92 protein-coding genes and 2 pseudogenes (1 of these 94 running past the window's edge) are annotated in these 85,398 nt (G+C 62.0%); 51 read left to right on the plus strand and 43 right to left on the minus strand.

All coding sequences use genetic code 11. From position 1 onward, the window contains the following. On the minus strand, positions 1–823 hold the 5' portion of the coding sequence (locus tag FQP90_RS07095; protein ID WP_144649018.1) for a sensor histidine kinase. Its footprint begins 395 nt before the window's first position; only the first 823 of its 1,218 coding nucleotides appear in the window; it begins with the start codon at positions 821–823; its stop codon lies beyond the left edge, outside the window. A 145-nt stretch (positions 824–968) separates the two neighbouring features. Between FQP90_RS07095 and FQP90_RS07100 the strand changes: the two genes are divergently transcribed. After that, complete coding sequence (locus FQP90_RS07100) at positions 969–1,442, plus strand: hypothetical protein (RefSeq protein ID WP_144649019.1); 474 nt, start codon at positions 969–971, stop codon at positions 1,440–1,442. A gap of 174 nt (positions 1,443–1,616) precedes the next feature. Beyond that, a complete protein-coding gene (locus FQP90_RS23255; RefSeq protein ID WP_167510416.1) occupies positions 1,617–1,778 on the plus strand; it encodes a hypothetical protein in 162 nt (53 codons plus the stop codon). A 45-nt stretch (positions 1,779–1,823) separates the two neighbouring features. Here FQP90_RS23255 and FQP90_RS07105 read toward each other — a convergent pair whose 3' ends face one another. Beyond that, positions 1,824–2,531: a TetR/AcrR family transcriptional regulator gene (locus tag FQP90_RS07105; RefSeq protein WP_144649020.1), complete on the minus strand. Its 708-nt coding sequence runs from the start codon at positions 2,529–2,531 to the stop codon at positions 1,824–1,826. Between the two features lie 55 nt (positions 2,532–2,586). Between FQP90_RS07105 and FQP90_RS07110 the strand changes: the two genes are divergently transcribed. The 3 genes from FQP90_RS07110 to FQP90_RS07120 all read left to right on the plus strand — a co-directional run bounded on the left by FQP90_RS07110 (position 2,587) and on the right by FQP90_RS07120 (position 6,538). Then, positions 2,587–4,014 carry a flavin monoamine oxidase family protein gene (locus tag FQP90_RS07110; protein ID WP_144649021.1) on the plus strand — a complete coding sequence of 476 codons (1,428 nt, stop codon included), beginning with the start codon at positions 2,587–2,589 and terminating at the stop codon, positions 4,012–4,014. 83 nt (positions 4,015–4,097) lie between these two features. After that, positions 4,098–5,003, plus strand: a complete 906-nt coding sequence (locus FQP90_RS07115) for a universal stress protein (protein ID WP_144649022.1) — start codon at positions 4,098–4,100, stop codon at positions 5,001–5,003. Between the two features lie 23 nt (positions 5,004–5,026). Further along, entirely contained in the window at positions 5,027–6,538 is a 1,512-nt protein-coding gene (locus tag FQP90_RS07120) for an APC family permease (protein WP_144649023.1), read from the plus strand. 58 nt (positions 6,539–6,596) lie between these two features. On the opposite strand, the gene FQP90_RS07125 is transcribed toward FQP90_RS07120, so the two are convergent. Next, positions 6,597–7,160 (minus strand): hypothetical protein, encoded by a 564-nt coding sequence (locus FQP90_RS07125; protein ID WP_144649024.1) that lies wholly within the window; start codon positions 7,158–7,160, stop codon positions 6,597–6,599. 105 nt (positions 7,161–7,265) lie between these two features. Here FQP90_RS07125 and FQP90_RS07130 point away from each other — a divergent pair, with 105 nt between their 5' ends. Continuing rightward, a complete protein-coding gene (locus tag FQP90_RS07130; protein WP_144649025.1) occupies positions 7,266–7,649 on the plus strand; it encodes a VOC family protein in 384 nt (127 codons plus the stop codon). Between the two features lie 72 nt (positions 7,650–7,721). On the opposite strand, the gene FQP90_RS07135 is transcribed toward FQP90_RS07130, so the two are convergent. Further along, positions 7,722–8,171, minus strand: a complete 450-nt coding sequence (locus FQP90_RS07135) for a DUF5997 family protein (protein ID WP_144649026.1) — start codon at positions 8,169–8,171, stop codon at positions 7,722–7,724. A gap of 33 nt (positions 8,172–8,204) precedes the next feature. On the opposite strand from FQP90_RS07135, the gene FQP90_RS07140 reads away from it, so the two are divergent. Beyond that, the gene (locus FQP90_RS07140) at positions 8,205–8,930 is read left to right on the plus strand and encodes a LysR family substrate-binding domain-containing protein (protein WP_144649027.1); all 726 of its coding nucleotides are present in this window, start codon (positions 8,205–8,207) and stop codon (positions 8,928–8,930) included. Here FQP90_RS07140 and FQP90_RS07145 read toward each other — a convergent pair whose 3' ends face one another. Next, positions 8,931–9,629 carry a GntR family transcriptional regulator gene (locus FQP90_RS07145; RefSeq protein WP_144649028.1) on the minus strand — a complete coding sequence of 233 codons (699 nt, stop codon included), beginning with the start codon at positions 9,627–9,629 and terminating at the stop codon, positions 8,931–8,933. A gap of 109 nt (positions 9,630–9,738) precedes the next feature. Between FQP90_RS07145 and FQP90_RS07150 the strand changes: the two genes are divergently transcribed. From FQP90_RS07150 to FQP90_RS07165, 4 genes are read left to right on the plus strand one after another with little or no spacing between them, the layout of a single operon-like run. Beyond that, complete coding sequence (locus FQP90_RS07150) at positions 9,739–10,497, plus strand: LamB/YcsF family protein (RefSeq protein ID WP_144649029.1); 759 nt, start codon at positions 9,739–9,741, stop codon at positions 10,495–10,497. A gap of 46 nt (positions 10,498–10,543) precedes the next feature. Continuing rightward, positions 10,544–11,893 carry an MFS transporter gene (locus FQP90_RS07155; protein ID WP_144649030.1) on the plus strand — a complete coding sequence of 450 codons (1,350 nt, stop codon included), beginning with the start codon at positions 10,544–10,546 and terminating at the stop codon, positions 11,891–11,893. A gap of 6 nt (positions 11,894–11,899) precedes the next feature. Continuing rightward, complete coding sequence (locus tag FQP90_RS07160) at positions 11,900–13,543, plus strand: 5-oxoprolinase/urea amidolyase family protein (protein ID WP_144649031.1); 1,644 nt, start codon at positions 11,900–11,902, stop codon at positions 13,541–13,543. Positions 13,544–13,550: 7 nt separating this feature from the next. Continuing rightward, on the plus strand, positions 13,551–15,308 hold the full coding sequence (locus FQP90_RS07165; protein WP_144649032.1) for an acetyl/propionyl/methylcrotonyl-CoA carboxylase subunit alpha: 1,758 nt from the start codon (positions 13,551–13,553) through the stop codon (positions 15,306–15,308). A 69-nt stretch (positions 15,309–15,377) separates the two neighbouring features. On the opposite strand, the gene FQP90_RS07170 is transcribed toward FQP90_RS07165, so the two are convergent. Next, positions 15,378–16,625 (minus strand): D-arabinono-1,4-lactone oxidase, encoded by a 1,248-nt coding sequence (locus FQP90_RS07170; protein WP_144649033.1) that lies wholly within the window; start codon positions 16,623–16,625, stop codon positions 15,378–15,380. Between the two features lie 129 nt (positions 16,626–16,754). Here FQP90_RS07170 and FQP90_RS07175 point away from each other — a divergent pair, with 129 nt between their 5' ends. After that, positions 16,755–17,762, plus strand: a complete 1,008-nt coding sequence (locus tag FQP90_RS07175; RefSeq protein WP_144649034.1) for a LacI family DNA-binding transcriptional regulator — start codon at positions 16,755–16,757, stop codon at positions 17,760–17,762. Here FQP90_RS07175 and FQP90_RS07180 read toward each other — a convergent pair. The 3 genes from FQP90_RS07180 to FQP90_RS07190 form a co-directional block, all read right to left on the minus strand. Continuing rightward, positions 17,759–18,754 (minus strand): bile acid:sodium symporter family protein, encoded by a 996-nt coding sequence (locus FQP90_RS07180; RefSeq protein WP_144649035.1) that lies wholly within the window; start codon positions 18,752–18,754, stop codon positions 17,759–17,761. The two genes, FQP90_RS07175 and FQP90_RS07180, sit on opposite strands and share 4 nt — an antisense overlap. An 84-nt stretch (positions 18,755–18,838) precedes the next feature. Next, on the minus strand, positions 18,839–20,335 hold the full coding sequence (locus tag FQP90_RS07185; RefSeq protein ID WP_144649036.1) for a SulP family inorganic anion transporter: 1,497 nt from the start codon (positions 20,333–20,335) through the stop codon (positions 18,839–18,841). A gap of 22 nt (positions 20,336–20,357) precedes the next feature. After that, the gene (locus tag FQP90_RS07190; RefSeq protein WP_144649037.1) at positions 20,358–21,464 is read right to left on the minus strand and encodes a GTP pyrophosphokinase; all 1,107 of its coding nucleotides are present in this window, start codon (positions 21,462–21,464) and stop codon (positions 20,358–20,360) included. Positions 21,465–21,574: 110 nt separating this feature from the next. Here FQP90_RS07190 and FQP90_RS07195 point away from each other — a divergent pair, with 110 nt between their 5' ends. Together FQP90_RS07195 and FQP90_RS07200 are read left to right on the plus strand one after the other, a co-directional pair. Then, a complete protein-coding gene (locus FQP90_RS07195; RefSeq protein ID WP_144649038.1) occupies positions 21,575–22,396 on the plus strand; it encodes an alpha/beta hydrolase fold domain-containing protein in 822 nt (273 codons plus the stop codon). A 39-nt stretch (positions 22,397–22,435) separates the two neighbouring features. After that, entirely contained in the window at positions 22,436–23,371 is a 936-nt protein-coding gene (locus tag FQP90_RS07200) for a carbohydrate kinase family protein (RefSeq protein ID WP_144649039.1), read from the plus strand. Between the two features lie 37 nt (positions 23,372–23,408). On the opposite strand, the gene FQP90_RS07205 is transcribed toward FQP90_RS07200, so the two are convergent. Further along, positions 23,409–24,470: a glutathione S-transferase family protein gene (locus FQP90_RS07205; protein ID WP_144649040.1), complete on the minus strand. Its 1,062-nt coding sequence runs from the start codon at positions 24,468–24,470 to the stop codon at positions 23,409–23,411. An 84-nt stretch (positions 24,471–24,554) separates the two neighbouring features. On the opposite strand from FQP90_RS07205, the gene FQP90_RS07210 reads away from it, so the two are divergent. Further along, complete coding sequence (locus FQP90_RS07210; protein ID WP_208759963.1) at positions 24,555–25,364, plus strand: HAD family hydrolase; 810 nt, start codon at positions 24,555–24,557, stop codon at positions 25,362–25,364. 5 nt (positions 25,365–25,369) lie between these two features. On the opposite strand, the gene FQP90_RS07215 is transcribed toward FQP90_RS07210, so the two are convergent. Further along, on the minus strand, positions 25,370–26,212 hold the full coding sequence (locus FQP90_RS07215) for a methyltransferase family protein (protein ID WP_144649119.1): 843 nt from the start codon (positions 26,210–26,212) through the stop codon (positions 25,370–25,372). A gap of 77 nt (positions 26,213–26,289) precedes the next feature. Next, entirely contained in the window at positions 26,290–27,156 is an 867-nt protein-coding gene (locus FQP90_RS07220; protein ID WP_144649042.1) for an NAD-dependent epimerase/dehydratase family protein, read from the minus strand. A gap of 136 nt (positions 27,157–27,292) precedes the next feature. Between FQP90_RS07220 and FQP90_RS07225 the strand changes: the two genes are divergently transcribed. Further along, positions 27,293–27,541, plus strand: coding sequence for a hypothetical protein (locus FQP90_RS07225; protein ID WP_144649043.1), 249 nt, complete (start codon positions 27,293–27,295; stop codon positions 27,539–27,541). A gap of 38 nt (positions 27,542–27,579) precedes the next feature. Next, positions 27,580–28,359, plus strand: coding sequence for a glycerophosphodiester phosphodiesterase (locus tag FQP90_RS07230; protein WP_208759956.1), 780 nt, complete (start codon positions 27,580–27,582; stop codon positions 28,357–28,359). Between the two features lie 61 nt (positions 28,360–28,420). On the opposite strand, the gene FQP90_RS07235 is transcribed toward FQP90_RS07230, so the two are convergent. Then, on the minus strand, positions 28,421–30,229 hold the full coding sequence (locus FQP90_RS07235; protein ID WP_144649121.1) for a glycoside hydrolase family 2 protein: 1,809 nt from the start codon (positions 30,227–30,229) through the stop codon (positions 28,421–28,423). Positions 30,230–30,302: 73 nt separating this feature from the next. Between FQP90_RS07235 and FQP90_RS07240 the strand changes: the two genes are divergently transcribed. The 3 genes from FQP90_RS07240 to FQP90_RS07250 are packed head-to-tail and all read left to right on the plus strand — an operon-like array spanning position 30,303 to position 33,814. Continuing rightward, a complete protein-coding gene (locus FQP90_RS07240; RefSeq protein ID WP_144649044.1) occupies positions 30,303–31,265 on the plus strand; it encodes a D-2-hydroxyacid dehydrogenase family protein in 963 nt (320 codons plus the stop codon). Positions 31,266–31,314: 49 nt separating this feature from the next. Then, positions 31,315–32,457 (plus strand): glycerate kinase, encoded by a 1,143-nt coding sequence (locus FQP90_RS07245; protein ID WP_144649045.1) that lies wholly within the window; start codon positions 31,315–31,317, stop codon positions 32,455–32,457. Positions 32,458–32,515: 58 nt separating this feature from the next. Beyond that, entirely contained in the window at positions 32,516–33,814 is a 1,299-nt protein-coding gene (locus FQP90_RS07250; RefSeq protein WP_144649122.1) for a GNAT family N-acetyltransferase, read from the plus strand. A 25-nt stretch (positions 33,815–33,839) separates the two neighbouring features. On the opposite strand, the gene FQP90_RS07255 is transcribed toward FQP90_RS07250, so the two are convergent. Next, entirely contained in the window at positions 33,840–34,076 is a 237-nt protein-coding gene (locus tag FQP90_RS07255; RefSeq protein WP_144649046.1) for a DUF2630 family protein, read from the minus strand. Between the two features lie 92 nt (positions 34,077–34,168). Here FQP90_RS07255 and FQP90_RS07260 point away from each other — a divergent pair, with 92 nt between their 5' ends. Together FQP90_RS07260 and FQP90_RS07265 are read left to right on the plus strand one after the other, a co-directional pair. Beyond that, entirely contained in the window at positions 34,169–34,612 is a 444-nt protein-coding gene (locus FQP90_RS07260; protein ID WP_144649047.1) for a YdeI/OmpD-associated family protein, read from the plus strand. Positions 34,613–34,714: 102 nt separating this feature from the next. Continuing rightward, complete coding sequence (locus tag FQP90_RS07265; protein ID WP_306439380.1) at positions 34,715–35,164, plus strand: hypothetical protein; 450 nt, start codon at positions 34,715–34,717, stop codon at positions 35,162–35,164. Here the strand turns inward: FQP90_RS07265 and FQP90_RS07270 are convergent. Together FQP90_RS07270 and FQP90_RS07275 are read right to left on the minus strand one after the other, a co-directional pair. Further along, entirely contained in the window at positions 35,144–36,265 is a 1,122-nt protein-coding gene (locus FQP90_RS07270) for a VanZ family protein (protein ID WP_144649048.1), read from the minus strand. The genes FQP90_RS07265 and FQP90_RS07270 overlap by 21 nt on opposite strands. Before the next feature lie 343 nt (positions 36,266–36,608). Continuing rightward, a complete protein-coding gene (locus tag FQP90_RS07275) occupies positions 36,609–37,868 on the minus strand; it encodes an MFS transporter (protein ID WP_244296564.1) in 1,260 nt (419 codons plus the stop codon). A gap of 56 nt (positions 37,869–37,924) precedes the next feature. On the opposite strand from FQP90_RS07275, the gene FQP90_RS07280 reads away from it, so the two are divergent. Then, the gene (locus tag FQP90_RS07280) at positions 37,925–38,878 is read left to right on the plus strand and encodes an ArsR/SmtB family transcription factor (protein WP_144649050.1); all 954 of its coding nucleotides are present in this window, start codon (positions 37,925–37,927) and stop codon (positions 38,876–38,878) included. 47 nt (positions 38,879–38,925) lie between these two features. Here FQP90_RS07280 and FQP90_RS07285 read toward each other — a convergent pair whose 3' ends face one another. Together FQP90_RS07285 and FQP90_RS07290 are read right to left on the minus strand one after the other, a co-directional pair. Then, a complete protein-coding gene (locus FQP90_RS07285; RefSeq protein WP_144649051.1) occupies positions 38,926–39,477 on the minus strand; it encodes a dihydrofolate reductase family protein in 552 nt (183 codons plus the stop codon). Positions 39,478–39,489: 12 nt separating this feature from the next. Continuing rightward, the gene (locus FQP90_RS07290; RefSeq protein WP_144649052.1) at positions 39,490–39,816 is read right to left on the minus strand and encodes a hypothetical protein; all 327 of its coding nucleotides are present in this window, start codon (positions 39,814–39,816) and stop codon (positions 39,490–39,492) included. A 493-nt stretch (positions 39,817–40,309) separates the two neighbouring features. Here FQP90_RS07290 and FQP90_RS07295 point away from each other — a divergent pair, with 493 nt between their 5' ends. The 3 genes from FQP90_RS07295 to FQP90_RS07305 all read left to right on the plus strand — a co-directional run bounded on the left by FQP90_RS07295 (position 40,310) and on the right by FQP90_RS07305 (position 42,712). Then, positions 40,310–40,987 (plus strand): 8-oxoguanine DNA glycosylase OGG fold protein, encoded by a 678-nt coding sequence (locus FQP90_RS07295; protein WP_144649053.1) that lies wholly within the window; start codon positions 40,310–40,312, stop codon positions 40,985–40,987. A gap of 143 nt (positions 40,988–41,130) precedes the next feature. After that, positions 41,131–41,691: a uracil-DNA glycosylase family protein gene (locus FQP90_RS07300; RefSeq protein WP_144649054.1), complete on the plus strand. Its 561-nt coding sequence runs from the start codon at positions 41,131–41,133 to the stop codon at positions 41,689–41,691. A gap of 148 nt (positions 41,692–41,839) precedes the next feature. Beyond that, positions 41,840–42,712 carry a hypothetical protein gene (locus FQP90_RS07305; RefSeq protein ID WP_144649055.1) on the plus strand — a complete coding sequence of 291 codons (873 nt, stop codon included), beginning with the start codon at positions 41,840–41,842 and terminating at the stop codon, positions 42,710–42,712. A gap of 172 nt (positions 42,713–42,884) precedes the next feature. Here FQP90_RS07305 and FQP90_RS07310 read toward each other — a convergent pair whose 3' ends face one another. Next, the gene (locus FQP90_RS07310; protein WP_144649056.1) at positions 42,885–43,400 is read right to left on the minus strand and encodes a hypothetical protein; all 516 of its coding nucleotides are present in this window, start codon (positions 43,398–43,400) and stop codon (positions 42,885–42,887) included. A gap of 294 nt (positions 43,401–43,694) precedes the next feature. Between FQP90_RS07310 and FQP90_RS07315 the strand changes: the two genes are divergently transcribed. The 5 genes from FQP90_RS07315 to FQP90_RS07335 all read left to right on the plus strand — a co-directional run bounded on the left by FQP90_RS07315 (position 43,695) and on the right by FQP90_RS07335 (position 46,975). Continuing rightward, positions 43,695–44,276 (plus strand): hypothetical protein, encoded by a 582-nt coding sequence (locus FQP90_RS07315; protein WP_144649057.1) that lies wholly within the window; start codon positions 43,695–43,697, stop codon positions 44,274–44,276. Next, complete coding sequence (locus FQP90_RS07320) at positions 44,264–44,746, plus strand: hypothetical protein (protein WP_144649058.1); 483 nt, start codon at positions 44,264–44,266, stop codon at positions 44,744–44,746. Before FQP90_RS07315 ends, FQP90_RS07320 begins: the two co-directional genes overlap by 13 nt. Before the next feature lie 88 nt (positions 44,747–44,834). Next, positions 44,835–45,320 (plus strand): DUF6578 domain-containing protein, encoded by a 486-nt coding sequence (locus tag FQP90_RS07325; RefSeq protein ID WP_144649059.1) that lies wholly within the window; start codon positions 44,835–44,837, stop codon positions 45,318–45,320. A gap of 134 nt (positions 45,321–45,454) precedes the next feature. Beyond that, positions 45,455–46,078, plus strand: a complete 624-nt coding sequence (locus tag FQP90_RS07330) for an ankyrin repeat domain-containing protein (RefSeq protein ID WP_167510427.1) — start codon at positions 45,455–45,457, stop codon at positions 46,076–46,078. A gap of 195 nt (positions 46,079–46,273) precedes the next feature. Further along, entirely contained in the window at positions 46,274–46,975 is a 702-nt protein-coding gene (locus FQP90_RS07335) for a tetratricopeptide repeat protein (protein ID WP_144649061.1), read from the plus strand. Between the two features lie 171 nt (positions 46,976–47,146). On the opposite strand, the gene FQP90_RS07340 is transcribed toward FQP90_RS07335, so the two are convergent. Both FQP90_RS07340 and FQP90_RS07345 read right to left on the minus strand, forming a co-directional pair. Further along, positions 47,147–47,599: a DUF3806 domain-containing protein gene (locus tag FQP90_RS07340; RefSeq protein ID WP_144649062.1), complete on the minus strand. Its 453-nt coding sequence runs from the start codon at positions 47,597–47,599 to the stop codon at positions 47,147–47,149. Positions 47,600–47,848: 249 nt separating this feature from the next. Continuing rightward, positions 47,849–48,592 carry a DUF3885 domain-containing protein gene (locus FQP90_RS07345; RefSeq protein ID WP_144649063.1) on the minus strand — a complete coding sequence of 248 codons (744 nt, stop codon included), beginning with the start codon at positions 48,590–48,592 and terminating at the stop codon, positions 47,849–47,851. Positions 48,593–48,884: 292 nt separating this feature from the next. On the opposite strand from FQP90_RS07345, the gene FQP90_RS07350 reads away from it, so the two are divergent. Further along, entirely contained in the window at positions 48,885–49,220 is a 336-nt protein-coding gene (locus FQP90_RS07350) for a hypothetical protein (RefSeq protein ID WP_244296568.1), read from the plus strand. Between the two features lie 115 nt (positions 49,221–49,335). Here the strand turns inward: FQP90_RS07350 and FQP90_RS07355 are convergent, their stop codons facing one another. The 3 genes from FQP90_RS07355 to FQP90_RS07365 form a co-directional block, all read right to left on the minus strand. Further along, a complete protein-coding gene (locus tag FQP90_RS07355; RefSeq protein ID WP_144649065.1) occupies positions 49,336–50,118 on the minus strand; it encodes a hypothetical protein in 783 nt (260 codons plus the stop codon). Positions 50,119–50,827: 709 nt separating this feature from the next. Beyond that, positions 50,828–51,370: a GNAT family N-acetyltransferase gene (locus FQP90_RS07360; protein WP_144649066.1), complete on the minus strand. Its 543-nt coding sequence runs from the start codon at positions 51,368–51,370 to the stop codon at positions 50,828–50,830. Positions 51,371–51,647: 277 nt separating this feature from the next. After that, the gene (locus FQP90_RS07365; protein ID WP_144649067.1) at positions 51,648–52,256 is read right to left on the minus strand and encodes a TetR/AcrR family transcriptional regulator; all 609 of its coding nucleotides are present in this window, start codon (positions 52,254–52,256) and stop codon (positions 51,648–51,650) included. 207 nt (positions 52,257–52,463) lie between these two features. Here FQP90_RS07365 and FQP90_RS07370 point away from each other — a divergent pair, with 207 nt between their 5' ends. The 5 genes and pseudogenes from FQP90_RS07370 (at position 52,464) to FQP90_RS07385 (ending at position 55,944) form a co-directional block, all read left to right on the plus strand. Beyond that, complete coding sequence (locus tag FQP90_RS07370) at positions 52,464–53,393, plus strand: NmrA family NAD(P)-binding protein (RefSeq protein ID WP_167510428.1); 930 nt, start codon at positions 52,464–52,466, stop codon at positions 53,391–53,393. A gap of 86 nt (positions 53,394–53,479) precedes the next feature. Continuing rightward, positions 53,480–53,737, plus strand: a pseudogene (locus FQP90_RS23985) (alcohol dehydrogenase catalytic domain-containing protein); the annotation flags it as partial. Between the two features lie 18 nt (positions 53,738–53,755). Next, positions 53,756–54,337, plus strand: a complete 582-nt coding sequence (locus FQP90_RS07375; protein WP_439898638.1) for a zinc-binding dehydrogenase — start codon at positions 53,756–53,758, stop codon at positions 54,335–54,337. A 560-nt stretch (positions 54,338–54,897) separates the two neighbouring features. Then, on the plus strand, positions 54,898–55,455 hold the full coding sequence (locus FQP90_RS07380) for a suppressor of fused domain protein (RefSeq protein WP_144649069.1): 558 nt from the start codon (positions 54,898–54,900) through the stop codon (positions 55,453–55,455). 159 nt (positions 55,456–55,614) lie between these two features. After that, positions 55,615–55,944: a hypothetical protein gene (locus tag FQP90_RS07385; protein ID WP_144649070.1), complete on the plus strand. Its 330-nt coding sequence runs from the start codon at positions 55,615–55,617 to the stop codon at positions 55,942–55,944. A 337-nt stretch (positions 55,945–56,281) separates the two neighbouring features. Here FQP90_RS07385 and FQP90_RS07390 read toward each other — a convergent pair whose 3' ends face one another. The 3 genes from FQP90_RS07390 to FQP90_RS07400 all read right to left on the minus strand — a co-directional run bounded on the left by FQP90_RS07390 (position 56,282) and on the right by FQP90_RS07400 (position 58,769). Next, positions 56,282–56,473, minus strand: a complete 192-nt coding sequence (locus FQP90_RS07390) for a hypothetical protein (protein WP_144649071.1) — start codon at positions 56,471–56,473, stop codon at positions 56,282–56,284. 239 nt (positions 56,474–56,712) lie between these two features. Then, positions 56,713–56,967 (minus strand): DUF7660 family protein, encoded by a 255-nt coding sequence (locus FQP90_RS23990; RefSeq protein ID WP_439898637.1) that lies wholly within the window; start codon positions 56,965–56,967, stop codon positions 56,713–56,715. Between the two features lie 1,235 nt (positions 56,968–58,202). Beyond that, entirely contained in the window at positions 58,203–58,769 is a 567-nt protein-coding gene (locus FQP90_RS07400; RefSeq protein WP_144649072.1) for a type 1 glutamine amidotransferase domain-containing protein, read from the minus strand. A 195-nt stretch (positions 58,770–58,964) separates the two neighbouring features. On the opposite strand from FQP90_RS07400, the gene FQP90_RS07405 reads away from it, so the two are divergent. The 4 genes and pseudogenes from FQP90_RS07405 (at position 58,965) to FQP90_RS23605 (ending at position 60,603) form a co-directional block, all read left to right on the plus strand. Next, positions 58,965–59,456: a DUF2975 domain-containing protein gene (locus FQP90_RS07405; RefSeq protein WP_144649073.1), complete on the plus strand. Its 492-nt coding sequence runs from the start codon at positions 58,965–58,967 to the stop codon at positions 59,454–59,456. Beyond that, entirely contained in the window at positions 59,456–59,731 is a 276-nt protein-coding gene (locus FQP90_RS07410) for a helix-turn-helix domain-containing protein (RefSeq protein WP_144649074.1), read from the plus strand. The genes FQP90_RS07405 and FQP90_RS07410 overlap by 1 nt, the downstream gene beginning before the upstream one ends. Then, positions 59,655–60,347: pseudogene (locus FQP90_RS23865) on the plus strand (alpha/beta fold hydrolase); the annotation flags it as partial. The gene FQP90_RS07410 and the pseudogene FQP90_RS23865, both read left to right, overlap by 77 nt. A gap of 97 nt (positions 60,348–60,444) precedes the next feature. Beyond that, positions 60,445–60,603: a hypothetical protein gene (locus tag FQP90_RS23605; protein ID WP_244296570.1), complete on the plus strand. Its 159-nt coding sequence runs from the start codon at positions 60,445–60,447 to the stop codon at positions 60,601–60,603. Positions 60,604–60,623: 20 nt separating this feature from the next. Here the strand turns inward: FQP90_RS23605 and FQP90_RS07425 are convergent, their stop codons facing one another. The 10 genes from FQP90_RS07425 to FQP90_RS07470 all read right to left on the minus strand — a co-directional run bounded on the left by FQP90_RS07425 (position 60,624) and on the right by FQP90_RS07470 (position 69,265). Then, positions 60,624–61,421 (minus strand): hypothetical protein, encoded by a 798-nt coding sequence (locus FQP90_RS07425; protein ID WP_144649076.1) that lies wholly within the window; start codon positions 61,419–61,421, stop codon positions 60,624–60,626. Beyond that, complete coding sequence (locus tag FQP90_RS07430) at positions 61,418–62,134, minus strand: ABC transporter ATP-binding protein (RefSeq protein WP_144649077.1); 717 nt, start codon at positions 62,132–62,134, stop codon at positions 61,418–61,420. Before FQP90_RS07430 ends, FQP90_RS07425 begins: the two co-directional genes overlap by 4 nt. Before the next feature lie 29 nt (positions 62,135–62,163). Beyond that, positions 62,164–62,985 (minus strand): hypothetical protein, encoded by an 822-nt coding sequence (locus FQP90_RS07435; protein ID WP_144649078.1) that lies wholly within the window; start codon positions 62,983–62,985, stop codon positions 62,164–62,166. 64 nt (positions 62,986–63,049) lie between these two features. Next, the gene (locus tag FQP90_RS07440; RefSeq protein WP_144649079.1) at positions 63,050–63,703 is read right to left on the minus strand and encodes a response regulator transcription factor; all 654 of its coding nucleotides are present in this window, start codon (positions 63,701–63,703) and stop codon (positions 63,050–63,052) included. Then, the gene (locus tag FQP90_RS07445) at positions 63,700–64,854 is read right to left on the minus strand and encodes a sensor histidine kinase (RefSeq protein ID WP_144649080.1); all 1,155 of its coding nucleotides are present in this window, start codon (positions 64,852–64,854) and stop codon (positions 63,700–63,702) included. The genes FQP90_RS07440 and FQP90_RS07445 overlap by 4 nt, the downstream gene beginning before the upstream one ends. Next, positions 64,817–66,637, minus strand: coding sequence for an ABC transporter ATP-binding protein (locus tag FQP90_RS07450; protein WP_144649081.1), 1,821 nt, complete (start codon positions 66,635–66,637; stop codon positions 64,817–64,819). The genes FQP90_RS07445 and FQP90_RS07450 overlap by 38 nt, the downstream gene beginning before the upstream one ends. Beyond that, positions 66,634–67,065, minus strand: coding sequence for a lasso peptide biosynthesis B2 protein (locus FQP90_RS07455; protein ID WP_144649082.1), 432 nt, complete (start codon positions 67,063–67,065; stop codon positions 66,634–66,636). The genes FQP90_RS07450 and FQP90_RS07455 overlap by 4 nt, the downstream gene beginning before the upstream one ends. Further along, a complete protein-coding gene (locus FQP90_RS07460; RefSeq protein ID WP_167510430.1) occupies positions 67,062–67,364 on the minus strand; it encodes a PqqD family protein in 303 nt (100 codons plus the stop codon). Before FQP90_RS07460 ends, FQP90_RS07455 begins: the two co-directional genes overlap by 4 nt. After that, the gene (locus FQP90_RS07465) at positions 67,361–69,025 is read right to left on the minus strand and encodes an asparagine synthase-related protein (protein WP_144649084.1); all 1,665 of its coding nucleotides are present in this window, start codon (positions 69,023–69,025) and stop codon (positions 67,361–67,363) included. Before FQP90_RS07465 ends, FQP90_RS07460 begins: the two co-directional genes overlap by 4 nt. A 102-nt stretch (positions 69,026–69,127) precedes the next feature. Then, positions 69,128–69,265 (minus strand): lasso RiPP family leader peptide-containing protein, encoded by a 138-nt coding sequence (locus FQP90_RS07470; protein ID WP_139183437.1) that lies wholly within the window; start codon positions 69,263–69,265, stop codon positions 69,128–69,130. A gap of 295 nt (positions 69,266–69,560) precedes the next feature. Here FQP90_RS07470 and FQP90_RS07475 point away from each other — a divergent pair, with 295 nt between their 5' ends. After that, positions 69,561–70,172 carry a recombinase family protein gene (locus tag FQP90_RS07475; protein ID WP_280115951.1) on the plus strand — a complete coding sequence of 204 codons (612 nt, stop codon included), beginning with the start codon at positions 69,561–69,563 and terminating at the stop codon, positions 70,170–70,172. Here the strand turns inward: FQP90_RS07475 and FQP90_RS07480 are convergent. Next, positions 70,169–71,017 carry a MurR/RpiR family transcriptional regulator gene (locus tag FQP90_RS07480; RefSeq protein ID WP_144649085.1) on the minus strand — a complete coding sequence of 283 codons (849 nt, stop codon included), beginning with the start codon at positions 71,015–71,017 and terminating at the stop codon, positions 70,169–70,171. The two genes, FQP90_RS07475 and FQP90_RS07480, sit on opposite strands and share 4 nt — an antisense overlap. 149 nt (positions 71,018–71,166) lie before the next feature. Between FQP90_RS07480 and FQP90_RS07485 the strand changes: the two genes are divergently transcribed. Genes FQP90_RS07485 through FQP90_RS07510 form a run of 6 tightly spaced genes read left to right on the plus strand, consistent with a single transcriptional unit; the run spans position 71,167 to position 77,449 of the window. Beyond that, positions 71,167–72,354, plus strand: coding sequence for a C45 family autoproteolytic acyltransferase/hydolase (locus FQP90_RS07485; RefSeq protein WP_208759958.1), 1,188 nt, complete (start codon positions 71,167–71,169; stop codon positions 72,352–72,354). Beyond that, positions 72,351–74,003, plus strand: a complete 1,653-nt coding sequence (locus tag FQP90_RS07490; RefSeq protein WP_208759959.1) for an ABC transporter substrate-binding protein — start codon at positions 72,351–72,353, stop codon at positions 74,001–74,003. Before FQP90_RS07485 ends, FQP90_RS07490 begins: the two co-directional genes overlap by 4 nt. Positions 74,004–74,007: 4 nt before the next feature. Beyond that, on the plus strand, positions 74,008–74,958 hold the full coding sequence (locus FQP90_RS07495; protein ID WP_144649087.1) for an ABC transporter permease: 951 nt from the start codon (positions 74,008–74,010) through the stop codon (positions 74,956–74,958). Beyond that, positions 74,955–75,818 carry an ABC transporter permease gene (locus FQP90_RS07500; RefSeq protein ID WP_144649088.1) on the plus strand — a complete coding sequence of 288 codons (864 nt, stop codon included), beginning with the start codon at positions 74,955–74,957 and terminating at the stop codon, positions 75,816–75,818. The genes FQP90_RS07495 and FQP90_RS07500 overlap by 4 nt, the downstream gene beginning before the upstream one ends. Positions 75,819–75,821: 3 nt before the next feature. Then, positions 75,822–76,631 carry an ABC transporter ATP-binding protein gene (locus FQP90_RS07505; protein ID WP_144649089.1) on the plus strand — a complete coding sequence of 270 codons (810 nt, stop codon included), beginning with the start codon at positions 75,822–75,824 and terminating at the stop codon, positions 76,629–76,631. Beyond that, complete coding sequence (locus FQP90_RS07510) at positions 76,628–77,449, plus strand: ABC transporter ATP-binding protein (protein ID WP_144649090.1); 822 nt, start codon at positions 76,628–76,630, stop codon at positions 77,447–77,449. Before FQP90_RS07505 ends, FQP90_RS07510 begins: the two co-directional genes overlap by 4 nt. Positions 77,450–77,521: 72 nt before the next feature. Here FQP90_RS07510 and FQP90_RS07515 read toward each other — a convergent pair whose 3' ends face one another. The 3 genes from FQP90_RS07515 to FQP90_RS07525 all read right to left on the minus strand — a co-directional run bounded on the left by FQP90_RS07515 (position 77,522) and on the right by FQP90_RS07525 (position 79,850). Next, complete coding sequence (locus FQP90_RS07515) at positions 77,522–77,827, minus strand: hypothetical protein (RefSeq protein ID WP_144649091.1); 306 nt, start codon at positions 77,825–77,827, stop codon at positions 77,522–77,524. After that, entirely contained in the window at positions 77,814–78,320 is a 507-nt protein-coding gene (locus tag FQP90_RS07520) for a DUF2089 family protein (protein ID WP_208759960.1), read from the minus strand. The genes FQP90_RS07515 and FQP90_RS07520 overlap by 14 nt, the downstream gene beginning before the upstream one ends. Positions 78,321–78,494: 174 nt before the next feature. Continuing rightward, positions 78,495–79,850, minus strand: coding sequence for a uracil-xanthine permease family protein (locus FQP90_RS07525; protein ID WP_144649092.1), 1,356 nt, complete (start codon positions 79,848–79,850; stop codon positions 78,495–78,497). Positions 79,851–80,095: 245 nt separating this feature from the next. Here FQP90_RS07525 and FQP90_RS07530 point away from each other — a divergent pair, with 245 nt between their 5' ends. Both FQP90_RS07530 and FQP90_RS07535 read left to right on the plus strand, forming a co-directional pair. Continuing rightward, positions 80,096–80,701 carry a malonic semialdehyde reductase gene (locus FQP90_RS07530; protein WP_144649093.1) on the plus strand — a complete coding sequence of 202 codons (606 nt, stop codon included), beginning with the start codon at positions 80,096–80,098 and terminating at the stop codon, positions 80,699–80,701. A 437-nt stretch (positions 80,702–81,138) separates the two neighbouring features. Next, on the plus strand, positions 81,139–81,639 hold the full coding sequence (locus FQP90_RS07535; protein ID WP_144649094.1) for a 2'-5' RNA ligase family protein: 501 nt from the start codon (positions 81,139–81,141) through the stop codon (positions 81,637–81,639). 103 nt (positions 81,640–81,742) lie between these two features. On the opposite strand, the gene pgm is transcribed toward FQP90_RS07535, so the two are convergent. Then, the gene (gene pgm / locus FQP90_RS07540) at positions 81,743–83,404 is read right to left on the minus strand and encodes a phosphoglucomutase (alpha-D-glucose-1,6-bisphosphate-dependent) (RefSeq protein WP_244296574.1); all 1,662 of its coding nucleotides are present in this window, start codon (positions 83,402–83,404) and stop codon (positions 81,743–81,745) included. A 201-nt stretch (positions 83,405–83,605) separates the two neighbouring features. Beyond that, a complete protein-coding gene (locus FQP90_RS07545; RefSeq protein WP_144649096.1) occupies positions 83,606–84,361 on the minus strand; it encodes an SDR family NAD(P)-dependent oxidoreductase in 756 nt (251 codons plus the stop codon). 220 nt (positions 84,362–84,581) lie between these two features. Here FQP90_RS07545 and FQP90_RS07550 point away from each other — a divergent pair, with 220 nt between their 5' ends. Next, a complete protein-coding gene (locus FQP90_RS07550) occupies positions 84,582–85,226 on the plus strand; it encodes a DUF4190 domain-containing protein (RefSeq protein ID WP_144649097.1) in 645 nt (214 codons plus the stop codon). Positions 85,227–85,398 lie beyond the last annotated feature (172 nt).

Consider the following 85,398-nt stretch of genomic DNA (forward strand, 5'->3'; position numbering starts at 1 on the left):
AGCCGGAAACCAGGGAACGCGTTTCCTCGAGTGCCTGTTTGGCGATCAGCCGCGAATCGTGGATGTGACCGCGGGCGGCCTCGGCGTCGATGGTTAGGAGACGTTCGGCAAGCTCAGATTTCAAGGCAATCACCTGAAGGTGGTGCCCCTGGATGTCGTGCAGGTCGGCGGCAAAGCGGAGCCGCTCCTGGGCAACGGCCAATTCCCCTGCCATGAGCCGGTGCCTGTCCAATTCCACCACTATGCGCCACCACCATAGGCTGCTGAGCAGGACCACGGGCATGGTTGCCGCATAGCTGATGAGCATGCGAAGACCTGGCTCTTCCGGGAAGGCATAGCTCTGGCCATGCAGGATCAGGTAGGTGATCGGATGCAGGAGAGTCAGTGCGAGGCCCGCGGCCAGGACGGCCAGCCGTTGGCGGTTGGGAAGCAAGCAAGCGATCAGGCAGGCGGCCAGCCATAACGGCAGGCTCCACATGAGGACATGGGCGTTGGTAAACAGGCCCACTATCCAAACCGCAGCAGAGGGGATAACCAGTGCCAATGTCCAGGCAATGGGTGGAAAGCCTCCGCTGAGCCCTGCCCGCAGGAACCAGCAGTAGCGAATCTGGGTGGCCACCGCACAGACCAAGCTGATGAGAAGAAGCCCCGCAACGGCGTCGAACCGGGCTTTTGCCGGTTCCAGCGCCAGGACAACCAGCATGAAGTCGAGGACCACGAGGATAAACACCATGCAACCCAAGGTGTACGTCCAAGTAGTGTGCACGCTCCGACCCGGGCGGGTAGTGGGCTGCAATACCTCGGGGGCGGTGGCTGCGGACATGACGCCCAGTGTAGGGCAATGACATTTGTCATGGTTCCGCTGGTGAATCGGCTCATGAAGCAGTGACAGGAGCTCACTACACGGACCGCTTGGCTCGCTGAAGGATTGGATTGTCAACATCACCCATCCATGAAGAGAGCCCCTGATGATTGAGTCCTTGCAAGATTTCACTTCCTCCCTGCCGTCAATGCTGACGTGGCTGGGGGTGTTGCTGATCGCCGCCATCCCGTTTGTTGATTCCTACTTCGGTGCTGTGGTGGGAGTGTTGGCCGGCGTGCATCCCGCGGTGGCCATAGCTGCGGCAGTTGTGGGAAATGTCCTCTCGCTGCTCGTCTTCGTTTTTGCCGCGCACCGTGTGCGCAGCAAAGTGGCGGCTGGCAGGCCCTCCAAGGAGATCACCCCGCGCCGCGCCAAATTGCGCGCCACCTTCGATAAGTTCGGCGTGGCGGGTGTAAGCCTGATCGGTCCAACAATCCTGCCCAGCCAGATCACGTCGGTTGCCATGATCTCCTTCGGGGCCTCCAAGAACGCGGTCATTCTTTGGCAGATCATTTCAATAGTCATCTGGGGAACAGCGTTCGGGGTCCTGGCTACATTGGGTGTTTCACTTGTCCGCTAGGACTGCTGGCCCGGTGGTCGTCGGCGACCACCGGGCTGGTGCAGGATCGTTGAGCTTCGGCCAACCCCCGTCAGTAGGTGAGCGCTATCCGAACACCCGCGTGCCTCCCGGCATCGCGGGCATGGAGGTGGCTCCGCCGCTAATGTCCATGTCATTGGCGGTACTATCTGCCCCTTGGAATCGCATTTCCTGGCGGTGATGGCCGTGAAGTTCTGCCAACCGTTCCCCGCAGCCCGTGAAATCAGAACCACCCAGCTTGGTACCGGCGTCATCGCAGACAACCCGCTATCAATGGCATCGGGTCAAGGTGGTCCGGAAATCACCGCGATGACTTAGGTCCGCCATCTCAGCCTCTGACAGGGACCATTGGATCAGGGACACCTACCCCCGTAGCGCCCCGAACCCCGTGATCAGCGCCTCCAGACCCAAACTGAAGGCAACGTCGGTGGGCCGTGCATGCCGTTCCAGGGCCAAACGGTCTACGGCAGCCGTGAAGTTGGGGACCTGCTCAGCGAGGTTGCCGGCGTCGAAAATGTCCTCAGGTGCGGTGACGTCGTAAGCGGCACCAAACACAAACGCTTCCAAGGCAACGATCGCCGAGATGATTTTCTCTTCCGGGAAGCCGGCGTCGCGGAAGCCGGCGGTCACGGCCTCGTACATGGCCAGGGTCTTCGGCGCATTTGCCACTGGAAGTACTGCAATCACGGGGATCAGCGGCGTATGCTCCGAGAATACGTCCCGGTAGGACCACGCCCAGCGACGCACGGCAGCATCCCACGGCTCCACCCCGAAGGCGGAGACATCCACCATCGCCGCCAAATGGTCCTCCACCAGCAGCAACACGTCATCCTTGGAGGCCACGTGGTTGTACAGGGCAGACGGTGCGACGCCGAGGGAGCGGGCCAAGGCCGCCATGGTGAGTCCGTCGTAGCCTTTGTTGCTGATCAACTCGAGGGCCGCCGTCGTGATGCCGTCCTGGTCCAGAATCGCCGCCGTCGGTCGTCCGGCACGGCGGCGCGCGGGAAGAGCGGAAGGAGCGGGCGTGGGTGCGGGCATCGGAGGCCTTTCTGCTGCCTGTGTCCCCAGCATTATTCCATCGGGCCTTCACAGCTGCGGACTACGACGCTACTATGGATATAAATGAATGGCATTCATTTATTGGTCAGCCACCACGGACGGCCACGGAGAGGACATCATGCAGAATCTTGATCGCGACGTTGTGATCGTCGGTGCCGGGCCGTCAGGGCTGACGGCGGCACGTGAGTTGAAGAAGGCCGGACTCAGCGTCGCAGTGCTCGAAGCACGCGACCGCGTGGGCGGCCGCACCTGGACCGACACCATCGACGGCGCCATGTTGGAGATCGGCGGCCAGTGGGTTTCCCCCGACCAGACGGCACTGATGGAGCTTCTGGACGAGCTCGGCCTCAAAATGTACTCGCGCTACCGCGAAGGCGAATCCGTCTACATCGGCGCAGATGGAAAGCGCACGCAGTACACCGGTGACACCTTCCCGGTGAACCAGACCACCAAGGCCGAGATGGACAAGCTCGTAGCCATCCTGGATGAGCTTGCTGCGGAGATCGGCCCCACCGAGCCCTGGGCACACCCCAAGGCACGTGAGTTGGACACCATCTCCTTCCACCACTGGCTTCGCCAGAACTCCAGCGACCAGGAAGCCTGCAACAACATCGGCCTCTTCATCGCCGGTGGCATGCTCACCAAGCCCGCCCACGCCTTCTCCGCACTGCAGGCAGTCCTCATGGCCGCCTCTGCTGGGTCCTTCAGCCACCTGACTGACGAAGACTTCATCCTGGACAAGCGCGTGATCGGCGGTATGCAGCAGGTTTCGCTGCTGCAGGCAGCTGAGCTGGGTGCCGACGTCGTCCTTAACAGCCCGGTTCGCACCATCAAGTGGGACGACAACAACGTGACCGTCGTGTCCGAGCAGGCAACCGTCAACGCCCGCTTCGTGATCATGGCCGTCCCGCCGAACCTGTACTCGCGCGTTTCGTTCGACCCGCCGCTGCCGCGCCGCCAGCACCAGATGCACCAGCACCAGTCCCTGGGCCTGGTCATCAAGGTCCACGCTGTCTACGACACGCCGTTCTGGCGCGAAGAAGGACTCTCCGGCACCGGTTTCAGCGCAGGCGCGCTGGTCCAGGAGGTCTACGACAACACCAACCACGGCGATTCCCGCGGCACCTTGGTGGGCTTCGTGTCCGACGAAAAGGCCGACGCCGTGTTCGAGCTCAGCGCCGAAGACCGCAAGAAGGCCATCCTGGAATCGATCGCCGGCTTCCTGGGAGACAAGGCCCTCACGCCCGAGGTCTACTACGAGTCCGACTGGGGCTCCGAAGAGTGGACCCGCGGCGCGTACGCTTCCAGCTATGACCTCGGTGGCCTGCACCGCTATGGCAAGGACCAGCACGCGAACGTTGGGCCGATCTACTGGTCCTCGTCCGACCTTGCAGCCGAGGGTTACCAGCACGTGGATGGCGCGGTCCGCATGGGCCAGGCAACCGCCGCCCACATTGTCGAAGCCAACAAGCTGAGCGCGTTGCCCGTCGCCTAAGGTATTCCGCACCACACCGGCAGGCCGGGGGAGCATCATCCCCGGCCTGCCGGCTCCACTGTTTAAGCACCGAAAGGACCACCATGCGCTACGTAGTGGGCTACACCGCCAACGCCAGGGGGCACGACGCCGTCCACCTTGCCGTCGCGCTGGCCCGGAACCACGATGTCAGCCTGGACCTGGTCCTGGTGATCCCCGAAGACTCCCCGTTCAACGCTGTCTACCCACCCGAAGCCGGGTACAACGACATCCTTAACGAGCAGGCGCAGCGCTGGCTGGATGAGGGCCTGGCCCTGGTTCCGGACGACGTCACCGCCCGCGCCCACATCCGCCGCGGTGACTCCGAAGCCCAAACGTTGATCGATGCGGCCGTGGAATTCGACGCTGCGGCATTGGTCATCGGCGCCACCAACAGCGGCCTCTTTAAGCGCTTCACCATTGGATCCGTGGCAAGTTCGCTGCTCCACTCGTCACCCGTTCCAGTCGCGTTGGCACCGCACGGGTACCACCGCACCGAGCCGATTACCCGCTTGAGCTGCGGTTTTGGGACGCGCCCGGGCGCTGACCAACTGCTCGACGTCGCTGTGGAGTCCGCGCGCGACCGGGGCCTTCCGCTGCGGCTCGTCTCCCTGTTGGCGCTCGACGGCGGTAACTCGCCTGGGTTGGCCGACGCCGCCTGGGTGCATGCCGCCGACCGGCTTGCCGCCGTCGGAGGTTCCACTGAGGGGGACCGCTCCGGTGAAGCGGGCGGTTCCGGTGAGGTGGACGGCTCCGTGCCCGAACCCGAGATCGTCGTCGCCCAGGGCCGCACCATCGAGGAAGCCGTTGACCGACTCGACTGGGAAGACGGCGAAATCCTGCTGATCGGCTCCAGCCGCCTGGCCCAGCAGCGGGCCACTTTCCTGGGCACCACCGCCAACCGGATTCTGCGTGCCCTCCCCGTTCCCATGACCGTGGTACCCCGCGACTACACGCGACAAAGCTCCTAGCAATCGCCTGAGAGGCAAAACCCATGTCAACTGCACCAAAGACGGTCCAGTCGAAAGAGACGTCCCTGAGTGAAAAGGGACTGAAAGCCGGATCGGTGGGCCTGATCGGCGCCGTCGTGATCGGCGTTTCCTGCATCGCTCCCGCCTATACGCTGACCGCCGCCTTGGGCCCCACCGTGTCCGAAGTCGGCGTGCACCTGCCAGCCATCTTCCTGGTGGGCTTCATCCCCATGTTGCTTGTGGCACTCGGCTACCGCGAACTGAATAACGCAATGCCCGACGCCGGGACTTCCTTCACGTGGGCCACCCGCGCCTTTGGTCCGTGGATCGGGTGGATGGGTGGCTGGGGATTGATCGCGGCCACCATTATTGTGTTGTCCAACCTGGCGGCTGTGGCGGTGGACTTCTTCTACCTGATGCTCGCGCAGATTTTCAGTAACCCGGAATTGGGTGAGCTCAGCAAGATCTTGCCGTTGAACATCGCCACCACGCTGGTCTTCATAGCCCTGGCTTGTTGGATTTCCTACCGCGGAATGGAGACCACCAAGGGCGTCCAGTATGTGCTGGTGGCCTTCCAATTGCTGGTTCTAGGCTGGTTCGCGGTCTCAGCCTTTGCTCATGTAGCGAATGGAACGGCCTTCGATGCCACCACGATTTCGCCGGACTGGTTCAACCCCTTCGCCGTGGATTCGTTCTCGTCATTCGCCGCGGGTGTGTCACTCTCGATCTTCATTTACTGGGGGTGGGACGTCACCCTGACCATGAACGAGGAAACCAAGAATCCGGAGAAGACCCCGGGCCGCGCTGCGACCATCACCGTGCTGGTCATCGTGATCATCTACATGACCGTCGCGTTGGCCACCCTGTCCTTCGCTGGCGTCGGCGAGACCGGTTTGGGTGCCGGCAACCCGGAGAACCAGTCCAGCATTTTCGCTGTCCTGGCCGGGCCGGTGATGGGTCCGTTTGCGATCCTCATGTCGCTGGCCATCCTGAGCAGCTCCGCCGCGTCCCTGCAGTCCACCTTCGTGTCGCCCGCCCGGACCATGCTGGCCATGGGCCACTACCGGGCCATCTCGCCCAGGTTCGGCAAGATCAGCCCCACGTACAAGTCGCCCAGCTTTGCGACCATCGCCGCCGCCATCGCTGCCGCAGGCTTCTACGTGATAACCCGGACGGTGTCCGAAAATGCGCTGTGGGACACCATCACTGCGCTGGGCATGATGATCTGCTTCTACTACGGCATCACCGCGCTGGCCTGTGTCTGGTTCTTCCGGGCCGAGGCCTTCCGGGGAGCCAGGGGATTCTTCTTCAAGTTCCTGGCACCGCTCGTTGGTGGCGTGATTCTGCTGGTCATGTTCGTGAAGACCGCCATGGACTCAATGGATCCGGAGTACGGGTCCGGCTCGTCTGTTGGAGGCGTGGGCCTGGTGTTCATCCTGGGCATGGGCGTGATCCTGCTGGGTGTGGTGGTCATGCTGGTGATGTACCGGCTGCGGCCCGAGTTCTTCAAGGGCAAGGTTCTGACCCGGGCCTAGTTCCTGCGCCGAGATGCCATTTGATGACGATGTTGCTCGCTGGGATTGGTATTAAATGCTATCTCGGCGCGGGTAGGGCGGCGGTTGGAACGCCTGCTGCCCGCTCGGCTGCGGCGAGGGCCTCGGCGAGGCGTTCGACGGCGGCGCGATAGTCGGTGCCGGCTGTCACCTTGCAGTATTCGGCCTCTCGCATGGCCCGGCTGAGCGCAGCAGTTTCCACAGTCCTCACATCCGTCATGGCCGGGAAGTCGATGGTCTGTGCCGGATCGAGTTCATAGCGGCGCCACTGTTCAAGGATGCTGCTGTGGCGGGCGGCATCGTCCGTAAAACCTGCACGACGCCGGGGCTCGGCTGCGTGGATCCGCTCCACCTTGCGGACGCTCGCCAAGGTCCCTGCAACGGTGGCGCCGCCGACGAAAACCATGATGAGCCCGGCCGGAGGCCAATGCACGGCGGGCACCAGGATGGCGGGAAGAATCACCACCGAGCCCCCGAAAACGTCCCAAAACAGCCCGTCCGGCTCGGGGCCACGGCCGTAGGTCAGTTTCCTGTGCAGGACAAACGTGGTTGCTGCGGTTGCGAGAACCAGAGCTACACCCCACAGGAGCATCATGGCGGGCATCGGACCACCTCCAGGCGACATCACGCTGCTTTGAATTCAGTATGCGCCAGTGCTTGCGCGGACGCGAGGGGTGGTCTGTCGCACCCTCGGCGTAGCCTAGGCAGCATGAGACTGAAAATGTGCAGCATCCACGTTAAGGACCCCGCAGCAGCTCACGCGTTCTATACGGAGACGCTGGGCTTCGAAACCCTGATGGCCATGCCGGAGTACAACCTGTTCATCATCAAGGACCCCGGGGCGGACAACAACAGCTCCCCCGGGCTGCTGCTGGAACCGAGCGACAACCCGATCGCTTCGAATTACATGAACGCCCTGCATGAGTCCGGCTTGGCAGCCATCACCTTCGGTGTTCCTGATGTTCAGGCCGAGTATGAGCGCCTGCTTGCTGCCGGCGTGAAATTCCAAGGTGAACCTTCTGAAGATCCCTCCGGCGTCAGCGCAGTCTTCGACGACGGTTGCGGCAACTTCGTCCAGCTTCACCAGGACTGACCCACTTAAACAGCTGTGGCCTTAAACAGCTATGGCCGGGACGCAAGGGTCCCGGCCACAGCTCAGTGAAAGCTACGCGTGGTCGCGCTTGGAAGTCTTGGGGGCATCGCGCTTTGCGGCTGCGTTGTCCTTCGCTTCCTTCGTTGCGGCCTTCTTGGCTGCTTCGTCCTTGACTCGCTGGGCCTCTGAACGCACAGCAGCGTGTGTAGCGCGCTCGGTGACCAACCACTGCGGCGGAGCCTGCAGCAGCTCGGTGATTTGCGCCGTCGTAAGTGCTTCCTCAACGCCGCCGCGGGCGAGGCCGCTGATGGAGACGTTCAGCTTCTGCGCGACTACCGGGCGCGGGTGCGGGCCGTTGCGACGCAGTTCGGCAAGCCACTCCGGCGGGTTGGCCTGGAGTTCGGCGAATTCGTCGCGGGAGATGGACGAATCCTGGAACTCCTGGGGTGTCGCGGGCAGGTAGATGCCGAGTTTCTTGGCAACTGTTGCCGGCTTCATGGACTGGGAGTTCGAGGACGTCATGCTTCAAGGGTATCTGGCCGGTACTGTGAGTGTGTGCCAGCCGCTGAAGAATCCACCGAAACAACCGAGCCCTTGCCCGGCCTCCGCTTCGCCTATGTGGCGGGTGTGACCCCTGGGAAATGGATCCGCCGGTGGGAAGAGCGGATGCCCGACTATCCGTTGCACGCGTTCATGTCCGACGACGGCGCGCAGCTTGCGGTGCTGCGTGACGGTTCCGCGGACCTCAGCTTTGTTCGGTTGCCCGTGGACCGTGAAGGCTTGAACGTCATTCCCCTCTACGAAGAGCAGCCCGTGGTGGTTGCGCCCAAGGGCCACGAGATCTCGGTGTTCGAGGAAGTGGCCCTCGAGGATCTCTCCGAGGAGAACTTCCTGGATGTTGACGAGATGGGCGGGCCGGACATGGCCCTCCAGGTGGTGGCATCGGGCGCTGGGTTGGCAATCTTGCCTATGTCTGTTGCGCGGCACCTGAACGTCAAGGACACCGTCATGCGGCGGCTGACCGGCGCTCCCACCACCCAGATCGGTTTGGCGTGGCCCGTGGGAACGGACAGCCCGGTGATTGAGGAATTCATCGGGATTGTGCGGGGGCGCACGGCGCAAAGCTCACGCCAGCCATCCGCCCAGCAGGAGAAACCCAAGAAAGCCCCCAAACCTGACCGCCGTGGTGGCGGCCCCAAGAAGCCCGCGGTCGCACAGCGCTACGCCCCGAACCCGGACAAGGGACGCGGCAAGGGCTCGCGCAAGAAGGGCAAACGGTAGCTACGCACCGTGAATCGCGGTTTGTTGCTGTTCTGAACGGTTGAGATAGGCCAGCAGCAGGTCCCCGGCGCGTTCCAATTCGCCGGCTTCCAGTGCCGAGCAGATCTGCTCGTTTTCCGTGAGCCAGTCGCTGTAGAAGTGGGCGTTCATGGTGGCCTTGTGGAAGTACAGCCGCATCTCCGCCAGGACTTGCGCCATGATCGTGTCCAGCCTGCCGCTTTCCGCGAGGGCAACGATCGCGCCGTGGAAATGCTGGTTGGCGCTGCCAAGTCCCTCATTGTCGTTGGCGGCCGCGGCGCGTTTACCCTCTTCGACGGCGGCCCTGACGGCGGCAATGCGCTCAGGTGACCCACCGGCGCGGATGGAACTGACCTCGATGGCCCGGCGCACTGTGTAGACATCATGGATGTCGCCCGCTTCCAAGGTGGCGACGTAGACGCCCCTGTTGGGTTGACGGATGAGCAACCTCTCGCCGGCAAGTTCGGCGAACGCTTCGCGGACCGTGTTCCGGGAGACGCCCAGGTCCTCGGCAATGGTGGCCTCGGTGAGTTTGGCACCCGGGACCAGGAAGCCTTCGGCCAGTTGGTAGCGCAGTTCCTCGGCAACACGCTCAGCCACGGACGGCACCCTCAGGCGCATCCGCGCCCGTGCACCATCAAAGCCAGCGGGTTCGCTTGATTCCTGATCTGCACTGGCCATGACACCAAAAGTACACGATTGCCGAAGATTCGGATCGCTGGATTGTTGAACAATCCAGCGGATTGGTGCATGCTGGATGTAACGCACATCACGAGGCAGGGATCACATCATGGCAATCATCGATCTGAACAGCGACGTCGGAGAGTCATTCGGGCGCTGGACACTCGGCGATGACGCCGCCATGTTCGAGTCCGTCTCCAGCGCCAACGTTGCGTGTGGATTCCACGCTGGCGACCCCAGCGTCATCCGAAGCACCTGTGCGAAGGCGGTCCAGGCCGGCGTCGTGATTGGCGCCCACGTTGGCTACCGCGACCTCGCGGGATTCGGCCGCCGCTTCATGGACATCGATCCCGTGGAACTGGCCGACGACGTCGTATATCAGATCGGTGCGCTGCAAGCGCTGGCGGCCACCACGGGATCACGGGTTCAATACGTGAAGCCCCACGGCGGCCTTTACAACGCAATCGTGAAGCACACCGCCCAGGCCCGTGCCGTCGTCGACGCCGTGAAATCGGTTGACCCCAACCTTCCGATCCTCGGCCTCCCCGGCTCCAAAGTCCTGCGTCTCGCTGAGGAAGCCGGCCTTCGGGGCGTATCCGAAGCGTTCGCTGACCGAGCCTACAACCCGGACGGAACGCTCGTTTCGCGGTCCCAGCCGGGCGCTGTACTGCATGACCCCGCCGAAGTGGCCGAACACGTCCTTCGGATGGCTACCGAACAATCCGTCAGGACCATTGACGGTTCCATCCTGAAAATCCGCGCAGAAAGCATCTGCGTACATGGTGACTCACCCGGAGCCGTGGCAATGGCCACCGCGGTGAAGTCCGCTCTGGGCGACGCCGGCGTCAGCATCGGCTCGTTCCTCTAGCCCACCCGGGCTCCCCGCACCATCCCTCATCCCCCCGGAGGACATCATGACCAGCACCAACAATGCAGCCAAGGCAGTGACAAGGAAGCCACCGCCCGGCGCCATCAAGGCGTACGTCGCCAGCCTCACCGGCACGTCGCTGGAGTACTACGACTTCGCCATCTACTCGGTGGCCTCGGCCCTCGTGTTTCCCAAGATCTTCTTCCCGGGCAATGACGAGTTCGTCGCGTTGCTGCTCTCCTTCTCAGCCTTCGCGGTCGGTTACCTGGCCCGACCCATTGGTGGCGTCATCTTCGGGCGCCTCGGTGACAAGATCGGCCGCAAGTACGTACTGGTGTTCACGCTTGTTCTGATCGGCGTTGCCACGGTGCTCATCGGAGCGCTGCCCGACTACTCCGTAATAGGCGTCGCGGCACCCACAATCCTCGTGTTGCTGCGTTTGGCGCAGGGCATTGGCGTTGGCGGCGAATGGGGCGGTGCCGTATTGCTGTCTAGTGAATTCGGAGACCCCAACAAGCGCGGTTTCTGGTCTTCCGCTGCCCAGATCGGCCCGCCCGCAGGTAACCTCATGGCCAATGGCGTCCTCGCCATCCTCGCCGCTTCCCTCAGCGACGAAGCGTTCCTCTCCTGGGGCTGGCGCGTAGCGTTCCTGGCTTCGGCCCTCTTGGTGGTCTTCGGCCTGATCATCCGTCTCAAGCTCGAAGAAACCCCGGTGTTCAAGGCCATCCAGGCCCATGGCGACCGCCCCAAGGCTCCCATCAAGGAAGTCTTCACCACGCAGCCCAAGGCCTTGGTTGCCGCTGCGCTCTCCCGAGTGTGCCCCGACATCCTCTACGCGCTGTTCACGGTGTTCGTTGCCGTATACGCCACCAAGGAACTGGGCATGACCACGGGCAACGTGCTGTCCGCGATCCTTATTGGTTCAGCCTTCCAGCTCTTCCTGATCCCGCTGGCTGGTGCACTGACGGACCGCTTCAACCGGCGTTGGGTATATGGCATCGCCGCCGCCGCAACGGCTGCCTACATCCCGTTGTTCTTCCTGATGATCCAGGGCAAGTCGGTAGCCATGCTGACCATCGGAACCGTGATCGGCCTGGCGCTGCACGCCTTCATGTACGGTCCCCAGGCCGCGTTCATCACCGAGCAGTTCCCGGCCCGCCTCCGCTACGCAGGCAGTTCGCTGGCCTACACCCTGGCTGGTGTGATTGGCGGAGCTGTTGCGCCCATCATCTTTACCGCCCTCTATGGCGCGGCTGATGGCGGCTGGTACCTGATCGCCGTTTACATCCTCGTCGCGGCTGTTGTCACGATTGTGGGCATGCTCCTGGGCCGTGACCCCAAGCCGGAAGAAGACGTCCGTCTGATGCAGGGTGCGCACGCTCAGCCGGCGGCGTAGCTAACAATGGAAACCGTGATGCAAACGACCACCGCCAAAAGGGTTCGCTCCGTCAGGCCTGTCGGGACCCGCGCGGTCCTGGCAGAGCTGGACGGACTGCAGGATGTCCTCGCCCTGCAGGACATGCTCTACAAGTCTCCGCTTCCTGGCCAAGTGGACGTGCTTGCCGCAGCAGAAACCGTCATGGTGGTGGGGGAGTCCGCAGCGGCAACCCGAGCGATCGGTGCCCGGCTCATGGAGTTGGAACTGTTTGCCCCGGAGGTCACCGACTCCGGGCTGGTGGTCATCGACACCGTGTACGACGGCGACGACCTCGCCGATGTCGCGGAGCTGACCGGACTGAGCGTGGAGGGTGTGATTGCCGCGCACACCGGCCAGATCTGGACCGTTGCCTTCGCTGGCTTCGCACCCGGGTTCGGCTACATGGTGGGCGAGAATGAAGCACTCACGGTTCCTCGCCGATCTTCCCCGCGAACAGCAGTGCCCGCCGGATCCGTGGCCCTCGGTGGACAGTACTCCGCCGTCTACCCGCGTCGTTCGCCGGGTGGTTGGCAGTTGATTGGCCGGACCGGTGCACGGATGTGGGATCTGGACCGATCACAGCCGGCCCTTGTGAGGCCCGGTGATCGTGTGCAGTACCGGGCAGTCCGGGAGGTCATCACCGCACCGGCCCATGATTCCGAAGCCGAAGCAGACCACCACACGGGCCCTGGATTGCGGATTCTCAACCCTGGCGCGCAGAGCCTTATCCAAGACCTCGGCCGGCGAGGGTTCGGCCCGCTTGGCGTCTCGGCCGCCGGGGCTTTGGACCGGGCGTCCCTCCGGCGCGCGAATCGTTTGGTCGGCAACACCCCTTCGGCCGCCGCCATTGAGTCCGTCAACGGCGGGCTGACCGTAGAGGCCGTTGGAGACCAGGTAATTGCCGTCGCCGGTGCGCCGACCACGCTGACTGTCCAGTCGCCGTCGAACGTTGAATCCGACGACGACGGGTCCCGGCCCGGTGCGCAGCGGACCGTCCCGATGGCCGCGCCTTTCGCGCTGCTCGACGGCGAAATCCTCACCTTGGGTGCGCCCGAGTCCGGGTTCAGGAACTATGTGGCGATCCGGGGCGGAGTGGATGTCCCGGAGGTGCTGGGCAGCCGCTCGGCGGACACGATGTCCGGCATCGGACCGGCTCCTCTGGTCATCAGGCAGGTCCTTGCGGCGGGTGAGGCCACGGCGTCCACGGCTGTTGGCAGTCCCGAATTGCAGCCTGAGTTCCCCAGCATGGGCGTAACGGTGCTGGACGTTGTTCCTGGACCGCGTGCCGACTGGTTCGACCAGGAGGCATTGGATTCCTTGTGTGACCAGGACTGGCTGGTCACACCGCAGTCCAACCGCGTGGGCATGCGACTGGACGGCGTTCCGCTGAAGCGAACCCGCGAAGGCGAACTCCCCAGCGAGGGCACCATGGCCGGGGCCCTCCAGATCCCGCCGGCTGGACTGCCCGTCCTCTTCCTTGCGGATCACCCCATCACCGGCGGGTATCCCGTGATCGGCGTGGTGCGCGATGAGCATTTGGACCGTGCCGCGCAGGTCCCCATCGGCGGGCGGATCAGATTCCGGTTCGTCCACGATTCCCCAGACTTCACCAAGACCCCAGAGAAGTGAGTATTTGATGCGCAAGGTCCTGATTGCGAACCGCGGCGAAATCGCCGTCCGCGTCGCCCGAGCCTGCGATGACGCCGGCATTTCGTCTGTGGCTGTTTACGCAAATATCGACGCAGACGCGATGCACGTTGGCGCCGCCGATGAAGCGTACAGCTTGGACGGAAACAGTCCCGCTGACACGTACCTGAACATCGGGAAGCTGCTGGGCATCGCGGCACAGTCCGGCGCGGACGCCGTCCACCCCGGCTATGGCTTCCTCTCCGAGAATGCGGACTTCGCGCAGGCAGTGCTCGACGCCGGGCTTGAGTGGATTGGTCCCTCGCCGGAGTCGATCCGGCAGTTGGGCAACAAGATCACCGCCCGCGAGATCGCTGTCCGGGCGGGAGCTCCATTGGTTGCAGGCAGCGATGGGCCGGTGTCCTCCGCCGCGGAAGCACGGGCGTTTGCCGAGGAACACGGACTTCCGATGGCCATCAAAGCTGCCTTCGGCGGAGGTGGCCGCGGGCTCAAGGTTGTCCGCGAGCTTGCTGAAGTGGAGGAAGCCTTTGACTCCGCAGTCCGCGAGGCCGTGGCCGCCTTCGGACGTGGCGAGTGCTTCCTGGAGCAATACCTGGACCGGCCGCGGCACGTGGAAGCGCAGATCATCGCAGACAAGCTGGGCAACGTCATTGTGGTGGGTACCCGCGACTGTTCACTCCAGCGTCGCCACCAAAAGCTCGTGGAAGAGGCACCCGCGCCCTTCCTCAGCGAAACGCAGCGGCAGAAGATCTACGACGGTTCCAAGGCAATCGTCCGTGAAGCTGGCTACTACGGAGCCGGGACGGTGGAGTTCCTGGTTTCCGCGGACGGAGCAGTGGCGTTCCTTGAGGTCAACACGCGACTTCAGGTGGAGCACCCGATCACCGAGGAGACCGCCGGGATCGACCTTGTGCAGGAGCAGTTCCGCATCGCTGCCGGGTTGCCCCTGAGCATTTCGGATGACCCGGCCCCTCGCGGACATTCCTTCGAGTTCCGCATCAACGCCGAGGACGTGGGCCGTGGCTTCCTGCCTTCCCCGGGGACGGTGGCACTCTTTGAAGCCCCCACCGGTCCCGGCATCCGCGTGGACAGCGGCGTGCGGTCGGGTTCGTTTGTGGCACCACAGTTCGATTCCTTGCTTGCCAAGCTGATCGTCACTGGGGCTGACCGGCAGCAAGCCCTACGCCGCGCGCGCAGGGCCCTTGCGGAAATCACGATCACCGGCCTCGCCACGGTACTGCCCTTCCACCGCGCGGTTCTGGAGTCCGAGGATTTCACTTCCGTGGCCGGAATGCGCGTTCACACCCGGTGGATCGAAACCGACTTTGCGGATCAGATCCCCGTGGACCCTGAGTACAACGTGGTCGCCCCGGAAGGAGGGCGCCGCACCATCACGATCGATGTTGACGGCAAGCGGCTGGCGGTGGGACTTCCGGCTGATCTGTTGGATGGCTGGGCGCGCTCCGGTCAGGGCATCCCTGCCTTTACCGCGCCGGCCGATACGCCGGGTTCTGTAAGCACTGACTCGCCCGCCGAATCCGCCCTCGTTTCCAGCATGGCCGGCACCGTGGTGAAGTGGCTCGTGGAGCCCGGGGCCAACGTGGCGGCGGGGGACCCGTTGGTGGTCCTGGAAGCCATGAAGATGGAAACCCAAGTTCCGGCACACCGCACAGGAACCCTCTCCGAAGTACTCTCGGCACCCGGCGGGGCCGTCACCGTTGGAGCAGTTCTGGCCCACATCGAGTAGTGCCGCTGTTCCGTTGCCAAGCCGCTGTTCCGTGGCTGCCCGGCGACGGAACAGCGGGCCGACAACGGGCTACGACGTAACCGTCACACCCAGCACGCTGTCCAGCAAGGCGTTACGGAACTTGCCCGTGGGATCGTTGGCCTGAACCAAGGACCGGAAGTCCTCGAACCGAGGGTAGAGCGCGGCGAAGTCGTACTCGCTGGGCGTGAAGAGCTTGCCCCAGTGGGGACGTGCGCCGAAGGGCCTCAACGCTGCTTCGAGCTCGGGGAGGACCGCTTCCACCTCGGGCTGGAGCGGCTTCCACGTGAAGTGGAGCGCAACGCTCTGCTGCCGGTAGAACGGGCTGAGCCAGAACTCATCCTCGGCCACTGTGCGGACCTCGGAGATGAACAAGAGCGGTGCCAGCTTGTCGGCCAGCCCGCGAACCGCCTGCAGGGCAGCGGGTGCCTGGTCCAGCGGCAGCAGGAACTCGCTCTGCAGTTCTTCTCCGTTGCTCGGCGTGAACTCATGCCGGAAGTGGGGCAGCCGGTCCAGCCACTTACCCGCAACGTCCAGCTGCTCGGTGCAGTTCTCGGCGGACATGTCAGGCAAGGGATGCAGGGCCGACGTCGCTGCGGTTGCTCCAAAGAGGTCAGGGAGCGGCGCTTCAGTATCCAGCGCTTTCAGCCAAACCTGCGGGATGGTGTCGCCGGTGTAATTGGTGAAGAAGCTGACGCTGTAGGCGCTCGACGCGATGGTCTGGAAGTTCGCCAGCGCCCCCTCCCAGGTGAGGTTGGTGAGCACGCGCTGCCGGACGTCGAAGCTCGGACGGACAGCCAGCTCAAGTCCCGTGACGATGCCAAGGGCGCCCACGCCCACCACGCTGGCGAGGAATTCGTCGTCGTCCGCTGTGAGCGTCACCAGCTCGCCGGAGGCGCGCACCAAGTCGACACCTACGACGGCGGCAGCCAGGGAGGGATTGTTGACTCCACTGCCGTGGGTGCCGGTTTGGATGGCGCCCGCGACGGAGATATGGGGGAGCGAAGCGAGGTTGTGGATGGCGTATCCCTGCTCCTCCAGCGCTCGGCCGAGGGCTCCATAGCTGATGCCACCGCTGACCTTGACGGTGCTCTTGTCCTTGTTGAGGACTACTTCCTGGGGTAGCGCGTCCAGCAGGATGTGGGTACCGTCCGTGTCGGCAACCGTGTTGAAGGAGTGCCGGGAACCGAGCGCCTTGATCCGCGACGCGTTGGCTACGAGTTCCTGCAGCTCCTCCACCGACGTGGGGCTGTGGACTTCCGCGGACGAGTACTCAAGGTTTCCTGCCCAGTTCTTCATCGAATGATCTTCCCACTTGGATACGTAATGGCTCCCGTAATTGTTAACGTTCACAACTAATTGCGTCAAGGGCTGTCCACGCCATAACGGCTAGAGTTCAAGAAACCCGCTGTCAATCAGGAGTCGCACGTGAGCAAGGGATCCAAGCCCACCATCCGGGACGTAGCGAAGGCCGCGGAGGTCTCCCTGACCACCGTTTCCTACGTGCTCTCCGGTCGGCACGGCGGGACCACCCGGATCAGCCAGCCGACGCAGGACAGGGTCTTGGCCGCGGTGAAGGAACTGGGCTATGTGCCCAATCAGGCCGCGCGGGGGATGCGGAGGGGCAAAACGGATGTGGTGGCGGTAGCCATCGGAAACCTTGAATGGCCCTGGGACCGCGCCCTCGCCACCGCCGCAGCAGCGATCCTCCCGCAGCATGGCTACCAACCCGTGATCCTGCTGGGCGACGACTGGCGGAAGTTCATGATGTCAGGCGGGGCGGACGGCGTGATCATCGGGTACTTCCCTGAAGCAAAGTCACAGGATGAAACTGTCACGGAGCTCGCCCGACGCGGCGTTGCCCAAGTGGTGATCTCCGGAACCATGAAGCCGGCGGGCTTCGATGTCCTTGCTCCAGAAGCTGACGCTGGGCTCAAGGAGTGCATGGACTTCCTCACCGCGTCCCACCGCAGAATCGCCTGCATCCGGAGGGCAGACCCGGCGGGACGGCCCAAGAGTCGCTTCGCCGCCTACGCAGCCGGATTGGAGAAGGCGGGCATTCCGCTCGACGAGACCTTTGTCAGGACGTCGCAGCACCGCCCGGCCATCGCCTATCAGTCCGCCCTTGAGCTGCTCCAACTGCCGGACCGGCCCACTGCCATCCTCTGCACGGACGACATGGAGGCGCTGCAGACCATCCGTGCCGCCTATCGCCTGGGCCTCCGCGTACCCGAAGATGTGCAGATTGTTGGCGTCGGGAACTCTACCGAGGGCCAGGATTACGATCCCGCCCTGACCACGGTTGGGCCCGAACCCATCTTCGAACAGGTGGTCCGTATGCTGTTGGATCGTTTGGCAGGCACCACTCCGGTGGAGGGCGTCAGGGTTGCCTCGCCGTGGAAGTTGCACCGGCGCGGCACCACTCTGAGTAACTAGTCCTTCAACGGGCGGCGAGCAAGCCAAGCCGCCACAATGGCGCCCGAGATGTTGTGCCACAGCGAGAACACTGCCGACGGCAGCGCTGCCAGCGGGCTGAAGTGCGCGGTGGCCAGTGTCGCTGCCAGGCCGGAGTTCTGCATGCCAACCTCGAAAGCGAGGGCGCGGCGAGCCTTGTCATCCAGGCGACCGAGCTTGCCGGCCAGGTAGCCGAGGCCCAGGCCGAAGCCGTTGTGGAGGACCACTGCCAGGAACACGATGCCGCCGGCGGCCACGATCTTGCTGGCGCTGCCCGCCACGACAATCGCAACAATCAGCGAAATCACGACGGCGGATGCCCACGGAAGTGCCGGGAGCACCTTCGCGACGAGCTTCGAGAGGAACAGTCGGGCCAGAAGGCCTGCGATGACCGGCAGCAGGACGGTTTTCACGATGTCCATGACCATGGCACCGGCATCGATGTGCAGGAACGAGCCGGCCAGGAAGAGCGTCAGTGCAGGAGTCACGATGGGGGCGATCAGTGTGGAAACGGAGGCAACGGCGACGGACAGGGCTACGTCGCCCTTGGCCAGGAATGCCATGACGTTGGACGCCGTACCGGAAGGAGCACAGCCCACCAGGATGAGGCCGACAGCCAGTTCGGGAGGGAGTTGGAGTAGGACGGCTATGAGCCAGCCGGCGCCGGGCATGATCACGTAATGCGCCACGATGCCCAGCGCTACGGCCCACGGTCGACGGGCCACCGAGGCAAAGTCCGGCGGAGTCAGCGTCAGGCCCATGCAGAACATGATGACGCCCAGCAGGTAAGGAACCGAGACGCCCAGGGGTTTGAACAGGTCCGGTATGAGGAAGCCGAGGACGCCGGCAACCACCACAAGAAGCGGGAACACCGTGACGGCAACCCGCGCGATCTTGGCCTCGGCGGCGAGGGCGGCGTTGACGGGCGCAGCGGATTCATCGGTTTTCGGTGGGGTATTGGTTGCCTCAAGCATTCATCCATGCTCACACTTGCCCCGCAGCGGGAACGAATTCTTTACTTGCAGGGAGACGTATATGTCAGATGACCGCTGTTTGCGTCAGGAGTTGAGTTTCCCTGCCAAACGCTCGCGCATGCGGATGCTGGCTTCGTTGAGCCCGATGAACTCCACCTCGCGCCCGTGGTTACGGTACTTCTCGGTAACGGAATCCAGCACGGCCACCGTTGACGCGTCCCAAATATGCGAGCCGTGCAGGTCGATGATCACTCGATCTATGCCTTCCGAGGAATCCTTTGCGTAGTCGAACTGCGTGTACAGATCGTTGGATGACGCAAAGAAAAGTTCGCCATCCACCGTGTAGGTGGCAACCCTTTCACCGTTGAGGTCCAGTTCGGTCCGCTCAACGGTAGCGAAGTGGGCCACGCGCCGCGCGAACAGCACCATGGCGGTCACAACTCCGACGCCGACACCCACCGCCAGGTTGTGCGTGGCCACCACGGCCGCAACAGTAACCACCATGACGGCGGTCTCCGACTTGGGCAGGCGCTTGAGCGTGGAAGGCCGGATGGAGTGCCAGTCGAAGGTGATCAGTGAAACGAAGATCATCACTGCCACCAAGGCAGCCATCGGAATCATGCCCACTACATCGCCCAGGACCACAACAAGGATCAGCAGGAAGACGCCGGCCAAGAATGTCGAGAGCCGGCTGCGGGCACCCGAACCCTTCACGTTGATCATGGTTTGGCCAATGACCGCGCAACCGCCCAAACCGCCCAGGAAACCGGTGACAATGTTGGCCGCCCCTTGACCCCAGGAGACCCGCGTCTTGTTGGAGCGCGTGTCCGTGATGTCATCCACGAGCTTGGCGGTCATCAGCGACTCCAGCAGGCCCACCAGCGCCATGGACAAGGCGAACGGCGCAATGATCTGGAAGGTCTCCAGGGTCAGCGGAACGTTGGGCAGGAAGAACCCGGGCAAGCTGTCCGGGAGTTCGCCCTTGTCGCTGACGGTGGGAACGTCCACATTGCCCAGCACGGTCACCAACGTGATGACCACGATCGCTACCAGCGGTGCAGGAATGGCAGTGGTCAGGCGTGGCAGCCCAAACACGATCACCAAGCCCACCACCACAATCGGATACACCATCCACGGCACGTTGAAGAGCTCTGGCATCTGAGACATGAACACCAGGATGGCCAGCGCGTTCACGAAGCCGATCATGACGGACCGTGGGATGAACCGCATCAGCTTGGTCACGCCAAGGACCGCAAGGATGATCTGGAAGACGCCCGCCAGAATGATGGTGGCAATCAGGTAGTCGAGCCCGTGTTCCTTCATGACGGGAGCGATCACCAATGCCACCGCGCCGGTGGCCGCGGAGATCATGGCAGGACGGCCGCCCACCAGCGCGGTGACCACGCCCATGGTGAACGATGCGAACAAGCCGATGCGTGGATCCACGCCCGCAATCACGGAAAAGGCAATGGCTTCCGGGATCAGCGCCAAAGCCACCACGAGCCCTGCGAGGGACTCCGTCAGCAGACGGCGGGGCGAGCGGAACGTCGCCCGCAGAGACATGAGTTGCTCGGGAGTCATGGGTCCTTACAGGGCAGATTTCTTACAGTGCAGTCTGGCGGTAACGCTCAATCTGCTTAAGACGCCGCTGGAGGCTGTCGCGCCGCGGGTGCGGGACGACGTCGGGCGCCTCAGCGGTGAGATCAATGTGTTCGGTTCCGTACTGCCACAGCAGGAGGTCGTCCAAGAGGCGGTCGGGGCCGGGGGAGTAGCGGTGGTCCAGGGCCTTGCGGACCTCGGTGATCCGGTTGGCGCTGAGCAGCCCGGCCAGTTCCACGGTCTTGGTGAGTCCGTGGGCGGCAAGGAGTTCGGCAGCCCATCCCCAGTCGTCATCAACTTTACGGTCAACGTGGGGCAGGAGCGTACGCCAGACGTCACGGACCCGGTTGGGTGTCAGCGGCGATCCGCCCTCCCCTTCGAGGTCCCAGTAGCTTCGGACTTCCTCGTAGCGCTCGTGAAGATCGGCGAACGCGCTCTCCACGGTTTCCAGCATGGCTGCCGTGGCTGTGAATTGACGGTCGAAATGCGGCGTCCATGCACGCGGGTCCTCGGCCTTGAAACGGATGTCGTGCTCGATCTCGCTCCATGCGTGCGCGAACACAGTACGGATCTGGCATTCAAAAAAGTAACTGCCGTTGGCGGGCATGTCCGGATTGAAGACGTGCTGGTACTCCTTGACGGCCTCATTCTGGATGGTGCGCAGGATGAGGTGCCTGCTGGAGTACCCGTACGTTCCGGACTCGATGGAACCGATGTCCTTCTCGCGGTCCCCACGGCAGTCGAAGAGCTGGCGTTGGCGCTTGATGATGTTGGCCACCGCAGCGTTTTCGGCGGGCAGCTTGGTGATCACGCGGATGCCCACCATGTCGTTCAACGTGCGGAATGGGTCCGGGAACTTGAGGACGCGCGGGCCCCCCGGCTCCAAAGGATCATCGGTGCGGGAAATTTTCTCGCGGAAAGACTCCACCGTTTTAGTCCGGCCGGTAACAAACAGTGGGGTGACCTCGGCGTCGTTCAACATGTCCCGCAGGGTGAGCAGGACGTCCCGCGTAACCCGCTTCAGGGCAGGGCGAACACGCTCGTAGAGTGCCACGTTCGCATCCACTGCATCGCGCTGATCCTGGTCCAGGCTGTCCCAATTGCTTGCCATGCCCCCAGCTTACGGGGCGGGTCCGACACTGAACCGAGCCACTCGCCGTCGGGGTGCCTCTAGCCAAACATCCGAACCGTCACGATAGGCTCAGTACAAAGGAGGGCGCAATGTTGCGGCACAAGTACAGCTACGGCGAACACCCCAGTCAGTGGGGCGAACTCTTCATACCTGAACCAAGCAACGGAAACCATCGCGGCGCATCAGCTGTGGCCGGTGGAATCGCCGTTGTGATCCATGGCGGCTACTGGCGTTCGCAGTACGGCGCGGAGCTCGGTGAGCCCCTGGCGCGCGACCTTGCCGCGCATGGCATTACCGCTTGGAACCTGGAATACCGGCGGGCCGGTAACGGCGGTGGTTGGCCCCATACCTTTGAGGACATCCTGGCCGGCATCGACCATCTGTCCGAAATCGCCGGCGAGCACGACCTCCAGCTCGGCAAGGTGGTGGCCCTCGGCCACTCCGCCGGCGGCCATTTGGCTGTCTGGGCTGCGGGCCGGCAGCGGCTCTCGGACATCGGAACGCCCGACGCCGACCGTCAACTCCAGCGCAGCCCTGAAGATAGCGCTGTGCACCTGACGGGCGTCGTCAGCCAGTCCGGCCTTCTGAACCTCGCCGCCGCGGAGAAACTGAACCTCAGCAACGGCGCAGTCTGCAATTTGATGGGCGGGGACTCCCATAGATACCCCAAACGGCATAAATACGCCGATCCCATGAGTTTGCTGCCGCTCGACGTCCCCGTATATGCCGTGCACGCCACGGATGACGAGGACGTTCCTGCGAGCCAGTCCGAAGCGTACGTGGCGGCGGCAACGGCAGCAGGCAGCGCGGCGCAGTTGCTGCGTGTTCCGGGAGACCACTTTGACCTGATCGATCCCAAAGCTGTGGCTTACAAGAAGTGCCGCGAACTGGTGCAACGCCTGCTCTCGTAATCTGTGGTCCGCCGGGACCGCCTCTGGCAGAGTGGTCCCATGCTGACAGTCATTGGTGAGGCCCTGGTCGACGTCGTTCAACGCCCCTCGGGAATTGAGGCGCACGTAGGCGGGAGCCCACTCAACGTTGCCGTGGGCCTCGCCAGGCTGGACCACCCGGTGCAGTTCATCGGGCGCTACGGCCGCGACGCCTACGGAGATTCCGTGGCCGCGCACCTGCGCTCGAGTTCGGTGATGGTGCCGCTTCCGCCGGATGAGAAGCCAACCAGCGTAGCCACTGCGCAGATTGACGACGACGGCGCCGCCACCTACGCCTTCGATCTCACCTGGGAACTCCCCGGCCTCGCCGGTAGGTTGCCGCTGATGCTGCAGGGCGCCACCTTGCTGCATACAGGTTCCATTGCCACCGCCTTGGAGCCCGGCGCCGCTGAGGTGCTCGCCGCCGTCGAGCATGCCCACCCGAGCAGCACCATCAGCTTCGATCCCAACTGCCGCCCCAGCATCATCACGGACGTTGAGTACGCGCGAACGCAGGCCGAGCGCTTTGTGGTCCTGTCCGACGTCGTGAAGGCTTCCGACGAGGACCTCGAGTGGCTGTATCCGGACGTTGATCCCACGGAATCCGCGCGCCGGTGGCTGTCCCTGGGCGGCGAGGAAGGACCGGCCCTGGTGGTGGTGACCCGTGGTTCACGCGGGCCGTGGGGCGTCACAAGGACAGGCGAAACCCAGGTTCCGGCGCCTTCCGTGAACGTCGTGGACACCGTGGGCGCTGGTGATTCGTTCATGGCGGGGCTGCTGTCCGCGATTGTGGATCACGGGCTGGATGGTGCGCAAAACCGCGAAGCGCTGCGCGCCATGCCCCCTGAAACGCTGGCTGCGATCATGGAGCATGCCAGCCGCGCCGCAGCCGTGACCGTTTCACGCGCCGGCGCCAACCCGCCCACGCGTGCCGAGCTGAACCACGGGGCTGTGTAAGTCTTCGGGGCTCCGTGAAATTCCAGGAGCAGGGCGCTTAGGCGGCCCCGTGCACGGCGGCCACTTCTTCGCCGGCCTTGACCGGGCCCGGGGGAGTGCCCTTCCCGAACGGGCTTCCGCCCAGCGATTCCCGCCCGTGAGCGGTGAGCCATCCGGATGGATCAGGGCCCGCCGGAACGATCTTCGTGGGATTAATGTCCTCGTGCACGATGTAGTAATGCTGTTTGATTTGCACGAAGTCGATGGTGTCCCCGAACCCCGGCGTCTGGAACAGGTCCCGTGCATAGGCCCACAACGCCGGCATTTCGCTGAGCTTGTTCCGGTTGCATTTGAAGTGTCCGTGATACACGGCGTCGAAGCGCGCCAACGTGGTGAAGAGCCGGACGTCAGCCTCGGTGATGGAGTTACCTACCAGGTATCGCTGGCCGGTGAGCCGTTCCTCCAACCAGTCCATGGCGTTCCACAACCGGGCGTAGGCGGCATCGTAGGCTTCTTGTGACCCGGCGAAGCCGCATCGGTAGACGCCGTTGTTGACCTCGGTAAAGACGCGTTTGTTGACCTGGTCGATTTCCTCACGGAGGTGCTCCGGGTACAGCTGGGGTGCGCCGGTGCGGTGGAACTCCGTCCACTCCGTGGAGAAGTCCAGCGTGATCTGCGGGTAGTTGTTGGTCACTACCTCGCCGCTGGGGATATCGACAATGGCCGGGACAGTGATTCCGCGGGGGTAATCCGGGAAACGGCGGAAGAACGCCTCCTGTAGCCGCTCGATGCCCAGCACGGGATCCTTGCCGCCGGGATCAAGGTCGAAAGTCCAAGAGCGGGCATCGTGGGTGGGGCCAGGTTGGCCAAGGCTGATGACATCCTCGAGTCCCAGAAGCCGGCGCACAATCACTGTCCGATTGGCCCACGGGCACGCCCGCGCCGCAATCAGCCGGTACCGCCCGGGCTCTACGGGCCAACCCGGCTCGCCGTTTGGTCCCGGAGTACCGTCGCGGGTGATGCGGTCCTCGATGTAGTTGGTGTCGCGGGTGAACTCACCGCCGGTGACGTACGCTCCGCGGGTGCTGTGTTCTTCGACTGCGCTGGTCTTCTCACTCATTGCCCCAGCCTATGCTCTGGGTTTTGGAAATGTGGAGGCTATTCCGGGCGCAAACGCCTGTTCGCTCCAACGTAGACTGGCATGATGCGGCTCGTAGCAAGCGATATTGACGGCACTATCCTCGGTCACGACGGAAAAATCAGTGATCGGACCATCAAGGCATTCCAGGCATGCCGCGACGCAGGCGTGGAACTCGTCTTCGTCACCGGCCGTCCGCCACGCTGGTTGTACCCACTCCAGGAACAGCTCGGGCACAGCGGAATCGTGATCTGTTCCAACGGCGCCGTGGTGTGGGACCTCGAAACGGAGAAGGCACTTTCCTCGTGCGTCCTGGATGCGGAGTCAGTCTTTGAGGCCCGCCGTATCATCAAATCCCTCCGGCCGGATGCCCTGTTCGCCGTCGAGACGTTGACGGGCTTCCAGCTGGAACCGGGCTTCATCGAAAACGAAACCAGCGAGCTGCTCGCGGAGTTCACCCCCAAACCGCTGATCGAGACGCTCACAGCGGATGACGCCGTCGTGAAGTTCCTGGCAATTACCCGCAAAGGTACGCCGGACGAGTTCCTGGCCGAGGTACAGCCGGCTGTTGCCCACCTCGTGTCCACCACGCACTCCGCCCCGCGGACGGCGATGCTGGAGATGTCCGTTCCGGGCATCAACAAAGCCGTCACCCTCGCCAAGTACGCAGAATCACTGGGGATCGAAGCCGCCGATGTGGTGGCGTTCGGGGACATGCCCAATGACATCGAAATGCTCCGTTGGGCTGGCCACGGCTACGCCATGGCCAGCGGACACCCGGAGGCCATCCTCGCCGCCGGCCAGCAGGCACCGCACTTCGACGACGACGGCGTGGCCCAGATTCTCGAGGCAAAGCTGACGGAGCAGCGGGTCTAGCGTCGTCAGACGCGGGGAATCCAGCAGCGCACCGTATCGCGGTATTGCTGGAACTCGGTTCCAAACCGTTTTTCCAAGTCTGCTTCTTCCAGTGGCCGGACGGCATAATTCCACAGCAGCGAACCGATCATCGCGTACGCGACCACGAGCCATGACCCCAGGATGAGGCCCACTCCTACGCCTTGGGTGATGCCGGCGACAGCCATCGGATTGCGAACCCAGCGATACGGGCCGGCGACAACCAACCGGTTGGGCATGGCGGATGGCAGGGGCGTTCCACTGCCCCGGGACGCCATGGTCACCGCCGAAGCGACCCCAAGAACGCTGGCCAGCACCAGAAGCGTGGCGCCCGCCGTGGCAGCGAACGGCGGAACAGGCAGGGACACCAGCCATCGAATTTCCAGCCACGATATGAGCAGTGGGACAGCGACGAGGAAGAAACCCCAGAACAGGATCATCTGCCCGATGGTCGCGCTCACGTGTGTAGTTGCCGGACGGTTCGCGGCAGCGGAGCGGAATGCGAAGGGCCCACGGACGATCCATTCCGTGGGAACCCGACCCAGCAGGACGAAGCAGAGCGCAAGGCCTGAGCAAGCGGCGGCGGCAATCATCATCAGGACGCCCAAGCCCGCTTCGGTAGTGATCGTGGCGTAGAGGGCCAGCGCGGCGGCTACCAAGGCCGTCCATCCTGAAGCCACCACAGCAGCGGCCTTCACACCAAGGGCCGCCAGGGCCGAACCCAGCACGAACAGCGGAACGTCGAGGGCGGCCACAGCGATGGGGTCGAGGCTTCCGAGGGTGGCTGTGCGGACCGCGGGCGATAAGAAGACGGCAATCCACCAAGCCATCCCGGAGATCGCCTGTGTTGCGAAGTAGGCCCGTCCCCAACGGTGCAACTGCGTCCCCGCAGGTGGGGCCGCAGGTGTCACGGGTGCCGCACGCCCTGGCCGGACAGCAGGGCGCGATACCCCTCTTTGTAGGTGGGGAAAGTGAGTTCAAAGCCCGTCGCCCTCAAGCGGGAATTCGAGCAGCGTTTGTCACCGGGGCCAGCGTCGGACGCGCCGCCAGGTGCCGCCGTCGGGGGTTCCGGGCAACCCATCTCAGAGGCGAGGAACCGCATGACTTCGCCCATTTCGGCAGCGTGATCGTCAACGCCCACGTACACCGGATCCGGGACCTGATCCATGGTGGTGAGGTGGACGATCATGGCCGCAGCATCGTCCCTGTGGACACGGTTCGTGTGCCGGGGCTGGGCCGGAATGACGGCTTGGCCCGTTCTGACTTGGTCGATCAGGCGGGTGCGTCCGGGTCCGTAGATCCCGCCGAGCCGGAGGGAGATTGGCTGCGTACCCGTTCTGCGAGTCCGGGCGAACAGCAGCTCCTCGGCCTCCACCAACACCTTGCCGCTGAACCGAGTGGGCTCCGTTGGCGTCGACTCGTCCACAACGGCCCCACCGGAGTCCTTGTACACGGCCGTGGACGAAACGAAGAGGACCCGACGCGGCTCTATGGACTGCCGCTCCAGCGCGTCCAGCACGTTCTTCACGCCGTTCAGGTACGCCGCGCGATAGGCCTCTTCAGTGGAGGCATCGGCAGCGACGGCCACCACCACAATGTCCACATCCGCGGGTAACTCCGGGAGCTCCACGGCGAGGTCCGCGTAGACGCCACGGATTTCCGGAGGCAGCTTTTCGGGGGAACGGCGCAAGCCCACAACCTGGTGGCCTGCCGCAGCGAAGCGAAGCCCGGCTTCCGTTCCAAGGTCGCCGCATCCGGCAATCAACACAGTCATGTCCCTAGTCTGGCAGTTCCAGACTGTCACCGACTTCCCAGACTCCATACAACCGGCGTTCACATTGCAACCGTAGGCTTCCAGCCAAGGGACCCGTTCGCATCGTGTCTTACAAGTCGGATTTGCAGGGGTAATCATGGCCAAGCGCAGGATCAACGATTTCAACACCGCTCCTTTGCGGCGCATCGAACCGGATCACCACTGGCGTTCGCTGCGCCAAGGCGACAGGGTCAGCGTCACGCTCACGCCGGGGTACGAATCGGCTGGCGTAGTTGACGCCGTCACCGGCGATGCCACCGCCGTTTGGGTGGAGCTCGACGGCGGTCGCGGCCGGACGCTGGTTCATGTCAGCGACGGCGTGGCGATAGTCCCGCACGAGGCCTGACGCCCTTCATTGGGGTGCTGGTCCGCTACGCTACGGGTGTGACGCTGCCCTATTTCCTCCGCAAGGACGGTTCAGTGGGTCCTTTGGCCTTCGCGCACCGTGGTTTCTCTTTGGATGGCCTGGAGAATTCCATGGGTGCCTTCAGGGCTGCGGCGGAACTCGGGACCGTGCACCTTGAAACGGACGTCCACACCACGTCGGACGGCGTGCTACTGGTCTTCCACGACTCCTCCTTGGACCGCGTGACGGATTCCGTGGGCAAGATCGCGGAGCTGACAGCCGCCGAGGTGGCCACGGCCCGCATCGGCGGGGTGGAACCTGTTCCGACCTTCGATGAGCTGGTTTCAGCGCTGCCGGACGCCCGGCTGAACCTGGATATCAAGGACTGGAATTCGGTGGGCTCGATGGCCGAGGCCATTGAGCGGCACGGGATCCATGATCGCGTCCTGGTCACCAGCTTCTCGGACAGGCGCCGCCGGGCAGTCCTGTCCAAGCTGTCTCGTCGCGTGGCTTCCTCAGCCGGCAGTTCGCTCACTGCGTTCTTTGTTCTTCTTGGTCCCCTGCTTCCGGTTCCATGGGCGCGAAGGCTGCTTGCCGGCGTCGACGTTTTCCAAGTTCCCGTGCGCTACGGCAGGTTCCGTGTGGTGACCCCGGGATTCATCCGCCGTGCCCATCGCCTGAACAGGCAGGTGCATGTATGGACCATCAACGATCCTGCCGAAATGGAGCGTCTGCTGGATCTGGGCGTGGACGGAATCGTGTCCGACCGCTTGGACCTCCTCAAGGAGGTCCTGATCCGTCGAGGCCAGTGGGTCTAGGTAGTCCGCTGAGCTCCCGCGACATGGCATTTGATGATAGTTCCAAGCACTCACATTGGCATTAAGTGTCATCCCGGCGGAGCTGGCAGGCCCGGATCCTCTCGAGGTCGAACTTGGGGCTGCGATCGAACGTGAAGATGCCGTTCTTCTCCTGGAAGACATCCGTCAGCTGCGTGTAGCAGTACCCAAACATGTCCGGATTATCCAGCAGGACGCCACAGAGTCCCTCGAAGCGGGCGTAGAACTCCTCTTCGCTGCTGACGCGCTGGCCGTAGCCCCAGGAACTTTCGACGTCGGTGCCGGCCGCCTCTGCTGCCTGGCGGGCTTCAGTCTCGTTCCACCAAATGCCGCCGAATTCGGAGACGAAGTACGGCTGGCCGCCGTAGGGCACTGAGTACTCCTCGCCGTCGTCCTTGCGGTTGATGTACGGCTTTCCCTCGGCCAGTCCCTGCTGCTCGATGCGGAAACGCTCGGGGTCCTGCTCGTAGGAGTGGGAGTCGTAGATGTCGGTCTCACGAATCCTATGGGCATAACCGGAAGCGTCTATGACTGGCCGGGTGGGGTCAGCGAGCTTGGTGGCGAGGAACATCGCCTGGGTGACGTCGTCCAGTACGGTGATGTGGTCGTGCAGGACCTGGTGGGTTTCGTTGAGGGGACACCAGCCGATGATGGACGGGTGGTTGACGTCGCGCTGCAGTACCTCCAACCATTGGGCCACGAAACTCGCCGTGGGTTTCTGGTTGTGGCCTATGGTGCCGCCACCGGATACTCCCCAATCGCCGAACTCGCCCCACACCAGGTACCCGAGCCGGTCCGCGTGATAAAGAAAGCGCTCCTCGAAGACCTTTTGGTGCAGGCGGGCGCCGTTGAACCCGGCAGCCATGGAGAGCTCAATGTCCTTGATCAACGCGGCCTCATCGGGCGAGGTCATCAAGGACTCCGGCCAGTAGCCCTGGTCCAGGACCAGCCGCTGGAACACGGCCTTGCCGTTGATGCGGACCACCTTGCCGTCCAAGGCCACTGATCGCACGGCTGCGTAACTGCTGACGCGGTCCACAACGTGGCCGGAACCGTCACGCACAGTGACTTCGAGGTCATAGAGGAAGGGATCCTCAATGGACCAGGGGCGGAGAGTCTCGGCCGGGATGTTGAGCTGGAGTGATGGGGTGAGGTCCAGATCGGCACGCGCCGACGCTTGGATCCTTTCAGCGTCCCCGGTGAGGACCGCAGAAACCGTGTGCCCGGTCCGGTTCCGGCTGATAGGCACTTCCAGTGTGATGCTGGAGGCTGCCAGATTGGGGGTCATGCGGAGGCGCTTGATGTAGACCTCGGGTATGGCCTCCATCCACACCGTCTGCCAGATCCCAGTGGTGCGTGTGTACTGGCAATGAGTGTTGTTGTACCAGGTTGCCTGCTTGCCGCGGGCCTGCATCTCATGCCGCGAGTCCCGCGCCCGGACCACGATCACAGCGTCCGCTCCAGGTTCCACCACTCCGCCCAAATCCGCGGTAAACGGCGTGAACCCGCCTCGATGCCGCGCAACCTCAACACCGTTCACCCACACGGTGGCGTCGTGGTCCACTGCGCCGAAGTGAAGCAGCACGTTGTGTCCGGCCCATTCCTGGGGGATGGACACTGTCCGGCGATACCAAACGGCTTCCATGAAGTCGACGTGCTCAATCCCGGAAAGCGCCGATTCAGGCGCGAACGGGACCAGTATCTCGCTGTTGAGTTCGCGGGTGGGGAGCCCGCGCTCCCAACCGGAGTCGCCGGCGTCGATCTCAAAACCCCAGGTGCCGTTGAGGTTCATCCACTTCTCGCGGACCAGCTGAGGGCGGGGGTGCTCGGGCTTGGGCATGGTGGAGGTCACATTTTGGCTCACACTCAAAAACCTAACGTGAGATGGTGTTCAGTACCACCAGTCGCCGCGGGAGGAGATTGACGTGACCCAGTTCCGTCTAGCCATTCTTGATGATTACCAGCAGGTCGCCGGGGACTACGCCCCGTGGGATTCACTGCTCGACGACGGCGTGAAGGTCAGCGTCTTCAGCGCACCTTTCGTTTCCGAAGAGCAAGCTGTGGCGGCTTTGGCGCCGTTCGACATCATTGTGGCCATGCGCGAACGCACGCGATTCCCACAGCGTGTCCTCGATTCGCTGCCGAACCTGAAACTCCTGGTCACCACGGGCATGGCCAACGCCGCGATCGACCTCGAAGCGGCCACAGAACGCGGCATCGTGGTGTGCGGGACAGGTGGCTCGCCGGCTGCGGCACCCGAACTGACGTGGGCGCTGCTGCTTGCCTTCGCTAGGAACCTGGTGGCGGAAGAGAACTCGCTGCGGGCAGGCGAGTGGCAGACCGGCGTCGGGTTCGAACTCGAAGGCAAGACGCTGGGAATCGTTGGGCTGGGCAAGATCGGCAAGCGGATTGCGGGCTACGCCAAGGCGTTCGGGATGGACGTCCTCGCGTGGAGCCAGAACCTCACTACCGAGGATGCTGAGGCCGCTGGCGCCCGCAAGGTGAGCAAGGAGGAGTTGTTCCGTGAGTCCGATGTGGTGACGCTGCACCTGAGGTTGTCCGAACGGACGGAGGGCATTGTTGGCGCGGAGGAGCTGCGGCTCCTGGGCCCGGACGGAGTCCTGGTCAACACAGCGCGGGGACCATTGGTGGATGAAGCGGCGTTGATCCGGGCATTGGAGGAGGGGTGGATCCGGGGTGCTGCCCTGGATGTCTTTGATGAGGAGCCCCTGCCCGCAGGGCACGCGATGCTGCATTCTCCGCGCACTGTCCTCTCGCCGCACATCGGGTACGTGACGCATGAGAGTTACCGGCAGTTCTACGGTGGGGCGTTCGAGGACGTGAAAGCGTGGCTTGAGGGCACGCCCGTGAGGGCTATCAGCGGCTAGGTTACAGCGTGGGCAAGCGCTTTCCGAGCAAAGCTGGCAAGATGGGTCCATGCGTATCCTCATCGCCCCGGACAAGTTCAAGGGATCACTGACCGCCGCCGAAGCAGCGTCAGCCATGGCCGAAGGCGCCCTCCGTGTTTACCCGGATGCCGTGACCACCCAGTTCCCCATTGCCGACGGCGGCGAAGGAACACTGGACGCTGCCGTTGCTGCTGGCTACGAAGAGCGGAACAACGCCGTTGTGGGTCCGATCCTCAAGCCTGTCGGCGCGTCCTGGGCCGTCCGTAAGGATTCTTTCGGTGGCGCGACTGCCGTGATCGAGACCGCTCAGGCATCAGGCCTGGCCCACATGGAGCCCACTCCCGAGAACTCACTTCGCGCCCACAGCTACGGCTGCGGCCAGCTGATCGCCGCCGCCCTGGATGCCGGTGCAACCGAGATTGTGCTTGGTTTGGGCGGCTCGGCCATGTCCGACGGCGGCAGCGGAGCGCTGCGTGCGTTGGGGCTCAAACCCGTTGATGCCGCCGGGAACGTGGTTCCCCTCGGCGGAGGTTCCCTGGCCGACGTCGTTGCCTTGAACGTTTCCGAGCTGGATCCGCGGCTGCGTGCCGTGAAGTTCCGCATCGCCGTCGACGTCCAAAACCCGCTGTACGGCCAGGAAGGTGCCGCCCACGTTTTCGGCCCGCAGAAGGGCGCGGATGAGGACGCCGTCGAAAGGCTCGACGCCGGTCTCCGCAACTGGGCGTCGCTCCTTCGGGAGGCCACCGGCCGCGACGTGAACGTTCCGGGAGCTGGAGCGGCGGGCGGGTTCCCGGCGTCGTTCCTGGCTTTCACTGACGCTGCGCTGGAAGGCGGCTTCGCGCTGGTGGCCGGACTCACGGGCCTCGCTTCACACTTGAGCGAGGCCGACCTGGTAATCACCGGCGAAGGCTCCATGGACGAGCAGTCGCTCACGGGCAAGGCGCCGATCGCACTCGCCGATGCCGCGAGCGTGCACGGCATTCCCGTCATCGCGGTCGCTGGCCGCATTACCGTAACGCCCGAGGACCTGGCGAAGCACGGCATTGTGGCCGCCGCCCAGCTGCTGGACGTAGCTCAGCGCAAGGACGGCGTTCCGGACGTGGCCGACGCCGTTGCCAACGCTGGCAAATACCTCGCATGGGCAACGAGCCAGGTGCTTGAAGGGGCGTAGCCCGTCTTGGCCATAGCGCCACCGGCGGCTATTGGCTAGGCTCGAGAGCGTGTCAAAGATGAGTGGGGACTACCAAATCCGTCGGTTCGAGCCGGCCGCCAAGAATGAACCTGATTACGATGCCGCCGTAGCGTGGTCGCGTGCGGTGGCCTTCGGGTTCCACGAGGAGAGCAAGAGCGAGACAAGGATCGATCGAGGCTTGGCCATGAGCCGGGCCGACCACAGTGTGTTTACCGGGGTCTATCAGACCAGCGAACCGGCGGCGTACTCCCTTAGCGCTGAGGTGCCGGTTGCTACCTTCGCGACGTGGCGCAAGACGCTCAACGTCGGTTTTGGAAAGCTCGTGGATGCTCACCTGATCTCAGCAGTGACAGTCCGCACCTCGCACCGCCGCCGAGGCCTGCTGCGGCAGATGATGAGCGAAGACCTGGCTTTGGCCAAGGACGATGGCGTCGCGATTGCAGCGCTGACGGCCTCTGAAGCGTCCATCTATGGGCGCTTCGGGTTCGGCGTCGCGACCTCCGAGCAGTCCATCACGGTGGATACGAGCGCTCGCTTCAAGCTCAACCATGCTCCGGAAGGAACCGTGGAAGTGGCCGACCCGAAGATCCTGCTGGACTTGGCGCCACAGATCTTCGAGCAGCAACACCGGCATTTGCCCGGATCAATCGACCGGCAGGAGTCTTACCGCCAATATGTCTCCGGATCTGTTGGCGGCGATGGGGCCGATGGAGACGGGGGACCGGATGCCAAGATCAAGGCGGCCCTGCATTATGCGTCCAACGGTGATGTTGACGGTTACGTGTCCTACAAATTCGGTGGGTGGGAAACGGAGCCTGCCACCATGGAGATCGTGGACTTGGTGGCAGCCAACTCCGCCGCCTACTTGGAACTGTGGCAGTACTTGGGCGCCATTGATCTTGTGGAACGCGTGAAGTGGAGCGGAGTCTCCGTGGACAACCCCCTGACCTGGGCCCTTGAGGACCCGCGTTGCGTCAAGGGGTCCGACCCGCGGGACATGCTCTGGCTGCGAATCCTGGATATTCAGAAGGCCCTGGAAGAGCGTCAATTCCCCGCCGATGGCACCCTGGTCCTGAAGGTCCGCGATGCACTCGGACTGACGCCCGGGACGTTCTCGCTCGATGTCCGCGAGGGCCACGCAACCGTGACTGCTACCGATGCTGCCCCTGATCTGGAGTTGGACATCTCCGTGTTGTCATCCATTTACTTGGGCGCAGTCCATCCGGCATCCTTGGTGGCGGCTGGGCGGATACAAGAGAACCAGCAGGGTGCGGCGTTCCTGGCAGCGCAGATGTTCGCGGTGGAGCGGCCAGCATTTTGCCCGACGCACTTCTGATGGGAGGGCAGGCACTGCGGCGTCACTACTGCCGGTAGCCCTCCACTTCGCTGGCGGGTCGCGGTTCGGCCTCGTCCGGGTTCTCGCCGGCGTCCTTCTTTGCACGGCGTTGGCGCAGCAAGTCCCAGCACTGGTCCAACTGGGCTTCGAGCTGGGCAAGGCGGGCGCGGTTGTCGTCGTCCTCGGCACCGGCTGCGTCGCGGAGTCGGTGCTCTTCCTCGACCAGTGACTGGATTCGCTCCAAGAGATCCTGGTTGTCCATGGCTGTACTCCTCTGTGTGGTTTGCGCGGTTATCTAGAACGTAGTCCTGCCGATGGGGTGCGTCTACTGGTGGCCACCGGCATACTGGCCACATGAAATTCACAACCACCATCGTGGGCGATGGCAACAAAGCGGGCATCGAAGTTCCGGACGAGATCGTTGGCGGGCTGGGTGCCGGCAAACGGCCACCGGTCGTCGTGACCATCAACGGGCAGAGCTACCGCAGCAGCATCGCCGTGATGGGCGGAAAGTACATGGTGGGCGTCAGCTCGGCCAATCGTGAGCTCACGGGTGCTTCGGCGGGGGACACTGTTGAAGTTGGCTTGGAAGTGGACACCCAGCCCCGCGTCATCGAGGTGCCCCAGGACCTGGCCGCTGCCCTCGACGCCGAGCCCGAGGCGAAGGCCTTCTACGGAACCCTGAATTACAGCTCGCGGCGGCGTTACGTAGAGCCGATCGGGGACGCCAAGACGGAAGAGACCCGCGCACGGCGGATTGCGAAAGTGGTCTCGGACCTGAAAGCGGGAAAGAAGTAGCGCCGCCCTAGTCCGGCCTATCCATCAGCAGGCTTCGGCACGCCAGCTGCAGTGCCAGCCGGGCTTCGGGCGTTAGGCTGGGGTTTTCAAACCGAGGGACTGATGGTGGTTTACGACCGGGAGCGTGAGCGTCGCGACGATGCAGTGTATGCCGAGCATAAAGCTGCCGTCGCCAGAGGTGAGGAACGCGTCCTCCGCAGGACCAGCACCGGCGAACTCCACAGTTATCCCGGAGATGAGATCGGGTTCACACCAGGCCGCGGCCAGGCGCAGGTGAGTTCCTGGTGGGGGATGGCGATTCTGTCGGCATTCGGGTGCCTTGGATTCGTTGCCTCGGTGGCGATGTTCCTTTCCCCGCTTCTTCACGGAGCAGGCCCTTCTTGGGGGGCTCTCTGGGTTGTGGGACTCGCGGGATTCATTGCTTGGTATGGGTTCAACTTGTCCAAGGACGAGTACAAAGCCATGCGGCTTCGCAAGCAACGCGGTGCTCCTAAGCCGGGCAGTGGTTACGTTGATGTGGATCTGCTGGAGCTAGGCAGGCCCCGCTCCTGACCCAGCCAGCCGCCGTCGTGCGCTTTCGCGGGAGTCAACCATCTGCGCCCCTGTCAGTACGCCCGAAAGTCCTCGCGACTTGGTGAGGGGCACCGCCACGAACGCTGCCAGGAGCAGCAGGCCGGTGAGCGGGCCGAACGCCGTGGTAGGCAGCAATGCGCCGAGGAACGACAACACCACATAGAGCCCGCCGGTGGCGCTCGCGCGGAGCAATGCCCGACGGCGGGTGGTTGGCCACTGCGGTTGCAGCCACACGGCGCGCTGGCCGAGGGATGCACCGGAACCCACGAGCGCCGGAAGGTAGAACACCAGGAAGCCGGGCACGAGGTGCATAAGGACGAGGGAGGTGGCGTCGTCCGCACCGGGGAGGTCCGCGCCCAGCGCGAGCAGCCCAACCCGGTACGTGACCACAAAGGCGAAGCCGAGGAACGCCAGCGCCACATAGTCGATGACCATCCCCAGCCAGCGCCGCCAGACGGTGACGGGGCGGCTCTGGTTGCGGGCCGCGCGGAGTTCGCGTCGTTGCGGCATGAACCAGAGGACAAGCGGTGCGATGAGCGCGCCGATCAAGGCGCCCAAGGTGTTGGTGATGAGGTCGTCGATGTCGGCCAGGCGGTAAGCGCAGCCGTACAGGCCCCACAATCCGGTGAACTGTGTGGCTTCGATAAGCCCGGAGGCCAGGGCACCGGACAGCGTTGAAACCGCGATGTTCCACGAAAGGTAGCGCCGCGCGATGATGCCCCACGGAATGAACAGCACCACGTTGAACACAACCTGGAGCGTGGCGCGGCTGGTCAGCGTTCCGGTGATCCCAAGGCCCGACGTTTCACGTTGAATGTCGTCCAGGAATTGGAACGGGATGGCTTGGAACGTGCTTCCGTGTGGCCCGCATTTCAACAGATTGGGGTCCGGCAGCGGGAGCAACGTGTAAGCCACCAGGGCTACGCCGTAGACGCTCAGCCCCGCGGCGCCCAGAAATCGACGCCACGTGAATCTGCCGTACATCCTGTACTGAACAGCCACGATCGGCACCATGAACACGCCAAAGAGGATCACCCCTCCCAGCACACCCACGTACGCCGGCCACACCCATTCCCCCATGATTCCCCTTCACTCGTTCCCTCCATGGTTTCAGGATGGGAGGTTCAATTCCTCCGTCCGCGTGGTGATGTTGCTCGCGGCGGGATCGTGCCAAGGGTGGAGCCCCGCGTAACGAATCAGGGCTGACTCGCACATAGAACCAAGGAGAGAAACGTGGCCTAGGGGGACAGCCAATGACACAACTGTCGTGCCGGAACGATCATTGCCTGGAGGGGTGGATTTGGAAGCAAGTGGGCGAGTTCCCTGATGGGCCGTGCCCGGAATGCTCGGACGAGGAACCCCCTCCGGAACCAAGCGCGCAGCCCGCTCTTGGCCGGCGTCGTCGGGCCCTGCGTCAACCCCGTTAGGCCGGTACCGCCGTCGTCGTGGCTTTCCGCGCTATCAGCGCGACGCCCGCCGCCGAGGCAACAAAGACCGCTCCCAGGATCGCCCAACCCAGCGTGCCATGTTCGACGACGGTAGCGGTCACCACGAGCGGTGCGAGCATCGCCCCCAGGGCGGATCCCATGCCGAACATCCCTTGGTAAGCGCCGGCTTGGAGTGGGTTGGCGAGTTCGAAGCTCAGCCCCCACGCTCCGGCTTGCGAAAGGATTTCCGCCAACGAGTGCAGGAGTGCGGCGCTGCACAGGAGAATGATGGCCGCGACGGCCGGCACGCCGCCCGCCATAGCGTAGAGTGCGCAGGCGATGGCCATCAGCAGGCCACCGACCAGCACGATCTTTCCTGCACGGCGGGGCTGTTCGGTTCCGCGGGAGAGCGGCACTTGCAGCAGGACGACACACGCAGTGTTGATCACAAGGACAACGGAAATCAGAACATCCGGTGCGCTGGTGTCCTGTGATATCCACAGCGGAACGCCCATTTCGGCGAGCCCGAACTGCATGCCAAAAATACCTGAGAGCACGGTCAGCAGTATGTACCGGCGGTCCCGGAAGGGGGAGATTCCCCGCTTCGGAGCAGGGTTGGACGGATCGTGGCGCGGTGCGTCAACGCGGCCGGGCAGGCGGCGGAGGTGCAGCGCACTCAGGATGTAGACCACGCCGGCGCTGATCATCATTCCGCGGAACGCGGCTGCAGTTCCTGCCAGCAATGCGAGTCCAGCGATCATGCCGCCCAGCGCGATGCCCACGTTGGTGACTGTGCGGAGGACCGCCCGCGCATTCACCCGGTTGGGGCCCTCGAATGCCCGGGCGATGATCGCTGAGCGCGTGGCATTGGCGCCCCGGTCCACGCCTACAGTGATGCAGGCAATCACGACGGCGGTGCTGAAGTTCCCCGCGAACGTATAGCTTGCGATCGCGAGACCCTGGACGGCGACCATCCCCACCAGGAGCCGACGAGCGGAGAAGCGGTCAGCCAGTCGACCGCCGACATACGACGTCGCGACGCCGACCCCGCTGGAAACCGAGAGGATGACGGCGATCTCCATGGCGCTCAACCCGACGAAGCGGTTGAAGTACAGGACAGTAAGGGTGAGGAAGATGCCGCGCCCCACTGTAGACACGAGAATGGCGGAAGCGAGGATCTTGAGGGTGGGATCGGAGAGCGCTGCGCGGAGGGTGCGCTGCGGAGCGGGGACGGTTTCGGCGGGGGATTTAGTCACGTACACAGTTCTGCCAGTCGCTGAGGGCAGGCGGTATTGATGTAGCGTTGTGCTTCATGTTGAAGTACGTGTTGTCTGACACCGATCTAGGCGGCGTCCGCTTCGGCATCTCGCCTCTGTGCGAACTCGGGCTTTCACTAAGGGCTGTTCGCGATCCCAGCCAGTATCCGCTTCAGTTGCCTTGGCTGCGTCGGTCGGAGGGGGCCCGTTCGCGCCTGGACCTGGACGGTTTGCTGGCCTTGGTGGATGACCGGCTGTGGACGCCCGACTTCCTGAACCCCCGGCCAGCGTCCCCTCTCACCCGGATCGATGACGAATTCGCGGCACTGGAGCGAATCTCAGCCGAGCAGTTTCATGGCGACCTGATCAGGGTGCATGGTGCAGTTCCCGCGGTCTTCGCCGGACCGGCGCGACCAGCCGTTCGGCGAATGGTCCGTATCCTCCAGGAATTTTGGGACACCTGCTTCGCGCCGCATTGGCTGCGTATGCGCACCATCCTGGAGGCGGACATCGTCTACCGCGGCCGTCAGATCGCGCAGGGCGGGCTGTTCACGATGCTCAACGATTTGTCCGGTGCCGTGGAATTCGATGGCCGCATCATTTCCGTAAGGCTGAAGAATCCGGCGTCGCGGACCGAGAAGACCGACGGCTTGGGACTGACGCTTGTGCCCACCATGTTCACCCGCAGGGCCTCCGCCCCGGTGAACCATGGCGACCCGCCGATGCTGATGTACCCGGCCCGAGGGCAAGGGGCCATGTGGGAGGCCGAGCAGGTTCGGAACCCCGCCGCTGTTGTAGCGCTGCTCGGCGAGGTCCGGACCAGCTTGCTGACTGCGCTTGCTGCTCCTGCCTCCTCCACCGAGCTTGGAGTGCGCTTTGGTGTCACCACGTCCGCAATCAATCAACACCTCAGGGTGCTCAGGGACGCTGGACTGGTGACATCCACACGCTACGGCCGCAGCGTGCTCTACTTCAGAAGCGAGTTGGGCGCGGCGTTGCTGTTGGGGTGACCGTCTTGGTGAGCCGGCGGTATGAGGCGAGTCCCGCCGTCGAGCGGTTAGTCCTTGCGCAGACTGTACGTGCTCACCACGTTGCCCTTGCTGGTCGCGTACTGGTCCTCCAGCGCAAGCCGGTGCAGCGGGTCGCCGTCCTCGAAGAGTCGCCGCCCGCTTCCCGCCACTACCGGGTGGGTCATGAGGGTGAGCTCGTCGAGCACGCCCGCGAACAGCAGTTGGCGAACCAGGGAGATGCTGCCGCAGACGGCGATCTCGCCGCCGTCGCGGCTCTTTAGGTCGGTGACGAACTGCTCCACGTCGCCCTCGATCAGTTGCGAGTTCTCCCATTCCAAGGGCTCGGACAGAGTGCGGGATGCGACGAACTTCTCCACCGGATTGATGAAAGCCGCGAAGTCCTCGTCCCGGGAAGCGTTCGGCCAGTAGCCGGCCCACTCCTGGTAACTGACGCGACCCAGGATCACGGTGTCAACCGTGTTAATCATCTTGGTCAGTCCCGTGCCAAGCCCGTCGTCGAAGCTGTCGAACTGGAACTTGAACGGGTCCTGAACCACGCCGTCTACTGAGTGGAACAGGCCGGCGGTGACTTTGCGCAAGGGGTCCTCCTGCTAGGCGGCGCGGCTGGTTGTCTGAAGTTCGCGTGACGGCAGGGCGGTCACATTGCCGGGTGCGGCAGGAAGGCGGACGGGCAACTCGTGGAGCTCGGCGAATACCTGGAGCTGCTGCAACGCGTCCGCATCAACCATCGCTTCCGTCAGGTCCATCTCGACGCCCAGGCCGCCGCCCAAGCTCCTGGTGCGTTGCACTACCGGGTACAGGCCCTGAAGGCTCAGGGTGGTGACGCGACCGGTCGCGGCGATCTGGATCTGTTCGCCGTCCACGTCGACACGAACAACTACGGAGAGTTTGTCGCTGGACAATGAGTTGCCTTTCATCAGGTTGCTGCCACGCTGCAGCGCCCCCCAGCGTAGACGTCGAGTGTGACGTGCGCAACATTGCGACGGCGGGAATGCTGCGGGTGCCTGTTTCGCAGGTTGGGCGGGTGGAACCGACTACCAGCCGGGCCACTGTGTACGCAGCCTGGATGTGGGTTCGTGGGCCACGATCCAGCTGTTCCGGAAGTTGTCTTTGCGACAGGTGTTGGAAGGGGATGATTTGGGACAAGTTACGGGGGCAATGTCACGCGGATGCTGGACGGGGATTTCAGCAGCCCCGACGGCGCCTTAATGAATGCCCAAAGCCGCCTGGACGGCATGGTGCGACGGTAGGAATGCTGCAAACGACCCCAAATCCGCAAATGGGCGGTGTCCCACCAGGAGTGTCCCAGTTCCAAAGAAGTGGGATAGCGACCGGGGACGACCACCACATCGATCGACCGGGGTTCCTTATGCGAAAGTAAATGCACCATCTACCTGGGGGAGACTGACCATGCCGGCCGTGCCCGATGACCTGCGAAGAAAATTCCAGAACTGGGACGCGAAGGGGCGTCCAACACAGGAGGCCTTCGAGTGGGAGAAGCGGAACTGGCAAAGATACCTCGGCGGCAAGAGAATCTTGGAATCACTCCCAAATCCCATTGACCGCGCTGGCGTTCTGGAGGCATTCAAGCAAGTCGCTGACCCTGATTCGGCTCTCGACGCCTACGTCGCCAGCTACCTCTGGGGTTATGCCCAGGCCAACTTTGGCCCTTACCGGGCAGAACGCGTCATCCGCTTGAATACCGACCTGGAAAACGGTCAGAACTTCGCCGCCGACCTACACGAGCTCGCCGAGAAAGCCATGACTAGTGGCGGGAATGCAGCTTTCGAGCACATCGTGAAGAGACGGCAGGCCAACAGGAAGTTCTTCGACCAGTGGGGACCCGCCTTCGCGACAAAGTACATCAGCTTCGCTACTAAGGCCTCCAGCCGCGTCGCCACCACCCCGATTCTGGACAGCATCGTCGCGAAATGGTTCAGTGAACACTGCAAGGAGATCGGGCCTCTGTGGCTCAACTGGAACAGTGCCGGTAGTTATCGCCGGTACACGGCGTGTATGGCCCAATGGGCAGCCGAGCTCGGCATTGAAGCCGAGCAGGTAGAACAACTGATCTTCAGAAGGGACTGAGCGACAATGGGCTTTCACGTTTCTACTGGTGCCCATTCTGGCTACGGCCGTCACCTATCGAGCCGGACGTCGTCATCGCCGGCCTTCGAGTTTAGGCCAACACCGTTCCAGCAAGTGAGCTCGACTGAGGACCATAGGGCCAAATGGTAGATCGCTTGGTTGGGCATCAGGAGAGATTGCTGGACGGACATGGGGGCCTGACGCTTGCCAATTTGTGGCCTGCTGGCCACGTTGTTGCTGCCGTTGTCGGGCTAAACCCCGCGCCTAAGAGCGTTGAGGCGGGCCACTATTATCAGGGTCCGGCAGGGCAACGTCAGTTGGTGCGGTTGGCTGAAGTCGGCCTGTTCGATCCGGCTGACGCGCCATTTCTGGATGACGCTGCATTGCAGCGTGGAATAGCTTTCACGGACATTGTGAAGGTTCCGACCCTGGGGGAGAAGCAGGTCAAAGCCGGGCGGATTCGTGAGGGGCTGCCTTTGCTTGAGGCCTCGTTGGCGGCTCGAGACGTTCACTTGGTCATTGGGGTGTTCCGACATCCGGTCCATGCACTACTCGGCTTGAGAAAATCGAAGCCGGGCTTGCAGGAGAAAACGACGAGTTGGGGTGCACGCGTGTTTCGGATGCCTGGGCCGTACGCAAAGGCCGATGAAGCAAGAAGGGTCTTGACCGAATTGGGCAACGTGTTCAGGGAGGGTACGAAGTAGTCGACCGCTCCTTCGCTAACCATATGCGACCGTCCACAGGTTACGGCGGGCATTTTCCTAAGGCGCCTAGGGCGCCCGGAAGCGACTGAGGACCGGGCCTAGACCGAAGCTGCCTTGCGTGTCAGATACACGTCCTAGTATCTGAATCATGACCTTTACGTACACCTCCACCCATCTGGCAGATATCGCTGAGAGCATTCCGGCCCGCGCCCACGACGCCGGCATTTTGTTCGTGCCTGGCGCAAAGGTTGAGGGTGAGAGCCATATAGCCCTCAGTGGCAGCGACCTCAATGTCGATGAAGCCGTCCGGGTGGCAGCCAAGGTCGGGGCGGTATTCGTCAGTTCTAGTGCTTCCACCTTCGAAGTGCAGAACTACCTAGACGAGCTTGTCGATGACCAGGAAAATTTGTCCGCTCGGGCCAAGAAGCTGATTGAAGCTGCTCGGCAGTACAACGGACAGCACCAAAGTGTGACGGTAGTCTGGGCCGCCCAGGGGCTGCTTTATGAATGGCACGCTGGTGCTGATTGGCTGGTTCCCTTCCTCAATGAGTTACACGAAGCGGTTGAGGAATCAGAGGAAGAATCCAATGAAGCCCAGCGGGAACGCCTGACCGAGTACTACACGAATATCCAAACGGCGGCGACAGTTCTGGCTGAATCCCACAAATACCGCGGCGAACAAGTGGGCAAGCGTCGGCACCTGATGGCAACTGTCATCGCCGAAGCTGGAATGGACGAGATCGACGACATGACTTTGTCCCACCGCGTCATGCCCGAAGCTAACAGGATCATAAATGCCAAGGTTTACGAGTTTGAGCAGGACTTCCGAGCTCGCAAGGAGGAGATAACCGACGAACTTAGGAACTACCCCGCATGGCAGGTGGTCTACTCCAAAGCGGAGCGAAAGGCTGCGGCCATGAAATTCCTGACCAAGAAAGCCGACGGCCATCGGCTAAGCACGGATTTGGCCGTCGAGATCAGCGAGGCTGCAGCGAACCCTGTGTACGTATCGCGCTACTGATTGCGTGCGGCCTGCAGCTGCACGCCGGCCGTAATAGAGGCCGGCCAAAAAGGATGGCTCCGTACCGCCTGGCACACTTGAGGGCTGAGGAAATCTCCTACCGCCGCCGAACTAGTGTGCTTAGAGGACTCGAATGGAAGATCTTGGTCCGAGCGCTCCCCCTTCTGATACTTCAGCTGGACGGTATCGGTCGAAAGAAAGAACTTCCCGCCGGGGAGGAAACGGCAGGGCTTTCTGTCGCCTGCTTAGCCTTATCCGCAACGTTCACTTCATGAGCCGACAAAACCCGATTCAAAGTTGTCGTGATTTCTTCCTTGTCGAAGGCTACGTAGGAATATTGAATATCCACCACCACCGCTGAACTCGCCTGGTAGGAAACCCCCGGGCTAGACAGAAGGTCCTTATCTGCCTCCAGAGTTCCATCTTCGACTTCAACTCTGTAGACAACGCCACCTCCAGCTGGCGACGAGGCGGAGGCAGGGTCTGTCCACATCCCGGCGTAAGCTCTGGCTAGCTTTACGTCCGTGGTCATGTAGACCTTGTCGAGTTGTTGAGCTATCTTTCCGAAACCTAGCTCCAAACTGGCGGCCAATGCCTGGGACTTCACCCTGGTCTCGGTTGGAGGCAGGACTCTGTCTCCGACTTTGAGGCCAGGGGCGCCGCCGTGGAAAAGATATAAATTCGTCATGGAGCTCCCTAACCCAGCTGGAGAAAAATTTAGATCCACCTTCGCACAGGCCAATCAAGACTGGCGTAGGAAGGGCCGCAGATTGCGCGTCACGCCACGCATCGAGTAGAGGGGGTTCCAACGGAAGTTTCCCGGTTCCAAGGAAGTGGGACGGCTAACCGTGTAGCGTTTAGGGCACCTTCACCGGGCATTTTTGCGGGCGGGTCTTACGGGAATCCCGTAGCGCTGGAACGGCGGCGACGTAGATGCACGTCAGATGCGGCCGGTGGGGGACCGGCTTACGAGCACGCCCAAATGCGCCTTTTCCTGTGGCGACTGATGTATTTTCAGCCAAGGATCAACAACCGTGACTCTGATCAGGCGACCAAAAGGATCGACACCATGCGTATGCCAGCACCAAACGACCTCGCCCAAGCGCCGCTATGGGAGATCTACATCATCGCTCAGACTGTGGCGGCCATGCGCGGTCAGATCCCTAAACACGCACTCGCGGTCGGTGTGGAGATCCACGGCGTCAAGATCAAGCTGCGGTTCCAACTGTCGAGGGTCACTGACGAAGACAAAACTGACATGGAGGACATTCTCAGTGAGCTTGAGGCCTACGTCGGGCAAGACGTGGAGGTGGACTCCGTCTCGAAATTCGAAAGGAACGTCGAGTTCTACCGGATGGAACAGACAATGTGTACTCAGTTTTCCTCTCCCGGATTGACGAGACACCATATGAGTAACCCACAAAGCCGCCTTCGGAAGCTGCGCCGAAATTGCGCCGCCGCAGCTCATCGGCAGAACAGTCCGTCTGCCCCGCTAGCCGATCGGCTAGCGGGCACAAAAATAGGCCGCCGCTTGCACCGTAGAATCGCGATGTGGACGACATGAAGCCCTTGTTAATGCGGGAAGCAATTGCGCTAGAGCGCCCAGGGGCTCTTTCCGCATCGCGTGAAGCGTTGCTTGAACGCTGGCGTTCCCTTCCTCCGGACAAAGGAACCGCACTCAGGCTTGCGTTTATCGAGTGGTGGTCTTGCAGTGAACCGGACTTTCTGACCGGCCTACCTGATTACGACTACGACGCGTCTTTGTTCCCCGAGCTGGCTGCCTTCCTCACTTCGGCGGAGGAGATTGACACTACGGTTCGGTTTGTTCTGGGTTGGATGTCGAAGTCATTCCCTTGGTGTTGTGGGTGCGGTCCGACGCCGTGGGAGTCTGTTGGGGAGAAGCTGTGGTCAGAGTTCGAGACAAGCGGCGACCTGGACCTACCCGAGTTCTCGGACGATAGCCAGTATGGCGTCTACTTCACCCACATCTATGCCTCCAGCCAGCAGAAACGGTTGGCCGACAGTGGCGATTAGCGCCCTTAGAGGATCCCTTAGCGAACTTCAGGGGTGGCCAGTGTCATGTCCACCTAATGCCGAATACAGGGTCTGCGACGATGGTCGCATGCGTGTATGGCTTACGGACTGGCAAATTGCGGAAGATCACCTGCTCGTTAGAGTGGGTGACCCCGTGGATTGGACAGTGTATCGGGCTGACCGGGATTGGGTTTGGCGATTGTTCGGTGATCGTCTGGTCATCGATTGGCAGTTCGATTCGTACGGCGATGCGGTGGATCAACCTTCGCGTCGGGTGTCGGGAGAAGTAGCTGAGCTGTGCAGCGTGCGCTGTTGTCAGACCCGGACACGCGAAGGCCTCGTACCTGTGACTGGCGAGGCAACCCTGGAGCCGGTAGCCGACACATCCGGTTCATGGATGCGTGATACCGCTCATGAGGAAAGCGTCGCCAACACCGGCACTGGCCAGATCATGTACACATTCTCGTACACAGGTCCCTTCGACAGAGGCGAAACCGACTATCTCTACGGCTATGTCCTATCACTTGCATACTGCGACGAAGGGAATAGCGCCAGCGAATCGACGAGACAGTGACAACGCACCAATTCCCAATAGTGCACCAGCGTCCCGCTTGAGGATCGGTTTAGGGGCGCATCGCGGCATTGTAGGCTCTGTGACTGGGCCCATAATGCCATGGTTAGATCTTGTAGAAACTGCGGAGGTGCAGCGTGGACGAGCTTGATGAAGTGGAATTTCTGGAAGGTCTCCCGCCATTAGTACGCGCTTCCCGAACTGGAGACCTTGGCGAGGTCAGTTCACTGCTTGCCCAGGGCGTTTCCCCTGCTGCGGCCGAATCCGATGGATGGTCCGCGCTGCACGCCGCTGCATCGCGAAACCATACTGAGATCATTCGGGTACTGCTCGAAGCGGGATGTCCAGTCGACGTCATGGACGATTCCGGTTTCACCCCATTGCTCAACGCCGCTGGCCCAGGGAACACCGAGACAATCAGTCGCCTCCTTGCCGCGGGAGCCGACCCTAACGTCAGGGAATACCGACTGCTTCAAACGCCCTTGTTACGTGCAGCCGACTACGGAAATGCCGAAGTCGCACAGCTGCTCATTGATGCAGGAGCGCGCATCGACGACAAGTCCCGCGGGGCAACGGCTCTGATGACGGCGGCGGAGTCCTCGGACGGGATGGAAACCGTAAGAGTCCTTCTGCAGGCCGGAGCAGATCCTCGAATAACGGACGACGGAAGTGACGAAAAATTCGTAGGCATGACCGCAGCTGACTACGCGCGTCGTATGGGCAACACTTTGATCGCGGACTTCATCGATGCCTGGAAATGAAAGTGCGCCGACAGGGCATCCTGGCAGTATCCGAACCCAGCTGGCCCTGCCCCCCGAGAAGTTCCATGCCCGGTGAAGGATCCCCAACCGGACACTTATAGCGTCCGCTGGACCACTCGCTAGGGGTGCTCCTACAAGGCCAAAGCCTATACAGATGGGGCATCTCCGTCGTGGCTGTGTGACAAACTTTGAGCCATGGGATCGGATGATTGGTACACGAGTTCAACATGGTCCGATGAGGATCAGGAAATCTTCTCTGCAAAGATCAAGAGGGCGCGCTACCGCAAGTGGGGATACATGGTCACGAAGGGTGAAGCGCTCCTTCGTTCCGCTGACGCATCTCTCTTTCCAGTGGGCGAGGGATTGATTCGGGAAGCGATTGAGGGGAATCCCGACAAGTTCTTTCTGGCCGGGTACTACGAAACGCTCGGGGCGTTCTATGCCCGGGCCGGCCGAAAGGACGATGCCATCGAACACTTTCGTACGGCAATAGCATCCCGGACTCCGCAGTTCGGCACCCGCCTAACAGAATTAGATCTGGCAACGGGGTTGCTCAGCAGGCAGCGCCCGGAGGACATCGAGGAGGCTGGAGAGGTGTTAGCTAGCCAGCCTTGCCAGGACATCCTCATGAACGTTGATCGCTTTCGCTGGGAGTTCCTCATGGCAACCCTGAAGCTCCTCCAAGGACGCGCTGCTGAAGCCGTTGATCACGCGGAGCAGGCGCTGGCCATAGCGGGGCTCTCAAATCCCCAGTTCCCTCGCCACCCGACCGTAGGGGTGGTCAATGCCCCTGCTGATTGGTTAGAGGGTCTACGCAACATCATCTCGGAGGCAGAGTCAGTGAGCGTCGGCAAATCGCTGACGCACGCTGACTGGATACCCAAGCGACGAAGCTGACCCGGCGCCCCTTGCGTGATCCGAATCCAAGCTCCTTGCAGCCGCAGAAGGCGACGAGGGCCGCCCGGTAAAGGATCCTTTACCGGGCGCTTTGAAGCGTCCGGAGAGCCACCGACTTACGAACCGGGAGCGCCTGTTGGTCCAACCCTGAGCCAGTGCTGCTCCCAGCGGTTAGTGAACCTTGAAATGGTCAATAACCATACTCGCGAAAGTCTTGATGAACACTCCATCTTCACCTCTGGCCCACCGCTTCTCGACTGCGTCGAGAGGGTACACAAGGAAATTGTTTCGATCAGAATGAACGGCCAGTTCCCGCCCCTTTGAATCCTCGGCGACAACCCATCGAAGAGGAGATACACGGACGAGGAGCTCTCCTAGAGCAACACCAGCGGCGTTTCCGTACAACTCAGCGTCCATCTGCCCGTCCGACGCCTGCCACGTGGCCAGCGCAGTCTCGTAGAAATTGGCAACGCTTTCCGGATCCTCAAGATCCACACCAGAACCTTCAGCAATGTTCACGTAGGCGGCTAGAAACTCCTCATACTCCGAAGTCAGCTCCGAAAAAACCGGCTGCTCATGTTCATCGGCGTTGACCACAGTCTTCTTCCAGTTAAACAAACCCATACCCAAAGCAAACCATCATCCCGCCCCTACCGGCTAAACCTGCCTCACGGCCACGGCCACTGCCCCAGACGCACCAAGCAAGTTCGCCAAACCCGCAGAGGGCCGCCCAACACTGTTAGGTCCCGACGATTGAGTGTCCCGGATCAGGATCCCTCAACGGACGAACATATTCGGCTTGAGCTAGATTCACTTGGGAGTCCGTTGGGTCTTCTGCCGGAGGGTTTCTTTGTGGCTGTCGGGAGAGGGGGGCTACACACTTCCTGTTTCACTTGGTAGCCATTCAGGGTGGGCTGTTTCCAAGGCTTCTCGTGCTTCGAGCGTGGGGGCGATGATGTCTACTCCGCCGTCATAGGGCGCATAGACCCAGGTCATAGCGGGGTCGGTGACGATGAATTTCGCGACGTCCTCGGCAGCTTGTTCGAGAAGGCCAGTGAGTTGTCCGACCGTGTCGTATGACGAGACCCAGAAGTAAGTTTCGGGGGCTTTCTGCCCGGGAACGTCGCCGTGGAGGTGGGTGTCCAAATGAACCCTCCAGGGCCATGAGCCGGGCATGTGCTTCTTTGTCCAGCCGCTGTGGATGTCGTTTGTGTCGTAGTCCTGGCCGATGACTCGGATTCGGGTTGAACCCGAGATGGCCAGCAAGTCATTGAGAAGAGTTTGGTGGCGGTGCAGCACCTCGTCCCGCTCTTCGCTATTTTCGGCGTAACGCTTGGCCCGTGGCAGGCTGTGGAACCTGAGCCACAGACCGGGCTCGTGGTCCCTGAGGCTGCTTCCACTGGGTTCGCAACCTGGCCATGCGGACTCCCACTGGTCTGTGAGTTCCTTCGCCCGCGGGCTGTTCTCGCCGTTTTTGAAGTTCCCGCCTTGGCGCCATAAGCGGCGCCAGTGGCTGACAAAGATCCACTTGATGCTGTATCCGCGCAAGACTCGATGAAGGAAGAGCGTCTTCACTCTCAACAGCATCGTTTCCCTCTTCTTGTTCTCGTCGGTCATTACCGGATCATCACACATTCGTGCCGCTGAATACGAAACGCTAGCTTCCCGCTGGACGGGGAGCGCTGAGTCACCTCGACGGTGTCCGGTAAGGGATCCCTCACCGGACACCGTTCGAAACTGTCATCAAAACGGCCGCCAGCAACGTTCACCAGAGTGTGGATACGATGGTATTTCAACAAAAGCCTGAGGGGGCAGCGCCATCAAAAACCGCACATTTACATTAGTTACAGCCACACTCACAGCCGGGCTCCTTTTGAGCAGCTGTTCAGACTCTGGCAGCCTGAAGGTTTTGGAACGAACACCAACCTCGACGGATGAGCTTCCTGGAGAGGTCAAACTCCACGACGTGAAGCTGGACAAGGTACTCCTTGTTGCAGAGGCCAACGGGAAGAAGTACTTCGTAGGGCAGGGCAATGAAGGGCCGCATGCTTGCATCATCACGGTCCCTACTGATGGATCTGGTTGGTACGCCGGATGCACTGACGCGACAAAAGGTGAGCTGGTCAGGGCCAGCGGCCCCGACCAGGAGTCTTCAATCCTGGTCGCTGACGGTTACAACACCAAGGAACTGGAATCCAGCGGCTGGACGAAGATTCACGAGAACGTCCTCGTTTCTGACGGCTAAACAGCCAAATGATGCCAGCCGAATTCAAGGGCCCATCGGGTCGGATGCTGCGCCCGGTAATGGATCCTCAAACGGGCGTTCCATGGCCTAAAGCTCAGAGTGGCCATCCCAACGGTCAGCTCTTAAGGGCTAGCACCTCGAGGAGCGCCATGGTGCTAACACCGTTCGCGGCAGTCCACCAGCAGACCGGGTATCCGTCTTCTACATAGTGACGGTTAGGTAGATTCCTCTCTCCGGAAGGGACGAAGCGGGTTAGGAATCCAGGATGTTCTGGGGCTTTGAGGATTTCGACGATTCCGAGGGTGTCTATAAACGAGATGCGCTCATCCTTGTTTCCAGGGAGCATCTTGAGTGCTTGGGCCAGCTGGGTTGGGGTCGTCGAAGGCGGGCAGCTCTGAATGAAAGCGAAGATCTCGCGGCCAAGTGTCTGGTCGGCCTCGGACGGCTTGAGCTTTGGCGCTCGTTCGAATTGTTCTAGGTCGAAGGCGATGTAGCCAATATCTAGTTTCCTTACTCCTCCCCATTTGAATCGTTCAAAGTTGAGGATGTTCAGGTCCGCACTGGATTGGGCGGCGGCGTCGCACACCAGGCAGCGAGACTGTGCAGCAGTCACCTCATAGTGATGGTCGGGCAACGATCTCGCGATGATATAGGAACTCAACGCAGATCGAAGATCCAGTCGGCGGCTCGTTAGGCTAGCCAGAAAACCATCGCGAACCTCGCTGAGAGTAAGGCGTTGCGCTGCAGCTCGTGCCCGCGCTACCCAATGATCGTGACTTCTGAGACGGTCGTTCGCGAACATGATGCCGGCAGACTTCATCTTCTCGAACGTTGCTTCGTCAGGTAGAGCCGGGGTCTGGTGCCAGCCAGTCGGGGACCAATATGCCTTCATGAGCACGCGGAGATTGGATGGAGAACAGTCGTAAGTCCCGGGTTTGGTCACACAGACCATGATGACAGCTAGAAAATTGGGCTCTTATGTCGTCCCACTAAAGGATCCCCTTACGTGGCTGAGTCGTGCACCAAATAGCGCTGCGAAAGACCGCTATTTACGGCCGAAAAACACATCTCTAAAGGATCTGCTGGACGACACCGTGCCCGATGTGCCTTCCATACCAAAGCTCAAAGGATTGCCCCTCCGTGGCGTATATGCGTGCTTCATCTGCCCAGAAGTCGACTCTTGCTCCCAGGACTTCTTCCCCTGGGCGGAGGGAGCCGACGGTAGGCGTTTCGATTCTTGCTCCTAGTTGTGCTTTGCCGTCTTGATCTTTGAACTCAAATATCAGCGAGCGTGTCCCAGAAGGTAGCGGCTCTCTTAAACCCCCTTCAGCAGTGGGATTCAGGGATAGGTCCGCCAAAATGCAGTGTCCGTTACTCAATGCCATCCGATCAACAGTAGGTTCCGAAATGCCGAGCAGGAAGGATCACGACCCATGCCCGGTAAAGGATCCCCTTACGGGCACCCGCGCGGCATCGAACGGTAGCAGAGAAGTCTTGGTTGACAATCAAATCCGGGGTTGGGAGTGTGCCTGTCAATGAGGTCCCACTTCCAAGGAAGTGGAACACCGAAACCACGGCAGGGCAGCGAGGTCTGCGTAGCGTGATTCCTAGCGAGCAGGAAGGCGCGAGTACATGTACATGTCCTTGCGCTGGCCGCCAATCTCTAGCCAGCTCCTCATCGTCCCTTCCCGTACGAACCCGCTGCGCTCGGCTGCGCGCCAGGAGCCCTCATTCCAAGGCTCGACGTAGAGTTCCAATCGATGAATCCCGGGTTGCGCAAGACCCCAGGCGGCGAGGGCACCTAAAGCAGAGGAAGCAGCTCCCTTCCCCCGATGACTTGGCGCCACCCAATAGCCAATGCTCGCCCGGCCTTGGCTGAGGTTCTTCAGCCACAGCCCGATTTGGCCAACCGCCTGATCAGAGGAGGAATCAGCAATAGCGAAGGAGTACCCGGTGCCATCAACTAAGCGTTGGTGCTGTCTTTCGATGAAGGCCAGAGCTGCCTGGCGTGAACCGCTGGCGGGGACCGTCGTGATGGCAGGAATTGGTGGATCGCTCGAGGCTTCCTGGACCACAGGAACATCGGCTGCCGTAAATGGGCGGAGCCTGTAAGGGGGCGCAACGAGTACAGGCTGCTCCAGAGGATTCATCCTCAGACTCTACGCGGAGCCCCCGGGCAGCGGGGGAGATACCGAAACTGCCACCGTCCCACGTCCAAGGAAGTGGGACGGCAGTTTCCTTCGAACCTCATCGACGCGACGACCGTGTCTCGAAACATTTAGCGCGCTACGTATGGGTCGAATTCGCCGCCATTTCGCGACCGGAGGTCCGTGGACTGCATCGAGACCTCAGCGGACAAGTGGGCCGACTACGCAGAACGTCCTTGAACCGGCGCTTGGTACCGAGCATCGCTCGGGTCACAAGGCTTCAACAGGAGCGGTGTGCCAGCAAGGGGAGCAAGGCGTCGTCGACGATTCGCTCGAAGTCGGCGCGGTCGATGGGGTGGCCGGTGATGTGGGGCAGGCCGGTCAGGAGCCCGATGACGACGGCTAGCTCGATGGACGCTTTCGGCCATTCAGTGTCGGTCTGTTCCTGGACGGCTACTTTCATCGCTGCTGCGGTGGCGTCAATGAACCGAATGCGTAACGCTTCGACTAGTTCGGCTTGGTCGATGCCGGTACTCAGGAGGGCGCTGATGATGCGCTGGCGGCGAGGGTCCATGCATCCCGAGGCCGCAATGATGCCCTCTACGAGGTCATCACGGACATTTCCCGTGGCCGCGGGGGCGCTGGCGAAGGTGATCGTATCGACCGCGTCAGCCAGTAGATCCGCGAGGTTCCCCCAGCGACGGTAGACGGTGGATTTGCTAACGCCGGCGCGAGCCGCGATCGCTTCCATACTGACTGCTCCGCGCCCCTGCTCGCTAACGAGATCGAGGGCGGCGTCGAGAATTTTCGTATCGCGCCCGAGGTCGCGGGTGCGGCCAACGTTGCCGGCAGGGCGCTGGCGCAGCGGGGCGATGGGATCGACAGTCATGGTGTTCTCCAGATTACAGGGATGTCGGGCAGGCGTCCGGGATTGTGCCTTGACGATACTCTACCGTTTCGATACGATATCGTTTCGATACGATATAGTATCAAATGTTCGCGCACTTCGGAGGTGTGCACTGGGCAGACCGTAGAACAGCACCGGCACCGATCAATCAGATTGAGTGCCCGTTCAAACTATGAGAGAAGAAGTGCAATGACTGAAAACAAGAAGGTCCTGGTAACCGGGGCCACGGGGATGCAGGGTGGTGCCGTTGTTCAGGCGCTCCTGCGCGGTGGCCACTCCGTGACGGGGTTCGTGCGCAATCCTGACTCAGCGCCCGCCCGGGCGCTTGCGCAGCAGGGCGTCGAATTGGCGATCGGAAACCTCGAGGACCTGGCGTCCTTGGAGGCAGCCAGCGCAGGGCATGATGCGGTGTTTTCCGTGCAGTTGTTCGGCGCCGACCCGGCCGATTTGGACTCTGAGCAGCGCCAGGCCCGCAACATCGCAACGGCAGCCAAACGAGCCGACGTCGCCCAACTTATCCACACGTCCGTGTCTGGCACCGGGTGGCGTAGCCGCTACCCGGATTACCGGCAGCACGAGCTGTTTCGGGCGTACTGGGACAACAAAGAGGCAGCCGAAGATGCGGTACGTCAGTCAGGCATCGACCGCTGGACCATCTTCAAACCCGCTTGGTACATGGATAACGTGCTCCCCGGAAAACGCCTCGACATGTTCCCCGATCTGCCCAAGGGAAAGCTCGTGACGGCAACAGGGCCGCAGACCGCGTTGGCTCTGATTAATGCGGAGGACCTCGGCGCCGCCGTCGCGGCCGCCGTCGCCGACTCCGACACCTTCCACGAAGTCGAAATCGAATTCGCCGGCGACGTGCTCACCTTTCCAGAGATCGCAGACACCATCTCCGCGGCCGCTAACCGACAGATCACCGCCGTCTTCCACGCCCCTGAGGAGTGGGAGCAGGTCACCGGGACGCCCTACGCCGATGGTCGACACTGGGACGACGTTGTCGGCTACCCGGCCCGCCCTCACCACGCCGCCCACTACGGGCTGAGCACCACGACCCTCAAATCGGCCACACGACAGGACTGGCGGCTCCCGGCCGCAGAAAGCGAGGAGCTGTGAAAGCCCTCGGATTCACCGAGTTTGGAAGCCGCGACGTCATGCGTGTGCTGGAACTACCCGAGCCGCACGCGTGACCAGGCCAAGTACGAATCAAGGTCGTTGCGGCCCCCGTCCACCCGGCCGACGTCAACATTCGATCCGGTATCTCGGCTAAATACAGCCCGGAAATGAACCCGCCATCGGACGTGTACGTCGTCGGATGGGAGATAGCCGGCACGATCGACGAAGTTGGAACGGGAGTCCGGCCAGAATTGACCCCCGGCGCCGAGGCGATCGCGATCACCGAGCCCAAACTAGACCTTGGCGGCCAGGCGCAGTACGTGCTCGCACCGGCCGAGTCAGTCGTTCTCGCGCCGCAGGGAGTGGACCTGACGACAGCCTCTACACTGCTCATGGCCGCCATTACTGCACTGATGGCAGTGGAAGCGCTCGACCTTACCCCAGGAGCAACGATCGCCGTAACCGGCGCAGCAGGTGGGATCGGCGGTTACGCCATCCAGTTGGCCAAGGCGGCCGGGCTGACCGTCATCGCAGATGCGGCAGATAAGGACCGTGACCTGGTCGAGAGCCTGGGCGCCGATCACGTGCTCCCTCGCGGGGACGGGTTCCCCGCCGCTGTCCGCGAGATCCGGCCTGACGGCGTTGCCGGAATTGTCGACGCCGGATCGGTAGGCGATGCTGTCGCGCCGGCAGTTCGCGATGGGGGCGCGATCTCGACTGTTAAGGGCTTCACCGGCGACACCGGCCGGGGCGTGCGCTGGTTACCTGTCTTCATCTACGACCGAATGCAGGACACCGCGGCTCTGACACGGCTACGCGACCTTGCAGAGTCCGGCACCCTTACGCTCCGCGTCGCCGGGACATACCCGATCGAGCAAGTCGCAGAAGCACATCGAGTCATCGAAGAAGGCGGCGTGCGAGGACGGCCCGTGTTGGTGTTCTAACCAACACGGCTTTAACTCGAAACCGATCGGCTATGACCTGCATGACGTCATCCCCGCACGAGGAGCTCACATAGGTGCCAGAACTGCCGTCCAAGCAACTGCCCGGTATCAAGATCCGGAACGGGTTTTGAAATGAACAGGGGTTTAGACACCTCTTGGACGAGGTGGGAAGCATCCAAGAGACGGCCGGATTCCACTGCACGTAAGCCGAACCCCTTGCGGGCTGAGACAAATAGCGCCGTCAGAAAGCCGCCATTTACCGTCGAAAGTCACAGATGGGAGAGTGGCCCATTCATGCTGTCCCACTTCTAAGGAAGTGGGACGGCTAACCGTGTAGCGTTTAGGGCACCTTCACCGGGCATTTTTGCGGGCGGGTCTTACGGGAATCCCGTAGCGCTGGAACGGTGGCGGCGTCGATACACGTCAGATGCGGCCGGTGGGGACCGGCTTAGGGGCGGGTCGATACGTTTGTGGACGGCCTGCGGGGGACGTTGACGGACGGGCGTTCCCATCGCTACATACGCACCCCACTTCAGTCGACGTGTTGCTAATGTGGCGAGGTGCCCACTCGCGTTGAACAGTTCCTCTCCCACCTCGATGGCCTAACTGGCGGGATCGAGCCGCGGTTTTTCCCGGTCGAACCGAGTCGTCCCGGCGTACCGAGCGTGACGGTAATTGTCTATGACGACATTCCCGAATCCGGGTTGCTCACCGGCATCACCTACGGCGTCAGCCTGGCCGACCATCCCCTTTGGCGATTCGGTAAGCCCGAGCTCTGTATCTGCGTGAAATCCGAGGACATCCGCTGGGCTCTTGCCATTGGACACATCGGAGAGGTCCAACGTGGAGACAACCCATTCCGCTACGGCGACACGATCAACTTCGGCGAAAGGATCGCGCCCGACTCCGAAATGACCTCATTCGTCATCTTTGCACCCGCGGTCATGGACCATTCGGACTACGCCGGAATTGACTTAGGAGAGGTTCTGCCAATCAACATCTGCGGCTTGTACCCGATCCACGACTCCGAACGCCGTTACATCCACGACCACGGACTCGAGGCCTTTTGGAAGCTCGACTGGGACCCTTACGATGTCAAGCGGCCGTCCGCCGTCTGACATACCCTCAAGACTCGTACGCGCTGGGCCGATCAGGCTAATGACCACGACCCACAAACGACCGGCCTACTTCGGCGCCCGTAAGCATCGGTCCCTCACCGGGCCAAGCTCAAACCGGTTTGGCTGCCTCGCAAGACACATGCCTTATAGAATTCGGCCGTGATTGAAACACTTGCCGCCCAGATCGCGTCCTATCTTGACGATCCAGACATCATGCTGTTGCCGGATCACCCAGAGAAAGAGGTGAGAGCAAACACTTGGGCGTACTCTGTGGCTCCTTTGCCCCGTTCTTCTGCCGTAGATCTTGCTGCCGCGCTCGATGAAGTCGTCAATGGACTGCGGAACCGATTCAAAGCCGCTCCACATAGTGGAACTTTCTACGCTTGGTATGACGAGCCGGCTGGCCAACTGCGTTGTTCACTGACCTCGCAAAGCCGGTTGCCCTTTGGAGGCAGAATCCGTACGACCAATGATTCAGCCCTAGTCTAGACCGGATACTCTCAGACCAGACTCCTGGATTCATCAGCTTCGATAGGCTGCGAGAAGTCCCCTTTGCCGCCCCCTCCAAGCAAGAGACCGAGAATGACGATTTACTCGTATGGGCTGTCCTTCTATGAATAGCCGGCGGAACGGCGCTCAAGCCAATCCCTCACCGGGACAGCTCTGAGGGTTGTTGTTGCGTTCAGTGAGCCAACGCAGACATTCGCTGACGGGTAATAATCAGACAGTGATCCAACTAGAATTTTGGCCGGACTATGGCGCAGGCCCACTGTGGGAGCAAGGAAAACCTGGGGATCTGCGATCTCTGGGGCTCCCTCGCGAGCTCTCAGAGCAGCTCATGTCTTGGAACTTTCAGTTCGAAGAAGACAAAGTCCCACTTTCGGGCCCAGGCGACGCCGGCTGGGTTGCAGAGGGAGTACGCCTTCTGCGCGAGGTTCGCCTTGCGCTGGGAGCTGGCTACAGCGTCGTAGTCACTGAGCCTTGGTGGGGAGAGGCTCCAGTCTGAGATTGCGTGCATTGCTCGCACAAATTCAGCGCATGCAACGATCAGGGAACGACGGCCTCTGCTCCCGGTCCCGACTGTCCGATCAACGACCGGCTTACGGGCATGGAATACGGGGGATCAGTCCGCGCATTGACGTCACTTACCGAGTAGTTGAGCGCAGACGAAATGAGACGGTATACATGCCAGCATTGGTTTCATCTCCCGAGGTGCTGAAGACTGCCAGGCTCACGCTGGGTTCAGTTCTTGAAGCTCTACTCGTAAATTCTGGCTGCCAGGAGCATATGGCCAAAGAGCTCCCAGGAAGGTCTCTCGGGAACTGGTTCCCCACGGTTCGTGAACCAACCGTCCATGTCTCGGGTCCATGCAGCCAGAGCATCCAAGAACCTGTCCAGATCTGGGTTCTCCCAAGACTCCGGGTCTCGGTTCAGTGAATCTCTGAGGTGGTCAATGAGGTCAGCCAACTCAAGTCGATTCATTCCCGGGGTGGGATGCGGATCTGATGTCATTGGTTACCTCCTCGAATCCCGATGGACACTCCATCGTTTGCCGTACTGAATTTATCTCTTTCTGCTCCGATTTCGTCCTGTGTGTCATGCGAATTGTCGGCCACACCAGCTTCCTGGAAGGCGGCTAGTCAGCCGATCATCTAACGAGTGTCCGTTCAAGGATCGGCTAACGGGCTCACTTTTGTCTGCCCAATGATCTGGGGCTATCTTCTGCGTCGGATGTAGATGCGCACGGCCGCGATTATGGTGGCGAGGAAAACTGCTCCTACTACCGCGAAGACGATCCATTGGTAGTCTGCATCCCAGCCGCCCCTGACGATTTCGGTACTTGCATTACCCGCAAGAATCCTGATCACGTTCGCCTCCGGTCAAAGTTCCCCACGATTCACTTCTTACGTCGGATGTCGTTTACGACATAGGACCCGACTCCGAACATCACAACAATGACGACCAAGACAATGATCGCGATGGTTTCCGTATTCAACTGCCGCCCCCATGCCCAGTTGTTTGAAGATTGACCAGATACGTGGTCCTATTCCGTACAGCCTAGCGGCACGTGTAACGCCGAACCGCAAAGGTCGCGACTAGCCACGCCTGTGAAGAGGATTCATGCGATCGTGGACATGCTGTCAAGAGTGCCCGGTTGGGGATCGGCTAACGGGACGGCCTAAGGATTCGCCCCGCAAACGTTAGGTTGGGACCTATGAAGAATCCGCGTCCAGAAGTTGAAACTAATGAACGATGAGCAACGACTGCCCCGGGAATCGTCTAACTACAGGCCAGGCGAGCCGCTCAGGTCTTGGACGAGTGGAGAGCCAGTCGCTCCCCACGATGCTCATGCCTCTATCGCTGGAGCTGAAGCCCTTAGCTCTCTCCGGCGCCTACTTAACGGCGATCAGCTCAGTGATGCGGACCTGATCGCGTTCGGCAAGTTGAGTTCACACTGCGTTTTGTGGTGGTACGAGCCGATGGTGAGCTTAGTCCGAGGTCCTAAAATTTCCCCCGATGTTGCCGATTTTTTGCGGAGTTCCGTCCCTGGGCTCGAGCGCTAGCTAGGCAGCACAGTGTCCGTTTAGGGATCCCCTTGCGGGCACCCGTGCGGCATCGAGCGACAGCAAGGAGCCCGCCACTGAGGGCGCGAACCAGGCTGACCTGCCGGCGAAACGGCGAGTGCCGCCGTCGTACTTCTTGTGAAAGTACGACGGCGGCACTCGCGTTCAGGACGCTGGTGGCCGCTAAGCGGTCTGGCCGGCGTGCTGGCCTTCCGAGATCTCTTCAACAACCTTGGCGTTGAAGGCCGGGAGGTCGTCTGGGTTTCGGCTGGTGACCAAGCCCTGATCGCACACCACTTCTTCGTCGGTCCAGTTGGCGCCGGCGTTCTTCAGGTCCGATTGGAGGGTGTGGTACGAGGTGACGTTGCGGCCCTTGATCACGCCGGCGTCGATGAGGATCCACGGTCCGTGGCAGATCGAAGCCACGGGCTTGTGCTGCTCGAAGAATGCGCGCGTGAAGTTCTGTGCATCCTTGTCCACGCGGAGGTTGTCTGCGTTCACGACGCCCCCCGGGAGTACCAGTGCGTCGAAGTCGGCGGCGTTGGCGTCGGCCACTGCGAGGTCGACGTCGAACGTGTCGCCCTTGTCCACGCCGTTGAATCCTTGGAGTTTTCCCTTGGAGAGGGCCACAAGAGTGGGTTCGCCGCCGGCGTCCTTGACGGCCTGCCACGGGCTGGTGAGCTCCACTTGCTCAACGCCGTCCGTCAAAAGGAATGCGACCTTCTTGCCTGCGATGTTGTGTTCTGACATTGTTCCTCCTCGTTGCGCAGCGGGGTGCTTTTTGGGCGAGGCCGCCGCTGTGAGAGTTGTTTGTCTGACCTGTTCCACCCTAGGGAACCTCGCTTTAGTAAGCAAGCTGACTAATTTCAGGAGGGCACTGACGTCTTGTGTTGAGGTATCGAATATCGATAGAATCTCATTGTTGTTCGATAAAGGGGGCGTTCTATGGGAAAGCTGACGATTCTCGCGCTGAGGATTGTGATTGCGATGGTGCTGGCGGGTTCGCTGTTCGTGCAGGTATGGATGGTGCCGCTGCTCTCGGCTGACCTCGTGGAGGCGGGTGCCCCTGACGGTCCACGGATTGCCTTGCTTGCCATCGTGGTCCTGGGGATCCTGTGTGTACAGGTGGTTGCGGTCTGCGTGTGGCGATTGCTGACGATGGTGCGCCGCGGGACGGTGTTCTCTCACGGGGCTTTCCGGTTTGTGGACATAATCTTCGGGGCCATTTCTGTTGCCGCCCTGTTGATGTTCTCCATTGCGGTGCTGTTGGCGCCCGGGGAGACTGCGCCGGGCATTGTGATGCTGATCTGCGGGGCTGCGTTGATGATCGGGGGAGTGGCGCTGCTGGTGCTGGTATTGCGGACGCTGCTGGCCCAGGCCGTCAAGCGCGACGTCGAAGCCGCTGGCTTGCGGGCAGAGCTGGACGAGGTGATCTGATGCCGATCATCGTGGATATCGACGTCATGCTGGCCAAGCGCAAGATGGCGGTGGGCGTACTCGCGGAGCGGGTAGGAATCACGCCGGCCAACTTGGCTGTTCTCAAGAATGGGAGGGCGAAGGCTGTCCGTTTCACTACTTTGGAAGCACTGTGCGAGGTGCTGGAGTGCCAGCCGGGAGACTTGCTGCGGTGGGAAGCTGAGGGGGCCACTTCCACGGTGGAAATGGACGACGACGGCGCGCGGCCGGCTCTGCGGGGCGGTTCAGAAGCGTAGGCCGGTCCCTCGAAAACGACCAGCAGGGCTCGTTCCTCCAGGCCAAACCGAAGCGGGGCCTGAGATCGACAGCGCAGACGCTGTGGCAAACGCCGTTGCCTTGTTTGCTCGGGAGACTTTCGGCGATGAGGAGTTTGCAGTCCTCGGGAATTCCTTCGGGGGCATGATTGCCCGTCATTTGATAGGCGAATTTGGGGAGCAAGTGCTGGGGGTTGCACTCCTTTGTCCGGTGGTGGTTGCGGATCACGGCTTAAGAACGCTGCCCAACCGGACAGTCATTGAAACGGATCCAGCGCTGTTAGCGACGCTGGAACCGGCAGACGCTGCGGAGTATGAATCCATGGCTGTGGTCCAATCCCCGGAGAACTGGTTTCGTTTCCGGGATGCGGTGCTCCCAGGGCTGCGGATCTTTGACCAGGCTGCGATAGAGCGAATTTCGGAAAACTATGTGCTCAGTGAAGAGCCGGAGGGACGGTTCGCCACCTTTCAAGGGCCCGCTCTGATCGTGGCAGGGCGCCAGGACCACGTGGTCGGATTCCAGGATCAGATTGCCTTGGCCAACAGTTACGCGCAGTCCACAGTTGTTGTTCTCGACCATGCTGGCCACAACGCGCACTTGGATCAGCCCTTCCTCACAGGGGCCCTCGTCAGTTGCTCTCAACTCACTCGGTCAGCGACCCAACCACAGAGACGTAGAGCATTTCCTCCGTATCATGCGTACCCGCGACGGACGCCTGGTTCTCACCGATCCCTTCTATGCCGATGGCCCCAACCTGTACGCCGCTGCTGCGACCACGCCCGACCTCGTTGCCGCCCGGATTCCGAAGGACGGAGCCAAGCCCGACGGCGGTCCTCGCCTTAGGAGAAGGTGAGGACCGCCGTCGTGGTTCAGCTATCCACGGGCGTCCCGCGTGCTGAACTTGAACCCTGCGAAGGCCACGAGGCCGGCTGTCCAAGTGAAAGTGACTATCGCAGCGGTGAGGGTACCCAGGTCCGCGTCCGGGTAGGACCCCGTAACCAAGCCTGGGTCGAACAGCAGGACCCCGGCCACGGTGGGTAGATAGGCAAAAGCCGGGGTCAGCAGGAGCAACATCAGCGACAGTTGTGAAACCACAATCAGCGCAAACAGCGGTATCAGCGTCTGCTTGAGCAAGATGCCCAGTGCGAACCCAATGAGGGCTATGGCATCCCAGAAAGCGATGGCACCAACCCAGCGGAGAATAAGGCTTGCCGGAACGGTCCCGTTCACCACGGAAAGTTCGCCGAGACCGGATTGGGACAACAGGCTCAACAGCGGGATGGTCACCAAGCCCAGCAGCGTGACGAACGCTGTCAACGCAGTGCATTTCGCCAAGTACAGGCGCTCGCGGTTCGGCGCGGCCACCAGGCTGGTCCGCAGTTGGCCCGACACGTACTCACTCGATGCGGAAATGACGCCGATAACAATGATTCCGATCAGTCCCAGCGCAACCCAGTCGAAGCCCACCGTCTCCGGACTCGCCCCTGGGGCAAGCTCGGGGTCATTGGTTCGGAGCGCATCCCCCACCGGGGCCGCCTGGGACCATCCGATGAGGACGACGATGAGCCACGTCAGGGCTGCAGTGATCCACACGGACCTTAATGTGATGAGTTTGGTGATTTCGGCGCGGAACAGACTTGGCTTTCGGGCAGTGTCCACCAGGGTACTCATGCGGCGTTTCCCTTAGCTGCGTTGCCGGTCCAGTCGAAGTAGGCGGCTTCCAGGTCATGATGACCGGCGACCAGGTCATCGACGTTTCCGGACTGAACAATGCGGCCACCGGAAATGACGACGATGTGGTCAGCGACGTGCTGGACCTCATTAATGAGATGGCTGGAAATAAGGACAGTCTTGCCGTTGGCTGCAAGGGTCCTCAGGAGGCCCCGGATCCAGCGGATACCTTCGGGATCCAAGCCGTTGGTCGGCTCATCGAGAACAATAATGCGTGGATCGCCGAGAAGGGCCGCGGCGATCCCCAGCCGCTGACCCATACCCAGTGAGTACGCTCCCACGCGCTTCCGGGCGGCGTCCGAAAGTCCGACGAGCTCCAGAACTTCACTGATCCTCGAGTGCGGAATGCCGTTGGATTGGGCCAGCCACGTGAGATGGGCCTTGGCCGTGCGGCCCTTGTGGGCTCCTGAGCCATCGAACTGAGCCCCGACGGTCCACAGAGGAGCGGTGAGGTCCCGGTATGGCTTTCCTTCGATGAGAGCGGACCCGCTGTCCGCCCGATCGAGGCCTAGAAGCAGTCGGAAAGTGGTCGACTTTCCGGCCCCGTTCGGGCCGAGAAAGGCGGTGACTTTCCCGGGCTCTGCCGTCAGTGAGACGTCGATGATTCCATCCGACTGCCCGTATTTCTTGTTCAAATTCTTTATCTCGATCACTGTCTGATCTCCTTGGTAGTCGATGTCACTTAGCGGCGAACTGGTTGGCGGCGGAACAGCACAAGAGCAGCGACCAGCGCCGCGACCACCCACGCCGCGAGGACCAATCCACCCGTTGCAGGTCCCAAGTCGCCCGGCGCAGAAGGTGGCAGTTGGTAGAGCTGGGCTCCCGCCTGATCCGGCAGGAACTTGGCGAGGGGGGTGATGTTCACCATGTAGGTGGAGACAATGAGGGCCATCGCCAAGACCGTGCCCATGGCCGCCAATCCGCTGCGAAGGACCACTGACAAGGCGTAGGTGAACAGGGCGATGAGTATCCAGTAAAGGACCACGCCCCACAGGATTCCTGATGCCGCTTGTGGAGTTGCTGTTATCTGGCTTGTTTCGGTGGTGCAGTCGATGACCACGCAACGAATCCCTGCCGACCCGAACACGCTCAGGACAGCCGTGATGAAAACGGCAGCGACAATCACGATCGCTTTGGCCGCCAACACGGCACTGCGCTGCGGGAGGCTGATCAAGGTGCTCCGAAGAGAGCCGCTGTCCGATTCCTGGTGCATCGACCACGCCGCAAGAAGGATGACCCCTATTTGTCCATAGTGAAGGATGACCAGAAAGGCTGTGCCTCCCTCAAGGCCAGCTGCCTCCTCCGGCCTCCCTGCCTTGTGGGCAGCGTCGATCAGGTTTGTCAGTATCCAGGAAAGAAACACCGTAAGCAGCACCGTTCCTGCCATGGTGTTGAAGCAAAGACGCAGTGTCAGGAGTTTGGTGGTTTCGGCCCTGACGGCGCGGGCCATGGTTGTTCGTGGCCCCGGCTGCACGTCGAAGGTCGCTCTGGAAGATGCTGGCATTACTCAAGTCAATCCGGCCCAGCATCGCTTGTCTGTCTGCAGGTGTTGACAGTCGTGGCACGTTCTAAACGGGCGAAGGGCCCACCAGGCCGCCTTCGTAGGCGATGACAACGAGTTGGGCTCTGTCCCGTGCGTCCAGTTTCGTCAGGATTCTACTCACGTAAGTCCGCACAGTGGTTCGCGTGAGAAACAGGGCGGCTGCTATCTCGTTGTTGGAGGCACCTTGTCCGATGAGGGTCAAGGTTTCGCGTTCGCGGACTGTCAGTTCACTGAGGCGGTCGTGTGCGGCTGGGCGCAGGGTGAAGCGATCTATGAGACGGCGGGTAATCTCCGGGGCGAGGAGCGCGTTTCCCTCATGTGCTGTACGGATTGCCTTGAGGATGTCGGGCAGCGGCGCGTTCTTGAGGAGAAAGCCGGAGGCGCCCTGGCGAAGTGCTTGGTACACGTAATCGTCCATATCGAAGGTGGTCAGCATGACCAACCGGGTGCGGGACTGCCGTGAGGCCAGAATGCCAGCAGCTTCAAGGCCTGTCATCCGCGGCATTCGAACATCCATGAGCGCCACATCCGGTTGATGCTCCAGGATGGACTCCACGGCCTCCGCGCCGTCCACAGCCACGGCAGACACCGCCATGTCCGGCTCATCGTCGATCAACAGGCGCAGTGACGTCCTGATGTGAGGATCGTCGTCTGCGATGAGGACACTGATCTCATTCATCGGCTGTGCACCCTCCCTGCAGTTCCCGGCAGTGAAACCGCCACACGGTATCCATTGGCGTCCCGTCCGGCTTCAAAGGTTCCGCCCAATAACTGAGCCCGTTCACGCATTCCTGTGAGGCCGTGACCGTTCTTGGAAGCCAAAGGCGCCCCCGGACCGTCGTCGAGGACGCTGATTCTCAGGTCACCTTCCTCAGTCCTGATGGTGATCCGGCAGGTTCCTGCTCCGGAATGCCGAATCACGTTCGTCAGGGCTTCCTGAATGATTCGATACGCGGTGGTTCGCTGGATGGCAGGAAGGTCCTGGGCGCTTTCATCGGCGTCGATCACGACAGATATACCGGCCCTTATGGCCGGCTGCGACAGCTCCCGCACCAGTTCAGGAAGGCTTCCCGGCGGTGCGTCATCACCCGTTTCGCTACGTTCCTGGCGCATTAAGACCTGCAGTTGGCCCAACGCATCACGGGCATCGGACTCGATGCCCTGCAGCGCAGATCGCAGATCGTCGGTGGTGGACGACTTTACATGCGCCACGACGCCCGCCCGCACCCCAATCCCACCCAGGGTGTGGGACAGCACGTCGTGGATATCCCGGGCGAGGCGAAGCCGTTCCTGCGCCCGGGCATTGCGCTCGGTTTCATAACGCATGCGTTGGGTGCGGATTCCCAAGACCCACGCTGCCCCGATGATGACAGCGCCCAGGATGATGCCCCGGATGCGTGCTTCGGCACCCTCCGCGGAGACCAGAAGCAAGGACGTGAACAGAAGAATTTCCAGCACGATCAGCCATGCAGGAAAGAGGCGTGTCCCGAATCGTTCCGCGGCAACGTACAGGCAGAGCCCTGTTACCAGGAAAGGATCCTCTGTCATTCCCAAGCTCCAGCCAACGGCCGTCACAACACCGGTCCACGCGGCGGCAAACCAAGGAAACCTTGACCGAAGGCAGAGTCCCAGGACAACAAGGCCACCCAAAGCCAGTTGGAACAGCCTGCCGGGTGATTCCGGCGGAACCACGGTGATCCAAAGCCCTGCCACCACGATGAGGCCGACCAGAACGTTCAGTAGAACGGGAATGATCGTTTCCCGGACTACGGAGAGGCGAACGTTTTCTGGATCAGCGCTTTGCGTCGTGCTCGGGTGTCGTTGCGTCATAGGCCATCTCACTTGTCAGGAATTGGTTCTGAGCGAGTTCCCGATAAAGAGGCGACGTCTGCATCAATTCTGTGTGGGTACCGCTTGCCACGACCTTGCCTTCATCGAGCACCAGGATCAAGTCAGAGCTTTGCACGGTGGCGAGGCGGTGGGCAACGATGACCAAGGTGCAACCCGAAGTTACGTCGGCGATGAGCTCCCTCACCTTTTCCTCGCTCACCCCGTCCAGGTTGGAGGTTGATTCGTCCAGGAGAAGCATTGAAGGGTTTGCGAGCAAGGCTCGGGCCACAGCAATTCGCTGCCGTTCTCCCCCGGAGAGGAGCACGGCTCCCTCGCCGACTTCCGCGTCGAGGCCAAGTTCTGACCTCTGAAGGACAGCCGTGAGATTCAGTCGTTCCAGAATGGCCATCATGTCCTCGTCGGAGGCATCCGGATTCCCTATGTTCAGGTTGTCCCGGAGGGTTCCGGCAACAGCGGGAGCGTCCTGCTCGACATAGGCGATATTGGCCCGGACCGCCGACCTTGCTACTTGGTCAACGTCGGTTCCGCCGAACAGGATTTGACCATCGGAAGCATCGTAGAAGCGGGCTATAAGGTTCAGGATGGTGCTCTTGCCGGCCCCGGATGGGCCGACGATTGCAACCCGCTGACGGGATTCGATCTGGAATGAGACATCGCTCAACGTTGAACGCCGACTGGGCCCTTCCGTCTCCCCGGAAGGATGGTCGTACTCAAAGCTCACCCCACGGAAAACCAAGCTGGAATCCCTGATGGTGGGGACCACGTTGCCCACAACGACGGGCGCGTCCTGTTCGGTGGGGAGCTGCAGGATCTCGTTAATGCGCGCCACGCCTCCAAGCGCCTCCCCGATGGCACTCACGGTTCCGAAGAGTTGGCCGAGGGGCATGATGAGGAGGAACAGGAAGAGTATGAACGAAACGAGGTCCGCCACCGTCAGTTCGCCCGATGCCACTCTTAGCCCGCCAACTCCGATAACGGCAAGGAAGGTCACTTGCATGGCGATGGAGGAAATCGGCGATACCAAGGCTGTGGTGGCCGCAACACGCAGTCCAATGGTCCAGACGCCGTTCGCGTCTTCCTTAACGCGTTGGGATTCACGTGTACTTGCGTTGGCTGCACGCACAGTTCGTGTCGCCCGGATGGCGCGGTCCATGGAGGACGAGAGTTTCCCCAGGGCAGTTTGAACCCCGAGGCTGGCGCGTTCGATGTAGGAGGTGACCCAAACGACCGCTGCGACCGAGACCAGGGCGGCTCCAAGGGCAATGATCACCAGAACCGGATCCAGGAAGAGCATTGCCACGAGCGCGCCGATGATGGTGAAAACGCCTGCGAAGGATTCCACAAAGCCCTGGCTGAGCATGTTCCGGATGACTGTGGTGTCGGTGGTGACACGGGCGACGAGATCGCCTACTCGGCGCTGGTCCAATGTGGGCACCGGCAGGTGAAGTATGTGGTCGATGAGGTTGTGGCGCGACCTCCTAATGGCCGTCTCGGCGGTGCGCTGGATCAGGTACTGCCTGATGCCACCAAGAACTCCCCCCACCAGGATGAGCCCGCCAACAAGCCACGGCAGGACTTCCAAGGGCTTGGATGCGCTGACCCGGTCGATCACTTCACGGACCAGCAAAGGTTGCGCCAAGGAAAGCGCAGATCCTAAAAGGCTGAGAAGAACGATGAGGACAACGAGTCGGCGTTGAACGGCTACGTGGCGGAACAGTTCGGTCAGCCCGGCGCGTCGAGAGGTATTGGCTGTGGTCTTCATTTGTTACTCGCTTCTCCGGGCTGAGCCACGGTGAGGACGGGGACGTAGCTGCGGATACGATGGGGCTCGTCGATCGGCACCCCGTCCACTTCAATCCATGCATGGGCGGCGAATGGCTCAAGTTGGTAGCCCGTTTTCCATCCCGGTGAGTGGCCTTCCATACGGCACAGCATGAAGGCTGCGATCGACCGCTGCAGGCACCCCTCGCCGGCGCAGCGGGCGCTGACGGCACAGACGGCTGCCCGCATGAGGCGTGCTTGATGGGCGGTGGTGGAACGGTGCGAATGTGAAAGACCATGGAGAACTGACTGAAGAAGCGCCGGTGGCAGCAAGGTCATGACCCAAGCGACGCCGACCACCGCGTGGGTCCGCAACCGGAACAGCCCCTGTGGCATGACGGTTGGCTGTGGACTGATGGGAAGGCTCATGGGCTGACCCTCCGAATAATTCCGGAACGCTGCAGTTCATCAATCAAAGTGTGGACGTCCTGACTCACCCGGTGGTGGTCAACTCCATAGGATTCAGAGATTTTGTCGACGACGTCACCCACCTCGAGATTTTGCTCGATTGCAGCCATGACGTCGGCTGCTGTGGCGTTTCCACGCCAGTAGGTGCCGCCTCGGGCGTCGAACACCGTTATCCCGTCATCATCTACGTTGAAGGTAATTTTCGGTGATGGTTGGAATACGTCTCCAGCTTGGACGGTGCGGGTTGTCTTCTTCCTCATTGAATGGCCCTGACCCATCTCTCGACGCCGGCGAGTTGTTCGATTTCAAAGAGTTCGTCCGTGCTGACTACCGGCATGCTCAAGGCATCGCGTACAGCGTCAGCGTTGATATGGCCCATGTCCACCAGATAGCTTTCGTCGAAAAGACGGGACAGATCGTGTCGGCGCTTCTTGTACTCGGTGAACAGGTCGGAGCTGTATTCACCCTTGTCTTCGCGGGTGAACAGCCAACGGGGGGCAACAGGCTCCGTCGCCCGCGCCAGGAGCGGTTTGCTATCGCGGGTACCAACGAGGATGTCAGTAGGCAGGCTCAGGATGAGACGGACTACCGCATCGTCCAAGAAGGGCGCCTCCCAAGCGACGCCGAGGTGTTCGTAGGCATGGCCCACTTGCCGCACAACTTCGCCTTGGAACATGACTGCCTCGGTCATCTGATGCCTGAAGCGATCCTTATGGTGCGGGCGGGCTCCCTGTGTGAGCGCATCCTTCACTTTTTGCGCCACTACTTCCCGGGTTTCTGCTGTGGCGAATTTAGAAATGCCGAAGCCGGGCGCCCATGAGAAGGCCTCGGCCGGCCCCACGATGTTCCCCGCCTGGGCTTCAATACGCCGTAGCATCTCAGTTTCAAAGTTGACGTTGGACCCCACCGCTCGGGCTACTGCCAACGTGGACCACCGCTGCATTTTGCCTAGCCGGCGAATGATCCGGAGACCGGCCTTCCACGATGGAGTCGTGAGGAGATCCAGGGCGGTTGCGGGAAGTGGATCAAACAATTCGTCGCCACCAACGCCCGTCAGGTGAGCCTTGACGCCACGCCGGGAGGCATCTGTGAGCAAAAATCCGAGGTGCTTGGAATTCCCGGCCCATGCCAGCGGACCGTCATCGAGGCTCTGGATGTTCTGGTCGAATTCGCTGAACGCGCCTGATGTGGCGGTCAGTGACTCCAGCTCAGTGAATTGCCCGCGTAGTTCCGATGCTGCTCGACGCGCGTACTGGCTATCCCGGTTATGGGGATCGTCCGTACCCGCATGGTAGTAAATGCTCTCTTCCTGAAGTGAATCCAGAATGTAGGCCAGGCTGGTTGAATCCATGCCGCCGGACACATCAGCGCTCAGTTTCCCGTAGGACAGGATGCGGCGTTCCATGGACCGTGTCAGTTCAGCCAGCAGCAGTTCAGCCGCCTCGGATAGATCCAGGGTGGGGTGGTCCGCCGCAACTGCTTGGTCCAGTACCTTGGGACGCCCATTGTGGTAGGTGAGCGTGGAACCTGGTGCCACTGCATTGATTCCTTCCCAGAACGGAAGGTGGCGCAGGAAGCCAGGCAAATTTGTGCACAGGGCCAGACGGACCCTGCTGTCATCGAGCTTGCTGTGGGCAATTCGCCGCAGTGCTCCCTGGGACGTCGAGGCAACCGGCACTCCGCCGATGTCGGTCCAGTACAGGGCCTCTGCCGTTGAAATTGATCCGGTGGTGGCGCGTGCGTAGCCCGGGGTTGCGCCATGGTCATCACGGAAATGTTGGCGGGAGACAGCGGAATCCCTCACTTGCCGCTCACTGAGCCTGGAATCGAGGATGGTGACATCGGCGCTGGACGGCAACGCCGTTGATTCGTCGATCAATCCCGAGGCACTGCCCCTGTTGGCTAAGAAGAGTTGTGGCATTGAGTCCTGGCACCTGACGTGTGATGGAGCGAATGAAAGCCTGATGCAGAACGGGAGCCTCGTCACTATGACGAGGCTCCCGCTCGTACCTCTGTACTGCTATCAGCCGATGTCGACCTTAACGAATGCCCGACCGCCGAAGATGTCGCGCCAGCGCCCGAACCAAACACCGTTTGTCACTTCACGGAACGAACCCACCCGCGCTACACGCGGAGCAGAATAGTTGCTTTTCATCATCATCCCTCCTCCCTAGGTGATAATTACACGGCTACTTTGCCGGTTGTAACTCGAGTATCACTTCTGGTCGAGAACGTGACAAGAGCCATCAAGGGCTTTCTTAAAGTTGTTTTAGTTTCTAATTCCGTTATGTCATACTGGCGGGGCGGATGCTGTGGTCCCAGCCATGGCAGGATCGCTGTTGCGCTTCCCAGAAGTCATTATCTGGCTCCTGTGAAGGCTGTATACCCGCTGAGCCAAATTGCAGATAGTTATGCGTCAAAACTCAATACGGTATTCAAATAATTTCAACTCAAAAATGGGGGTTTTTGGGAAATTGGAAAGACTTAATATTTCTATTGGTTACGCCAGGGAAAGCACGTTTGGGCCGTCCCTTGAGGACCAGGTCCAAGTGCTCAAGGCAGCCGGAGCAGTGGATGTCTATGAGGAGCGAGCAACCGGGGCCACTGAACTCAGGGGGCAATGGGAAGCCTGCTTCGAGGCGCTCAAGCCGGGGGACTCGCTGCTCGTGAGCGACTTGACGAGGCTGGGCCGCAGTACCTCGGACTTGGTGGGCATCATTGCACTGCTGGCCGAGCGGAGCGTGAGCTTCCGGGTAGTGGCGGAGCCGTGGTTGGATACCGGAGGCGAGCACGGTCGGGTGATCCTTGGGTTGTTCGAATCCATAGCGAACTACGAACGCAGCAGGTTGTCCGAGCGAACCACGGTGGGGCTCGCGGCAGCCCGGGCCCGTGGGCGCCTGGGCGGGCGGCCACCGGCGATGACCCCGCACAAGCTGGAAGCGGCGCGGAACCTCAGGAGCAAGAAGATGACTCTCAGCGAGATCGCTGACACCTTGGGAGTCAGTACGTCCACAGTCGCAAGAGCGCTGAGCGGTCCCCTCCAGGCCGCTGCGGATCGGCGGGCTTAGTACCCCAGCTGCTCGCGCAACGACGTGAGCTGGTGCGACGATTCCACCGCTTGCTCGTGGTCCACGGAGACCAGGGCCTGCACCAGGACGTCGCTAAGGACTATCGAGGGCAGCGCTTCCGTGGTCATGCCGGTCGGGGTGTGCGGGGCGAGAATGACGGTATCGGCGAGGTCGTGCAGTGCGGAATCCGGCTCATCGGTCAGAAGAACTATGGAGGCACCTACTGAGCGGGCGCGCTTAAGCAGCACCTCGACGTCGACAGTTACTCGTCCCGGAGCGAAGACCACCACAACGTCCTGGCTCCCAAGCTGGAGCAAATCATCCGCGAGCCGGAAGCCGTCACTGGAGATGCACCGTGCCCGCCGGCCGATCCGATTGCAGCGCAGGGCAAGGTTGAGGGCGGCGATACCGGATGCTCCCACGCCATAACTGACAATCGTGGAACCTCTCATGAGAAGTTCGACGGCGGGAGCGATCGCCTCCGCGGGGTCGGCGCTGGAGGCGAGTTCCAGCCGGTCCTTGGCCTCGGACCATACGTTTTGCCAGATGTCTTCGATGCTGGCACCCATATGGTCGATTCGCTGTTGCATGCGAACTTCCGGGGCCACCGTTGAGGTGAAGGGGGTTGCGATGTCCCTTTTGAGCTCTTGCAGGCCTGAATATTCCAACGACTGTACGGTGCGGACGACCGTGGCGCTGCTGGTGCCGCTCTCTGCGCCGAGTTCCTGCGCGCTCGCGTAGAGGAGTCGTTCCGGCGAGCTGTTGGTGAGGAACGTGCTCACTGTTCGCTCGGCCTTGGAGAGCCTCTCCCAGTGCTCGCGAACGCGACCGCGCAAATTAATCATGCCCCGATTTTTCGTAACGTCTGTTACAGAAGTCACATCGGATGTACTATTCATTCTAAAGAAGCCCTCACTTGTAACGGTTGTTCCAAAGATACCCCTTCCACACACGGATGACAGTGAGCCCCTACCGAATGAAAGGCCCTACGGATATGAGCAACACATCCTTGCGGATCGTGGAGATCTCCGGACCTCCGCTGGAGCGGGGGAGGCAGTACGGAAGTGCTGCCACAGACCTGATCACCAAAGCCATCGATTTTTACACCGAGGCTTTCCAGCAGCAGACAGGTTTGACCTGGGACCAGCTGCGCCACAGGGCGGAACGCTGGATGGGCCTGTGCACACAGACGGCCCCGGACCTGGTGACTGAAATGCGCGGCATTGCCGAGGGCAGCGGCCGGGACGTCCTGGACATCATGGTGCTGAACCTCAGGGGCGAGATCATCTACGATGCTGGCTTCGCCAAGGCCTCCCAGCCGGAGGAGCGCGACGATGTGGACGGATGCACGTCCTTCGTCCTGACGGATGGAGCTGCAGGCGACGGCCACATGTACGTGGGCCAGAACTGGGACTGGCGCTTCGGGGCCCAGGACACCGTGATGATCCTCCGGATCGTGCAGGACCCAAAGCCCACGTTGATCATGCAGGTTGAAGCCGGTCAGATCGGCCGCCACGGAGCCAACTCAGCAGGCATCGCCCTGAACGCGAACGGACTGGGAGGGCGGTTCACCGACGAACTCGGCATGCCGCAGACCTTCATCCGCCGCATGGTGCTGGATCAATCAGAGCTGCCGGATGCGTTGAACACGCTCTTCCGCCAGAAACCCCACATCGCCAGCAACGCCGTACTGTCCCACCGTTCCGGCTTCTCCATCGACGTGGAAACCACCCCCGGCAGCAACGGCTGGATGTACCCGGACAAGTCCGGGGTACTGGTTCACGGCAATCACTACGAGGCCTTCATGCCGGTGCAACTGGCAGCCACCTACCGTCCGGTTTCCGTGGATTCGCTCTTCCGGGTCCCGCAGGCACGGCGGGGTCTGGAGCGGGTCAGTGCAGCCACAAGCAGCACTCAGTCCCGTGAACTCATCAAAGCAGCAATGTCGGACCACCTTGGCTTTCCCGAATCCGTCTGCACCCATCCGGACGAGCGACGTCCCCACGTCCGTCAGTGGTCCACGCTGCTCTCAAGCTGCGTAGACCTCACTACAGGCGAATACCTGGTCACCAACGGAACCCCGTGCGACCACGACTACGAAGTAATCCCTTGGAACCTCTACGACGGACCCGGTTCCACCCACGACTCCTTCAACCCCACCATTGCAGAGGTATCACTGTGAAACGCAACGATAGCTTCAAGCCCTTCGCCAGAGCCGGCATCCTTGCCGGGGCCACGGCCCTCACGCTGGCAATGAGTGCCTGCGGTGCATCCAGCCCGCAGGCCCAGAGCACCCCCACGGATGTTTCCTTCGGCCCCACCACCTCTCAAGCCGCAGGCAAGATCGCTTCCTTCACGTGGATGATCACCCAGGAACCGGCCACCTTTGACCTGGACATCGACAGCGCCACGGCCGAGAACACCATCATGTCCAACGTGTGCGAACGCTTGATGCAGCTCCAGCCGGACCTGACCACCAAGCCGCACTTGGCGGAGAAAGCCGAATGGACCTCAGACACCACAGTGGTGTTCTCGCTCCGCAACGATGTCACCTTCCACGACGGCACACCCATGACAGCCGACGACGTGCTGTGGAGCATGCAGCGGCACGCGGCCAAGGGCGCTGACGAATCCGATGAATACGCCAACGTCACCGACATGGCCAAAACCGGTGACGACCAAATCACCGTCACCCTCAAACAACGCGACGCCATCTTCCTCCAAGCAATGGCCGGTAACGGCGGAATCATCCTCAACCGCAAAGTGGTGGAAGCCCAAGGCGCCAACTACGGGTCGCCGTCGGCTCCTGATGCTTGCTCAGGTCCGCTGAAGCTCGAGAAGTGGTCCGCAGGTTCCAACATCACCCTCACCAAGGCCGCTGACTACTGGGATGCTGATAACGCTTCCCTGGCAGACAGCATCACCTTCCGCTGGGCTGACGACAACGCGATCGTCAATGCGCTCACCAGCGGTGAAGCCCAAGGCGCGTACCTGGACAGCCCCGCGACTGCCGGACCGCTGCAGAAGAGCGACAAAGTTCAGATCGCCCAAGGACCGTCCACCAACGTGTGGTCGCTCATTGCCACGGAACGCGGCGCCCTCAAGGATGAACGGATCCGCCAAGCACTGTCCCTGGCGTTGAACCGGCAGGGTGTTGCCCAGGCCGCGTTCGGCGGGCTGGCCAAGCCGTGGAAGACGCCGGTAGGCCCGGGAGCGTGGGGCTACGAAGAGCCGACGTTCAACAGTGCCTACGAAGCTCTGGCAGGCGCACCGGCACAGCCGTCCAAGGACGACCTGGAGAAAGCAAAGAAGCTGGTGCAGGAAGCAGGCGTGCCGGCAGAACCGATCGTGGTGGCCAACAGCGGCGACTCCATCCGGAACGTCATCTCCAGCGCCTTGGTGGAAGCCGCTCAGAAGATCGGCCTGAAAGCCGAGATCGTCACCATCCCTCGCCAGCAGTACGGCGACTTCTACTCGGACGCATCCCTGAGGGCGCAAGCCGACCTCTTCTCCGACGAGTACTACATCTCCAAGAACGACCCCGTGGGCTTTTACAAAAACGGTGCCTCCACAGCGAAGGTCAACTTCGTGAAGTTCACCGGAGAGGGCTACGACAACAAGGTCAAGCAAGCCCAGGCCACCACCGATGATGCCGCCCGCGCCAAGCTCGCCATCGAGCTGGAGAAGCAGTGGACCGACGCCGTGGTCTGGATCCCGGTGGCTCACACGCCGGCAACCATCGCCATGGCCAAAGACATCACCGGGGCTCCGTCATCGGCGTCGTTCCTCTACTACCCGTGGGCCGCGGACGTCGGCAGCAGCAAGAAGTGACGCCATGATCCGTGCAGCAACCCGCCTGGCGGGAATGATCCTGACCTTGGTGGTGAGCTCGTTCATCATCTTCGCCGCAATGTATGCGGCGCCCGGAGACCCCGTCACGTTCCTGATCGGCAACCCGGAGAACATCACCCCCGAACGTGTGGCCGAGGTCAAGGCACAGTACAACCTGGATCAGCCGCTCCTTGTGCAGTACGGGCTGTGGGCTTCCCAGGCCTTCGTCGGAAACCTTGGCACGTCCTTCCAGTACCACCAGCCAGTGGCTGAACTGATGGCCACCCGGCTTCCCGCCACCCTCGCGCTCGTAGCCATTGCGTCGGTCCTGTTCATCGTGGCCGGTGTAGGCCTGGGCATCCTGTCCGCGCTTCGTCAAGGCAAGCGCACCGACTCCACCATCACTGCGGCCACCACGCTTGCGGCGTCGGTTCCGTCGTTCGTGATCGGCCTGCTGCTGGTGTCCATCTTCTCGGTCCAACTGGGATGGTTCCCCGTCTCGGGTGCCGGCGAAGGGTTCCTGGACCGGCTGCACCACCTCGTACTGCCCGCAGTGGCACTGGCCGTTGGTGCCGTCGCAATTGTCAGCAGGGTGACCCGGCAATCCATGGTGGAGCAACTGTCCATGGACCATGTGGAAGCGGCCCGCAGCTTCGGGCTGGCACCCGCCAAGTTGATCCGCCGGCATGTGCTGCGCAACGCGTGGGGACCCATCCTCACCATGGTGGCGCTGGTGGTGGCCAGCATGCTGGCCGGGACGGTCGTCGTCGAAAGCGTCTTTGGCATCAGCGGCGTCGGCAAGCTGCTGGTGGACGCCATCAACACCCACGACTTCCCCGTGGTGCAGGCGGTACTCCTCTACATGGTCATTACGTACATGGTGGTGACCACCCTGGTGGACCTGGTCCACCCGTTGCTTGATCCGCGCATCAAGGCAAAGGACAAGAAATCATGAGCTCCCTCTCGACGTCCACGCTGGCGTCCACCCCGGTAATCGGCAGGAAGAAGCGCGACGTTGCCTACCTTCTGAGCCTCGGATTCCTCCTCATTGTGGTGGCCGCGGCGCTGCTTGCCCCGTGGGTTGCGCCCTATGCCGCCAACGCCGTGGACTTCACCGCGATCTGGCAAGCACCGGGTGCCGGGCATCTGCTCGGTACTGACCAAGTGGGCCAGGATCTGTTCTCGCGACTCATCCACGGCGCCCGCGAATCGCTCCTCGGACCGCTGGCCCTCTTGGCGTTGGCGACGCTGTTTGGGGTGACCATCGGCACTGTTGCTGCCTGGAACGGTGGCTGGCTCGATGTCCTCCTGGCGCGCATCACCGATGTCATGTTCGCCTTCCCCGGGCTGCTGTTCGTGGTTCTGGTGATTGCCGTCTTTGGCAAAGGACCCGCGACGGCGATAGTCGCCTTGGCGCTCGCCTACGCACCCGTGATCGCGAAGTTCACACGGTCCCTTGCGCTCGCCGAAATGGCCCGGCCGTACGTGGATGCGTACCGCGTGCAAGGCGTGGGCGGATTCCTCCTCTGCGTCCGCTACATCATCCCCAACCTGACCCCGCCGCTCCTGGGCTACCTTGTGGTGCTGTTCGGCGAAGGCCTGATGAGCCTGGCGACACTCAGCTTCCTTGGGTTCGGCGCCCAACCGCCCAGCTCCGAATGGGGACTCATGGTCCAGGAAGGCCAGTCCGGCATCATCCAAGGCCACATCTGGCCGACGCTGGTTCCCGGCGCAGCCATCGCCGCCGTCGTGGTGGCCGTCAACGTGGTGGGCGTGCGGCTGTCCGACCGCCTGAACTCACGGTTTGAGAGGTAAGAAATGCTGCTCGACATAGACAATCTCAGCCTGACCATCACGGCTAACGGGCTCGTTAACCCCATCTTGGACACCGTGAGTCTCTCCGTTGACGCCGGGGAAGTGGTGGGCCTGGTGGGCGAATCCGGTTCCGGTAAGTCCACCACCGCCCGAGCCGTGCTGAGGCTGTATCCCCATACGGCCGCCGTCGAAGGTTCCATCACGGTGGGCGGGACGGAAGTCCTTTCTGCCTCCCGGGATGAGCTTCACCGCGTGCGTTCCTCCGAGGCCGCGATGATTCATCAGGACCCGCGGGCGGCGCTCAACCCGGTCCGGCGGATCGGTGACTCGCTGACCGAACGGCTGGTGCACGTGCTGGGAGTCAGCCGTTCGGACGCTGCCGCGGCCGGGCTGGAACTCCTTGCCGCCGTCGGGATCCGGCAGCCTGAAGAGCGGATGCGCCAGTACCCGCACGAGCTCTCCGGCGGCATGCTTCAGCGCGTCGTGATCGCTGCAGCGCTCACCGGACAGCCCAAACTGCTGCTGGCAGACGAGGCCACCAGTGCGCTGGACGTCACTACCCAAGCCGAAGTCCTGGCGATCCTGCGGGACCTTCAGGTGCAACGGGGGCTGGGCGTCCTGCTGATCACCCACGACCTCCACCTGGCTGCCGCCTACTGCGACCGCGTCTATGTGATGTACCGCGGGCGGATCGTGGAGGAACTGCGCGGCAACGACCTCTTCCATGGGGCGCAACACGAATACACCCGCCGGCTGTTGTCTGCCGTTCCGGCTATCGGCCATCTTCCCAACTCAGAAAGCAGGGCATCATGAGCGAGTACGTCCTGGAGGTCGACGGCCTGCAGAAGGCCTTCCGCGTGGGAGCGGGTGAGGTTGTGGCCTGCAACAACGTCAGCTTCACCATTCCGCCTGGCGGCTCCATGGGACTGGTGGGGGAGTCCGGGTCCGGCAAGAGCACCATCGCACGTATGTTGGTGGGCCTTGAAACGCCCGACGCCGGCACCATCCACGTGCGGGGACGGCAGCTTGGGCTACAGGAACGGGGACGCGCAGCCCGCCTGCGGCGTGCCAAGGAGATCCAGATGGTGTTCCAGGATCCGTACGGCTCACTGGATCGTCGGCTGACCGTGGCGCAGTGTTTGGACCAGGCGATGCGGTTGCATGGGGTTTCTGGTTCTGCGCGTGTTGCTGCGCTGCTGGATCAAGTTGGCTTGCTGGCGAAGCATGGGGACTCCAAGCCGCACCAGCTCAGCGGCGGTCAGCGGCAACGCGTGGCCATTGCCCGGTGCTTGGCGATTGAGCCGTCGGTGATGGTGCTGGACGAGGCTGTGTCTGCCTTGGATGTGTCTGTTCAAGCACAGATCCTTGCGCTGTTGAACGAGATCCGGGCTTCTTCCGGGATCGCGCTGTTGTTCGTGAGCCACGACCTTGCAGTGGTTTCCGAGGTCACCGACGACGTGCTGGTCATGTATCGGGGATCGATCCTGGAGCAGGGTCCCACGGGCCGGGTGCTGAATGCGCCTGAGAGCAGTTACACGAAGCTGCTCATTTCCTCGATGCCTGGGCCGGGGTGGGATCCTGCCGATGTGCTGGAGCGGCGGGCGGCGTTCGAGGCGAAGGTGGGGGTGTGAGGGTGGTGCCGTCGGCTTGGAACTCCAGGCCGACAACCACCTCGCCGCACACCGAACTCAGGTTTGTGCGCCCTACTTCGACAACCTACTCGCGTTGACGGTGTCAATCCGGGCATTTTCGTCGGCCAAGCGCGTCCTATAGGACACTTGGCCCGACCACCAAATCACGAGGAGTCCAGCCATGACGATGACCGCGCTGATCCATGCTCCAAGCCCGGACAGTACGCCGTTGGCTGCCAGAATCACCACGGCGACCAGCCAGATCGCCGGGATGATTGCTCCGAGAAACTTCTGCCGCCGATTCGACAGGATGAATCTGTGCACTGCCGCGGCGAGAATAAGGCAAAGAATAGCCACTGTCGGATTAATGTTTTCCATACTTTCCCCCTGTTTGTAAGTGATGAAGTTCAATGATGCGCTTGGCGGCATCACGCGTTATTTGCCCGTCGATCGCCATGGCAAAAATCTTCTGCGAGAACTCATCGAGAGTGGTACTTTCGGCCACCTTTATTTTCTCGATGATCTTGTCCAAGCGGCTGCGCACGGTTGGATATGAGACGCCGTATTCGAGGGCTAAAGCCTTAAGTGAGCCCGAGTGGAGAATCATGGACCTGATGAAGCCTAGGTCGCTGTCGCTCAGTTCGTCCGTCCACTTGCTCGTCTCCATGTGAATAATATTAAAGTCATTTTTAATATTATTCAAGTCCTTGCTCTGTGGGTTCGGGCCGTCGTGCCCGTAAGGGTGACCCGCGTCTAGCTTGACCATCTGCAGAATCATCCGGAAGCTTGGGGAACCCAGGCCTCTGCGATGCCGGCCGCCGCCATTGCAGACGCCAGGCCCAGCAAGCACAGGCGCGATGGTTCTGGCCAAGGAATGATTTGGTTCGATTAACGCAAGAACCCCCCAAGCAATTGGGGGGTTCGCGAAATGTTAGGCCCTTTGTTCGGCCACTCAAGCTGCCTTGGGACTTGCCTAGCTAAAGTAATACGTTCTCCATCGAAGAGCTGGCTGTCAATTACCGATGGAAAGCGCGGTGGGAAACCCCTACTTCCCCTTCTTCCCGCCCCGCTTAGCCGCGGCATTCATCGCCGACTTCACCGCAGGCGGCAGCCCCGCCGTCTCGGTCTCGGGTTCTGCGACGGTCCCGCGCCAGTGAGCCAGCCCCTTCATGCCGTGGTAGATCACCAGCGCAGCAGCGGAACCAAGGGCGATGCCCGTGAACTTCAGCTCGCCAAGGGTCCAGGTGTAGTCAGCAATGCCGATAATCAGAGCCACGGCGGCCGTCGTCAGGTTGATCGGGTTGGAGAAGTTGACCTTGTTCTGAACCCAGATCTTCACGCCAAGCACGCCGATCATGCCGTACAGCATGGTCGCGGCGCCGCCCAAGACACCCGGCGGGACGGTCGCGATCAGTTCGCCGAATTTCGGGGAGAAGCTCAGCAAGATGGCGAAGATACCGGCCACCCAGTAGGCCGCCGTCGAATAGACCTTTGTGGCGGCCATGACGCCGATGTTCTCCGCGTACGTCGTAGTACCGGAACCGCCGCCGAACCCGGCAAGTACCGTCGCGGCGCCGTCGGCCATCAGCGCGCGGCCGGAGACGCCGTCGAGGTTCTGGCCGGTCATGGCGGCCACAGACTTCACGTGCCCCACGTTCTCAGCCACCAGCACCAGCACCACCGGCACGAACAAGCCCACCACGCCGATGTGGAACTCGGGCGTCTGGAAAAACGGCAGGCCAACCCAGGCAGCGGCATCCATCTTTTCGTAGCTGACCTCGCCGCGCATCATCGCCACGAGGTAACCGACAACAACACCCACCAGAATGCTCAGGCGCCCAAGGATTCCGCGGAACAGAACAGATACCAGAATGATCGTCACCAGCGTGATCAGCGCGGTAACCGGCGCGAGGTCGAAGTTCGCCTTCGCGGCCGGTGCCAGGTTCAGGCCGATCAGCGCCACAATGGCGCCGGTGACGATCGGCGGCATGAGCCGGTTGATCCATTCGGCTCCGAACTTCTGGACCACCGCACCTATAAGCGCCAGTACGACGCCGGCAAGCACCACGCCGCCCAAGGCGCCACCAACGCCGTACTGCTGCTGGGACGCCATGATCGGGGCGATGAACGCGAAGCTGGACCCCAGGTAGCTGGGCACCCGGCCCTTGGTGATGACGAGGAACAACAGCGTGCCGATACCCGAGAAGAACAGCGTGGTGGCCGGTGGCATGCCCGTAATGATGGGGACCAGGAAGGTCGCGCCGAACATGGCAACCACGTGCTGCATGCCGATGCCGATGGTCAGGGGCCACGCCAGCCGCTCGTCGGGAGCCACCACGTGGCCGGGGCGGATGGACTTGCCGTTGCCGTGAAGCTTCCATTTGATGCCGAGCATGCTCATGGCGGGCCTTCCTCAGAAGAGTGTTGGGATTCGGTGCAACATTACCGCCATTGCGGGGCCCGCTCTACGCGCCTCGCGCGCTGAATAGGGCGCAAATCGGGCCCCGCAACGCAGATCCCACAAGGGGCTGTGTGCCCAACGTCACGGGCCGTCACGGGAAGAGGACAAGGGAAGTTGAAGTTGCAACCATGGAAAGCAGTAGTGCCCGGCCGGCTCAGGGCCAGGGCCCAGCGAAAGGTTTACCCATGACGATTGCACACGAAGAAGCAGTCATTGACGCCGCCGCCGTCGACGCCATCTTTGCCGAAGCCCGTACGGCCAACAGCTTCGCCGGTGAGGTCACTGAAGAGCAGGCCCGCGCCATCTACGAGCTCACCAAGTTCGGTCCCACCGCCTTCAACTCCCAGCCCCTCCGCGTGACCTACGTCCGTTCAGATGAGGCCCGCGCCAAGCTGGTAGACCACCTCTCGCGCGGCAACCAGGCCAAGACTGCTTCCGCTCCGCTGGTTGCCATCCTGTCCTACGACACCGACTGGCAAGGTCAGTGGGACAAGTTCCTGCCCGCCTATGGCGCGCCCAAGGCCATGTACGACGCCGATCCCGCCTTCGCGGCCTCCACCGGCAACAACAACGCCCACCTGCAGGCCGGCTACTTCATCCTCGCCGTGCGCTCCCTCGGTTTCGCCGCTGGCCCGATGACCGGCGCTGACTTCGCCGCCATCGACGCCGAGTTCTTCCCTGCCGGCGACCAGAAGAGCTTCCTCGTGGTCAACATCGGCCAGCCCGGCCCGGACGCCTGGGGCGAAGCCAAGCCGAAGTTCGATTACGACGACGTTGTTCGCACCGTCTAAGACTCCACAAAAAACGCCCGCTCACACGCATGTGAGCGGGCGTTTTGCGTTGCTGGGGGTCAGGCCGCTTCGTCGAAGTCGCCAACCTCTGCGGAAACTCAGAAGCCGATGGTGAGAGAGCGTCCGGAACCCTTGGACGCTCTCTCACATCCCAGCCTCTTTTTCGGAACGCTCCATCACATCCCACATCGAAGGGCATGGCTCCAACTATTGGCGGGGTGCACCGGCCCTTGGTCGTCATCCCGTCCGGCAGCAGTTCCTATGACCGGATGGAGATTTCCGCTTGCCCCGACCGTAGGGATGTGAGTGAGGGTTGGGGGTTTGGGGGTGGGATGTGAGTGAGGGTTGGGGGTGGGGGGGTGGGATGTGAGTGAGGGTTGGGGGTGGGGGGGTGGGATGTGAGTGAGGGTTGGGGGGGTGGGTGGCACACTATGCCTATGCGGAACCTCATTTGGGTGTCGTTCACCGAGCCCGTGCAACCGGGGCTGGTGTTTCCGCGCAGCGACTGGCCGCTTCACATCACGCTGTTAAGGTTCGACGTCGGCGATGACGTGAGTGCCGACGTCGCCGGTGTTTTGGCGGACTTGGCCGAAGCGCCCGTCAGGGGAGCCCTGGGAACGCAGCTGACCATAGGAGAAGAGGCGGGCTTTGGGCACTTGGGGTCCATCCCGGTGAGCCTCATCCACCACAACCCGCTGCTGCAGGGACTGCATGAAGAGATCGTTGATGCCGTGACAAGCATTGGTGGGAGGATCGCTACGCCGAACTATGTCCTGGAACGGTATCGGCCGCACATCTCGCATCACGACGGCAAGCGTCCCAAGTCCGGAGACGTCGTCGTCCTTGATCAAGTAGCGCTGGTGGACATGGCTCCCCAAGGTGACCACACCATTCGGAGGATCCTCCGTCTCTGGACCCAGGACACGCACAACGCCTGACGACAAAGAAACGGGCTGATGACACCCGAATTCAAGTGTCCTCAGCCCGTTTCAGTGGCGCCAGCGAATATGCGCGTCGCCAGCGTTGCCAGCTTGGCGGAACCTAGGCAATAACCCCGTCCACCAGCGCCTTGGCTTCCTCCTGGACGAGGGCAAGGTGGTCAGCGCCCTTGAAGGACTCGGCATAGATCTTGTAGACATCCTCGGTGCCGGAAGGGCGGGCCGCGAACCAGGCGTTCTCAGTGACAACCTTCAAGCCGCCAATGGAAGCGCCGTTGCCCGGGGCCTCAGTGAGCTTGGCAGTAATCTCTTCGCCGGCAAGGGAAGTGGCGGTGACGTCGGCTGCGGAGAGCTTGCCCAGCTTGGACTTCTGCTCACGAGTCGCGGCAGCGTCGATGCGGGCGTAAACGGGTGCGCCGAACTGGTCGGTGAGCCCCTTGTACAGCTGCGACGGGGACTTGCCAGTGACAGCCGTGATTTCCGAAGCCAGCAGGGCCAGCAGGATGCCGTCCTTGTCCGTGGTCCACACGCTGCCATCAAGCTTGTTGAAGGAGGCGCCGGCAGATTCCTCGCCACCGAAAGCGCCCTCGCCGGAGAGCAGGCCGGGCACGAACCACTTGAAGCCAACGGGCACCTCCACCAGCGTGCGGCCGAGTCCGCCAGCCACGCGGTCGATGATGGAGGACGAAACCAGCGTCTTGCCCACCACTGATTCCGGGTTCCAGCCGCTGCGGTTCCGGTACAGGTAGTCGATGGCGACGGCGAGGTAGTGGTTGGGGTTCATCAGCCCGCCATCAGGTGTGACGATGCCGTGGCGGTCGGCGTCGGCGTCGTTACCGGTGGCGATGTCATAGGCGGCAGTGCCATCGGCACCGGCGGCCATCCGCTTGATCAGCGACGCCATGGCCGACGGCGACGAGCAGTCCATGCGGATCTTCTCGTCCCAGTCGAGGGTCATGAAGGCCCACTGCGGATCAACTGTGGGGTTCACTACCGTCAGGTTGAGCTGGTGGCGCTCGCCGATCTCGCCCCAGTAGTCCACGGAAGCTCCGCCCATGGGGTCGGCGCCGATGCGGACGCCGGCCTCGCGGATGGCGTCGAGGTTAAGCACGGACGGGAGGTCGTCCACGTAGCTGCTGAGGAAATCGAACTTGCCGGTTGTGTCGGCGGCCAGGGCATCGTTCAGCGGCATCCGCTTGACGCCGCGGAGCCCGTTCTCCAGGAGTTGGTTGGCGCGGTCGGCAATCCAGCCAGTGGCGTCAGTGTCTGCGGGGCCGCCATGCGGAGGGTTGTACTTGAAGCCGCCGTCGCCGGGCGGGTTGTGGCTGGGAGTGACCACGATGCCGTCGGCCTGGGGAGTGCCCGGCCCGGCTTCGCGGTTGTACTTGAGGATGGCGTGGCTCAGGGCCGGTGTCGGTGTGTAAGCGTGGCGGGCATCCACCAAAACGGTCACGCCGTTGGCGGCCAGCACCTCCAACGCAGAGTTCTGCGCCGGCTCACTCAAAGCGTGGGTGTCACGTCCAATGAACAGCGGGCCGGTGATGCCCTGGCGTCCGCGGTATTCAACGATTGCCTGTGTGATCGCAAGGATATGCGGCTCGTTGAACGACGCTTTCAAGCTGGATCCACGGTGTCCCGACGTTCCAAACGCCACGCGCTGCGCGGGATCGCCCAAGTCCGGAGCTACGTCGAAATACGCGTCCAGCAGTGCTGTGATGTCAACAAGGTCCTGGGGAAGGGCAACTGTGCCCGCTCGGCTAGCCATGGGGTCCAGCATGCCAGACCACACGGCCTGCTGACAGGAAATGTCCGGGATCTGGCCCCTGTGACGCTGAATGGCGGAGAACCGGCCCAAAAGGCAGCAAGGTTTACCCCGCGTTCAGGCAACGTTGCTTGCCACAAGGAAAAGCTCCCTCCCGGTCCGAAAACCGGGACGGAGCGAACTCATGCCGAAAGATCCCGAGCGTTAGACGGCGGTGTAGCCACCATCAACCAGTACGTACGAACCCGTCATGAAGCTGGCCTTGTCCGAGAGGAGGAACGTGGTGACGTTCGCGATCTCCTCGGCCTGTCCCAAACGGCCCAGGGGGTGCTTGGCTTCGAGTCCGTTGATGACTTCCTTCGGAGCAGCAGCCAGCAACGGTGTATCGATGTAGCCGGGGCCGATTGCGTTGACACGCAGGCCTTGGGCCCCATATTCGGCCGCAGCGTTCTTGGTCATGCCCACCACGCCGTGCTTGGCTGCCGTATACGCGGCATTGCCGGGAGCTGCGACGGCACCATGAATCGACGCCATGTTCACGATGGCACCTTCGGACGCGCCAGCGGCAAGGATGGCCGGTACCTGATAGCGCATTCCGTAGAGGACTCCGCTCAAGTTGATGGCGATGACCCGATCCCAGTCTTCGATGTCGATTTCTCCAACAGGAGCGCTGGCCCCGCCGATACCGGCGTTGTTGACGGCGTAGTTGAGGGCGCCATAGGTCTCCACGGCGAAGTCGACGGCCTTCTTGCTGTCCTCGGCCACCGCAGTGTTGCCTTGGAACGGAACTGCCGTGCCGCCGTCGGCCGTGATCTGGTCCGCGACGCGTGTGGCGGCGTCGAGGTTCACGTCTACCACCACAACGTTGACGCCGTTCTTTGCGAGGTCCTTGCTGATCGCTTCCCCGAGCCCTGAACCACCGCCAGTGACGAGCGCGGTCTTGCCTTCGAAGTTACCCATGATTCCTCCTTCGCGGGACGGATCCCGCAGATTTCCTTGGTGAGCGCTGCTTAAGTCGCTACTGGTACAAACCAAGTGGGACTCGGAAAAATTCCATGCGTATGCATGAATATGACCTACATCGCATTTACTGCCCTGCTCATGGGCCAGCCGCTACCTTCTGCGGCACCCCGGCCGGCGGTAGTGTTGGGATCAAAGACCAAGATGCAGGGGGATTCCTATGTCAGATCAGCCATCCAAGGGCAACGAAGACAAGCCGGCCGGTTACGAGCCGCCGCAGTACGTTCCGCCCGCACAGTTCAGTGCCCCGGAGAGCGCTCCCGGGGAGAACGTTCCCGGCCAGGGCGTGCCCGAGCAAGGCGCCAACCCCACTCAGCCGCTCCCGCCATACGAGCAGAACGCTTACACGCAGAACGCCCAGGGCCAAAACGACTTCTACACGCAGCCGCAGCCGCCCACCAGCCAGGGCGCGTACACGCCGGGCGACTACAGCCAGCAGCCTCCGTCGCCCTACGACCAGCCGCCCAGCCCATACCAGCAGCAGGCATTCGGCCAGCAGCCGTACGGCCAGCCCCAGTCGCCCTACGGCCAGCCGGCCTACTATGCCATGCCCACGCAACCCAAGGGCCTGAGCATTGCCAGCATGTGCTGTGGCATCGCTGTCTATGTGGGCTTCGGCTTCTTCATCCTTCCGCAGATCGCGGCCGTGATCCTGGGCCACCTCGCCCTGAAGCGCGAGCCCGCGGGCAAGGGCATGGCGATTGCCGGCTTGGTGATGGGATATCTCGGTGTGGCGCTGACCATCATCTTTGGCATCATCTTCTTCGCTGCCATCGGCGCCTCAAGCAGCAGGTACAACTACTAAATCCGTAGCAGACAAAGAAACGGACCAGCGACACCCGGATGTGGGCGTCGCTGGTCCGTTTCTGCGTCGTCAGCCGGGAGCGCTAGCTGTACTATCCCGGTTGGTTGGTGACGCGGCTGATGGGTGAGGCGCCTTTGAGTGCGGTGTGTGGCCTGCGTTGATTGTAGTGCTC

This window comes from Paenarthrobacter nitroguajacolicus (genome assembly GCF_007786235.1).
Classification (GTDB): Bacteria; Actinomycetota; Actinomycetes; order Actinomycetales; family Micrococcaceae; genus Arthrobacter; species Arthrobacter nitroguajacolicus_A.

What these genes read in the sequence shown, in the direction of transcription:
- FQP90_RS07100 (WP_144649019.1), top strand. Translation starts at nt 969, where the DNA reads ATGATTGAGTCCTTGCAAGATTTCACTTCCTCCCTGCCGTCAATGCTG.
- FQP90_RS07105 (WP_144649020.1), bottom strand. Translation starts at nt 2,531, where the DNA reads ATGCTGGGGACACAGGCAGCAGAAAGGCCTCCGATGCCCGCACCCACG.
- FQP90_RS07110 (WP_144649021.1), top strand. Translation starts at nt 2,587, where the DNA reads ATGGCATTCATTTATTGGTCAGCCACCACGGACGGCCACGGAGAGGAC.
- FQP90_RS07115 (WP_144649022.1), top strand. Translation starts at nt 4,098, where the DNA reads ATGCGCTACGTAGTGGGCTACACCGCCAACGCCAGGGGGCACGACGCC.
- FQP90_RS07120 (WP_144649023.1), top strand. Translation starts at nt 5,027, where the DNA reads ATGTCAACTGCACCAAAGACGGTCCAGTCGAAAGAGACGTCCCTGAGT.
- FQP90_RS07125 (WP_144649024.1), bottom strand. Translation starts at nt 7,160, where the DNA reads ATGCCCGCCATGATGCTCCTGTGGGGTGTAGCTCTGGTTCTCGCAACC.
- FQP90_RS07130 (WP_144649025.1), top strand. Translation starts at nt 7,266, where the DNA reads ATGAGACTGAAAATGTGCAGCATCCACGTTAAGGACCCCGCAGCAGCT.
- FQP90_RS07135 (WP_144649026.1), bottom strand. Translation starts at nt 8,171, where the DNA reads ATGACGTCCTCGAACTCCCAGTCCATGAAGCCGGCAACAGTTGCCAAG.
- FQP90_RS07145 (WP_144649028.1), bottom strand. Translation starts at nt 9,629, where the DNA reads ATGGCCAGTGCAGATCAGGAATCAAGCGAACCCGCTGGCTTTGATGGT.
- FQP90_RS07150 (WP_144649029.1), top strand. Translation starts at nt 9,739, where the DNA reads ATGGCAATCATCGATCTGAACAGCGACGTCGGAGAGTCATTCGGGCGC.
- FQP90_RS07155 (WP_144649030.1), top strand. Translation starts at nt 10,544, where the DNA reads ATGACCAGCACCAACAATGCAGCCAAGGCAGTGACAAGGAAGCCACCG.
- FQP90_RS07160 (WP_144649031.1), top strand. Translation starts at nt 11,900, where the DNA reads ATGGAAACCGTGATGCAAACGACCACCGCCAAAAGGGTTCGCTCCGTC.
- FQP90_RS07165 (WP_144649032.1), top strand. Translation starts at nt 13,551, where the DNA reads ATGCGCAAGGTCCTGATTGCGAACCGCGGCGAAATCGCCGTCCGCGTC.
- FQP90_RS07170 (WP_144649033.1), bottom strand. Translation starts at nt 16,625, where the DNA reads ATGAAGAACTGGGCAGGAAACCTTGAGTACTCGTCCGCGGAAGTCCAC.
- FQP90_RS07180 (WP_144649035.1), bottom strand. Translation starts at nt 18,754, where the DNA reads ATGCTTGAGGCAACCAATACCCCACCGAAAACCGATGAATCCGCTGCG.
- FQP90_RS07185 (WP_144649036.1), bottom strand. Translation starts at nt 20,335, where the DNA reads ATGACTCCCGAGCAACTCATGTCTCTGCGGGCGACGTTCCGCTCGCCC.
- FQP90_RS07190 (WP_144649037.1), bottom strand. Translation starts at nt 21,464, where the DNA reads ATGGCAAGCAATTGGGACAGCCTGGACCAGGATCAGCGCGATGCAGTG.
- FQP90_RS07195 (WP_144649038.1), top strand. Translation starts at nt 21,575, where the DNA reads ATGTTGCGGCACAAGTACAGCTACGGCGAACACCCCAGTCAGTGGGGC.
- FQP90_RS07200 (WP_144649039.1), top strand. Translation starts at nt 22,436, where the DNA reads ATGCTGACAGTCATTGGTGAGGCCCTGGTCGACGTCGTTCAACGCCCC.
- FQP90_RS07205 (WP_144649040.1), bottom strand. Translation starts at nt 24,470, where the DNA reads ATGAGTGAGAAGACCAGCGCAGTCGAAGAACACAGCACCCGCGGAGCG.
- FQP90_RS07210 (WP_208759963.1), top strand. Translation starts at nt 24,555, where the DNA reads ATGCGGCTCGTAGCAAGCGATATTGACGGCACTATCCTCGGTCACGAC.
- FQP90_RS07215 (WP_144649119.1), bottom strand. Translation starts at nt 26,212, where the DNA reads ATGGCTTGGTGGATTGCCGTCTTCTTATCGCCCGCGGTCCGCACAGCC.
- FQP90_RS07220 (WP_144649042.1), bottom strand. Translation starts at nt 27,156, where the DNA reads ATGACTGTGTTGATTGCCGGATGCGGCGACCTTGGAACGGAAGCCGGG.
- FQP90_RS07225 (WP_144649043.1), top strand. Translation starts at nt 27,293, where the DNA reads ATGGCCAAGCGCAGGATCAACGATTTCAACACCGCTCCTTTGCGGCGC.
- FQP90_RS07245 (WP_144649045.1), top strand. Translation starts at nt 31,315, where the DNA reads ATGCGTATCCTCATCGCCCCGGACAAGTTCAAGGGATCACTGACCGCC.
- FQP90_RS07250 (WP_144649122.1), top strand. Translation starts at nt 32,516, where the DNA reads ATGAGTGGGGACTACCAAATCCGTCGGTTCGAGCCGGCCGCCAAGAAT.
- FQP90_RS07255 (WP_144649046.1), bottom strand. Translation starts at nt 34,076, where the DNA reads ATGGACAACCAGGATCTCTTGGAGCGAATCCAGTCACTGGTCGAGGAA.
- FQP90_RS07260 (WP_144649047.1), top strand. Translation starts at nt 34,169, where the DNA reads ATGAAATTCACAACCACCATCGTGGGCGATGGCAACAAAGCGGGCATC.
- FQP90_RS07265 (WP_306439380.1), top strand. Translation starts at nt 34,715, where the DNA reads ATGGTGGTTTACGACCGGGAGCGTGAGCGTCGCGACGATGCAGTGTAT.
- FQP90_RS07270 (WP_144649048.1), bottom strand. Translation starts at nt 36,265, where the DNA reads ATGGGGGAATGGGTGTGGCCGGCGTACGTGGGTGTGCTGGGAGGGGTG.
- FQP90_RS07280 (WP_144649050.1), top strand. Translation starts at nt 37,925, where the DNA reads ATGTTGAAGTACGTGTTGTCTGACACCGATCTAGGCGGCGTCCGCTTC.
- FQP90_RS07290 (WP_144649052.1), bottom strand. Translation starts at nt 39,816, where the DNA reads ATGAAAGGCAACTCATTGTCCAGCGACAAACTCTCCGTAGTTGTTCGT.
- FQP90_RS07295 (WP_144649053.1), top strand. Translation starts at nt 40,310, where the DNA reads ATGCCGGCCGTGCCCGATGACCTGCGAAGAAAATTCCAGAACTGGGAC.
- FQP90_RS07300 (WP_144649054.1), top strand. Translation starts at nt 41,131, where the DNA reads ATGGTAGATCGCTTGGTTGGGCATCAGGAGAGATTGCTGGACGGACAT.
- FQP90_RS07305 (WP_144649055.1), top strand. Translation starts at nt 41,840, where the DNA reads ATGACCTTTACGTACACCTCCACCCATCTGGCAGATATCGCTGAGAGC.
- FQP90_RS07310 (WP_144649056.1), bottom strand. Translation starts at nt 43,400, where the DNA reads ATGACGAATTTATATCTTTTCCACGGCGGCGCCCCTGGCCTCAAAGTC.
- FQP90_RS07315 (WP_144649057.1), top strand. Translation starts at nt 43,695, where the DNA reads ATGCGCCTTTTCCTGTGGCGACTGATGTATTTTCAGCCAAGGATCAAC.
- FQP90_RS07325 (WP_144649059.1), top strand. Translation starts at nt 44,835, where the DNA reads ATGCGTGTATGGCTTACGGACTGGCAAATTGCGGAAGATCACCTGCTC.
- FQP90_RS07335 (WP_144649061.1), top strand. Translation starts at nt 46,274, where the DNA reads ATGGGATCGGATGATTGGTACACGAGTTCAACATGGTCCGATGAGGAT.
- FQP90_RS07340 (WP_144649062.1), bottom strand. Translation starts at nt 47,599, where the DNA reads ATGGGTTTGTTTAACTGGAAGAAGACTGTGGTCAACGCCGATGAACAT.
- FQP90_RS07345 (WP_144649063.1), bottom strand. Translation starts at nt 48,592, where the DNA reads ATGACCGACGAGAACAAGAAGAGGGAAACGATGCTGTTGAGAGTGAAG.
- FQP90_RS07360 (WP_144649066.1), bottom strand. Translation starts at nt 51,370, where the DNA reads ATGAATCCTCTGGAGCAGCCTGTACTCGTTGCGCCCCCTTACAGGCTC.
- FQP90_RS07365 (WP_144649067.1), bottom strand. Translation starts at nt 52,256, where the DNA reads ATGACTGTCGATCCCATCGCCCCGCTGCGCCAGCGCCCTGCCGGCAAC.
- FQP90_RS07370 (WP_167510428.1), top strand. Translation starts at nt 52,464, where the DNA reads ATGACTGAAAACAAGAAGGTCCTGGTAACCGGGGCCACGGGGATGCAG.
- FQP90_RS07390 (WP_144649071.1), bottom strand. Translation starts at nt 56,473, where the DNA reads ATGCACGCAATCTCAGACTGGAGCCTCTCCCCACCAAGGCTCAGTGAC.
- FQP90_RS23990 (WP_439898637.1), bottom strand. Translation starts at nt 56,967, where the DNA reads ATGACATCAGATCCGCATCCCACCCCGGGAATGAATCGACTTGAGTTG.
- FQP90_RS07400 (WP_144649072.1), bottom strand. Translation starts at nt 58,769, where the DNA reads ATGTCAGAACACAACATCGCAGGCAAGAAGGTCGCATTCCTTTTGACG.
- FQP90_RS07405 (WP_144649073.1), top strand. Translation starts at nt 58,965, where the DNA reads ATGGGAAAGCTGACGATTCTCGCGCTGAGGATTGTGATTGCGATGGTG.
- FQP90_RS07410 (WP_144649074.1), top strand. Translation starts at nt 59,456, where the DNA reads ATGCCGATCATCGTGGATATCGACGTCATGCTGGCCAAGCGCAAGATG.
- FQP90_RS23605 (WP_244296570.1), top strand. Translation starts at nt 60,445, where the DNA reads ATGCGTACCCGCGACGGACGCCTGGTTCTCACCGATCCCTTCTATGCC.
- FQP90_RS07425 (WP_144649076.1), bottom strand. Translation starts at nt 61,421, where the DNA reads ATGAGTACCCTGGTGGACACTGCCCGAAAGCCAAGTCTGTTCCGCGCC.
- FQP90_RS07435 (WP_144649078.1), bottom strand. Translation starts at nt 62,985, where the DNA reads ATGCCAGCATCTTCCAGAGCGACCTTCGACGTGCAGCCGGGGCCACGA.
- FQP90_RS07440 (WP_144649079.1), bottom strand. Translation starts at nt 63,703, where the DNA reads ATGAATGAGATCAGTGTCCTCATCGCAGACGACGATCCTCACATCAGG.
- FQP90_RS07445 (WP_144649080.1), bottom strand. Translation starts at nt 64,854, where the DNA reads ATGACGCAACGACACCCGAGCACGACGCAAAGCGCTGATCCAGAAAAC.
- FQP90_RS07450 (WP_144649081.1), bottom strand. Translation starts at nt 66,637, where the DNA reads ATGAAGACCACAGCCAATACCTCTCGACGCGCCGGGCTGACCGAACTG.
- FQP90_RS07455 (WP_144649082.1), bottom strand. Translation starts at nt 67,065, where the DNA reads ATGAGCCTTCCCATCAGTCCACAGCCAACCGTCATGCCACAGGGGCTG.
- FQP90_RS07460 (WP_167510430.1), bottom strand. Translation starts at nt 67,364, where the DNA reads ATGAGGAAGAAGACAACCCGCACCGTCCAAGCTGGAGACGTATTCCAA.
- FQP90_RS07465 (WP_144649084.1), bottom strand. Translation starts at nt 69,025, where the DNA reads ATGCCACAACTCTTCTTAGCCAACAGGGGCAGTGCCTCGGGATTGATC.
- FQP90_RS07470 (WP_139183437.1), bottom strand. Translation starts at nt 69,265, where the DNA reads ATGATGATGAAAAGCAACTATTCTGCTCCGCGTGTAGCGCGGGTGGGT.
- FQP90_RS07475 (WP_280115951.1), top strand. Translation starts at nt 69,561, where the DNA reads ATGGGGGTTTTTGGGAAATTGGAAAGACTTAATATTTCTATTGGTTAC.
- FQP90_RS07480 (WP_144649085.1), bottom strand. Translation starts at nt 71,017, where the DNA reads ATGATTAATTTGCGCGGTCGCGTTCGCGAGCACTGGGAGAGGCTCTCC.
- FQP90_RS07485 (WP_208759958.1), top strand. Translation starts at nt 71,167, where the DNA reads ATGAGCAACACATCCTTGCGGATCGTGGAGATCTCCGGACCTCCGCTG.
- FQP90_RS07495 (WP_144649087.1), top strand. Translation starts at nt 74,008, where the DNA reads ATGATCCGTGCAGCAACCCGCCTGGCGGGAATGATCCTGACCTTGGTG.
- FQP90_RS07500 (WP_144649088.1), top strand. Translation starts at nt 74,955, where the DNA reads ATGAGCTCCCTCTCGACGTCCACGCTGGCGTCCACCCCGGTAATCGGC.
- FQP90_RS07505 (WP_144649089.1), top strand. Translation starts at nt 75,822, where the DNA reads ATGCTGCTCGACATAGACAATCTCAGCCTGACCATCACGGCTAACGGG.
- FQP90_RS07510 (WP_144649090.1), top strand. Translation starts at nt 76,628, where the DNA reads ATGAGCGAGTACGTCCTGGAGGTCGACGGCCTGCAGAAGGCCTTCCGC.
- FQP90_RS07515 (WP_144649091.1), bottom strand. Translation starts at nt 77,827, where the DNA reads ATGGAAAACATTAATCCGACAGTGGCTATTCTTTGCCTTATTCTCGCC.
- FQP90_RS07525 (WP_144649092.1), bottom strand. Translation starts at nt 79,850, where the DNA reads ATGAGCATGCTCGGCATCAAATGGAAGCTTCACGGCAACGGCAAGTCC.
- FQP90_RS07530 (WP_144649093.1), top strand. Translation starts at nt 80,096, where the DNA reads ATGACGATTGCACACGAAGAAGCAGTCATTGACGCCGCCGCCGTCGAC.
- FQP90_RS07535 (WP_144649094.1), top strand. Translation starts at nt 81,139, where the DNA reads ATGCGGAACCTCATTTGGGTGTCGTTCACCGAGCCCGTGCAACCGGGG.
- pgm (WP_244296574.1), bottom strand. Translation starts at nt 83,404, where the DNA reads ATGGCTAGCCGAGCGGGCACAGTTGCCCTTCCCCAGGACCTTGTTGAC.
- FQP90_RS07545 (WP_144649096.1), bottom strand. Translation starts at nt 84,361, where the DNA reads ATGGGTAACTTCGAAGGCAAGACCGCGCTCGTCACTGGCGGTGGTTCA.
- FQP90_RS07550 (WP_144649097.1), top strand. Translation starts at nt 84,582, where the DNA reads ATGTCAGATCAGCCATCCAAGGGCAACGAAGACAAGCCGGCCGGTTAC.